Annotated in this window: 108 protein-coding genes, 1 pseudogene and 1 riboswitch; of the genes and pseudogenes, 51 read left to right on the top strand and 58 right to left on the bottom strand. The window is 65.5% G+C overall.

Translation table 11 applies throughout. The features are described 5' to 3' along the window. The first annotated feature begins 83 nt into the window (after positions 1–83). The 3 genes from B7Y64_RS00285 (at position 84) to B7Y64_RS00295 (ending at position 2,034) form a co-directional block, all read left to right on the top strand. Positions 84–722, top strand: coding sequence for an MBL fold metallo-hydrolase (locus B7Y64_RS00285; protein WP_291324438.1), 639 nt, complete (start codon positions 84–86; stop codon positions 720–722). Between the two features lie 248 nt (positions 723–970). Continuing rightward, positions 971–1,219 (top strand): hypothetical protein, encoded by a 249-nt coding sequence (locus B7Y64_RS00290; protein WP_291324439.1) that lies wholly within the window; start codon positions 971–973, stop codon positions 1,217–1,219. Continuing rightward, complete coding sequence (locus B7Y64_RS00295; RefSeq protein ID WP_291328112.1) at positions 1,213–2,034, top strand: GGDEF domain-containing protein; 822 nt, start codon at positions 1,213–1,215, stop codon at positions 2,032–2,034. The genes B7Y64_RS00290 and B7Y64_RS00295 overlap by 7 nt, the downstream gene beginning before the upstream one ends. Positions 2,035–2,141: 107 nt before the next feature. On the opposite strand, the gene B7Y64_RS00300 is transcribed toward B7Y64_RS00295, so the two are convergent. After that, positions 2,142–2,993: a M48 family metallopeptidase gene (locus B7Y64_RS00300; RefSeq protein ID WP_291328113.1), complete on the bottom strand. Its 852-nt coding sequence runs from the start codon at positions 2,991–2,993 to the stop codon at positions 2,142–2,144. A 246-nt stretch (positions 2,994–3,239) separates the two neighbouring features. On the opposite strand from B7Y64_RS00300, the gene B7Y64_RS00305 reads away from it, so the two are divergent. From B7Y64_RS00305 to B7Y64_RS00315, 3 genes are all read left to right on the top strand, one after another. Then, positions 3,240–4,652 carry an AmpG family muropeptide MFS transporter gene (locus tag B7Y64_RS00305; protein ID WP_291328117.1) on the top strand — a complete coding sequence of 471 codons (1,413 nt, stop codon included), beginning with the start codon at positions 3,240–3,242 and terminating at the stop codon, positions 4,650–4,652. A 152-nt stretch (positions 4,653–4,804) separates the two neighbouring features. Then, positions 4,805–5,524 (top strand): response regulator transcription factor, encoded by a 720-nt coding sequence (locus tag B7Y64_RS00310; RefSeq protein WP_024813709.1) that lies wholly within the window; start codon positions 4,805–4,807, stop codon positions 5,522–5,524. Positions 5,525–5,685: 161 nt separating this feature from the next. Continuing rightward, positions 5,686–6,963: an ATP-binding protein gene (locus tag B7Y64_RS00315; RefSeq protein ID WP_291324443.1), complete on the top strand. Its 1,278-nt coding sequence runs from the start codon at positions 5,686–5,688 to the stop codon at positions 6,961–6,963. Between the two features lie 83 nt (positions 6,964–7,046). Here the strand turns inward: B7Y64_RS00315 and B7Y64_RS00320 are convergent, their stop codons facing one another. Then, positions 7,047–8,246, bottom strand: coding sequence for a GGDEF domain-containing protein (locus B7Y64_RS00320; RefSeq protein ID WP_291328121.1), 1,200 nt, complete (start codon positions 8,244–8,246; stop codon positions 7,047–7,049). 349 nt (positions 8,247–8,595) lie between these two features. Here B7Y64_RS00320 and B7Y64_RS00325 point away from each other — a divergent pair, with 349 nt between their 5' ends. The 5 genes from B7Y64_RS00325 to B7Y64_RS00345 all read left to right on the top strand — a co-directional run bounded on the left by B7Y64_RS00325 (position 8,596) and on the right by B7Y64_RS00345 (position 13,531). Then, positions 8,596–9,609 (top strand): nitronate monooxygenase, encoded by a 1,014-nt coding sequence (locus B7Y64_RS00325; protein ID WP_291328123.1) that lies wholly within the window; start codon positions 8,596–8,598, stop codon positions 9,607–9,609. Positions 9,610–9,746: 137 nt separating this feature from the next. Continuing rightward, entirely contained in the window at positions 9,747–10,715 is a 969-nt protein-coding gene (locus B7Y64_RS00330; RefSeq protein ID WP_291327033.1) for a hypothetical protein, read from the top strand. Positions 10,716–10,785: 70 nt separating this feature from the next. After that, complete coding sequence (locus tag B7Y64_RS00335) at positions 10,786–12,033, top strand: O-antigen ligase family protein (RefSeq protein WP_291327036.1); 1,248 nt, start codon at positions 10,786–10,788, stop codon at positions 12,031–12,033. Beyond that, positions 12,030–12,773 carry a hypothetical protein gene (locus B7Y64_RS00340; protein ID WP_291327038.1) on the top strand — a complete coding sequence of 248 codons (744 nt, stop codon included), beginning with the start codon at positions 12,030–12,032 and terminating at the stop codon, positions 12,771–12,773. Before B7Y64_RS00335 ends, B7Y64_RS00340 begins: the two co-directional genes overlap by 4 nt. A 14-nt stretch (positions 12,774–12,787) precedes the next feature. After that, a complete protein-coding gene (locus B7Y64_RS00345; protein WP_291327040.1) occupies positions 12,788–13,531 on the top strand; it encodes a glycosyltransferase family 25 protein in 744 nt (247 codons plus the stop codon). Between the two features lies 1 nt (position 13,532). On the opposite strand, the gene B7Y64_RS00350 is transcribed toward B7Y64_RS00345, so the two are convergent. Genes B7Y64_RS00350 through radA form a run of 5 tightly spaced genes read right to left on the bottom strand, consistent with a single transcriptional unit; the run spans position 13,533 to position 17,753 of the window. Beyond that, a complete protein-coding gene (locus tag B7Y64_RS00350; RefSeq protein WP_291327042.1) occupies positions 13,533–14,627 on the bottom strand; it encodes a glycosyltransferase in 1,095 nt (364 codons plus the stop codon). A gap of 52 nt (positions 14,628–14,679) precedes the next feature. Next, positions 14,680–14,886, bottom strand: coding sequence for a zinc-finger domain-containing protein (locus B7Y64_RS00355; RefSeq protein WP_291327044.1), 207 nt, complete (start codon positions 14,884–14,886; stop codon positions 14,680–14,682). A gap of 2 nt (positions 14,887–14,888) precedes the next feature. Then, positions 14,889–15,839 carry a branched-chain amino acid transaminase gene (locus tag B7Y64_RS00360; RefSeq protein ID WP_066695517.1) on the bottom strand — a complete coding sequence of 317 codons (951 nt, stop codon included), beginning with the start codon at positions 15,837–15,839 and terminating at the stop codon, positions 14,889–14,891. Between the two features lie 41 nt (positions 15,840–15,880). Next, positions 15,881–16,315, bottom strand: coding sequence for a glycerate kinase (locus B7Y64_RS00365; protein ID WP_291327046.1), 435 nt, complete (start codon positions 16,313–16,315; stop codon positions 15,881–15,883). A 58-nt stretch (positions 16,316–16,373) separates the two neighbouring features. Next, on the bottom strand, positions 16,374–17,753 hold the full coding sequence (radA, locus tag B7Y64_RS00370; RefSeq protein WP_291327048.1) for a DNA repair protein RadA: 1,380 nt from the start codon (positions 17,751–17,753) through the stop codon (positions 16,374–16,376). 116 nt (positions 17,754–17,869) lie between these two features. Between radA and hpaI the strand changes: the two genes are divergently transcribed. From hpaI to B7Y64_RS00385, 3 genes and pseudogenes are all read left to right on the top strand, one after another. Next, positions 17,870–18,709, top strand: coding sequence for a 4-hydroxy-2-oxoheptanedioate aldolase (gene hpaI / locus B7Y64_RS00375; RefSeq protein ID WP_291327050.1), 840 nt, complete (start codon positions 17,870–17,872; stop codon positions 18,707–18,709). A gap of 118 nt (positions 18,710–18,827) precedes the next feature. Further along, positions 18,828–19,279: pseudogene (locus B7Y64_RS00380) on the top strand (ketopantoate reductase C-terminal domain-containing protein); the annotation flags it as partial. A gap of 81 nt (positions 19,280–19,360) precedes the next feature. After that, a complete protein-coding gene (locus B7Y64_RS00385; RefSeq protein ID WP_291328125.1) occupies positions 19,361–19,972 on the top strand; it encodes a glutathione S-transferase N-terminal domain-containing protein in 612 nt (203 codons plus the stop codon). Between the two features lie 97 nt (positions 19,973–20,069). On the opposite strand, the gene B7Y64_RS00390 is transcribed toward B7Y64_RS00385, so the two are convergent. The 4 genes from B7Y64_RS00390 to alr all read right to left on the bottom strand — a co-directional run bounded on the left by B7Y64_RS00390 (position 20,070) and on the right by alr (position 24,996). Beyond that, positions 20,070–21,650 carry an ABC transporter substrate-binding protein gene (locus tag B7Y64_RS00390; protein ID WP_291325518.1) on the bottom strand — a complete coding sequence of 527 codons (1,581 nt, stop codon included), beginning with the start codon at positions 21,648–21,650 and terminating at the stop codon, positions 20,070–20,072. A gap of 153 nt (positions 21,651–21,803) precedes the next feature. After that, positions 21,804–22,466, bottom strand: coding sequence for a lytic transglycosylase domain-containing protein (locus tag B7Y64_RS00395; RefSeq protein WP_291328126.1), 663 nt, complete (start codon positions 22,464–22,466; stop codon positions 21,804–21,806). Positions 22,467–22,967: 501 nt separating this feature from the next. Beyond that, entirely contained in the window at positions 22,968–23,786 is an 819-nt protein-coding gene (locus B7Y64_RS00400; protein ID WP_291325040.1) for a hypothetical protein, read from the bottom strand. 94 nt (positions 23,787–23,880) lie between these two features. Then, a complete protein-coding gene (gene alr, locus B7Y64_RS00405) occupies positions 23,881–24,996 on the bottom strand; it encodes an alanine racemase (protein WP_291325042.1) in 1,116 nt (371 codons plus the stop codon). 136 nt (positions 24,997–25,132) lie between these two features. Between alr and lplT the strand changes: the two genes are divergently transcribed. The 3 genes from lplT to B7Y64_RS00420 all read left to right on the top strand — a co-directional run bounded on the left by lplT (position 25,133) and on the right by B7Y64_RS00420 (position 27,964). After that, positions 25,133–26,437, top strand: coding sequence for a lysophospholipid transporter LplT (lplT, locus tag B7Y64_RS00410; RefSeq protein ID WP_114654624.1), 1,305 nt, complete (start codon positions 25,133–25,135; stop codon positions 26,435–26,437). Positions 26,438–26,493: 56 nt separating this feature from the next. Then, positions 26,494–27,384, top strand: coding sequence for a DMT family transporter (locus tag B7Y64_RS00415; RefSeq protein WP_291325044.1), 891 nt, complete (start codon positions 26,494–26,496; stop codon positions 27,382–27,384). Positions 27,385–27,469: 85 nt separating this feature from the next. Beyond that, a complete protein-coding gene (locus B7Y64_RS00420; RefSeq protein ID WP_111865905.1) occupies positions 27,470–27,964 on the top strand; it encodes a glutathione peroxidase in 495 nt (164 codons plus the stop codon). Positions 27,965–27,974: 10 nt separating this feature from the next. On the opposite strand, the gene B7Y64_RS00425 is transcribed toward B7Y64_RS00420, so the two are convergent. Both B7Y64_RS00425 and B7Y64_RS00430 read right to left on the bottom strand, forming a co-directional pair. Further along, on the bottom strand, positions 27,975–28,874 hold the full coding sequence (locus B7Y64_RS00425) for a ProQ/FINO family protein (RefSeq protein WP_291328127.1): 900 nt from the start codon (positions 28,872–28,874) through the stop codon (positions 27,975–27,977). 192 nt (positions 28,875–29,066) lie between these two features. Beyond that, positions 29,067–29,273 carry a hypothetical protein gene (locus tag B7Y64_RS00430; RefSeq protein WP_024813685.1) on the bottom strand — a complete coding sequence of 69 codons (207 nt, stop codon included), beginning with the start codon at positions 29,271–29,273 and terminating at the stop codon, positions 29,067–29,069. Between the two features lie 287 nt (positions 29,274–29,560). Between B7Y64_RS00430 and B7Y64_RS00435 the strand changes: the two genes are divergently transcribed. Both B7Y64_RS00435 and B7Y64_RS00440 read left to right on the top strand, forming a co-directional pair. Next, positions 29,561–30,127 (top strand): phosphoribosyltransferase domain-containing protein, encoded by a 567-nt coding sequence (locus B7Y64_RS00435; RefSeq protein ID WP_291325048.1) that lies wholly within the window; start codon positions 29,561–29,563, stop codon positions 30,125–30,127. Positions 30,128–30,146: 19 nt separating this feature from the next. Next, positions 30,147–30,767, top strand: a complete 621-nt coding sequence (locus B7Y64_RS00440) for a phosphoribosyltransferase family protein (protein WP_291325050.1) — start codon at positions 30,147–30,149, stop codon at positions 30,765–30,767. Here B7Y64_RS00440 and B7Y64_RS00445 read toward each other — a convergent pair. The 7 genes from B7Y64_RS00445 to B7Y64_RS00475 all read right to left on the bottom strand — a co-directional run bounded on the left by B7Y64_RS00445 (position 30,753) and on the right by B7Y64_RS00475 (position 37,641). Further along, entirely contained in the window at positions 30,753–31,424 is a 672-nt protein-coding gene (locus tag B7Y64_RS00445; protein WP_291325052.1) for an alpha/beta family hydrolase, read from the bottom strand. The two genes, B7Y64_RS00440 and B7Y64_RS00445, sit on opposite strands and share 15 nt — an antisense overlap. Before the next feature lie 103 nt (positions 31,425–31,527). After that, positions 31,528–32,781, bottom strand: a complete 1,254-nt coding sequence (glcF, locus tag B7Y64_RS00450; RefSeq protein WP_291325054.1) for a glycolate oxidase subunit GlcF — start codon at positions 32,779–32,781, stop codon at positions 31,528–31,530. Positions 32,782–32,812: 31 nt separating this feature from the next. After that, entirely contained in the window at positions 32,813–33,598 is a 786-nt protein-coding gene (locus tag B7Y64_RS00455) for a YoaK family protein (protein ID WP_111866040.1), read from the bottom strand. Positions 33,599–33,701: 103 nt separating this feature from the next. Continuing rightward, positions 33,702–34,823, bottom strand: coding sequence for a glycolate oxidase subunit GlcE (gene glcE, locus B7Y64_RS00460; protein ID WP_291325056.1), 1,122 nt, complete (start codon positions 34,821–34,823; stop codon positions 33,702–33,704). A 213-nt stretch (positions 34,824–35,036) separates the two neighbouring features. Next, the gene (amt, locus tag B7Y64_RS00465) at positions 35,037–36,482 is read right to left on the bottom strand and encodes an ammonium transporter (RefSeq protein WP_111865913.1); all 1,446 of its coding nucleotides are present in this window, start codon (positions 36,480–36,482) and stop codon (positions 35,037–35,039) included. Positions 36,483–36,524: 42 nt separating this feature from the next. Then, the gene (gene glnK / locus B7Y64_RS00470; RefSeq protein WP_024813664.1) at positions 36,525–36,863 is read right to left on the bottom strand and encodes a P-II family nitrogen regulator; all 339 of its coding nucleotides are present in this window, start codon (positions 36,861–36,863) and stop codon (positions 36,525–36,527) included. Between the two features lie 46 nt (positions 36,864–36,909). Continuing rightward, positions 36,910–37,641: a TorF family putative porin gene (locus B7Y64_RS00475; protein ID WP_291325058.1), complete on the bottom strand. Its 732-nt coding sequence runs from the start codon at positions 37,639–37,641 to the stop codon at positions 36,910–36,912. Positions 37,642–37,852: 211 nt separating this feature from the next. Here B7Y64_RS00475 and B7Y64_RS00480 point away from each other — a divergent pair, with 211 nt between their 5' ends. Further along, the gene (locus B7Y64_RS00480; protein ID WP_291325060.1) at positions 37,853–39,403 is read left to right on the top strand and encodes a YifB family Mg chelatase-like AAA ATPase; all 1,551 of its coding nucleotides are present in this window, start codon (positions 37,853–37,855) and stop codon (positions 39,401–39,403) included. Between the two features lie 155 nt (positions 39,404–39,558). Here B7Y64_RS00480 and B7Y64_RS00485 read toward each other — a convergent pair whose 3' ends face one another. Genes B7Y64_RS00485 through B7Y64_RS00500 form a run of 4 tightly spaced genes read right to left on the bottom strand, consistent with a single transcriptional unit; the run spans position 39,559 to position 44,278 of the window. Next, positions 39,559–40,299 carry an ABC transporter ATP-binding protein gene (locus tag B7Y64_RS00485; RefSeq protein WP_291325064.1) on the bottom strand — a complete coding sequence of 247 codons (741 nt, stop codon included), beginning with the start codon at positions 40,297–40,299 and terminating at the stop codon, positions 39,559–39,561. A gap of 47 nt (positions 40,300–40,346) precedes the next feature. Then, positions 40,347–41,138: an ABC transporter ATP-binding protein gene (locus tag B7Y64_RS00490; RefSeq protein ID WP_035240878.1), complete on the bottom strand. Its 792-nt coding sequence runs from the start codon at positions 41,136–41,138 to the stop codon at positions 40,347–40,349. After that, positions 41,135–43,030 carry an ABC transporter permease gene (locus B7Y64_RS00495; RefSeq protein WP_291328128.1) on the bottom strand — a complete coding sequence of 632 codons (1,896 nt, stop codon included), beginning with the start codon at positions 43,028–43,030 and terminating at the stop codon, positions 41,135–41,137. The genes B7Y64_RS00490 and B7Y64_RS00495 overlap by 4 nt, the downstream gene beginning before the upstream one ends. Positions 43,031–43,072: 42 nt before the next feature. Beyond that, complete coding sequence (locus B7Y64_RS00500; RefSeq protein ID WP_291328129.1) at positions 43,073–44,278, bottom strand: ABC transporter substrate-binding protein; 1,206 nt, start codon at positions 44,276–44,278, stop codon at positions 43,073–43,075. Positions 44,279–44,473: 195 nt separating this feature from the next. Here B7Y64_RS00500 and B7Y64_RS00505 point away from each other — a divergent pair, with 195 nt between their 5' ends. The 3 genes from B7Y64_RS00505 to B7Y64_RS00515 are packed head-to-tail and all read left to right on the top strand — an operon-like array spanning position 44,474 to position 46,546. Continuing rightward, the gene (locus tag B7Y64_RS00505; RefSeq protein ID WP_024813657.1) at positions 44,474–45,247 is read left to right on the top strand and encodes a ferredoxin--NADP reductase; all 774 of its coding nucleotides are present in this window, start codon (positions 44,474–44,476) and stop codon (positions 45,245–45,247) included. A gap of 27 nt (positions 45,248–45,274) precedes the next feature. Next, positions 45,275–46,078, top strand: coding sequence for an IclR family transcriptional regulator (locus B7Y64_RS00510; protein ID WP_111865922.1), 804 nt, complete (start codon positions 45,275–45,277; stop codon positions 46,076–46,078). A 39-nt stretch (positions 46,079–46,117) separates the two neighbouring features. Next, on the top strand, positions 46,118–46,546 hold the full coding sequence (locus B7Y64_RS00515) for a rhodanese-like domain-containing protein (protein ID WP_291327054.1): 429 nt from the start codon (positions 46,118–46,120) through the stop codon (positions 46,544–46,546). 77 nt (positions 46,547–46,623) lie between these two features. Here B7Y64_RS00515 and B7Y64_RS00520 read toward each other — a convergent pair whose 3' ends face one another. Next, positions 46,624–48,450 carry an acyl-CoA dehydrogenase gene (locus tag B7Y64_RS00520; RefSeq protein ID WP_291327055.1) on the bottom strand — a complete coding sequence of 609 codons (1,827 nt, stop codon included), beginning with the start codon at positions 48,448–48,450 and terminating at the stop codon, positions 46,624–46,626. Between the two features lie 211 nt (positions 48,451–48,661). Here B7Y64_RS00520 and B7Y64_RS00525 point away from each other — a divergent pair, with 211 nt between their 5' ends. The 6 genes from B7Y64_RS00525 (at position 48,662) to B7Y64_RS00550 (ending at position 57,358) form a co-directional block, all read left to right on the top strand. Then, positions 48,662–50,758 carry a 3-hydroxyacyl-CoA dehydrogenase NAD-binding domain-containing protein gene (locus B7Y64_RS00525; protein WP_291328131.1) on the top strand — a complete coding sequence of 699 codons (2,097 nt, stop codon included), beginning with the start codon at positions 48,662–48,664 and terminating at the stop codon, positions 50,756–50,758. A gap of 125 nt (positions 50,759–50,883) precedes the next feature. Further along, complete coding sequence (locus tag B7Y64_RS00530) at positions 50,884–52,062, top strand: acetyl-CoA C-acyltransferase (RefSeq protein WP_291328133.1); 1,179 nt, start codon at positions 50,884–50,886, stop codon at positions 52,060–52,062. A 46-nt stretch (positions 52,063–52,108) separates the two neighbouring features. After that, entirely contained in the window at positions 52,109–52,882 is a 774-nt protein-coding gene (locus B7Y64_RS00535; protein WP_024813651.1) for an SDR family oxidoreductase, read from the top strand. 119 nt (positions 52,883–53,001) lie between these two features. Beyond that, entirely contained in the window at positions 53,002–54,222 is a 1,221-nt protein-coding gene (locus tag B7Y64_RS00540; protein WP_114654639.1) for an acyl-CoA dehydrogenase family protein, read from the top strand. Positions 54,223–54,412: 190 nt separating this feature from the next. Continuing rightward, positions 54,413–56,116, top strand: a complete 1,704-nt coding sequence (locus B7Y64_RS00545; protein ID WP_111865929.1) for a long-chain fatty acid--CoA ligase — start codon at positions 54,413–54,415, stop codon at positions 56,114–56,116. Positions 56,117–56,206: 90 nt separating this feature from the next. Then, positions 56,207–57,358, top strand: a complete 1,152-nt coding sequence (locus tag B7Y64_RS00550; RefSeq protein WP_291328272.1) for a serine hydrolase domain-containing protein — start codon at positions 56,207–56,209, stop codon at positions 57,356–57,358. A gap of 51 nt (positions 57,359–57,409) precedes the next feature. On the opposite strand, the gene B7Y64_RS00555 is transcribed toward B7Y64_RS00550, so the two are convergent. Genes B7Y64_RS00555 through B7Y64_RS00575 form a run of 5 tightly spaced genes read right to left on the bottom strand, consistent with a single transcriptional unit; the run spans position 57,410 to position 61,888 of the window. Continuing rightward, positions 57,410–58,576, bottom strand: a complete 1,167-nt coding sequence (locus tag B7Y64_RS00555; protein ID WP_291326603.1) for an ABC transporter substrate-binding protein — start codon at positions 58,574–58,576, stop codon at positions 57,410–57,412. Positions 58,577–58,608: 32 nt separating this feature from the next. Continuing rightward, positions 58,609–59,316, bottom strand: coding sequence for an ABC transporter ATP-binding protein (locus B7Y64_RS00560; RefSeq protein ID WP_114654642.1), 708 nt, complete (start codon positions 59,314–59,316; stop codon positions 58,609–58,611). Further along, positions 59,303–60,067, bottom strand: coding sequence for an ABC transporter ATP-binding protein (locus B7Y64_RS00565; protein WP_114654684.1), 765 nt, complete (start codon positions 60,065–60,067; stop codon positions 59,303–59,305). The genes B7Y64_RS00560 and B7Y64_RS00565 overlap by 14 nt, the downstream gene beginning before the upstream one ends. Beyond that, entirely contained in the window at positions 60,054–61,022 is a 969-nt protein-coding gene (locus tag B7Y64_RS00570) for a branched-chain amino acid ABC transporter permease (protein ID WP_024813645.1), read from the bottom strand. The genes B7Y64_RS00565 and B7Y64_RS00570 overlap by 14 nt, the downstream gene beginning before the upstream one ends. Positions 61,023–61,024: 2 nt before the next feature. Beyond that, positions 61,025–61,888, bottom strand: coding sequence for a branched-chain amino acid ABC transporter permease (locus tag B7Y64_RS00575; RefSeq protein ID WP_291328144.1), 864 nt, complete (start codon positions 61,886–61,888; stop codon positions 61,025–61,027). 274 nt (positions 61,889–62,162) lie between these two features. Here B7Y64_RS00575 and B7Y64_RS00580 point away from each other — a divergent pair, with 274 nt between their 5' ends. Next, the gene (locus B7Y64_RS00580) at positions 62,163–62,471 is read left to right on the top strand and encodes a hypothetical protein (protein WP_291328146.1); all 309 of its coding nucleotides are present in this window, start codon (positions 62,163–62,165) and stop codon (positions 62,469–62,471) included. A 305-nt stretch (positions 62,472–62,776) separates the two neighbouring features. Here the strand turns inward: B7Y64_RS00580 and B7Y64_RS00585 are convergent, their stop codons facing one another. Together B7Y64_RS00585 and B7Y64_RS00590 are read right to left on the bottom strand one after the other, a co-directional pair. Then, positions 62,777–63,505 (bottom strand): glycine zipper 2TM domain-containing protein, encoded by a 729-nt coding sequence (locus tag B7Y64_RS00585; protein WP_291328148.1) that lies wholly within the window; start codon positions 63,503–63,505, stop codon positions 62,777–62,779. Between the two features lie 133 nt (positions 63,506–63,638). After that, complete coding sequence (locus B7Y64_RS00590; RefSeq protein ID WP_291328150.1) at positions 63,639–64,532, bottom strand: YihY/virulence factor BrkB family protein; 894 nt, start codon at positions 64,530–64,532, stop codon at positions 63,639–63,641. 228 nt (positions 64,533–64,760) lie between these two features. Here B7Y64_RS00590 and B7Y64_RS00595 point away from each other — a divergent pair, with 228 nt between their 5' ends. Further along, positions 64,761–65,339 carry a shikimate kinase gene (locus tag B7Y64_RS00595; protein ID WP_291328152.1) on the top strand — a complete coding sequence of 193 codons (579 nt, stop codon included), beginning with the start codon at positions 64,761–64,763 and terminating at the stop codon, positions 65,337–65,339. Positions 65,340–65,400: 61 nt separating this feature from the next. On the opposite strand, the gene B7Y64_RS00600 is transcribed toward B7Y64_RS00595, so the two are convergent. The 3 genes from B7Y64_RS00600 to B7Y64_RS00610 all read right to left on the bottom strand — a co-directional run bounded on the left by B7Y64_RS00600 (position 65,401) and on the right by B7Y64_RS00610 (position 69,549). Continuing rightward, positions 65,401–66,171, bottom strand: a complete 771-nt coding sequence (locus B7Y64_RS00600; protein WP_291328154.1) for a PEP-CTERM sorting domain-containing protein — start codon at positions 66,169–66,171, stop codon at positions 65,401–65,403. Positions 66,172–66,425: 254 nt separating this feature from the next. Beyond that, complete coding sequence (gene metH, locus B7Y64_RS00605) at positions 66,426–69,164, bottom strand: methionine synthase (RefSeq protein ID WP_291325432.1); 2,739 nt, start codon at positions 69,162–69,164, stop codon at positions 66,426–66,428. A gap of 28 nt (positions 69,165–69,192) precedes the next feature. Beyond that, positions 69,193–69,293, bottom strand: a riboswitch (S-adenosyl-L-homocysteine riboswitch). Positions 69,294–69,309: 16 nt separating this feature from the next. Next, positions 69,310–69,549: a helix-turn-helix transcriptional regulator gene (locus B7Y64_RS00610; RefSeq protein WP_198847994.1), complete on the bottom strand. Its 240-nt coding sequence runs from the start codon at positions 69,547–69,549 to the stop codon at positions 69,310–69,312. A 111-nt stretch (positions 69,550–69,660) separates the two neighbouring features. Here B7Y64_RS00610 and B7Y64_RS00615 point away from each other — a divergent pair, with 111 nt between their 5' ends. Beyond that, a complete protein-coding gene (locus B7Y64_RS00615) occupies positions 69,661–70,416 on the top strand; it encodes a hypothetical protein (protein ID WP_291325430.1) in 756 nt (251 codons plus the stop codon). A 110-nt stretch (positions 70,417–70,526) separates the two neighbouring features. Here the strand turns inward: B7Y64_RS00615 and B7Y64_RS00620 are convergent, their stop codons facing one another. Continuing rightward, positions 70,527–70,976, bottom strand: a complete 450-nt coding sequence (locus tag B7Y64_RS00620) for a PACE efflux transporter (RefSeq protein ID WP_291328274.1) — start codon at positions 70,974–70,976, stop codon at positions 70,527–70,529. Between the two features lie 121 nt (positions 70,977–71,097). Here B7Y64_RS00620 and B7Y64_RS00625 point away from each other — a divergent pair, with 121 nt between their 5' ends. From B7Y64_RS00625 to B7Y64_RS00635, 3 genes are all read left to right on the top strand, one after another. Further along, positions 71,098–72,036, top strand: coding sequence for a LysR family transcriptional regulator (locus B7Y64_RS00625; protein ID WP_291328156.1), 939 nt, complete (start codon positions 71,098–71,100; stop codon positions 72,034–72,036). 150 nt (positions 72,037–72,186) lie between these two features. Continuing rightward, complete coding sequence (locus tag B7Y64_RS00630) at positions 72,187–73,053, top strand: PPK2 family polyphosphate kinase (RefSeq protein ID WP_291328158.1); 867 nt, start codon at positions 72,187–72,189, stop codon at positions 73,051–73,053. A 199-nt stretch (positions 73,054–73,252) separates the two neighbouring features. Next, positions 73,253–74,566 (top strand): Glu/Leu/Phe/Val dehydrogenase, encoded by a 1,314-nt coding sequence (locus B7Y64_RS00635; RefSeq protein ID WP_291328160.1) that lies wholly within the window; start codon positions 73,253–73,255, stop codon positions 74,564–74,566. A gap of 29 nt (positions 74,567–74,595) precedes the next feature. On the opposite strand, the gene B7Y64_RS00640 is transcribed toward B7Y64_RS00635, so the two are convergent. The 5 genes from B7Y64_RS00640 to B7Y64_RS00660 form a co-directional block, all read right to left on the bottom strand. Continuing rightward, entirely contained in the window at positions 74,596–75,711 is a 1,116-nt protein-coding gene (locus tag B7Y64_RS00640; protein WP_291326772.1) for a hypothetical protein, read from the bottom strand. Between the two features lie 144 nt (positions 75,712–75,855). Beyond that, positions 75,856–76,533, bottom strand: a complete 678-nt coding sequence (locus B7Y64_RS00645) for an RNA ligase family protein (protein WP_114654661.1) — start codon at positions 76,531–76,533, stop codon at positions 75,856–75,858. After that, positions 76,526–77,101, bottom strand: coding sequence for a hypothetical protein (locus tag B7Y64_RS00650; protein WP_201740921.1), 576 nt, complete (start codon positions 77,099–77,101; stop codon positions 76,526–76,528). Before B7Y64_RS00650 ends, B7Y64_RS00645 begins: the two co-directional genes overlap by 8 nt. Next, positions 77,088–78,383 (bottom strand): DUF3696 domain-containing protein, encoded by a 1,296-nt coding sequence (locus B7Y64_RS00655; RefSeq protein ID WP_114654662.1) that lies wholly within the window; start codon positions 78,381–78,383, stop codon positions 77,088–77,090. Before B7Y64_RS00655 ends, B7Y64_RS00650 begins: the two co-directional genes overlap by 14 nt. Before the next feature lie 67 nt (positions 78,384–78,450). After that, the gene (locus tag B7Y64_RS00660) at positions 78,451–79,524 is read right to left on the bottom strand and encodes a homocysteine S-methyltransferase family protein (protein WP_291328165.1); all 1,074 of its coding nucleotides are present in this window, start codon (positions 79,522–79,524) and stop codon (positions 78,451–78,453) included. A 417-nt stretch (positions 79,525–79,941) separates the two neighbouring features. Between B7Y64_RS00660 and B7Y64_RS00665 the strand changes: the two genes are divergently transcribed. From B7Y64_RS00665 to recQ, 3 genes are all read left to right on the top strand, one after another. Next, positions 79,942–80,151 carry a hypothetical protein gene (locus tag B7Y64_RS00665; RefSeq protein ID WP_114654664.1) on the top strand — a complete coding sequence of 70 codons (210 nt, stop codon included), beginning with the start codon at positions 79,942–79,944 and terminating at the stop codon, positions 80,149–80,151. Between the two features lie 122 nt (positions 80,152–80,273). After that, on the top strand, positions 80,274–80,624 hold the full coding sequence (locus tag B7Y64_RS00670; RefSeq protein WP_111865956.1) for an RNA-binding protein: 351 nt from the start codon (positions 80,274–80,276) through the stop codon (positions 80,622–80,624). A 289-nt stretch (positions 80,625–80,913) separates the two neighbouring features. After that, positions 80,914–82,773 (top strand): DNA helicase RecQ, encoded by a 1,860-nt coding sequence (gene recQ, locus B7Y64_RS00675; RefSeq protein WP_291328168.1) that lies wholly within the window; start codon positions 80,914–80,916, stop codon positions 82,771–82,773. A 69-nt stretch (positions 82,774–82,842) separates the two neighbouring features. Here the strand turns inward: recQ and B7Y64_RS00680 are convergent, their stop codons facing one another. The 4 genes from B7Y64_RS00680 to B7Y64_RS00695 all read right to left on the bottom strand — a co-directional run bounded on the left by B7Y64_RS00680 (position 82,843) and on the right by B7Y64_RS00695 (position 87,934). Continuing rightward, positions 82,843–83,505 carry an anaerobic ribonucleoside-triphosphate reductase activating protein gene (locus B7Y64_RS00680; protein WP_291328277.1) on the bottom strand — a complete coding sequence of 221 codons (663 nt, stop codon included), beginning with the start codon at positions 83,503–83,505 and terminating at the stop codon, positions 82,843–82,845. A gap of 193 nt (positions 83,506–83,698) precedes the next feature. Then, positions 83,699–83,875 (bottom strand): anaerobic ribonucleoside-triphosphate reductase, encoded by a 177-nt coding sequence (gene nrdD, locus B7Y64_RS00685; protein ID WP_114654666.1) that lies wholly within the window; start codon positions 83,873–83,875, stop codon positions 83,699–83,701. Between the two features lie 189 nt (positions 83,876–84,064). Beyond that, positions 84,065–86,083 carry a ribonucleoside triphosphate reductase gene (locus tag B7Y64_RS00690; RefSeq protein WP_291324816.1) on the bottom strand — a complete coding sequence of 673 codons (2,019 nt, stop codon included), beginning with the start codon at positions 86,081–86,083 and terminating at the stop codon, positions 84,065–84,067. A 408-nt stretch (positions 86,084–86,491) separates the two neighbouring features. After that, positions 86,492–87,934, bottom strand: coding sequence for a diguanylate cyclase (locus B7Y64_RS00695; protein ID WP_291324817.1), 1,443 nt, complete (start codon positions 87,932–87,934; stop codon positions 86,492–86,494). 181 nt (positions 87,935–88,115) lie between these two features. Between B7Y64_RS00695 and B7Y64_RS00700 the strand changes: the two genes are divergently transcribed. From B7Y64_RS00700 to B7Y64_RS00715, 4 genes are all read left to right on the top strand, one after another. Continuing rightward, complete coding sequence (locus B7Y64_RS00700; protein ID WP_111865966.1) at positions 88,116–89,315, top strand: threonine ammonia-lyase; 1,200 nt, start codon at positions 88,116–88,118, stop codon at positions 89,313–89,315. A 72-nt stretch (positions 89,316–89,387) separates the two neighbouring features. Beyond that, the gene (locus B7Y64_RS00705; RefSeq protein ID WP_201740922.1) at positions 89,388–89,534 is read left to right on the top strand and encodes a hypothetical protein; all 147 of its coding nucleotides are present in this window, start codon (positions 89,388–89,390) and stop codon (positions 89,532–89,534) included. A gap of 74 nt (positions 89,535–89,608) precedes the next feature. Next, on the top strand, positions 89,609–90,313 hold the full coding sequence (gene queC / locus B7Y64_RS00710; RefSeq protein ID WP_024813583.1) for a 7-cyano-7-deazaguanine synthase QueC: 705 nt from the start codon (positions 89,609–89,611) through the stop codon (positions 90,311–90,313). Between the two features lie 298 nt (positions 90,314–90,611). Then, positions 90,612–92,486, top strand: a complete 1,875-nt coding sequence (locus B7Y64_RS00715; protein WP_291324818.1) for a phosphoenolpyruvate carboxykinase (GTP) — start codon at positions 90,612–90,614, stop codon at positions 92,484–92,486. 186 nt (positions 92,487–92,672) lie between these two features. Here the strand turns inward: B7Y64_RS00715 and B7Y64_RS00720 are convergent, their stop codons facing one another. Beyond that, positions 92,673–93,116 carry a hypothetical protein gene (locus tag B7Y64_RS00720; RefSeq protein ID WP_024813581.1) on the bottom strand — a complete coding sequence of 148 codons (444 nt, stop codon included), beginning with the start codon at positions 93,114–93,116 and terminating at the stop codon, positions 92,673–92,675. Positions 93,117–93,245: 129 nt separating this feature from the next. On the opposite strand from B7Y64_RS00720, the gene B7Y64_RS00725 reads away from it, so the two are divergent. The 5 genes from B7Y64_RS00725 to B7Y64_RS00745 all read left to right on the top strand — a co-directional run bounded on the left by B7Y64_RS00725 (position 93,246) and on the right by B7Y64_RS00745 (position 97,224). Further along, entirely contained in the window at positions 93,246–94,226 is a 981-nt protein-coding gene (locus B7Y64_RS00725) for a LysR family transcriptional regulator (RefSeq protein WP_024813580.1), read from the top strand. A 7-nt stretch (positions 94,227–94,233) separates the two neighbouring features. After that, complete coding sequence (locus tag B7Y64_RS00730; protein ID WP_291324819.1) at positions 94,234–95,079, top strand: metallophosphoesterase; 846 nt, start codon at positions 94,234–94,236, stop codon at positions 95,077–95,079. 108 nt (positions 95,080–95,187) lie between these two features. Then, positions 95,188–95,610 carry a universal stress protein gene (locus tag B7Y64_RS00735; RefSeq protein ID WP_024813578.1) on the top strand — a complete coding sequence of 141 codons (423 nt, stop codon included), beginning with the start codon at positions 95,188–95,190 and terminating at the stop codon, positions 95,608–95,610. Positions 95,611–95,778: 168 nt separating this feature from the next. Beyond that, positions 95,779–96,234: a fasciclin domain-containing protein gene (locus B7Y64_RS00740; RefSeq protein WP_291324820.1), complete on the top strand. Its 456-nt coding sequence runs from the start codon at positions 95,779–95,781 to the stop codon at positions 96,232–96,234. Positions 96,235–96,285: 51 nt separating this feature from the next. Further along, positions 96,286–97,224: a fasciclin domain-containing protein gene (locus B7Y64_RS00745; protein WP_291324821.1), complete on the top strand. Its 939-nt coding sequence runs from the start codon at positions 96,286–96,288 to the stop codon at positions 97,222–97,224. Positions 97,225–97,356: 132 nt separating this feature from the next. Here the strand turns inward: B7Y64_RS00745 and B7Y64_RS00750 are convergent, their stop codons facing one another. After that, positions 97,357–97,971, bottom strand: a complete 615-nt coding sequence (locus B7Y64_RS00750; RefSeq protein ID WP_291324822.1) for a TetR/AcrR family transcriptional regulator — start codon at positions 97,969–97,971, stop codon at positions 97,357–97,359. A 157-nt stretch (positions 97,972–98,128) separates the two neighbouring features. Then, entirely contained in the window at positions 98,129–99,040 is a 912-nt protein-coding gene (locus B7Y64_RS00755; RefSeq protein WP_291324823.1) for a LysR family transcriptional regulator ArgP, read from the bottom strand. A 391-nt stretch (positions 99,041–99,431) separates the two neighbouring features. On the opposite strand from B7Y64_RS00755, the gene B7Y64_RS00760 reads away from it, so the two are divergent. From B7Y64_RS00760 to B7Y64_RS00770, 3 genes are all read left to right on the top strand, one after another. Then, on the top strand, positions 99,432–100,769 hold the full coding sequence (locus B7Y64_RS00760; protein ID WP_111865979.1) for a D-amino acid dehydrogenase: 1,338 nt from the start codon (positions 99,432–99,434) through the stop codon (positions 100,767–100,769). Between the two features lie 167 nt (positions 100,770–100,936). Beyond that, complete coding sequence (locus tag B7Y64_RS00765; RefSeq protein WP_111865981.1) at positions 100,937–101,380, top strand: flavin reductase family protein; 444 nt, start codon at positions 100,937–100,939, stop codon at positions 101,378–101,380. A gap of 11 nt (positions 101,381–101,391) precedes the next feature. After that, positions 101,392–101,979: an MOSC domain-containing protein gene (locus B7Y64_RS00770; RefSeq protein ID WP_291324824.1), complete on the top strand. Its 588-nt coding sequence runs from the start codon at positions 101,392–101,394 to the stop codon at positions 101,977–101,979. Positions 101,980–102,052: 73 nt separating this feature from the next. On the opposite strand, the gene minE is transcribed toward B7Y64_RS00770, so the two are convergent. The 4 genes from minE to B7Y64_RS00790 all read right to left on the bottom strand — a co-directional run bounded on the left by minE (position 102,053) and on the right by B7Y64_RS00790 (position 104,937). Further along, on the bottom strand, positions 102,053–102,319 hold the full coding sequence (gene minE, locus B7Y64_RS00775; protein ID WP_024813570.1) for a cell division topological specificity factor MinE: 267 nt from the start codon (positions 102,317–102,319) through the stop codon (positions 102,053–102,055). A gap of 3 nt (positions 102,320–102,322) precedes the next feature. Continuing rightward, entirely contained in the window at positions 102,323–103,138 is an 816-nt protein-coding gene (gene minD / locus B7Y64_RS00780) for a septum site-determining protein MinD (RefSeq protein ID WP_024813569.1), read from the bottom strand. A 43-nt stretch (positions 103,139–103,181) separates the two neighbouring features. Further along, positions 103,182–103,943, bottom strand: coding sequence for a septum site-determining protein MinC (gene minC / locus B7Y64_RS00785; protein ID WP_291324825.1), 762 nt, complete (start codon positions 103,941–103,943; stop codon positions 103,182–103,184). Positions 103,944–104,067: 124 nt separating this feature from the next. Continuing rightward, positions 104,068–104,937, bottom strand: a complete 870-nt coding sequence (locus B7Y64_RS00790) for an ion transporter (protein WP_114656831.1) — start codon at positions 104,935–104,937, stop codon at positions 104,068–104,070. A 116-nt stretch (positions 104,938–105,053) separates the two neighbouring features. On the opposite strand from B7Y64_RS00790, the gene B7Y64_RS00795 reads away from it, so the two are divergent. Beyond that, complete coding sequence (locus B7Y64_RS00795; protein ID WP_291324826.1) at positions 105,054–105,983, top strand: DMT family transporter; 930 nt, start codon at positions 105,054–105,056, stop codon at positions 105,981–105,983. Between the two features lie 174 nt (positions 105,984–106,157). On the opposite strand, the gene pssA is transcribed toward B7Y64_RS00795, so the two are convergent. From pssA to B7Y64_RS00825, 6 genes are all read right to left on the bottom strand, one after another. Beyond that, positions 106,158–106,784: a CDP-diacylglycerol--serine O-phosphatidyltransferase gene (gene pssA, locus B7Y64_RS00800; RefSeq protein WP_291324827.1), complete on the bottom strand. Its 627-nt coding sequence runs from the start codon at positions 106,782–106,784 to the stop codon at positions 106,158–106,160. 122 nt (positions 106,785–106,906) lie between these two features. After that, a complete protein-coding gene (locus tag B7Y64_RS00805; RefSeq protein WP_155886493.1) occupies positions 106,907–107,098 on the bottom strand; it encodes a hypothetical protein in 192 nt (63 codons plus the stop codon). Positions 107,099–107,200: 102 nt separating this feature from the next. After that, positions 107,201–108,136 carry a tripartite tricarboxylate transporter substrate binding protein gene (locus B7Y64_RS00810; protein WP_155886528.1) on the bottom strand — a complete coding sequence of 312 codons (936 nt, stop codon included), beginning with the start codon at positions 108,134–108,136 and terminating at the stop codon, positions 107,201–107,203. Between the two features lie 124 nt (positions 108,137–108,260). Next, the gene (locus tag B7Y64_RS00815; protein WP_291324828.1) at positions 108,261–108,776 is read right to left on the bottom strand and encodes a MaoC family dehydratase; all 516 of its coding nucleotides are present in this window, start codon (positions 108,774–108,776) and stop codon (positions 108,261–108,263) included. A gap of 12 nt (positions 108,777–108,788) precedes the next feature. Further along, positions 108,789–109,979 (bottom strand): CoA transferase, encoded by a 1,191-nt coding sequence (locus B7Y64_RS00820; protein WP_291324829.1) that lies wholly within the window; start codon positions 109,977–109,979, stop codon positions 108,789–108,791. A gap of 22 nt (positions 109,980–110,001) precedes the next feature. Next, positions 110,002–110,790 carry a crotonase/enoyl-CoA hydratase family protein gene (locus B7Y64_RS00825; protein ID WP_024813562.1) on the bottom strand — a complete coding sequence of 263 codons (789 nt, stop codon included), beginning with the start codon at positions 110,788–110,790 and terminating at the stop codon, positions 110,002–110,004. Between the last annotated feature and the right edge of the window lie 84 nt (positions 110,791–110,874).

Raw genomic sequence — 110,874 nt, forward strand, 5'->3', positions numbered from 1 at the left:
CCACGCGGTCGCCAGTCGGTGGAACCCGCTCTGAAAATGTGTTCTGCCTGTTGAGCCTTTGTTATCCGTTACCTGCCCACCCCATGCTCCGCTACCTCACCATCCCCGTTACGGCTTTTCAACAAAACTGCTCCCTCGTCTGGTGTGATGCCACCCGGAAGGCGGCCGTCATTGACCCCGGGGGCGATCTCGAAACGCTACTGGCCGAAATCCAGCGCTCGGGCCTCGCCCTGGAGCAGATCTGGCTCACGCACGCCCACATCGACCACGCCGGAGGCACGGGCGAACTGGCCCAGCGCCAGTCGCTGCCCATCATCGGCCCGCATCCCGGCGACCAGTTCTGGATTGATGGCCTGCCACAGCAAAGCGCGATGTTCGGGTTTCCGCCCGCGCAGCACTTCACCCCCACGCGCTGGCTGCACGATGGCGACCAGGTGCAGATCGGCAACGAAACGCTGAACGTGCGCCACTGCCCGGGCCACACGCCGGGCCATGTGGTGTTCCATGCGCCGCAGATCGACCGCGCCTTTGTGGGCGACGTGCTGTTTGCCGGCAGCATCGGCCGCACCGACTTCCCCCAGGGCAACCACCAGCAGCTGATCGACAGCATCACGCAGCGCCTGTGGCCCATGGGCGATCAGACGGTGTTCATCCCGGGCCACGGGCCGGAGAGCACGTTTGCACGCGAACGCCAAAACAATCCCTATGTGGGCGGGACCTGAATGGTCCATCACATTCCTGTTTTTATAGCTGCTAGCGCTTGCCCAATAAGCGCTACAGGCCATTTTGGTCATTTTTTTACACCACAACACACTGCCCCGTGGGTGCAGGCATGCGGCTGCCACGCTGGTGTGCGCTGCACCCACGCCCTCGCCACCGCCCGGCAAAAGCACTGCCCACTATGATGTTGCTCTTTGTAAACAACATGTGAGCACCCGGCAGACGCCTCCCTCTGCCCGCCCTTTGTGCCATGAACACCACTTCCATTCCGATTCCGCCCCTGGAACCGCAGCGTGGCTCCAGCCTGGTGGGCAAGGCCTACTGGGTCATGCTGCAGCGGGTGACGCTGATTGCTGCGGCTATCGACGTGGGATACATCCTGCTGTTCATGGGGCTGGGCTCCCGGCCCCTGGCCATCGTCAATTTCCTGAGCATTGCCATGTACCTGGGGCCTATCGCCTCATCCAGAAGCGCTACAACGCCGCCGCGCTGGTGCTGATCTGGGTGGAGGTGCTCGGGCACGCGGCACTGGGATCGCTGCTGATTGGCTGGGACAGCGGATTTCACTATTACCTGCTGCTGTTCATCCCCGCCATCGTGGTCGCCAACACGCGCGGGTATGCCGCGCCCATGGTGCTGGCCCTGCTGGCGTATTACTTGGGCCTGCAGGCACTGTGCAGCCATTGGGGCCCGCTCGACCCACTGCCCGTGCGCAGCGTCCAGATCGTGAACTGGATGCACATCTGCCTGGTGTTTGCCATGTCGGCAGCGCTGGCGGCCGTTTACCGGCGCACCATCCTGATTGCCGGGAGCCGCCTGCGCAAGCAGGCCACCCAGGACCCGCTGACCGGCCTGGCCAACCGCAGCCACTTTGAAGCCCTGGCCGCCCATGCGCTGGCGCGCAGCCAGCGCGATGGTGCGCCGGTCACGCTGCTGCTGCGTGATGCGGACCTGTTCAAACGCATCAACGACCAGTATGGCCATGCCGTGGGCGACGCGGTGCTGGTGGCCATCGCCAACGTGCTGGCCGCCAACCTGCGCGACGGCGATGTGCTGGCGCGCTGGGGCGGCGAGGAGTTTCTGGCACTGATGCCCTACTGCCCGCTGGAGGCCGCCTGCGCCACGGCAGAGCGCATCCGCGCCGCCATCGCGCAGGCGCCGCTGGACGTGGCCCAGGCCCCCATCGCGCTGACCATGTCCTTCGGGGTGACCCAGGTGCGCAGCACCGAAGACCTGCACACCGCCATTGCGCGTGCCGACAAGGCGCTGTACCAAAGCAAAAACGCGGGCCGCGACCAGGTGAGCGTGGCGTAACCCTGGGCAGATCGCGCCCCTGAAAATTGGGTTAAATCAGCCTATAACGCTTGAAAAACAAGCGCGGAAAGCTATTAAAACAATAGCGTTTCGAACGATGCGCGCCCTTACCCGTTGCGCCGCGCGGCCTCGTACAACCCCTGCACCCTGGGCACGTTCTGCTCCAGCTCACGGATGCGTGCGGGCCCCGAGGGGTGGGTGGACAAAAAGGCCAGCCCCCCCTGCTTGCCGCCGGTGGCGTTGCCCATCTTTTGCCACAGGCTGACGGCGGCGGACGGCTGGTAGCCCCCGCGTGCGGCCAGCTCCAGCCCCACCAGATCGGCGTCGCTTTCGTCCGAGCGGCTGAACTGCAGCGTGAGCAGCTGCCCGCCCAGGCTGGCGGCGACGTTGCCCAGATCGCCCAGGCCCAGCAACTGCGAGCCCAGGCGCAGCGCCAGGTTGGTGCCCTGTGTCTTGGCGATGCGCTCACGCGCATGTTCGCGCAGCGCATGGGCCATTTCGTGGCCCATGATCATTGCGGCCTCGTCGTCGGTGAGCTTGAGCTGGTCGAGGATGCCGGTGTAGAACGCAATCTTGCCGCCGGGCATGCAAAAAGCGTTGACCTGCGAGCTGCCGATGAGGTTGACCTCCCAGCGCCACTGGCGAGCGCGGTCGTTCCAGGGCGCGGCATGGGGGATCAGCCTTTTGGCAATGGCATGCAGGCGCTGCAGCTGCGGGTGCCCTGCGGGTGCCAGTGCACGCTGGGCCTTGGCCTGCTGCAGCATCTGCTGGTACTGCTGGGCGGCAGAGTTCTCCAGCGTTTCGGCGGGCACCAGCTTGCGCAGGCTGGACGCAGAACCCACATCCACCTGCGCCAGCACCGGCGCCGCCGCACTGGCCCCCGCAGCCAGCAAGAAAGCACGGCGCGCCGACCAGGGTGACGAGCGCGCGACGCCAGGAGTGGGACAGAAAAGGCACATACAGGAAACTCCCGGATGGAATGAACACCTGACGAAATCTCAGGCAGCAAATAATAGGCACCGAACAATAGACTGCAAACAGACCGCCCATTGCAGTGCCACCGGCAGCGCAACCGGCACCACAATTGGCACCGCTGACGCCGGGCCCGCAGGCCGCCCGGGCACCCAGGCCTGGCGTCCCAGATGGAGGGCAGGCGCACTGGCTGCAAGGGTGTCGGCGATGATAGAGAAAACCTCCGGGCATCCATGTCAGACACATCCCCTTCTTCGACCCCCAGCCACACTGCAGAGAAGCCCCCCCGCACCCCGTGGCTCCAGACCCTGCGCGTGTACCTTGAGCCGGCCAGCCTGCGCATGCTGACGCTGGGTTTCTCGGCGGGTCTGCCGCTGTTGCTGGTGCTGGGCACGCTGAGCTTTCGCCTGCGCGAGGCGGGCATTGACCGCAGCACCATCGGCTATCTGAGCTGGGTGGGCCTGGCCTATGGCTTCAAATGGCTGTGGGCGCCGCTGGTGGACCGCATGCCGCTGCCGCTGCTCACGCGCTGGCTGGGACGGCGGCGCAGCTGGCTGCTGCTGTCGCAGGGCATGGTGGTGGCCGGCCTTGTGGGCATGGCGCTGGCCGACCCGCGGCTCACGCTCGGCCCCATTGTGTGGTGCGCGCTGGCGGTGGCGTTTGGCTCGGCCACGCAGGACATTGCGCTGGACGCCTTTCGCATCGAATCGGCCGACGCCAACCACCAGGCGGCGCTGGCCGCTTCGTACCAGACCGGTTACCGCCTGGCCATGATCTGGGCCGGCGCGGGCGTGCTGTGGATTGCGGCACGCGCCGAGGTGGCGCCCGCTGTGGCCCAGGTGGTGGGCCAAGGGGTGGGCCAGGCGCTGGCCCAGGGTGCGGCCGCCTACCAGAACGGCGCCTGGCAGGCGGCCTATCTGGCCATGGCCGCGTCGATGTCCGTGGGCGTGGTCACGGTGCTGTTCTCGCGCGAGCCGGTGCCCGTGGTGCTGCCACCCGCCAAAAATGCCGCCGAATGGATCAAGGGCGCCGTGGTCGATCCGTTTGCCGATTTTCTGGGCCGCTACGGCTGGCAGGCCGCGCAGATTCTGGCGCTGATTGCCGTGTACCGCATCAGCGACGTGGTGATGGGCATCATGGCCAACCCGTTTTATGTGGACATGGGCTTCACCAAGGACGAGGTGGCGGCCGTGACCAAGGTGTACGGCGTCATCATGACGCTGGTGGGCGCGTTTGTGGGCGGCGTGCTGTCGATGCGCCTGGGGGTGATGCGCATCCTGATGCTGGGCGCCGTGCTCAGTGCCGGCAGCAACCTGCTGTTTGCCTGGCTGGCGGGCCATGGGCACGACGTGACGGCGCTCATTGCCGTGGTGTCGGCCGACAACCTGGCCAGCGGCATTGCGTCGGCCGCCTTCATTGCCTATCTTTCAAGTCTGACCAACGTGAGCTACTCGGCCACGCAGTACGCACTGTTCAGCTCGATGATGCTGCTGTTGCCCAAGTTCGTGGCCGGTTTTTCGGGCGACTTCGTCGACTCGTTCGGCTACGCGCATTTCTTCACGACCACGTCCTTGCTGGGGCTGCCCGTGCTGGGGCTGGTGTGGCTGGCTTCAAGGGTTAAAACGCCCTCTAGCCCTTTACCATAAAGCGCAAGCAGCTATTTAATCAATAGCATTCAAACGCTGCACAGGTCGCACGGTTTACCGCATCTTTACGGAGGCTTCAACACTGCGAGACGCCTGCGGGCCACCATGGGGATCTGCCTGAACCGGCGCCACCACCCCACTACACTGCCACGATGAGCTCGCACCTGTTGATGATCGAAGACGACGCCCGCCTTGCACAGATGGTGGGCGAATACCTGGGCCAGTCCGGCCTGCATGTCACGCACCGCGCCGATGGCGCAAGCGGCCTGGCGCAACTGCAAGGCCCTGATGCGGGCCCCTTGCCCGATCTGGTCATCCTCGACCTGATGCTGCCCGACATGGACGGCCTGGACGTTTGCCGTCGCATCCGCGCGCTGCAGGGCCCCGCCGCCCAGGTGCCGGTGCTCATGCTCACCGCCAAGGGCGACCCCATGGACCGCATCATTGGCCTGGAGCTGGGCGCCGACGACTACCTGCCCAAGCCCTTTGAACCGCGCGAACTGCTGGCCCGCATCCGTGCCATCCTTCGCCGGCGCACCGACGGTGGCAGCCCGCCCGCCACACAGGCCCTGCGCTTTGGCACACTCGAGATCGACCGCGACGCCCGCACCGTCACCGTGGCAGGCGAGCTGGCCGATCTCACCTCCTACCAATTTGACCTGCTGGTGGCGCTGGCCGAGCGCGCGGGCCGTGTGCTCACGCGCGACCAGATCATGGAGGCCGTGCGCGGCCGCGAGTTGGAGGCTTTTGACCGCTCCATCGACGTGCACATGGGCCGCATTCGCGCGGCCATCGAGGTGGACGCCAAGAACCCGCGCCGCATCCTCACGGTGCGCGGCGTGGGCTATGTGTTTGCCAAGCAGCAGGATTGATGTGAAACAACCCCCTGTGGCGCTTCGCGCCTTCCCCCTTCTCTCGCATCGCTGCGCGCTGCGGGAAGGGGGACGCCGCCAGCGCTGCGGGGCGGCCCTTGCGCGGCGGCTCTGGCCTGGGCTGCGCCAGTTGCATGGGCTGCAGAACCAGGGCGTGCGGCATGGCGGTGTTTGATATTTTTTCGCGACGCCTGTATCTGCGCCTGTGGCTGGCGGTGGTGGGCGGTGTGGCCGTGCTCACGCTGGCCGTGGGCTGGGCATGGCGCATTGCGGCCGAGCAGAACGCGCAGCCCATGGCGCCACCCGCCCGCGAAGTGGTTCTGCGCGACAGTAATGGCCACACGCTGATCGCCGGACTGGCCACGCGCGTTCCGGGGCCGCCGGGCGAAGGCCTGGAGCTGCGCATAGACAGCGCCGATGGCGCCACCTACAGCCTGCAGTTGGCGCCGCGCGCCGACCGTGGCAACCACACGGGCCCCAACCGACGCCCCGAAGCCGCCTTCTGGACCCGGCCACCCTTTGGTTTTCTGTGGATGCTGGGCCTGGTGGGCCTGGCCGTGGCGGTGGGGGTTTATCCCATCATCCGCCGCCTGCTGCAGCGGCTGGAAACCTTGCAGCGCAGCGTGCAACGCTTCGGCGAGGGCGACCTGTCGGTGCGCGTGTCCGAGCAGGGGCAGGACGAAGTGGCCGATCTGGCGCGCCAGTTCAATGCCGCCGCCGCGCGCATCGAAGCCCTGGTCAAAACCCATAAATCGCTGCTGGCCAACGCCTCGCACGAACTGCGCTCGCCGCTCACGCGCATCCGCATGGGCCTGGAGTTGATGGGCGGCAACCAGCCTTCACCGGCATTTCGCGAGGAGATCCTGCGCAACATCGCCGAGCTTGACCAGCTGGTCGATGAAATTCTGCTGGCCAGCCGCCTGGATGCCCGCGAGGCCGATGTAGGCACCGTGGAGCTGGTCGACCTGATCGGGCTGGCCGCCGAGGAATGCGCCCGGGTGGATGCCGAGCTGGACGTGACTGCCGTGCCCGAGGGGCTGGAGGTGCGTGGCGTGGCCAAACTGTTGCGCCGTGCCCTGCGCAACCTGCTGGAAAACGCGCGCCGCTACAGCCAGGGCGACATCACGGTGGTGCTGCAGCGGCATGACGGCCAGGCACAGTTGAGCGTGCTCGACCGTGGGCCCGGCGTTCCTCCCGCCTTGCGCGAACGCATTTTTGAGCCCTTTTACCGCCTGCCCGGTGCCAGCGAACGTGCGGGCGGCGTGGGCCTGGGGCTGGCACTGGTGCGCTCGATTGCGCAGCGCCACAACGGCTCGGTGCGTTGCGAAGACCAGCCCGACGGATCTGGCGGCGCCTGCTTTGTGTTGCGCCTGCCGTTGCAAAGCCCACCCGGCACAGCGGCCCCGGCCCCGCAACGCAAGGGCACAGGAGCGAAATAGGGGTCTTCCGGGCTCAACGGCACCAAGCCTGCTTGGGCTGCGTCGCGTCAACTTGCCACCTGCCACCCGCGACTGCCCTGGCCTCACACCGGCACCGCGGAATCGGCCGCGGCTTGCGGCAGCGGGGCATTCAGCAACTCGACGCAATTGCGTCCCGCGCGCTTGGCGGCATACATGGCCTGATCGGCCACATCCACCATGACCTGCGCACCTGCGGCATCATCCGGAATCCGGGCGTGCCCACCAATGCTGACCGTCACACGGATAGTCTCGCTTGCCCACGGCATTGCCAGGTGCTCCACCCGGGTGCGCAGGTGTTCCGCCACCATGCGCGCGCCGCTCGCATCGGTGCCCGGCAGCAAGGCCAGAAATTCTTCGCCACCATACCGCCCGATGAAATCCTGCCCGCGCAACCCGCCCCGCAGGCACTGGGCAACAGCCACCAGCACGGCATCGCCCGCCAGATGGCCGTAGGTGTCGTTCACGCGCTTGAACCAGTCAATGTCCACCATCAGCAGGGCAACGGGCCGGCGTTCGCGCCCTGCCTGGGCCAGCGCGCGCTCGAGTGCGTCCATCAAGGCACGGCGGTTGGGCACACCCGTCAATGGATCCAGCAGGGCCTGCTGCTGGTGCCGTGCATTCGCCCTTTCTCGGCCCATCAGGATAAAGCCCATGGTGGTCAGCACCAGCCCCGCCAGCCCCATCACATGGCTGCCCACCTGGATGAAATGCGATGACCCCAAATGCGCCACCTCATTCCAGCCCAGCAGCACCCCGATGCTTCTTTGCAGATACAGCGCGATCACCATGCCCGCGCCAATGGCCAGCAGCAGGCGCCCGCGCTCCAGCACGCCGTTGTCGCGGTGCAGCGCCTCGCGAGCCACCATCCCACCCTGCAAGCTGAACAGCGCGCCACCCGCTGCCACCCGGGCTTCCGGCAGGTCCATCAACACCAGTGAGCCGGCCATCGCCACTACCAAAGGCACCAAAATTCTCCAGTGCGAGCACGGTCTGCCAAAGAACCGGCAAATCGCCACCAGCGACGCCGAATAGGATGCGGCCAGCAGCGTGTTGCCCACCACCATCAGGGCGGGAAACTGATTCGACGCCAGGGAGTTCACAATGAACAGCGGAAACGCCACGGCAATCATCAGCACCCCTGCGGCCCAAGGCGCCAGGCCATCGTCCCGCCAACGCCCCCAGGCAACGACCAACATGGCCGCAGCCATGGACAGCGACACCACGGGGAACATCAGCATGATGGTGGCGACATCTACGGGCATAGTGCTCCAGTGGGCAAGCGAGGTGGTGATTGTCTTGTGCGCGGCGCCCGGGAGAAAGGGCGCCCCCAAAGCGTGCAATGAAAACCGCTTCCCATCACACGCCCGTGATCCATCGGCAAATGCCGTGAATTCAACCCATTCTAGGGATGCCCTGCATGGCCCTCGCGCGTCGGGGGTAGTGCGGATCGGGATGGGCCGCAAGGCGTCTGTTTGCAGTCAATAGCCCCGCTATTGGCAAGAAAAGCAACGCAGCGGATCGCCCGATGTCGCGCTACCACCGGCCGCAGGGGGATATGCAGGCCGACGCTATGGGTTGGACAGCCGCTGGACACCTCGCCAGAATCACGCCATGACCATCTTTTCTTCCTCGCGCCTCTGTGCTCGATTCGGCCTTTCCACCCCCATCGTGCTGGCCCCGATGGCCCTGGCTTCTGGCGGTGCACTGGCCTCGGCTTGCGCTCGTGCCGGTGCGCTGGGGCTGGTAGGCGGCGGTTATGGCGATCTCGCCTGGACCCAACGTGAGTACACACTCGCGCTGCAAACTTCACATACGAATCGCATTGGCTGCGGCTTCATTACCTGGAAGCTGGACGAAGACGCTTCGGCGCTTGACTGGGTACTGGACCATGCACCCGAGCACCGGCCTCGTGCCGTCATGCTGTCATTTGGAGACGCCCGCCGGTATGCCGCACGCATCGCCGCCAGCGGCGCCGCGCTGATCTGCCAGATTCAGCGCATGGAGCAGGCCCCACAAGCGCTTGAAGCCGGTGCCACAGCCATCGTGGCACAAGGCGCCGAGGCCGGCGGGCATGGCATGAACGCCCTGAACGGACGCGCCACCATGACCTTTGTGCCCGAACTGGCCGACTGGCTGGCAGCACACTCCCCCGACACCCTGCTGCTGGCCGCCGGTGGCATTGCCGACGGGCGCACCCTGACCGCTGCGATGGTGCTGGGGGCCGATGGCGCGCTGGTCGGCTCGCGCCTGTGGGCCACGGCCGAAAGCCTGGCGCCGCAGGGCGCCAAGGAGCTGGCCCTGCGCACGGACGGCGACGGCACGGCCCGCAGTGCGGTGTTCGATATTCTGCGTCGCAAGAACTGGCCCGCACCTTACGACTTTCGCGCCATTCGCAACCCGCTGCACCGCGCATGGGAAGAGCGCATTGAAGAGCTGCGCAGCGACCCGGCCGCTGCCAGGGAGGTGTATGACGCGGGCGTTTCGGCGGGCGACTACACATCAGCCCACGCAACTGCGGGAGAAGCCGTAGGGTTGGTGCACGACTGCGCCGGCGCGGCAGACGTGGTTCGTGCCATGGGCGAAGGGGCATTGGCTGCGCTTGGCAATCCCCGGCTGCAGCACTGAAAGGGCGGGCACCACCCGCGCACCTTTCAGACCGGCTGGCTCGCGATCTGCATGCAAGCGAACACCCAGGAAACCTGCGCGTGCAGCCGACCCAATGGAGGGCGCTCCCTACAATCGGGTTAAATCGCTGCCCTGCCATGATGCACATCATTGCCAACCAATTCACACTGACGGAGTTTCTGCTGGACAGCCTGGACCCCGCACAGCGGGCTGACGTGCTTGTGCACCCCAAGCGCATCAAGGTACTTGGGTATTCCATCTTGAAAGCCATGGCTGCGTGGAGTCCCTTTCCACTGCCTGGCTTCCGCCCTTTTCCGCAAACCTACCTGCAAGCACTGGCGGCCATCCCTGCGGACGCGCCGGTGCTGATTTTTGGAATTGAGAACATCAAGGATCTGCGCATCATCCGCAAGTATTTGCGCACCCGGCGTGTCGCCGTGTTCACGTGGAATCCAGTCATCGATTATCAGCAAAGCCACAAAGTGCGCCGGCTCCACATCCAACAGCTCAAAGGCCTGGGTTTTCACGTCTTCACTTTTGACCCGGGCGATGCGCAGCAATACGGGCTCACGCTCACACAGCAGGTGTACCGTTATGTGGATACGTTCCGCCAGGCACTGCCCGAGCAGTGGGACATCTACTTTCTGGGACAGGACAAAAACCGTTTTCCCACGCTTCGCGCACTGGGGGAGTGGTGGCAAGGCTTTGGCTTGCGCACGAAACTGCGCATGGTGCCCGAGCCAGGCAAAACCTACCCGCAAACCGCGGCGATCGAGGTCTTGCCACACAGCATCGACTACCCAACGAACATCGAGGCCATTAATCGCGCCCGCTGCCTGCTGGAGATCACCCAAGCCAACCAGAGCGGGCTCACGGTGCGCTGCCTGGAAGCCCTGTTCTTCGACAAAAAGCTCATCACCAACAACACCTCTGTGCGCGCGCTGCCGTTTTACAACCCGGCGCGCTTCTTCGTCCTGGAGCAGGATGATCCTGCGACCATCGCCGCATTCTTGGCAGCGCCCCTGCCAGCCTTGCCACCCGGGGCGCTGGATCCCTACGACTTCTCGCACTGGGTAAAGCAATTCGAAACCCTGAGCGCGGCCTGAAAGCGCGCGGCAAACTCGCGCCCCACGCCCTCAAGTCAGCAATGCACTGCGCACGCCACACACGCTTTTTATGACCCAAGCCACCACCGATGTCCCGACCAGATTTGACCGTTTCGCCCAGGTGCTGCTGGTGGGGATGTTTTTGGCTTTTCCGGTAGCACTGGCACTGGGCAACGTGCTGGGTGTCCTGGCCCTGGTTGCCATCTTGGTGTCAGGAAACCTGCGTTCGCAGTGGCGCAAGGTTTTCCTGTTGCCCAGCACCTGGGCCATCTTGCTGCTGTTTCTGTTGATTCTGGTGGGAACAACCTACACCAGCGCACCTGGCAACACCGCCTTGGTTCACCTGTCCAAATATGCCAAATTGCTGGCTGGGCTACTTTTTGTGTCAGTGCTGTTCGATGCAAGAACGCGACTCTATTGCCTGTACGCATTCATGGTGGCGATGGGCTTTATTCTGGTCTCGGCTTACTGCGGCATCTTTGTCCCGCTGCCTTGGGCGGTCAGCCAACAGACCGGCTGGGGTGTCGACCGCACGGTGGTCGGCGACTACATCACGCAAAACGTGATGATGACTTTCTTCGTTCTGACCTGCCTGGCCTTTCTGTGGAAATTCAAAACCCCCTGGGCCCGAGGTTTCTGGGGCGTTTTGGCAGCGCTGGGGGCGGCGAGCATCACACACATGTCCTGGGGGCGCACCGGTGTCCTCCTGTTATGCAGCTGCCTCGTGGTTGCCGGCTTGGCGGCAGTTCCTGGCAAAAAGAAAATCTGGATGCTCGGCGCAATGATCGCCATTCTGGGTCTGGTCGCCGGAACCTCGCCGCTGCTGATGGACAAGGTCAGGTTGGGCTGGAAGGAGGTTCAAACCCATGAGAGCAATAAATACAGCTCGCTGGGCCACCGTTTATACAATTACAAATCGGTGCTGGCGATCATCCAGGAAAACCCGCTTGCGGGCACAGGCACGGGCTCTTTCGAAACAGAGGCATGCCGCCTGAACACCCGCCCCGAGGAGTGCGAGTTTTTTGGCTGGCATCCACACAACCAGTATCTGTTTTTCACGGTCGAAAACGGCGTACTGGGGGGCTTGCTGTTTGTGGCGCTCATCGTGAGCCTGTTTTATGCAGCGAGAAATCGCAGCACGCCCGACAAATGCTTGCTGCTGGGATTTGCCACCATGCTGGCGGCCAACAGCCTGGTCAACTCCTCTTTATTCAGCGCGCGCGAAAGCCATTTCTTCATTTTCATGATGGCCCTGCTGCTTGCCGGCCCGGTGATCGAGCAACCCAACACTGAACAGTCCCCGCACCCCATGCCATGACCCATCAAATGCCACCGGTTTATTCCCTGCATTGGGACAATATTTCCCCCGCCATTTTGCAAGGGCAGGATGCCGTCTTTGCCAAGCTCGGTCTGGAGCTGCGTCAGGAACGGCACCACCATAAAGCGCACGGCGTCTGGATGAACGAGGTGATAGCGCGACACCAGCCTGACGACGTGATCGTGTTCTGCGACATTGATGCGTTTCCGCTCACCGCCCAGGCTTACCAGGAAGCGGTGCAGAGCGCCGAGCGCGGCGCCGTGTTTGGACTGTCGCAATTTTCCAACCACAAGAAAAACACCGAGGTGTATGCAGGCCCCATGTTCATGGCCTTCACGAAGGCGACCTGGCAAACGCTGGGCAGCCCGAGCCTCAAATCGAGCGAGCGCTTTGACGCTGCCGAGGTGATGTCAGCTCGCGCACGTGAACAAAAGGTGGCACTGGCACTCAAACCGCCCACCAGCTGTATTGTTTCAAAATGGGCGCTAGGCCATGAAGGGGTCTTTGGTATTGGCACGTTCTACGGCAAGAACGAGTTTTTCCACCTCTTCGAATCTCGTTTTCCGGCCTACGAACGCCTGTTCTCCATGGTGGTGGGCGATGTGCTGGCCGAGCGGCCGCTGAATTTTCGCGGCTACCTCGAAACCGCACAGCATGCCGAGGCCGAAAACGCGGGCGCCCCGCGCCGCCAAAACCATCGCCTGGTGCCCAAATTCCTGCGCAAATACTTCTCGAACTGATGTCGGGTCCCACCATGTCGCTTCCCATCTTCTACATCAACCTCGCACGCGACACCGAACGCCGTCAGAAGCTCGAAGCCGAGTTGGCTCGCCAGGGCCTTCAAGGCACGCGCTTCGAGGCGGTCTGGTGGGCCAACCTGGGAGAGGCTGAGCAAAAGCAGCTTTACTCAGCCGAACTCAACAAGCACCAATTCCACGCCAGCCTGGTGAACGGCGAGAAGGGCTGCTACGCAAGCCACATCCGGCTGTGGCAGCAGCTGCTCGCCAGTGGGGCTCCCGCCATGGTGGTGCTGGAAGACGACGTCGGCTTGAAAGATGGCTTTGCCGACATACTGGGTGCGATCAGTCAGCGCGCGCAGCCCTGGGACATGGTCAAGCTGATCGGCCGGGAACGGGATAGCTTCCGCGGCAGCTGCCCCCTGAGCGAGGGCGTGGAACTGGTCGATTACAAGCGGGTTCCCAGCATGACGGCAGGCTATGCCATCAGCCGCCAGGGGGCCCAAAAACTGTGCCAGTCACGCCTGCCGTTTGGCCGGCCGATCGACGTCGATCTGCGCTATTGGTGGGAAAACGATCTGGCGGTGCTGGGCGTGTCCCCAGCCGCGCTGGTGCTTGACGAGACCAGTTTTACCAGCAGCATCGGCAGCAAGTCCGCCGCCGTGCGGCTGGGGCAGCGCTGGCGCAAGTTCAAGCGCCAGTGCGCCTACAGCCTCCTGAGCGCCTGGCACAACGCCCGGCGCGGCCCCCTGCTGAAATAAGTCAGTCGCCCGCTTCTGGAGACCGCGACAGGCCCAGCAGCAATTGGGCATAGCGCGCGTGCATCAGGTGGCGGTCAAAGCGGGTTTCGGCCGCCTGGCGCGCAGCCCGCCCCAGCCGCGCAGCTTCGGCCGGATGGGTCAGCAGACGCTCCAGCACAGCGGCCAGCGCAGCAGGGTCTCCCTCCGGTACCAGTTCGCCGGTCTTCCCCGGATCGATCACGCCGCGCACACCGACCACATCGCTGGCCACGCAGGCGCAGCCTGCAGCCATGGCCTCGACCAAAGCCAGTGGCATGCCCTCATAGTGGGTGGAGAGCACGAACAGCGGGCTGCGCATGAGGCGCTGCGGCAAATCGGACACCTGCCCTAAAAAATGCACCTGGGAATCCAGGCCGTGCGCCCGCACACGTCCCTGCGCGTGATTGAGCAATGTCTTCTTGCCCAGACCCGCGAAATACAAGGGGGGATGCAACCCTTTTTGGGCCAGCAAGGCCAACGCCTCGATCAGTGTGGCCTGATCTTTCTGGCGCGCAAAACGCGCGGCCATCACCAGTCCGGGCAGACGCTCGGCCATGGGTAGCAACTGTGCCGCCGGGAAGCGCTCCAGGTCCACGCCATTGGGAATGGCTACGCAACGCTCTGCAGGAAACCCCAGTTCGATCAGCCGGTCACGCACCCCTTCGGAAACCCCCACCAGGGCTGCGCTGCGGCGCGCCAGCCAGCGCGACTGCGCCAAACGCCAGCGTGTATAACGCTCGCGGGAGTTGTGCTCGACATGGACCAGCTTTGGCACCCCCGCCCATAGCCCCGCATAGCGGCCCCAAATGTGCTCGCTGAACCCGTGCGCCACCAGCACATCGGGCCGCAGCTTCAAAGCAAGGTTGCGTAGCGCCAAAATAGTGGCGGCATGCGACCATCCCGGCACCACCCAGACCCGCAGGCCCTGGGCACGCAAAGCCTCGACCCGGGCCACATCGGTGTTGCGCTTGCGGCGCAGCACCAGTACCGCCTCCATGGCGTCGCCTCCCCGCGCAGCCAGGCACAAATCGACAGCAACCTGCGTGGCACCAGAAAACCCACCGGTAACGAAGTGCATGACCCGCAGCGGCCGAAGACCTTCCGGCCGGGACGGAGCCCCCATGGCGACGTCAATGATAGTGCGCCACCGACTCACCCGCCTTCAACCGGTACACCGTGCCGCAATACGGGCACTTGGCTTCCCCGCTATGCGCCACGTCGAGATAGACTTTGGGATGGCTGTTCCAGAGCTTCATGTCAGCCTTGGGATTGGGGCAAAACACACCGCCCTGGGCGTTGAGGTCTTTGGTCAGGAGTTCAATAACGGCTTGCGACATGGTCAGACCTTGGTGAGCCAGTGGGCGTATTGGGGATTGCGGCCATTGACAATGTCAAAGAACGCAGTTTGGATTTTTTCGGTGATGGGGCCACGGCTGCCCACGTAGTCGCCCTTGCCCAGCTCGATGCGATCCAGCTCGCGGATGGGGGTGACTTCGGCGGCGGTGCCAGTGAAGAAGGCTTCGTCGGCGATGTACACCTCGTCGCGCGTGATGCGCTTTTGCACAATCTCCAGACCCAGGTCCTTGGCGATGTGGAAGATAGTGTTGCGGGTGATGCCGTTCAAGGCCCCAGCCGACAGGTCGGGCGTGTAGATCACGCCGTTCTTGACCACGAAGATGTTCTCGCCCGCGCCTTCGGACACGAAGCCGGAGCTGTCGAGCAGCAGCGCTTCGTCGTAGCCCTCATCGGTGGCTTCCATGTTGGCCAGGATGGAGTTGGTGTAGTTGCTCACCGCCTTGGCCTGCGTCATGGTGATGTTGACGTGGTGGCGCGTGTAGCTGCTGGTCTTGACGCGGATACCGCGCTTCATGCCTTCTTCGCCCAGGTAAGCACCCCAGGCCCAGGCGGCCACCATCAGGTGGATGGTGTTGCCCTTGGGGCTGACGCCCAGCTTCTTGTCGCCCACCCAGGTCAGCGGTCGGATGTAGCCGGATTCGAGCTTGTTCTCGCGGATCACGGCCTTTTGCGCCTCGTTGACCTCTTCCTGGCTGAACGGGATCTTCATGCGCAGGATCTTCGCGCTGTTGAACAGGCGCTCAGTGTGCTCCTGCAAACGGAAGATCGCCGGGCCGTTGACGGTGTTGTAGGCACGCACGCCTTCAAAAGCGCCGCAGCCGTAATGCAGGGTGTGGGTGAGCACATGGATCTTGGCATCGCGCCAATCGACCATCTGGCCGTCCATCCAGATCTTGCCGTCGCGATCGGCCATCGAGGGAACTACGGGGCTCATGGGTGTCCTTTGGGTTGCTGGGATGTCGCAAAAATCAGATTTTACGGGGCGGCCGATCCCCGGGTGCCATCTTGCGCATCCTCGGGGGCTGCGGGGCGTTCCAGCACCCATTTCACCAGCTTGCCGTTGTGAAACTCGCAGGTGACATGCGAGCGGGTGCCATCGGTCCACCGGTAAAACTCGGGTTGTTGATTTTCTGGCGACTGCAGCGCCCCCAGCGAACGGGTCATGGCCACCACATGCATCAGGCTCACCCCGGCTTGCAGCCTGGCATTGAGCATGACAGCGCTGCCCACATGCCCGATGGGGCGGTCTGCCGCCTTGCGCAGCACATTCATGAGCCGCGTGAAATGCAGCAGGGCCCACATGACCACGCCACCGCCGACGGCCGCGACACCCATCCAGCCATAGGACCGAAAGCCCATCACCACCAAAATCACCAGCCCCACGGGCACCAAAATGTTTCGCAAATTCATGGCCCCATTGTCTTACGGCGCCAACCGCTTTGCCTTGTGGGGAGTGCGTATGAGGGCATCAGCCCATGCCGCGCACCACGTTCATGGCCTCTTCCACCCGCTCCACGGCATGGATGGTGATCCCCTCGATCGGCTTTTTGGGCGCATTGGCCTTGGGTACCACTGCCACGCTGAAGCCCAGCTTGGCCGCCTCGCGCAGGCGCTCTTGCCCGCGCGGTGCGGGCCGCACCTCCCCTGCCAGCCCCACCTCGCCAAAAGCGATGAACCCCTGCGGCAAGGCCTTGCCCCGCAGGCTGGAGGTGATGGCCAGCATCACGGCCAGATCGGCGGCGGGCTCGCTGATGCGCACGCCGCCCACAGCATTCACAAACACATCCTGGTCCATGCAGGCGACCCCCGCATGGCGGTGCAGCACGGCCAGCAGCATGGCCAGACGGTCCTTGTCCAGGCCCACAGAGAGGCGCCGCGGACTGGGCCCACCGCTGTCTACCAGGGCCTGAATTTCGACCAGCAAGGGCCGGGTGCCTTCGAGGGTGACCATCACGCAGCTGCCCGGCACCGGCTCGCTGTGCTGGCTCAAAAAGATGGCGCTGGGGTTGCTGACCCCTTTGAGGCCCTTCTCGGTCATGGCGAACACACCGATCTCGTTGACGGCACCAAAGCGGTTCTTGATGGCGCGCACCAGCCGGAACTGGCTGTGCGTATCCCCTTCGAAATACAGCACCGTGTCCACCATGTGTTCCAGCACGCGGGGCCCGGCGAGCGCGCCCTCTTTGGTCACATGGCCCACCAGCACAATCGCCACGCCGGACGCCTTGGCACACCGCGTGAGGTGCGCCGCGCACTCGCGCACCTGCGCCACCGAGCCGGGTGCCGACGTGAGCTGGTCGGAATAGACCGTCTGGATCGAGTCGATCACGGCCACCGCCGGTTGCATGGATTCGATGGTGGCCAGGATTTTTTCCAGTTGAATCTCGGCCAGCACATTCACCTGGCTATGGTCCAGGCCCAGCCGGCGCGAACGCAGCGCCACCTGGGCGCCGCTTTCCTCGCCGGTCACATACAAAGTGGGCAGCCCGGCGCGCTGCAGCGCATCGAGCGCCTGCAGCAGCAGCGTGGACTTGCCTATGCCAGGGTCGCCCCCGATCAGCACCACACCCCCCTCGACGATGCCCCCGCCCAGCACACGGTCCAGCTCATCAATGCCACTGGGGGTGCGCGCAATGTCGGTCGCCTCGATCGCCGCCAGCGGCATGACAGCCTGCGCCTGCGCCAGGCCTGCAAACTGCGCGCCGCTGTAGCGGTTTTTGCCGGGCCCCGCCTCTGCCACCGATTCGATCAGCGTGTTCCACGCGTTGCACGATGGGCACTTGCCCAGCCAACGCGGGCTGGTGCCGCCACACTCGGTGCAGGTGAAAAGGGTTTTTTCTTTGGCCATGGCAGGTATCGGTAAGAAGCCCCGGGGTGGGGGCAGCCGACTATAGCGGCCGTGCCCACACGCGCTGGCGGCAACCCGTACGATGGCAGGCTTGGCAACGCCGCACGGAGTTCAGATTGCAGACACCCACCAACCGCTTCAAACAGGCCATGGCCCAGGGCCAGGCGCAAATCGGCCTGTGGCTTGGGCTGGCCGACGCCTACAGCGCAGAAATCATCGCGGGCACCGGCTACGACTGGCTGCTGATCGATGGCGAACACGCGCCCAACGACCTGCGCTCCATCCTGCACCAGTTGCAGGCAATAGCCAGTGCGGCCAGCGCCAGCAGCGCCCTGCCGCCGGGCGCGCCGGCGCCCCACCCCATCGTACGCGTGCCCGTGGGCGACACCGCACTCATCAAGCAGTACCTGGACATCGGCGCGCAGACGTTGCTGGTGCCCATGGTGGACACCGCCGAGCAAGCACAGCAGCTGATGCGCGCCACACGCTATGCACCCGAAGGTGTACGTGGCATGGGCAGTGCCCTGGCACGCTCGTCGCGCTGGCAGGCCTACCCCCAGTATGTGCACGAGGCGAACCAGCAGGTGTGCCTGCTGGTGCAGGCCGAAACCGTGGAAGCGATGGGCAACCTCGATGCAATTGCCGCCACGCCCGGTGTGGATGGCGTGTTCATCGGCCCGGCCGACCTGTCGGCCTCCATGGGCCACCCGGGCAACCCAGGGCACCCCGATGTGCAGGCCGCCATCCACGACGGCATTGCCCGCATCCTGCGCGCGGGCAAGGCGCCCGGCATTCTGGCCACCACCGAATCCCAAGCGCGCCAATGGCTCGCGGCCGGTGCGCTGTTTGTAGCCGTGGGGGTGGACACCATGCTGCTGGCCAGCGCCGCGCAGGATCTGCTGGCGCGCTTTCGCGCCGATGCCGTTGGCACACCCCAGCGCCCTGCGGGCTATTGAGACCCTGTCGAAACCACACGCATCGAATCCACCAAAACATCACCGCCTGCAAGACAAAGGCCTTTCAACCATGAAAGCATGCATTGACGGGGCGGGTGCCATCAGGGGCTGGCTCGGCGAGCGACTGCAAACCCTGGCCGGCACGCTGACGCGCGGCGGCATCGATGTGGAGGGGACCGACTGCATCCAGAAGGGCATCTGGTTCAAGCTGCGGGGCAACCTCACCATCAACCCCATCAGCGCCCGGACGGGTGCCACCACCGACCGCATCCTGGACGACGACCTGGTGCGGGGTTTTGTCAGCGCCGTGATGCTGGAGGCCAAGGCCATCGGCGAAAAGCTGGGCCTGCCCATTGACCAGCAGCCCGAGGATCGCCATGCCGTCACGCGCAAGCTGGGGCGTTCAAGACCTCTATGCGGCAGGATGTGGAGGCGAACAAGCCCCTGGAGATCGACGCGCTGGTGGGCGCTGTGCGGGAGCTGGGGCAGATCACCGGCACGCCCACGCCCCACACCGACGCCTTGCTGGGCCTGACCCGCCTGATGGTCCGCACGCGCAACCTCTACTGACAAACTTCGAACAAAATTGGCCTCCAGCGCTTATCCATCAATCGCCAACAGCTATTAAATTTATAGCGAATCAACCTAACCATGACCACTCTCACGCTTTACTACACCCCCGGCACCTGTGCCCTGGCCGTTCACATTGCCTTGCACGAGGCCCAGGCGGGCCACGAACTGGTGCGCCTCGACTTTGCCGCCCAGCAGCAACGCAGCCCCGAATACCTGGCCATCAACCCCAAGGGGCGCGTACCCGCCCTGGTCACCGAACACGGCGTGCTGACGGAAACCCCGGCCCTGCTGGCCTATGTGGCCCAGCGCTATGCCCAGGCGCAACTGGCGCCGCTGGACCCGTTTGCCTTTGCGCGCATGCAGGAGTTCAACAACTACCTGGCCTCCACCGTCCACGTAGCCCACGCCCACCGCCCGCGCGCCAGCCGCTGGGCGGACGAGCCCGCCTCCCATGCCGACATGCTGCGCAAGGTGCCGCAGAACATGGCCGAGTGCTTTGGCGTGATCGAACGCCACTACCTGCAGGGCCCCTGGGTGCTGGGCGAGCCCTATTCCGTCGCTGACGCCTACCTGTTCACCATGTCCGGCTGGCTGCAAAGCGATGGTGTGGACGTGGCGCAGTTCCCCAAGGTGGCCGACCACCGGCGCCGCATGGCCGAGCGGCCTGCCGTGCAGCGCGCGCTGGCCTGAACGCGCGCTTCGGCGGGCCGCAACCGGGGCGGAAAACGGGCGCAAAAAAGCCCCGGCACCTGCATAGCGCCAGGGCTTTTTGGCTGTGCGGGCCTGGTCAGTTGACCTTGAGCGCGCGCCAGTCAATGCGGTTGTCGGCGCGGTGCGGCAAATCCACCTTCTGCGTAGCCGCCCACGGGATGACCTGGTTGTACAGCGGGATGTGCGAAATGAGCTCGTGGTCCTGCACCAGGGCCTTTTCGATCAGGCCGTTGCGCGTGACTGCATCAGTTTCCTTCTTGATGCGCTCAATCAGCGCATCCTGCTGCGGGTTGCTGAAGCGGCCCAGGTTGAAATTGCCATCACCACCCGCGCCCGGCGAACGGATCAACGACTGCAGCGAATAGAACGCATCAAACGTTGGCACGCCCCAGCCCAGCAAATAGATGCTGGCCTCATTGCGCTGGATCATCGGGAAATAGGTGGCAAACGGCAGCGAACGCAGCTTGGCTTTCACACCCACCTTGGCCCACTGCGCGGTGATGGCCTGGCACAGCTGCTCGTCATTGATGTAGCGGCCTGCGCTGCAGGCAAAGTCCACCTCGAAGCCCTGCGGGTAGCCGGCATCGGCCAGCAGCTTCTGCGCTGCCTTGGCGTCAAAGGGGTAGCGCACATCGGCCTTGGGCGTCCAGCCGTTGACCTGGTGGGCAACCAGCGCCCCCGTGGGCTGGGCCAGGCCGCGCAGCACCACGCGCTGGATGGCTTTGATGTCGATCGCCTGGTAGAGCGCCTTGCGCACGCGCTGATCCTTGAGCGGGTTCTTGCCCTTGACGTTCGAGCCCGGCAATTCGTCGCGGAACTGGTCCATGCCCAGAAAGATGGTGCGGTATTCGGCGCCTTCCAGCACCTTGAGACCCTGTGTCTGGCGCACCCGCGCCAGATCCTGCAGGCTCGGGTCGATGATGAAATCGATCTCACCCGACAGCAGCGCCGCCGTGCGCGTGGCATCCGACTTGATGGGGGTGTAAACCACCTCGGTCACGTTGGTGGCGAACTTGCCCTTGCCCCACCAGTGCGGGTTGGGCTCGAGCACCACGCGCTGGTCGGGCGTCCACGACTTGAGCACATAAGGCCCCGTGCCCAGTGCGTTGCGGTGGGCAAAGGTTTCGTCCTTGTTCTTGATGTCCTTGGGGTCCACCGACTTGTTCTTCTCGGCCCAGGCCTTGCTGAGGATGCGCAGCTCGGTCAGCTGGTTCACCAGCACCGGGTTGGGCACGTCCGAGAAAATGTCGATGGTGTGGCTATTGACCTTTTCCACCCGGTCAATGCCCTGGGCATACACCGCGTAATTAGAGCTTTTGGACTTGGCCCGCTCCAGCGAAAACTTGGCGTCGTCGGCGGTGAAGTCGCTGCCGTCGCTGAACTTCACGCCCTTGCGCAGGGTGATGCGCAGCTGCGTGGGGCTCACCAGCTTCCACTCGGTGGCCAGCGCGGGCTCGGGTTTGAAGGTCTTGCTGTTGTATTCGACCAGCGTGTCGTACACCGCTGCGTGCAAGGTGTTGTTCACGCCCACGTTCTGGGCGTGAACGTCCCACGAAGACACATCCACGGCACGCGCAAAGCGGAAGGTCTTGGCCTGCGTGACCACGGGCAGGGTGACAGCCAGGGCTGCGGCAAGGAGCAGAGGTTTGAATTGCATGGGCTTGTGCCTCTCGAATAACAAACCCCTACTTTGACCGAGGTCGAGCGTCGTCGGAACAATTTTGTTGTTGTATCCATATGCCCAACAGGGGCACGACGCGCCCATGCACGCCACCAACGGATTGCGTCTGCGCTGGTGCGCCGCTGCACCCTATTTGCGCCGCAGCGCCAGCCGAATGCGCTCCAGCGCTGGGGAGGGCGGGGCCACGGTGCGGTCGAACGGGTGCGCGGTTGCACCAACGGCCTTCAGGATGCGTTGCACGTAAGCGCGCGTCTCCAGATAGGGCGGCACGCCGCGGTAGCGCTCGACCTTTCCCTCGCCGGCGTTGTAGGCGGCAGCCACCAGCGCCACATCGCCCTCGAAATAGGCCAGCAGCCAGCGCAGATAGGTCAGGCCCCCGCGGATGTTCTGCGCCGGGTCGTACGGGTTCTTGACGTTGAAGCGCTCGCTCGTCTCGGGAATCAGCTGCATCAGGCCCTGTGCATTCTTGGGCGACAGCGCGTGGGTGTTGAAATTCGATTCGGCGGCAATGATGGCCAGCGCCAGCTGCGGTTCGACCTGGTATTGCGGCGCCATCTTGAGCACCAGTTCCACGATCTTGCGCGGCGCGGTCAACTGGTAGTTGACGCCCGGCGGGCCCGCCACAGCCTGCGCGGACGGTGGGGGGCGCAGGCACGCGGGCACCTCGGCGGTGGCGCCGCCGACCACCTGCAACATGCGCGCGGCCACGCCCAGCCCCTGCTCGGCAGCGGCCTGGAAGAAGAAGGCGGCCGCTGCATCGTCGCGCGGCACACCGCGCCCATGGGCATACATCCATCCGAGGTTGTAGCCACGCCCTCGCCGTGCTCGTAGGCCACGGCCTCCTGGCGCAGGCTGGCCGCCCGGGTACTGTCGGTTTCACCGCCCTGCGCCCGCGCCACCTCGGCACCCAAGGCGCAGAACAACGCCACCGACAGCGGCGCAAGGATCGACAGGCTCGCACGCATGTTTTTCAGTATGCGCGTCTTGGCGCCGTACGTCACGTCCTGCATGGTCTTCAGCCATGTAACCGAGTGCACACACGGCTGTGGCGTGCCAGTCAATAGCAGCACCGGCTGCGTGCAGCGCCAATTCGGTGCGGCGGACATGCGGCAGCACGCGGCGGGCCGCAACGTGTGCCCCGCCATCTCGACGTCCCCCGAACAACGGCATGACCACCGTGACGGCCAATGCATGCGCCGCTGCAGACCAACGACCGGGCGTGGTTGAACTTAAGGAAAAAATGGCTCTAGCGCCCGTCCATAAAGCGTAGTCAGCTATAAAAAACAAAGCAATTTATCGCATCCGCAAGGCCCGCACCGCCTCGGGCAGCGAGTGCACATCGGGCAGAAAATGATCGATGGCGGCGCCCAGCAGCACGGCGCAGACCAGCGCACCGAGCAACGGCTTCCAGGTCAGGCGCACGGCGGCTGTGAGCCAGCCTTCGCGCTCCACGCCCACGGCAGCGCGGGCCGTGGCCACCGAAAACGCCAGCTCCACCGCCACGGTCAGCAGCACATCCCAGCCAAAAAACAGCAGGGCCAGCGAACCCGCGCCAGCAATCAGCGCGGCCCCGATGAGGAAAATTGCGACCACCGGCACCACCACCACAGCGCCTTCGTCCGCGCTGCCAATGGCGTCGGCCGCACCGCTGGCCATGTCGCCCAGGGTGCTGGATTCGCTGCCGCCGAGGCCCGCATCCGAGAGGCCCGAGGGCCCGGCCCCGTCAAAGTCGCCGGATGCACCGCCGCCGCCAAAGTCGCCCCCACCGGTGCGCGGCAGGGTCCCGCCGCCATCGCTACACCCTCCCCGGGGCCAGGGCAGCTCGGTCGCCAGATCCAGCGCATCGCCCCCGACGCCGTCCGCGCCGTGTTCACCCGACTTGCGCTGCCGCACCAGCCGGGCGGCCCACGCGCGCAACACCAGCAAATACCCCAGGTACCCCACCGACAGCGTGACCAGATAGCGCAGCGCCAGCGAGTCCACCCCCAGCAGCATCTGCACATGCGCGCTGCACCACATGAGCAGCAGCGTGAAGCTGCCGATCAGCAGCCCGTGCCAGCGCAGGCGGTAGCGCTGCTGCAGCGTGCGCGCCACCGTGCTGTGGTGCGGCATGCGCACAGAGCGCCAACTGGAGGCCCTGTGGTTGCTTGCGCTTGCGCTGCGGGGGCTGGCCACGGGCTGAACGGGGTGTCGTGCAGGGCGAAGGTCAGGCAACGCCGTCCACCGCCACGGGCACGCGCGGCGCCAGCGCGCACATCAGCTCGTAGCCCACGGTGCCGGCGGCCTGCGCCACCTCGTCGATGGGCAACACGGCGCCATTGCGGGCGCGCCCCCACAAGGTGACCTCGCTGCCGAAACCGGCGTCCATGCCAGCCGCAATCACGGGGCTCAGGTCCACGGTGACCATGTCCATGCTGACGCGGCCCACCAGGCGCGTGCGCACGCCATTCACCAGCACGGGGGCGCCGGTGTCGCAGTGGCGCGGGTAACCATCGGCATAACCGCAGGCGGCCACGCCGATGGTGAGTGGCCCCTCGGCTGTGAAGCGCGAGCCGTAACCCACGGTGTCCCCCGCCTGCAGCTGTTGCGTGCCGATGATGCGGGTGGCCAGCGTCATGGTGGGCTGCACCTGCCAGTGGTCCGCGTTGTGGGCAGGGAAATCGGGCGCGCTGCCATACAGCACGATGCCTGCGCGCACCCAGTCGCCGCGCACGCGCGCATCGGCCGCGTGGCGCAGGGTGGCGGCACTGTTGCACAGGCTGCGCTCGCCGGGCAGGTCTTCGGTGGCGGTGTTGAACGCGGCCATCTGGTGCGCAATGCCGCGCGGCCCGTCGGCATCGCTGAAATGGGTCATGAACGAGATCTCGTCCACCTGCGGCAGCGCGTTCAGACGCGCCCAGGCAGTGCGATAGCGCTGCGGCGTGAACCCCAGGCGGTTCATGCCCGAGTTCAGCTTGAGGAACACGCGGTGCGGCACCTGCGTCTTGTGGGCCGCCAGCATGTCGATCTGCTCGTCGCAGTGCACGGCATGCCACAGCGACAGGCGCGAGCACAGCTCCAGGTCGCGCGGCTCGAACACGCCCTCCAGCAGCAGGATGGGGCCGCGCCAGCCCAGGTGGCGCACGCGCTCGGCCTCTGCCAGGTCAAGCAGCGCAAAACCATCGGCGGCGCGCAGGCCCTCAAAGGCCCGCTCGATGCCGTGGCCGTAGGCGTTGGCCTTGATTACCGCCCAGGTTTTGGCATCGGGCACGGCCTGGCGCACGCGCGCGAGGTTGTGGTGCAGGGCATCGGTGTGGATGGTGGCGTGAATCGGGCGCGGCATGGGGATATACGAAGAAACAAGCATGGGATTCTGGCACTGCACGCCCGTGGGTGCGTGATATAACCGCCAGACACTTGTATGCGGCCCCCCAATCCATTCGGGCATCAGCCTCTCTGATATCCCCTCCAGCCATTCGATGAAGCGCGGTTTTTACACCATCATGTCGGCGCAGTTTTTTAGCTCGCTCGCCGACAACGCACTCTTCGTGGCGGCCGTGGAATTGCTCCGCACCAGCGGTGCCCCCGAATGGCAGCGCGCGGCACTGGTGCCCATGTTTGCCCTGTTTTATGTGGTGCTGGCGCCTTTCGTGGGCGCATTTGCCGATGCCTTGCCCAAGGGCCGGGTGATGTTTTTCAGCAATGCCATCAAGATCGTTGGCTGCCTGATGATGCTGTTCGGCTCGCACCCGCTGATTGCCTATGCCGTGGTGGGGCTGGGCGCAGCGGCCTATTCCCCCGCCAAGTACGGCATCCTTACCGAGCTGCTGCCGGCCTCGCAACTGGTCAAGGCCAACGGCTGGATCGAGGGGCTGACCATTGCCTCCATCATCCTGGGGGTGTTGCTGGGCGGGCAGCTGGTGGGACACCATCTGTCGGCAGCGCTGCTGTCCATCGACATACCCATGATCGATTTCGGCATCCACACCGCCGCCGAAGCGGCCATTGCCGCGCTGATCCTGGTGTATGCCCTGGCCGCCTGGTTCAACACGCGCATCCCCCATACGGGCGTGGAGATGCGCCCGCTGCGCCAGCACCCGCAACGCAGCATTCTGGCCAGCACGCTGGCCCTGCTGCCCGACTTCTGGGCCTGCAACAGCCGCCTGTGGCACGACAAGCTGGGGCAGATTTCGCTGTCCACCACCACCCTGTTCTGGGGCGCGGGGGGCAACCTCAAGTTCATCGTGCTGGCGTGGGCCGGTGTGGCCCTGGGCTACAACACCACGCAGGCATCGGCCCTGACCGGCGTGGTGGCCATCGGCACCGCCGTGGGCGCCGTGGCGGCATCCATGCGCATGCGCCTGGACATGGCCACCCGCGTGATTCCGCTGGGCATCGCGATGGGGCTGCTGCTGATCCTGATGGTGTTCATCAGCAACATCTGGCTGGCCATTCCGTTCCTGATCCTGCTGGGCGGGCTGGGCGGCTTTCTGGTGGTGCCCATGAACGCCCTGCTGCAGCACCGGGGCCACAACCTCATGGGCGCGGGGCGGTCGATTGCGGTGCAAAACTTCAACGAGCAGGCCTGCATCCTGGGCCTGGGCGCGTTCTACAGCCTGTCGCTCAAGCTGGGGTTGTCGGTCTTTGGGGCCATCACGGTGTTTGGGGTGGTGGTGGCCGGCATCATGCTGGTCATCCAGCGCTGGCATGCCAGCAACTGCCGCAACCACAGCGAGGAACTCGACCACCTGCTGCACATCGCGCGGCAGGATACGCACCACTAACGCTATTATTTTAATAGCTATTAGCGCTTACCAAATAAGCGCTTGATGCCGATTTGATGCCCAACCTGCTTTCCATACTGGCACTGGTGCTCAACGCCTTGGTGTGGGGCGTTTCGTGGTGGCCTTTCAGGCAGCTGCACGCGGCCGGGCTGCACCCCCTGTGGGCGACGGCGCTGATGTATGCGTTGGCGCTGGTCTGCCTGCTGCTGGCCCGGCCGCAAGCGCTGCGCACGGCGCTGCAACACCCCGCCCTGTGGCTGCTGGCACTGAGCTCGGGTCTCACCAACGTGGCCTTCAACTGGGCTGTGACGGTGGGAGACGTGGTGCGCGTGGTGCTGCTGTTTTATCTCATGCCCGCCTGGTCGGTGCTGCTGGCCTGGAGGCTGCTGGGCGACCGCCCCACGGGCGTGGCGCTGGTGCGGCTGCTGCTGGCCTTTGCAGGCGTTGCGCTGGTGCTGGTGCCCGCAGATGCCGCATGGACCCGGCTGGCAGCCCACCTTTCGGGCGCCGACCTGCTGGCGCTGGCGGGCGGTTTTTGTTTTGCCCTCACCAACGTGACACTGCGGCGCCTGCATGCCGTGCCCGGCGAGGCGCGCATGCTCGCCATGTTTGGCGGCGGCGCCCTGCTGGCCGGCCTCAGTGCCACAGCGGGGCTGGCGGTGGGGGCCGTGCCCTCCCTGCCCGCCCCGGCCCTGGCCTGGGTCCTGCTGGCCCTGGCGCTGGCACTGGCCTTTCTGCTGGGCAACTACGCCCTGCAATATGGCGCCACGCGCCTGGCGGCGGGCACCACGGCACTGGTGATGCTGTCGGAGGTGGTGTTTGCCAGCGTGTCATCGGCCCTGCTCACCGCCGCCCCGCTGGAGCCGCGCACCCTGCTGGGCGGGTCGCTGATCATGCTGGCAGCACTGCTGGCTGCGCTGCAATATCGGCGCAGTGCCAGCGCCTGATGGCACGCACGGGCAATCGCCCAGCGCCCTGCACGACGGGCAACCAGTCGCTACCATGCCCCCTTGCCCACAAGGAGTTGCCCATATGTCCAGCCTGTATGACTTTGAAGCCCAGCCCATGAGCGGCCCCGCCGTGCCGCTGCGGCAGTTCGAGGGCAAGGTTTTGCTGATCGTCAACACGGCCAGTGCCTGCGGCTTCACGCCCCAGTTTGGCGGGCTGGAAGAGCTGCACAAGCAATATGGCGACAAGGGGCTGGTGGTGCTGGGTTTTCCGTGCAATCAGTTCGGCCACCAGGACCCGGGCAGCAACGACGAAATCGCCAGCTTTTGCCAGCTCAACTATGGCGTGAGTTTTCCGATGATGGCCAAGATCGACGTGAATGGCGCCAACGCCTCGCCCCTATACCAGTGGCTCACCGCAGAAGCCCCGGGCCTGCTGGGCAGCAAGGCCATCAAGTGGAACTTCACGAAATTCCTCGTGGGCAAGGACGGCCGCGTGATCCGCCGCTATGCCCCGCAAGATGCGCCAAAAAAACTGGCAGGCGACATCGAGGCTGCGCTGGCCGCCCCAGGCGCTTAACAAGCGGCAATCAGGCCGTGGCAGCGGGCGGACGCTGGTGGCGCGCGCGCTCCAGCATCTGACCGGCCTGGCGCGGGTCCATGCCGTACATGTCGGCAAAGGCCTCCAGCGTCTGGCCGCTGGCTTCGAAGGCACGCAGCAGGGCCTCGTCCTTGGCATTGCGGGCTGCCCATTCGGCAAAGGCTTCTTCCAGGATGGCGTTGGCCGCCTCATCGCGGCCGGTGACCAGCTCGGTATAGGCCTCGCGCGTCAGGCCCGAGGCCTCAAACGCCTGGATCATGCGCTTGCGCAGCTTGGGCAAAACGTCGTCGCCCGCACGGGCCTTGCGGCGGCGAAACACCTCCAGCAAGGCATGGTGCACATGCTCGGGCGCCATGTCTTCAACGGGCTGGCCCGCGAGGTCGTGGCGCTTTTCGCCGGCGGCCACGCTTTGCAGGTAACGGGTGGAACGGGTGTGGATACCCAGCGCCACCTTGAGCGCATCGCGTTCAAACAGCTCGGGATGGGCTTCCAGCAGGTCCTGAAAGATGCCGCGCTTGAGCGGCAAAAACACAGCGCCGAACAGATGGGGATAAAGCCCCGCCAACTGCTCCAGCGCCGGGTGGGTGCGCGGGGGCGTGCGCGATGGCGCTTGCGGGCCTGCAGGCGCCTGGCCCTCGCTGCGCGCGCGATCACGGCCGCTGTTGCGGCCACCGCGCCCACCCCGGGACGGGCGATCCCCGCGCGTGGAATCCGTGGCCATGGAGGCTGCGGCAGTGGCCGCCGGGGCGCTGTCGCCAGTCTCGGGCTGCTGCAACGCCTGCTGGGCGTTGGCAGCGGCTACCGGGGCGGCGGGCGCCACTGTGGGTTCTTGGTCTGGCACGTGGTCGGTCATGGCTAGCGGGTGGAGGGCAACAAAACCCTCGATCATGCCAGCCTTGGCAAAACGCTCCTCACGGCGCGCACCACAACCACCTGTTGGGGGCAGGGATGTTGCAGCGTGCTGCGTCACGAGTCACCCCGTCATTGCGCCCCACCAGAGCAAGGAATTCGGCATCGGAAAGGTGAACGCACCACGACCGCATGGTCCGCGCATACCGGCTCCCAGCCCAGGTAGCCACCTCTATCGGTTGTTGCTCCCGGCTGGCCCTCGCCGCGATTGCGACTGGTTGCTGCCGCCCACATGCGACTCGCGGTCACTGCGGCTTTCGGGGGTGCGCTTGCCCTGGTTGATCTGGGTGGGGTCCTGCTCGCCCAGTTTGTTGGTGTCGTTCTCGACCTTGCCCGTGTGGGGCGGTTGCTTGTCGCGCGGGTTCTGATGGATCGTCATGAAGATCTCCTGTGTGTGGCGCAAGGCCAAAGCTTCGCAGACCACACTGCAGACGGTACAGGAAGCGAGGCCCGGTGGCAAACCGGGGCGCCCCCCGGGATTGACGCCCGCTACGGCGCCCCATAAAGTGGACGTCGCGCTTCGTGTGTTCGATTTTTCTCCCCCAGGAGAAGCCCCATGACTTCACGGATACCCCACCAAAGCCTGTCGCTCGGCAGGCGCATCGGGCCCTCGCCGGGATGGCTCAAGAACGCCGCCAACGGCCCGCTCATCCTGCGGCGGGCGCCATGAACGCCCCCTCTGGCACGCGAACCGTCCTGTACGACACGCCGCAGTTGGTGGCCGTCATCGACGAGATGGCGCGGCAGGCCAACAGCCTGCTCCACGGAGCCCACCCGGTGGCCGTGATTGGTGTGCTGCGCCGAGGCGCGCCGCTGGCAGATCGCCTGACCGCGCGGATGGTGGAGCTGTATGGGCTGCCTCAGCCGTTGCGGCTGGATCTGCAGGTCAAGCGTTATGCAGACGACCTGACGCTGCTCCACCCGGAAACCCTGCTGACAGAGCAGGCGCAACACGCCGCGCTGGATTTGCGCGGCTCTACGGTGCTGGTGGTCGATGATGTCTTGTACACCGGCCATTCGCTGCTGAGGGTGGTGGAATATCTGGCGCGCAAGCAGCCAGCGGCCATCCGGGTGGCCTGCCTGGTGGACCGTGTCACCACCCGCCTGCCCGTGCACGCCGATGTGGTGGGCGCCCGGCTTGGCATCGCCCCGCCAGACATCATCGAGTGCCATGTGCCGCCGTATGAGCCCGATTTCCGGATAGAGCTGGTGCAGCCCGCTCGCCCGCAATGAACCCACCCGAGGCCGCCCCATGTTCAAAGACCGCGATGACGCTGCCCATCAGCTGGCCGACCGCCTGAAAGGCTATCGCGACCAGCACCCCTTGGTATTGGCCATTCCGCGCGGTGCTGTGCCCATCGGCAAGATCGTGGCCCGGCAGATCGGCGGCGATTTCGACGTGGTGCTGGTGCGCAAGCTGCGCGCCCCCTTTGAGCCAGAGGTGGCGATTGGCTCGGTGGCGGAAAGCGGCTGGACCTACATCGCCCCCTATGCTGCCGCGGTAGGCGCCGACCAGGACTACATCGCTGCAGAAAGGCAGAAGCAGCTGGCCACCATCCACTCGCGCCGCGTGCAATACACACCGATCCATGCACCGATCGATCCGCAAGGGCGCGTCGTCATCGCGGTGGACGATGGTCTGGCCACGGGGGCCACCATGATGGCTGCGCTGCACAGCCTGCGCCAGCGCCAACCCGGCAAGCTGGTCTGCGCCATCCCTGTCGCATCAACCGATGCCCTGCAGAAAATCCGGCCCATGGCGGACGAGGTGGTGTGCCTGCAGGCGCCGGAAGATTTTCAGGCGGTAGGCCAGTTTTACCGCCACTTCCCTCAGGTGGATGACGAGGAAGTGATCGCGCTACTGCGCGCCTGAGGGTGCCCCGCGCGTAGGCAAATGCTGCGCGAACCAGTCGGCCGCCAGGCGGGCCACGGTCTCCAGCGTTCCGGGCTCTTCAAACAGATGGGTGGCACCGGGAACGATGGTCAGGTGGGTGGGCCCGGGCATGTGCGCGGCGGCGCACCGGTTGAGGGCCAGCACCTCTTCGTCGCACGCGCCCACCAGCAGCAGGGTGGGGCACTGCACCCGCGCAAGATCACGGGCCGGGGCGAGATCCGGGCGCCCGCCGCGGGAGACCACGGCCCGTATGCCTGCGCCCTGCGAGGCAGCAGCACTCAAGGCCGCCGCAGCACCGGTGCTGGCACCGAAATACCCCATGGGCAGCAATGCCGTTGCGGGCTGGCGCCTGGCCCAATCGGTCACATCCAGCAGGCGTTGCGTGAGAAGCGGGATGTCGAACCGCGTGGCATAGACACGGTCTTCCTCTGGCGTGAGCAGATCGACCAGCAGGGTCGCCAGGCCGCGTTCTCGCAGCACCCGCGCCACATGGTTGTTGCGGGGGCTGTGGCGGCTGCTGCCGCTGCCGTGGGCAAACAGCACCAGACCCTGGCTGTCGGGCGGGCACTCCAGCGCGCCCTCGATAAGGCCAGCGTCCACCGGGATACGAACCAGTTGTTCCGTCGCAGCGTGCATGGGGTTTCACCTCTGCCGCCATTGTCTTCGCCTGCCACTCGGCCATGCCCCGAAACGCCCGGATCACCCATCCTGGCAACGCGGGAAAAGACCGGACAGGATTTCAAGGCGCGGCCAGCGCCTCGTCCAGTACTTCCACCCAGTGCCTCACGGGCGTGGCCGTGCCACTTTGCAGATGCGTGATGCAGCCGATGTTGGCCGAAAGAATGGCGTCGGGCGCCTGCTCGCCAAAGGCTTCGCCCAGCACACCGAGCTTGCGGTCGCGCAGCTGGTACGACAGGTCCGGGTTGAGCACCGAATAGGTGCCCGCCGAGCCACAGCACAGGTGGGATTCGTTGCGTGCCACGCGCAGCTTGAAGCCCAGCTGGTTCAGGTGCGTCTCTACCCCGCCGCGCAGTTGCTGGCCATGCTGCAGGGTGCAAGGCGGGTGGTAGGCAAACAGCACGTCGGGGGGCTGCACGCGGCCGGCCAGTTTTTGCGCCAGCTCGGGCAACAGCGCGGGCAGCAGCTCCGACAGGTCGCGGGTGAGGGCGCTGATGCGCTCGGCCTTGGTGGCGTAGTGCGGGTCGTCCTTGAGGATGTGGCCGTATTCCTTGACGGTGACGCCGCAGCCCGAGGCGTTCATGACAATGGATTCCACACCGCCCGCCTCCACCAGCGGCCACCAGGCGTCGATGTTGGCGCGCATCTCGGCCTTGCCGCCTTCCTGGTCGTTGAGGTGGAACTTGACGGCGCCGCAGCACCCGGCCTGGGGCGAAATCACGGTCTGGATGCCCGCTGCGTCCAGCACACGGGCCGTGGCGGTGTTGATGTTGGGCATCATGGCCGGCTGCACGCAACCGGCCAGCATGAGCACCTTGCGCGCATGCTCGCGGGTGGGCCAGGCCCCCGCCTGTTGCGGCGCAGGCACCTTGGCCCGCAGGGATTGGGGCAGCAGGCCGCGCACCGCCTGGCCCACCTTCATGGCGGGGGCAAAAAGGGGCGATGGCAGCCCCTCTTTCAGCGCCCAGCGCAGGGCCTTTTCGCCCAGGGGACGGGGCACTTTTTCGTCCACCAGCTTGCGCCCGATGTCGATCAGGTGGCCATACTGCACGCCGCTGGGGCAGGTGCTTTCGCAGTTGCGGCAGGTCAGGCACCGGTCCAGGTGCATCTGCGTCTTGCGCGTGGGGGGCTCGCCTTCGAGCACCTGCTTGATGAGGTAGATGCGGCCACGCGGGCCATCGAGCTCGTCGCCCAGCAGCTGGTAGGTGGGGCAGGTTGCCGTGCAGAAACCGCAGTGCACGCATTTGCGCACGATGGCTTCGGCCTCCAGGCCATCGGGGCGGGCGCGGTATTCAGGGGCGAGTTGGGTTTGCATGGGTGCAGCCTGGACAGGTCAACAGAAAAAATCAGGGGGCGGGGGGCAGCTGGGCGGGCGCGGCCTTGCGCAGCGGATGGCGCAGGCGCGCCCGGTCGGCCCACAGCGGGGGCAGCGACAGGGCCAGCAGCACCAGCGCCAGTGGCACCACAAAAACGAAACCCACATGCTTGAAGCCGGCCGCCCCGGCAATGCCGCCAATGAGGAACATCGCCACCAGCCCCGCAAACAGACGCAGCCGGGCATGGTTGGAGCGCACCTGGTTTTCCAGCGCGGTGCCGGTGCGGTTCCAGTAGAGCAACTTGCCCAGCTCGATGCCCAGGTCGGTCACCACGCCTGTCATGTGGGTGGTGCGGATCTGGGACGAAGACATCTTGGTCACCGTGGCGTTTTGCAGACCCATGATGAAAGACAGCAGAAGCACCGTCATGGGCACGGAAAAAGGCGTGCGCCAGTCCAGCGTGATGGCACCCACCAGGCCGAACACCAGCATGAGCAGGGCCACCACCACCAGCGGCAGTGCATAGCTGCTGTGCAACTTGCGCTGCAGCGCCCAGTTCACCATCACCGCCGTGGTGGCCGCGCCGCTGATGAAGGCCAGCAGGGCCCCCACGGCGCTGAGCACCAGCACCGTGTTGCCCAGCACGAGGTTGTCGGCCAGCATGGAAAGAAAGCCCGTCATGTGCGAGGTGTACAGGTTCACCACCAGAAAACCGCCCGCATTCACCGCCCCGGCATTGAAGGCCAGCAACAGGCCCAGCACGCGATTGCTGGTGCCCGTGCGGTGGTGGCCGGTGAGGTGACGCAGGCGCCGCATGTTCAGATCCCGGTTCAGCACCGGCGAGGCGCCGCGCGCCGCTGCGCCTTGCACGGGTAAAGCGCCCCGTGCCGGACGGCGATGGCAAGCACGCGCACGCTCCTTACCACTGCGGCGCCATGCGGCCGGGGTTGAAGATACCGGCCGGGTCGAAGCTGTGCTTGAGGCGCGCGTGGATCTGCTCCAATGCCGCAGATTTCAGATCCAATTGACCTCCAGCCCTTTCCCCACCTGCGCCGTCAGCTATGAATAGTGAAGCACTCCCACCCACTGCCCGGGCTGCTTCGCGCAGCACATCACCGTGCGCGAGCGGCGCCTGAACCCAGCGCAGGGCACCATGCCATTCGACCAGCGGCGACACGCCCCCCGGCAGAGCCAGCACGGGGGCTGTGGCGGGCAGCGACAGGCGCCACAGCGCCTGCCCGGGCCGCGCCAGGCGGGCAGCGAACCAGGGCAGCGTCTGCTCCCGGCAGGCCTGCCAGTCGGGTGCCGCTGTGGCGTTGTCGAGCCGCGTGCCGCCCATGCTTTTGCAGGCCGCATCCACCGCCGCCACGGCGCCACGCAGGCGCACATAGAGCTGGCCCACACCCGCGTCCTCCACCCAGCAACTGGCATTGAGCGGCAATGGCTGGCCACCCCAAGTGTGCAGCTTGCGCAGGGCATCGGCCTGGTTGCATTCGAAGCGCAGCGTGGCTTCGGCGGGAGCCACGGGCAACACCTTGAGGCTGACCTCGGTGAGCAGGCCCAGCGTGCCCCAGGCGCCCGCCATCAGGCGCGAAACATCGTAGCCCGCCACGTTTTTCATCACCTGGCCACCAAACGTGAGCAGCTCGCCGCGCCCGTTGATCAGCACCACACCCAGCAGGTAGTCGCGCACCGCACCCACGCTGGCGCGGGCGGGGCCGCTCAGCCCGGCCGCCACCATGCCCCCCACCGTGGCACCCGGGCCGAAATGGGGTGGCTCGAACGGCAGGCACTGGCCTTTTTCGGCCAGTACGGCCTCCAGATCGGACAGCTGCGTACCGGCGCGCGCCGTCACCACCAGTTCACTGGGCTCATAGCTCACGATGCCGTTGAGTGGGCGGGTGTCCAGCACCTCGCCGTGCAGCGCAAGGCCGTGAAAGTCCTTGGTGCCCCCGCCGCGGATGCGCAGGGGGGTTTGCGCGGCGGCAGCAGCGCGGACACGGTCAACAATCTGGCGAAGGGCGAATTCCATGGTCTGCATGGTAGCGGCACAGCGCCACGGCAGGCCGGGCGGGTCGCATGAATTTTTTGAACAGGGGCTGTGCAATCCACAGGAGCCCCGGCCGGCGCAGGCAGCGATGCCAACGCATCGCTCCATAAAAAAGGCCCGCCGAAATGGCGGGCCAAAACCTTGAAGAAACTCGTCTGTCTTGCACGGCGCTGCGGCGCCACCAGACACCGCAGCGCTGGGCGTTCAGCGGTTGTACGCCGTTTCGCCGTGCGAAGTGATGTCCAGACCTTCGCGCTCGGCTTCTTCTGGCACCCGCAGGCCCACTAGCAGATCGGCGATCTTGTAGGCGACGAAGGAGACCACGCCAGACCACACGATGGTGAGCAGCACGCTCTTGACCTGGATCCACAGCTGAGCGCCCATGGCGAAGGTGTCGGGGGTCAGACCGCCCGTGCCACCCAGGCTTTGCGAGGCAAACACCGCCGTCAGGATGGCACCGATGATGCCGCCCAGACCGTGCACGCCAAACACATCGAACGCATCGTCGGCACCCAGCATCTTCTTGAGGCCACCCACGCCCCACAGGCAGACCACGCCAGCGATCAGGCCCAGCACGATGGAACCCATGGGGCCCACGAAACCGGCAGCCGGTGTGACCGCCACCAGACCCGCCACGGCGCCCGAGGCAGCACCCAGCATCGAGGCCTTGCCCTTGTGCAGGGCTTCACCGGCCAGCCACGACAGCGTGGCAGCACCCGTGGCCAGAATCGTGTTGATGAAGGCCAGGCCAGCCACGCCGTTGGCAGCACCTGCCGAGCCGGCATTGAAGCCAAACCAGCCCACCCACAGCAGCGAGGCACCCACCATGGTCAGTGTCAGGCTGTGGGGCGTGAGCGCTTCTTTGCCGAAGCCGATGCGCTTGCCCACCATGTAGGCACCCACCAGGCCAGCGATACCGGCATTGATGTGCACCACGGTGCCACCAGCGAAGTCGAGCGCGCCGTCCTTGCCCAGCAGACCGCCGCCCCACACCATGTGGGCCATGGGGATGTAGCTGAAGGTGAACCACAGCACGGCAAAGATCAGCACGGCGGCGAACTTGATGCGCTCGGCAAACGATCCCACGATCAGCGCCACGGTGATGGCGGCAAAGGTGGACTGGAAGGCCACGAACACATATTCGGGAATGGTTGGCAGCAGGCCCGACAGCGTGTCTGGCGCGATGCCCTTGAGGAAGATCTTGTCAAACCCTCCGAAGAACTGGCCCTCGCCGGCGAACGTCAGGCTGTAGCCATAAACGGCCCACAGCACGGTGATCAGCGCAAAGATCACGAACACCTGCACCAGCACCGACAGCATGTTCTTGGAACGGGCCAGGCCGCCGTAGAACAGTGCCAGGCCCGGAATGACCATCAGGATCACAAGCATGGTGGACGTCAGCATCCAGGCGGTGTCACCCGAGTCGAGCTTGGGCGCGGGTGCCGTGGGGGCCGCTTCGGCGGCTGCAACCGGTTCGGCTGCGGGCGCTGGGGCCTCGGCGACAGGTGCAGCCACAGGGGCTGGCGCAGCGGCATCGGCCACCGGGGCGGCGATGGTGGTGTCGGCCGGGGCGGGTGCCTGGGCCAAGGACAGGGTTCCTGCGGACAGCAGACTCAGTCCCAGAATGAAGGAGGCAAGCAGTTTTTTCATGGCATGTACTCTCTGTGGGATGCAGCGGGCTTGGGGCCGTGCTTAAAGGGCTTCCTTGCCGGTTTCGCCGGTGCGAATGCGCACCACCTGCTCCAGGTGGCTGACGAAAATCTTGCCGTCGCCGATCTTGCCGGTGCGTGCAGCGCCCTCAATGGCTTCGATCACGCGGTCGACCAGCTCATCGTCCACGGCGGCCTCGATCTTCACCTTGGGCAGAAAGTCGACCACATACTCCGCGCCGCGGTACAGCTCGGTATGGCCCTTTTGGCGGCCGAAGCCCTTGACCTCGGTGACCGTGATGCCCTGCACCCCGATGTCAGAGAGGGCTTCGCGCACTTCGTCGAGCTTGAAGGGTTTGATGATGGCTGTCACCATTTTCATTTTGAGTTCCTCCGATTGAGGGCACCGACAGGGCGCCCTCCGTTGATTACAGGGTTTTGGTGAGCGTGGCGATCACGCGGGCTTTGTTGACGGGGCCAAAAAAGTCTTTCTTGTTGGCGCCCACGATGGCAGCGCCCAGCGTGAGGCCATCGCCAAAGTCATAGACACCACCGACGCTGTAATCCATGTAGTTGGGCACGCCTGCATCCTTGATGTCGCTGGAAAAGCGGGTGAAGCCCACCGATGCCTTCAGCGTGACCTTGGGCATCACTTCCTGTGCCACGGCGAAGCTCAGGTAGCCGGTGTTGCGGCCCTTGAGACCGGAGCCGGACTTGGCGCCCGCCCAGCCGAAATAGTCCTTGGACACCGTGTGCGCATACTTGGCCGTGAGCGGGCCAAAAGTGGCGGCGCCATAGAGCTCGGTGGTGTTGCCGCTGGTGTTGCCGGGATACAGATAGGCCAGCGCGCCCACATCCAGGTCCGCTCCGCCGGCCTTGAACTTGTAGCCGCCGTAGACATCGGATTCCAGCGAGTTGCCAGACAGCCAGTTCACGCTGGAGTTCCAGTTGCCGACATACCAGCCAGAGTCGCCAAAGGCATAGTCAAAGCCACCTTGCACTGCGGGCTTGAAGGCACTGACCTTGCCGGTGTCCTGGTCCTGGCCCCGGAACTTGTAGTTGCTGGTCAGGCTGACATTGCCCGTGAGCTGGGCACTGGCCAGCATGGGCAGGGCGGCAAGAAAGGCGACGCTCAAGAACTTGATGGATGCGCGGGTCATGGTTCCTCCGGTAGGTCTAAAGTGGGTACACACCGGTTAAGCACGGTCCGTGCCATGTCGCAAAACACCACGACGGCACGCCCTGCGCCCGTGGTCTGCATTCGCCCTTACATTGGTGGTGGCGCCGCGCCATCGCACCCGAGTGGTGCGCAGCACGGCAGCCAGACAACAACCATCCACCCACCGCACCTATCTGGGGAGAAAACCGCTCATGAGTCTTGCTTTGGTGCAAAGCCGCGCGCTTCTGGGGCTGCAGGCGCCCTCGGTCACCGTCGAGGTGCATCTGGCCAACGGGCTCCCCAGCTTCACCCTGGTCGGTCTGGCCGATGTGGAGGTGAAGGAGGCGCGCGAGCGCGTGCGCTCGGCGCTGCAGAACGCGGGGCTGGAGTTTCCGCACAACAAGCGCATCACCGTGAACCTGGCGCCGGCCGATCTGCCCAAGGACTCGGGGCGCTTTGACCTGCCCATCGCCCTGGGCATCCTGGCCGCCAGCGGACAGATCGACGCCAGCCGTCTGGCCGGTCATGAATTCGCTGGCGAGCTGTCGTTGTCCGGCCAATTGCGCCCCGTGCGCGGCGCCCTGGCCACCAGCCTGGCGCTGCGGGCCCACCAGGTGGCGGTGCGGCTGGTGCTGCCACCGGGCAGCGCCGAAGAAGCCGCCCTGGTACCCGATGCGCAGGTTTACCGCGCGCGCCACCTGCTGGATGTGGTGCGGCATTTTTTACCGGCAGGCGCCCAGGAGTCCATCGACGACAGCGCTGCCACTGACGACGGCTGGTGCCTGCTGCAGCCCGCACCGCTGGCCACGCAAGCGGTCTATGCCGACCTTTCGGATGTCAAGGGCCAGGTGGTTGCCAAACGCGCACTTGAAATCGCGGCCGCCGGCGGGCACAGCCTATTGATGATGGGGCCGCCGGGCTCGGGCAAGTCCATGCTGGCCCAGCGCTTTGCCGGGCTGCTGCCAGCCATGACCATGGAAGAGGCCCTGGAAAGCGCGGCAGTGGCCAGCCTGGCAGGCCGCTTTAGCGCCGCGCAGTGGGCGCAGCGGCCCACCAGCCAGCCCCACCACACCGCATCGGCCGTGGCGCTGGTGGGCGGGGGCTCGCCGCCGCAGCCCGGAGAAATATCACTGGCCCACCACGGGGTGCTGTTTCTGGACGAATTGCCAGAGTTTCCCCGTGCCGCGCTGGAAGCCCTGCGCGAGCCGCTGGAGACCGGGCGCATCACCATTGCGCGCGCCGCGCGGCGTGCGGAGTTTCCGGCGTGTTTTCAGATGGTGGCCGCCATGAACCCCTGCCCCTGTGGCTTTTTGGGGTCGGCGCAGCGCGCCTGCCGTTGCACGCCCGACCAGGTGGCGCGTTACCAGGGCAAGCTCAGCGGGCCGCTGCTCGATCGCATCGATCTGCATGTGGAGGTGCCTGCCTTGCCAGCCAACGACCTGCTGGACGCGCCAGCGGGCGAGGCCAGCGCCGCCGTGCGCGAGCGCGTGGCCCGCGCCCGCCAGGCGGCCATGGCACGCCAGGGCAAGTCCAACCAGGCGCTGCAGGGCCAGGAGATCGACACCCACACCGCCCTGGAGCCCGCTGCCACGCAGTTTCTGCAAACCGCCGCAGCCCGCCTGGGCTGGTCGGCCCGCAGCACGCACCGCACCCTGAAGGTGGCGCGCACCATTGCCGACCTGGCGGGCGCCACCAGCACGCAGGTGGCCCATGTGGCCGAGGCCGTGCAATACCGGCGCGTGCTGCGCAGCCCGGGCGCATGAAACACCCGGCCGCCGCGCACGGCCCCGGGCCTGGCCCGTACACACCGCAAAAACCGCAGGGCGGTGCTATATGTTTAATAGCTGTCTGCGCTTTACTATAAAGGGCTAGAGGCCAATTTCACTCATATTTCCCGAGAACCCCGAAAATTCGGTCGCTACACCCCGAGGTACTGGCGCCGCACAGCCAGGTCGGCCACCAGCGCCGCCATGGTGCTGTGGTGGCGGATCTGGCCTTTTTCCAGCACATAGGCGCGGTCGGCCACCGCCTCGGCAAAGTAGAGGTTTTGTTCAGACAGCAGCACGCTCACGCCCTGGGCCTTGAGTTGCAAAATGGTGCGGGCCATCTGCTCGACGATCAGCGGGGCCACGCCTTCGGACGGCTCATCGAGCAGCACCAGCAGCGGCTGGCCCATGAGGGTGCGCGCCACCGTAAGCATCTGCTGCTCGCCGCCACTCATGCGGCCGCCGGGCCGGTGGGGCATTTCGCCCAGATTGGGAAACAGCGCAAACAGGCGCTCGGGTGTCCAGTGCGGCGCGGCGCTGCCGTCGGGCCAGTGGCGCGCGCCCTGGCACCCCACTTCCAGGTTTTCAAGCACGCTCAGGTCGGTGAAGATTCGCCGCTCTTCGGGCACATAGCCCAGCCCCATGCGCGCCACCTGGTAGGGCGCGCTGCGCGCAATGTCGCGCCCCAAAAATCGCAACCGGCCTCCCTGCTGAATCTCGCGGCGCACCTCCAGGCCCACGATGGCCTTGAGCGTGGTGGACTTGCCGGCACCGTTGCGGCCCATCAACGCCACGACCTCGCCGCGCCCCACCTGCACATCCACGCCAAACAGCACCTGCGCTGCGCCATACCAGGCGGCCAGCCCCTGCACCTGCAGCAAAGGGGCCGACAAGGCGGACTGGGGCGTTGCGGTTGGCACAACCACGGATGCGCGGGCCGTCACGGCGCGCTCCCGCCCGTGGGCACATGACCGAACATGCTGCCGCTGCCCAGATACACCTGCTGCACCTGGGCGTTGTCGCGAATGGCCTGCGGCGTGCCCTCGGCCAGCAGGCGCCCGCGCGCCAGCACCATAACGCGGTCGGCATGGGCAAACACCACATCCATGCTGTGCTCGGTGAACAGCACGCCCATCGCCCGCTCGCGCGCCAGTTGCTGCGTGAGCGCCATCAGCGCCAGGCGCTCCGCCGGGGCCATGCCGGCCGTGGGCTCATCCATCAGCAACAACCGGGGCGCGTGGGACAGCGCCATGGCCAGCTCCACCCGCTTCACGTCGCCATAGGCCAGCGCACTGCAGGGGCGCAGCGCCTGCGCCGCCATGCCCACCTGATCGAGCAGCGCCAGCGCATCGGCGCGCCGGTGGTTCTGCGCGCGCGGCCAGAACGAAAACAGGCGCCGGTCCGCCGACAGCAGGGCCATCTGCACGTTTTCCACCACGGTGAGCGAGGCAAAGGTTTCGGCGATCTGAAAGGTGCGCCCTACGCCCTGCTGCCAGATGGCGCGCGGCGGCAGGCCGGCAATGTCCACCCCGGCCAGCTCGATGGTGCCCGCATCGGGCCGCAGCTGGCCGCCCACCATGTTGAAGGTGGTGGACTTGCCCGCGCCGTTGGGCCCGATCAGCGCCAGCATCTCGCCGGGCGCCAGCGCAAAATCCACGCCATCGACCGCCAGCACACCGCCAAAGGCCTTGCGCAGGCCAGTCACCTGCAGCAGTGGTGGCGCTGCGCTCATGGTGCGCTCCTGCGGGCCTGCCAGCGCAGGGCCAGAAGCCGTGCAAACCCTGCCAGCCCCTGCGGAAACAGCAGCACCAGCGCCAGCATGGTGCCACCCAGCACGGCGCGCCAGTAATCGGTGTTGCGGGCCACGGTGTCGTGCAGCCAGGTAAAGGTGACCGCGCCCACCCAGGGGCCCGCCAGATTCTGCACGCCGCCCAGCAGCACCATCACCAGCCCATCCACCGACTTGCCCACCGAAAGCCCTTCGGGCGAAATGCTGCCCTTGGAAAACACATACAGCGCCCCGGCCAGGCCCGCAAAAACGCCCGCCACCACAAACGCCGCCCACTGCAGGCGGCGCCCGTCCATGCCGATGGCATCGGCCCGCAGGGCCGAGTCGCGCACCGCGCGCAGCGCATAGCCAAACGGCGCCAGCAACACCCGCCGCAGCAGCAGCACGCCGGCCGCCACCAGGGCCAGGGTCAGCAGGTAATAGGCCTGCTGGCTGGCCAGCCACGGCGCGGGCCACACGCCGGCAATGCCGTTGCTGCCGCCGGTAACGGCGTCCCACTGGTAGCACAGCGCCCAGGTGATCTGCGCAAACGCCAGCGTGAGCATGGTGAGGTACACGCCCGACAGCCGCACACAGAACCAGCCATACACGAGCGCAGCCACGCCCGCGGCCAGCGGTGCCAGAAGCAGGGCCACTTCCATGCGCACCCCGGCCGACTGCACCAGCAGAGCCGCCGCATAGGCCCCCAGCCCGAAATAGGCGGCATGGCCAAACGAGTGCATGCCCGCCGGCCCCATGAGGAAATGCAGGCTGGAGGCAAAGAGCACCGCCACCAGCAAATCCACCAGCAGCACCGGCGCATAGGGCCAGGCCCCCGCCAACAGTGGCACCAGCGCCAGCGCGGCAAGAACGGCCCAGCCCAACCATTGCACCCCCCGGCTGGCGGGATGCAGCGGCGCCTCAGCCACGCCGGCCGCGTGCACCTGGGGCTGCGGCTGCCCCAGCAGCCCCCAGGGGCGCCACACCAGCACCACAGCCATGACCAGAAACTCCACCACCAGCGTCATCTTGGACAACGACAGGCTGATGCCCCCCACCTCCACCATCCCGGCCCACACGCACACCGCCTTGAGCTCGGCAATCAGCAGCGCCGCCACAAACGCGCCGGGAATCGAGCCCATGCCGCCCACCACCACCACGACGAAGGCCGCGCCAATGGTGTTCAGATCCATGTCGAGTTGGGCGGGCTCGCGCGGCAGCTGCAGCGCGCCGGCCAGGCCCGCCAGCAAGGCGCCCAGCGCAAACACGCCGGTGAACAGCCAGGCCTGGTTGACGCCCAGGGCGCCCACCATGCCGCGGTCTTGCGTGGCCGCGCGCACCAGCGTGCCCCAGCGCGTGCGGTGCAGGCCCAGCCACAGCAGGCCCAGCACCAGCGGGCCCACCGCCATCAAAAACAGGTCATAGGTCGGGAACTGCCGGCCCAGAATTTCGACCGCCCCCTCCAGCCCCGGCGCACGCGGCCCGAAAAGCTCTTCGGGGCCCCAAGCCCACAGCACGGCATCCTTGATCACGAGCACCAGCGCGAAAGTGGCCAGCAGCTGAAAAAGCTCGGGCGCGCGATAGATGCGCCGCAGCAGCACCACCTCCACCAGCGCCCCCAGTGCCGCCGTGGCCAGCGGTGCCAGCAGCAGCGCCGGCCAGAAACCGATGGCGGCGCCCAGGTGCTCCACCAGCGAATACGCCACGTAGATGCCCAGCATGAAAAACGAGCCGTGGGCGAAGTTGACGATGCGCATGACCCCGAAGATCAGCGACAGCCCCGCCGACACCAGAAACAGCGACGACGCCGAAGCCAGCCCGTTGAGCAACTGGACAAGCAGACCGGAAAAACTCATGCGCAATTCACCGGGCGATGCGGCAGCGGGGCGGGGCCAATGTCAATCGGCTGCGCGCAATTTCCGCACCTCCTCGGCCGGCGGCTGAAAGCGCGCACCGTCGAGGTAGCGGAAGTCCGACATCGCGCCCACGCCGTTTTGCAGGCGCGTGCGGCCCACAAACGCGCCCATGGTCGACTGGTGGTCTTCGGGGCGGTAGCGAATGGGGCCAAACGGCGATGTCACCTCCAGCCCCTTGAAGGCGGCGATCAGCTTTTCGGTGTCGCTGCCACCGGCCTTGCGCAGGCCTGCGGCCAGCGAGTGAATGGCCGTGTAGCCCACCACCGATCCCAGCCGGGGATGGTCGTTGAAGCGCTCTTTGTAGGCCTTCAGAAACGCCTGGTGCTCGGTGGTCTGGATGCCATACCAGGGGTAGCCAGTGACGATCCAGCCCACCGGCGCCTCGCCCTTGAGCGGGTCCAGGTACTCGGGCTCACCCGTCAGCAGGCTTACCACCTCGCGCCCCTTGAACAGGCCGCGGGTGTTGCCCTCGCGCACCAGGCGCGCCAGATCGGCGGCGAACAGCACGTTGAAGATGGCATCGGGCCGCGCATCGGCCAGGGCCTGCACTACGCTGCCGGCATCCACCTTGCCCAGGGGCGGCGCCTGCTCGGCCACAAACTCCACGTCGGGCTGGGCGGCCTTGAGCAGCTTCTTGAACGTGGCCGCTGCCGACTGGCCGTATTCGTAGTTGGGGTAAACGATGGCCCAGCGCTTTTTCTTCAGGGCCGCAGCCTCGGGCACGAGCATGGCCACCTGCATGTAGGTGGAGGCGCGCAGGCGGAAGGTGTAGCGGTTGCCGTTTTCCCAGACGATCTTGTCGGTCAGCGGCTCGGCTGCAAGAAAGAAAACCTTTTTCTGCTTGGCGAAGTCGGTCAGGGCCAGCCCCACATGCGACAGAAAGCTGCCCATGAGCACATCCACCTTCTCGCGCGCCAGCAACTCGTCGGCGGCCCGCACGGCATCGCCGGGGTTGCCGTTGTCGTCGCGCACCACCAGTTCGAGCTTGCGCCCCTGAATGCCGCCCGCGCTGTTGACCTCTGCCACGGCCAGCTCCATCCCCTTTTTGTAAGGGCCCAGGAAGGCAGGCTGCGCCTTGTAGCTGTTGATCTCACCGATCTTGATCGCGCCCTGGGCATGCACCGCGCCAGCGGCCCATGCCAGCCCGGCTACAAAAAGGGCCCGACGGGCCAGGGAGAAGCTTCGCATTCATGTTCCTTTGTCCGACATCACAGAGGTCGAAACCGCAAAATGTACCGCCCATCGCATTTGCCGGACAATGTGCGGGTTTGCCCGGCAGTCCGGGGTGCCCGCCAGGCTTCGCCCCGCCAGCACCGCCGCCGCCCTGAGAGGCTGAGCCCGCCCCCTGTTGGGGCCTTGTTTTTTTATTCCCGCCAAGAAACCATGAGTGCATTTCTCGAAGAACGCGTGCTGACCGTTCACCACTGGACCGACCGGCTTTTCAGCTTCACCACCACCCGCGACCCGGCGCTGCGCTTTTCCAACGGGCACTTCACCATGATCGGCCTGAAGGTGAACGACAAGCCGCTGCTGCGCGCCTACAGCATTGTCAGCGCCAACTACGAAGAGCACCTGGAGTTCCTGTCCATCAAGGTGCCCGATGGCCCGCTGACCTCGCGCCTGCAGCACATCCAGGTGGGTGACACCATCATCGTCGGCAAGAAGCCCACCGGCACCCTGCTGATCGACTACCTGCTGCCGGCCAAGCGCCTGTACATGCTGTCCACCGGCACGGGCCTGGCGCCGTTCATGAGCGTGATCCGCGACCCCGAGACCTACGAGAAATTCGAGGAAGTGATCCTGGTGCACGGTGTGCGCGAGGTGAAAGAGCTGGCTTACCACGACTACATCACCCAGGAGCTGCCCCAGCACGAGTTCCTGGGCGAGCTGGTGAGCAAGCAGCTCAAGTACTACCCCACGGTCACGCGCGAACCCTTCCGCAACCAGGGCCGCATCAACGACCTGATCGAAAACGGCAAGCTGTTCACCGACCTGGGCATCCCGGCACTGAACCCGCTGGAAGACCGCGTGATGCTCTGCGGCAGCCCCGAAATGCTGGCCTCGCTCAAGACGCTGCTGGAGCAGCGCGATTTCGAAGAAGGCAACACCACCAAGCCCGGTGACTTTGTCATCGAGCGCGCATTCGTCGAGAAATAAGACCACCGGCGCCACGATAATCCGCGCATGTCTGCGCCCCGCGTTTCCCACCCAGCGCCTCCCCGGACCAAGGAAGACCGCCATTTCGTCACTGCCCTGGCACGCGGCCTGGACGTTCTGGCGTGCTTCCGCTCGGGCGACAAGGTGCTGGGCAACCAGGAGATCGCGCAGCGCTGCAAGCTGCCCAAGTCCACCGTCTCGCGCCTGACCTACACGCTCACACGGCAGGGGTACCTGATCCACATCGAAGAAATTGGCAAGTACCGCCTGGGCACGGCCACGCTCTCGCTGGGCAGCACCATGCTGGTACGGCTGGACGTACGCCAGATCGCCCGCCCGCTGATGCAGGAGCTGGCCGACTTCGCCACGGCCGAAGTCTCGCTGGGCACACGCGACCGGTTCTCGATGATCTATGTGGAAAACTGCCGCAGCTCGGCCCTGCTCACGCTGAGCCTGGACGTGGGCTCGCGCATCGCGCTGGCCACCTCAGCCATCGGGCGCGCCTGGCTCGCAGCCATCACCGAAGACGAGCGCCGCCCCCTGCTGGAGCAGCTGCGCGCCCGCGACGAACAGGCCTGGCCCGAAGTGCAGGCCGGCGTTGACAAGGCGCTGCAGGACTACCGCAGCCTGGGCGTGGCCTGCTCGTTTGGCGACTGGCAGAAGAACGTGAACGCCATCGCCCGCGCCTTCCAGCCCGGCGGCGGCCTGCCGCCGATGGTGATCAACTGTGGCGGCCCCTCATTCACTGTCTCGCCGGAATTTTTGCTGGGCGAAGTGCGCCCCCGGCTGGTCGAGATGGTGTCGCGCATCGAGGCGGCGCTGAACCGCTGAAACCACGAAAATCCCCGCATTCACACCCCGCCCAAAGCCATGAACGCTCTTCACCCGCTAATTCGCCGCTCCGCCATGCGCTGGGCCCTGACCATGGCCCTGGGTGCAGTGACCGCCCTGCCTGCAGGCGCTGCCCCGTCTGCCGAACGCCTGGGCCTGGACACCGCCCGCACAGAGGCCGAGGCGGGCCGCGCCCTGCTGGTGGACATCCGCGAGCCGCACGAACATGCCACCGGCGTCGCGCGCGGGGCCAAGCTTCTGCCCATGCGCGAGATCGGCGCCCGCCTGGCCGAGATTCCCAAGGACGCCGCCCAGCCCGTGCTGCTGATCTGCAACACGCAGAACCGCTCGCGGGCCGTCTGGCAGGCGCTGCGCGAGCGCGGCTACACCAACGTGCGCTATGTCGAGGGCGGCATGTCGGAATGGGCGCGGCGCGGGCTGCCGCTGGTCAAGCCAGCGGCACGCTGAGCGCCTTGCAAGCTATTGTTTTCATAGCTACTGGCGCTTGCCAGTAAAGCGCCAGAGCCCGATTTCATTCAAACCCTCTAGAACCACGCGTCCTGCATCGCCAGCGTGCTGTCGTCCAGGCTGCGCAGCAGCGCGTGTTGGGGCGCGGTGCGAGGGAGCTCCCAGTGAAAGAACCAGCGGCAGGCCTGCAGCTTGCCGCGGTAGAAGTCTGCGTCCTGCGGCGTGGCGGCCTGCGCCAGCGCGCCGTCGGCCACCACGGCCTGGCGCAGCCAGGTCCAGGCCAGCACGGTGTGGCCGAAGGCTTCGAGGAACACGCTGGCGTTGGCCAGCGCACGGTCGCCATCGCTGCGCAGCAGCGGCGTGAGCACGGCCAGCGTGGCCAGCACCTCGCCCCAGGCCGCCTGCAGCGCCTCGGCATGGGGGGCCAGCGCGGGTCGGGCGCGGGCCTGTTCCACGGTGGCCTGCAGTGTGCGGCCGAACAGCGCGATGGCGGCGCCCTGCTGCATCACCGCCTTGCGGCCCAGCAGGTCGAGTGCCTGGATGCCGTGCGTGCCCTCGTGGATCATGTTCAGGCGGTTGTCGCGCCAGAACTGCTCCACGGGGTACTCGCGCGTGTAGCCGTAGCCGCCGTGGATCTGGATGGCCAGGCTGTTGGCCTCCAGGCACCACTGCGCGGGCCAGGATTTGACAATGGGCGTAAGCAGGTCCAGCAGCAGGCCCGCCTCGGCGCGTGCGGCCTCGCTGGTGCCGGTGCGCTGCTCGTCCACCAGGCGCGCGGCGTACAGGCCCAGCGCAAACGCGCCCTCCACATAGGCCTTCTGCGCCAGCAGCATGCGGCGCACGTCGGCGTGCGCCACCAGCGGCACCTGCGGCTGCAGCGGGTCCTTGGCAGCGGGCGGGCGGCCCTGCAGGCGCTCGCGCGCGTACTGCAGCGAGGCCAGATAGCCGCGGTAGCCGTACATCACCGCGCCCATGCCCACGCCGATGCGCGCCTCGTTCATCATGTGGAACATGCAGGCCAGGCCCTGGTGCGGCTGGCCCACGAGTTCACCCTCGCAGTCGTCCTGGTCACCAAACGACAGCAGGGTGGACGTGGTGCCACGCCAGCCGGCCTTGTGGATCAGGCCCGCTAGCGTCACGTCGTTGCGCGGCCCCAGGCTGCTATCGGCGTTGACGCGGAACTTGGGCACGGTGAACAGCGAAATGCCCTTGACCCCGGGCGGCGCGCCCGGGATGCGCGCCAGCACCAGGTGCACGATGTTCTCGCGCAGCTCGTGGTCGCCGCCCGAGATGAAGATCTTGCTGCCCTTGATGCGGTAGGTGCCATCGGGCTGCGGCGTGGCGCTGGTGGTCAGGTCCGACAGGCTGGAGCCGGCCTGCGGCTCGGTCAGCGCCATAGTGCCGAAGAAACGGCCCGAAAGCAGCGCCGCCAGGTATTTGGCCTTCTGCGCCTCGCTGCCGAAGCGCTCGATCACATTGGCATTGCCCAGCGTCAGGCCCACGTACGAGGTGGTGGCGCCGTTGGCGCTCTTGAACAGCGCCGAGCAGGCCTGTGCCACCACCACGGGAAGCTGCATGCCGCCCTGCTCGTAATCCTTGGTGGGCGCCAGCAGGCCGGCGGCGCAGAAGGCGTCGAGCGCCTCGCGCACCTCGGGAATCATGCGCACGCGGCCGTTCTCGAAGGTCGGCTCGTGCTCGTCCGAGGCGCGGTTGTGCGGCGCAAATTTTTCTTCAGCGATGGTGTGCGCCGTGTCCAGCGCGGCGGTGAAGGTCTCGCGGCTGTGGTCGGCATGGCGCGGGCGCTGCGCCAGCGCCTCGGCCTGCAGCACTTCGAACAGCTGGAAGTCGAGGTCGCGGCGGTTGATGAGCAGGGATTCGGGCAAGGGGCCTCCGGTGTTCTGCATTGCAGAATTTAAGGGAAAGACGGCGCCACCACTGCGGCCAGCGGAGGGGCGCGAAACCCCGCCATCGTAGGCACGACCCGGGCAACCAGCAACGGCGCAGAGTTTCGCAGGTGACAGACAGCACGGCGGGTGGCCGATAGCATGGACCGGGCGTTGATTCTGCAATGCAGAACCATCGGTTGTCACTGGCCCCTCCACTTCCGGACTCCCCATGAGCACCACCCCCACTTCCACCTCCTACGCAGTGCACGGCCCCGTGGCCGTGGTGACGCTGAACAACCCGCCCGTCAACGGCCTGGGCCACGCCTTGCGCAGCGGCATCGTCGCCGCGCTCGACCAGGCGCTGGCCGACCCGCAGGTGCAGGCCATCGTGCTCACGGGCAGCGCGCGCGCCTTCTCCGGCGGCGCCGATGTGCGCGAGTTCGGCACGCCCAAGGCCGGCCAGGAGCCCACGCTACCCAGCGTGATCCGCGCGCTCGACGGTTCCACCAAGCCGGTGGTGGCCGCCATCGCCGGCGTGTGCCTGGGCGGCGGGCTGGAACTGGCGCTGGGCTGCCACTACCGCGTGGCCCTGCCCGACGCCTCGCTCGGCCTGCCCGAGGTGAAGCTGGGCCTGCTGCCCGGCGCGGGCGGCACGCAGCGCCTGCCGCGGCTGATCGGCCTGGAGCCGGCGCTGAACATGATCGTCTCGGGCCAGCCCGTGCCCGCCAATGCCTTCGCGGGCACGCCGCTGGTACATGCGCTGATCGAGGGCGACCTGGTCGAAGGCGCGGTGGCCTTCGCCGCCCAGGTGGCGGCGCGGGGCGAACCGCTGCCGCGCGCCCGCGACCTGAAGGTCAAGCAGCCCAACGCCGACGCCTTCCTGCAGTTCGCGCGCAACACCGTGGCCGCTGCCAGCAAGCCCTTCCCGGCGCCGCTGCAGTGCGTGGAGGCCGTGGCGGCCTCGCTCAAGCCTTTCGACGAGGGTCTGCAGACCGAGCGCACGCTGTTCCAGGCGCTGATGCAGACGCCCGAGTCGCGCGCGCTGCGCCATGTATTCCAGGCCGAGCGCGCGGCCGCCAAGGTGCCGGGCCTGCCCGAGGGCACGGTACTCCGCCCCATCGCCCGCGTGGGCGTGATTGGCGCCGGCACCATGGGCGGCGGCATCACCATGAACTTCCTCAACGCCGGCATCCCCGTGGTGCTGCTGGAGATGAAGCAGGAAGCGCTGGACCGGGGCCTGGCCACCATCCGCAAGAACTACGAGAACTCCATGAAGAAGGGCAAGCTCAAGCCCGAGCAGGTGGAGCAGCGCATGGGCCTGATCACTCCCACGCTGGAATACGCCGCGCTGAAGGACGCGGACCTCATCGTTGAAGCCGTGTTCGAAGAAATGGGCGTGAAGGAGGCCGTGTTCCGCCAGCTCGACGCCGTGGCCAAGCCCGGCGCCATCCTGGCGTCCAACACCTCGTACCTGGACATCGACCGCATCGCCACCTTCACGCAGCGCCCGCAGGACGTGATCGGCCTGCACTTCTTCAGCCCGGCCAACGTGATGCGCCTGCTGGAGATTGTGCGCGGCGCCCAGACTGCGCCCGACGTGCTGGCCACCAGCCTGCAGCTCGCCAAGCAGATCAAGAAGGTGGCCGTGGTCTCAGGCGTGTGCGACGGTTTCATCGGCAACCGCATGCTGGCACGCTACGGTGCCGCCGCCCAGGGCCTGATCAACGCGGGCGCCCTGCCCCAGCAGATTGACGGCGCGCTGCAGAAGTTCGGCCTGGCCATGGGCCCGTTCCGCATGGGCGACCTCGCGGGCCTCGATATCGGCTGGGCCGCGCGCAAGCGCAAGGCCGCCGAGGCCGGGGTGGAGATGAAGCCCATCGTGGCCGACAAGCTCTGCGAGGCCGGACGCTTCGGCCAGAAAACGGGCGCGGGCTGGTACCGCTACGAGGCCGGCAACCGCACGCCCCTGCCCGACAGCGTGACCGAGCAGCTCATCGCCGACTACCGTGCCGCCCACGGCATCACGCCGCGCAAGATCGGCGACGAGGAAATCGTCGAGCGCTGCATCTTCGCACTGGTGAACGAAGGCGCGCGCATTCTCGAAGAAGGCATCGCCGCGCGCGCCTCGGACATCGACTTGGTTTACCTCAACGGCTACGGCTTCCCGCTGCACCGGGGCGGCCCCATGCTCTACGCCGACACCGTGGGCCTGCCGCAGGTGGTGCGCAGCCTGCGCCGCTTCGCCGCCGAGCCGGGTGCCGACGCCTCCTGGCAACCCGCGCCGCTGCTCGTGCGACTGGCCGAAGAAGGCCGGAGCTTCAACTAATTCCATTTCTAAACCATCCGTGTCGTTGTTGCTCCGCCTTGCCGTGCTCAAGCACTGTCTGCGGCTTCGCGCCTAGACACGAATGATTTGGAAAAGGAATAACACCACCACAGGACAAGCACACCATGACAGAAGCAGTGATCGTTTCCACCGCCCGCACCGGCCTGGCCAAGAGCTGGAAGGGCGCCTTCAACATGACCTACGGCCCCACGCTGGGCGGCCATGCCGTGCAGCACGCCGTGGCGCGCGCGGGCATCGACCCCGCCGAGGTCGAAGACGTCATCATGGGCGGCACCTTCGGCGAGGGCACCACCGGCGGCAACGTGGCGCGCCAGATCGCGCTGCGCGCCGGCCTACCCATCACCACCGCGGGCATGACCGTGAACCGGTTCTGCTCCTCGGGCCTGCAGACCATCGCGCTGGCCGCGCAGCGCATCATCGCGGGCGAGGGCCAGGTATATGTGGCGGGCGGCGTGGAGAGCATCTCGTGCGTACAGAACGAGGCCAACACCCACATGCGGCGCGACCCCTGGCTGGTCGAGCACAAGCCCGAGATCTACTGGAACATGCTGCAGACCGCCGAACAGGTGGCCCAGCGCTACGGCATTGGCAAGCAGGCGCAGGACGAATACGGCGTGCGCAGCCAGCTGCGCGCTGCTGCCGCGCAGGCCGCAGGGCTCTTCAAAGACGAGATCGCCCCCATGAAGACCACCATGGGCGTGGTGGACAAGGCCACGGGCCGCATCACCATGAAAGAGGTGACGATCAATTCCGACGAGGGCATCCGCCCCGACACCACCCTGGAGGCCGTGCAGAAGATCCGCGCCGCCCTGCCCGGCGGCGTGGTCACCGCCGGCAACGCGAGCCAGTTCTCGGACGGTGCCTCGGCCTGCGTGCTGATGGACCGCCAGCTCGCCGAACGACGCGGCCTGCAGCCCCTGGGCATCTTCCGGGGTTTTGCCGTGGCGGGCTGCGAGCCCGACGAGATGGGCATCGGCCCGGTGTTCGCCGTGCCCAAGCTGCTGGCCAAGGCCGGCCTGAAGGCCGATGACATCGGCCTGTGGGAACTGAACGAAGCCTTCGCCGTGCAGGTGCTGTACTGCCGCGACAAGCTGGGCATCCCGGACGAACGACTCAACGTCAACGGCGGCGCCATCGCCGTGGGCCACCCTTATGGCGTGTCGGGCTCGCGCCTGACGGGCCACGCCCTGATCGAGGGCAAGCGCCGGGGCGTGAAGTACGTGGTGGTCACCATGTGCATCGGCGGCGGCCAGGGCGCGGCCGGTCTTTTCGAAGTGTGCTGAAACAACGGCCCCATCGCGGGCCATGAACAACCAAGGAGCAACAGCCATGAGTGTGAAACAACTTTTTGATCTGACCGGGCAGGTCGCCCTCGTCACCGGAGGCTCGCGCGGCCTGGGCCTGCAGATGGCCGAGGCGCTGGGCGAGATGGGCGCCAAACTCGCCATCACGGCGCGCAAGGCCGATGAACTGGCGCAGGCCAAGGCGCACCTCGAAGGCCTGGGCTACGAGGTCGAAACCGTGGTCAATGACCTGTCGAAGTTCGACCAGATTCCCGCCATGGTGGACCAGGTGCTGGCGCGCTTTGGCACCATCGACATCCTGGTGAACAACGCCGGAGCCACCTGGGGCGCCAACGCCGAGGACTACCCCGACGCCGCCTGGAACAAGGTGATGGACCTGAACGTGAACGCGCCCTTCTTCCTCTCGCGCGAGGTGGGCAAGCGCGTGATGATTCCCAAGGGCCGGGGCAACATCATCATCACGGCCTCGGTGGCCGCCATCAAGGGCACGCCGCCCGGCATGAACACCATCGCCTACAACACTTCCAAGGCCGCCGCGCTGCACTTCGCGCGCACGCTGGCGTCCGAGTGGGGCCACTACGGCATTCGCGTCAACGCCATCTGCCCGGGCTTCTTCCCGAGCAAGCTGGCCAATGGCCTGATCGAAAAGCTCGGCCCTGCCATGGTCGAGCGCACACCGCTGCGCCGCATCGGCGGCGACGAGGACCTCAAGGGCGCCGTGGTTTTTCTGGCCTCCGACGCTTCACGCCACATCACCGGCCAGGGCATCGTGGTCGATGGCGGCGCGAGCCTGATATGACAACCTGAGGCGCTGCGCGCCTTCCCGCTTCTCTCGCTGCGGGGCGGCCCTTGTTCGTCTGCCATGGCGTGGGCAGCGCCCATCCCATCGGCCTCGGTATTTTTTCAAAGGATTGACTCATGGACTTCTCTTACTCCCCCAAGGTCGTGGACCTGCAAAAGCGCCTGACGGCCTTCATGGAAGAGCATATTTACCCGGCAGAGGCCGTGTACCACCACGAGGTGGCCGAGAACCGCAAGGCCGGCAACCCCTGGCAGCCCACCAAGGTGATGGAACAGCTCAAGGCCCAGGCCAAGGCGGCCGGCCTGTGGAACCTGTTTCTGCCCGAGTCGAAATACGGCGCGGGCCTGACCAACCTCGAATACGCTCCGCTGTGCGAAATCATGGGCCGCTCGCATGTGGCGCCCGAGGCCTTCAACTGCTCGGCACCCGACACCGGCAACATGGAGACCCTGGTGCGCTACGCCACCCAGGAGCAGCAGCAGCGCTGGCTGCTGCCCCTGCTCGACGGCACCATCCGCTCGGCCTTCGCCATGACCGAGCCCGCCGTGGCCTCGTCGGACGCGACCAACATCGAGGCGCGCGTCGAGCGCGACGGTGACGAGTACGTGATCAACGGCCGCAAGTGGTGGACCTCGGGCGCGCCCGACCCGCGCTGCGAGATCCTGATTTTCATGGGCAAGACCGACCCCGACCACGCCAGCCGCCACAGCCAGCAATCGATGATCCTCGTGCCCATGAAGACCCCGGGCGTGACCATGGAGCGCGCCCTGCCCGTGTTCGGCTACGACCACGCCCCGCACGGCCACGGCGAGGTGAGCTTTGACAACGTGCGCGTGCCGGTGGGCAACGTGCTGCTGGGCGAGGGCCGGGGCTTTGAGATCGCCCAGGGGCGCCTGGGCCCCGGGCGCATCCACCACTGCATGCGCCTGATCGGTGTGGCCGAGCGCGCGCTCGAACTCATGTGCAAACGGGCGCTCAGCCGCGTGGCCTTTCACCGCCCCGTGGCCGACCAGGGCGTGACGCGCGAGCGCATCGCCAACGCGCGCATCCTGATCGACCAGGCGCGCTTCTTGGTGCTCAACGCTGCCTACATGATGGACACCGTGGGCAACAAGGTGGCCAAGAAGGAAATCGCCATGATCAAGGTGGCCGCGCCCAGCATGGCCTGCCAGGTGATCGACTGGGCCATGCAGGTGCATGGCGGCGCGGGCGTGAGCGACGACTTCCCGCTCGCCGCCGCCTACGCCAGCGCGCGCACGCTGCGTTTTGCCGACGGCCCCGACGAGGTGCACCGCAACCAGATCGGCAAGATGGAACTGGCCCGGTACCTGAAGTAACCCCCCCTGAGTCGCTTCGCGCCTTCCCCCCAGGGGGACGACGCCCGTGGCCGGGCCAGGCCCGTTCCACGGCGTCCGCTGGCATGGCCTGCTCCGCGGCCTTCTGACCCGTGGCGCGGCGCCAGTGCCACACGCCTACGGGCGGCGATGCACCACGGATCACTGAAACCCCATAGCCAACGAATCACCCATGTCCGACCGCCATTTCGCCCACTGGCCGCGCATGCTGCCGCGCCACCTCACCGTGCCCGCCACGCACCTCTACCGCAACATCGAAGTCTCGGCCCTGCGCTACCCCGACAAGGCGGCGCTGGTGTTCTACGATTCGGTCGTTTCCTACGCCCGCCTGCAGGACGAAACCGAGCGCCTGGCGGCCCACCTGCAGCAGGTGTGCGGCGTGCGCAAGGGCGACCGCGTGCTGCTCTACATGCAGAACAGCCCACAGTTCGTCATCGGCTTCTACGCCATCCTGCGTGCCGACGCGGTGGTCGTGCCGGTGAACCCGATGAACCTCACCGAGGAACTGCGCCATTACGTGAGCGACGCCGGCGCCCGCACCATTGTTGCGCCGCAAGACCTGTTCGCCCAGGTGCGGCCGCTGCTGCGCGAAGGCCTGGCTGCCGCCGCGGCCGATCCCGCCGCGCCCGGCCTGCGCCATGCCGTGGTGGCGGCCTACAGCGACTACGCCACCGCGCCCACCGATCTGCCGGTGCCGACCTTCGTGCATGCGCCGCGCGAGCCTGTCACCGAGCCCGGCGCCATGCCCTGGACGGACGCACTGGCCGCCGGCCTGCGCCCCGCGCCCATACAGGCCGGTCCCGACGACCTGGCCGTGATGCCCTACACCTCGGGCACCACCGGCCACCCCAAGGGCTGCATGCACACGCACCGCAGCGTGATGTACAACACCGTCGCCGGCACGCAGTGGCTGGGCACGCCGCAGGACGCGGTGTCGCTGGTGGTGCTGCCGCTGTTCCACGTGACCGGCATGCAGAACGGCATGAACGGCTCGCTCTACGTGGGCGCCACCATCGTGTTGCTGCCGCGCTGGGACCGCGACGCCGCCGCGCAGCTCATCCAGCGCTACCGCGTCACCGGCACGCAGATGATCGTGACCATGGTGGTGGATCTGCTGTCCAACCCGCGCCTGGCCGAATACGACCTCTCCAGCATCTGCCGCCTGAGCGGCGGCGGCGCGGCCATGCCCGAGGCCGTGGCCACGCGGCTCAAGGAGCTGTGCCGGCTCGACTACATCGAAGGCTATGGCATGTCCGAAACGATTGCGCCCACGCACATCAACCCGCCCGAGCGGCCCATGAAGCAGTGTCTGGGCATCCCGATCTTCGACGTGGACGCCCGCGTGGTCGACCCGGCCACCCTGGCCGAACTGCCCCCGGGCGAGGTGGGCGAAATCATCGTGCACGGCCCGCAGGTCATGCAGGGCTACTGGGGCCAGCCCCAGGCCACCGAAGCCGCCTTTGTCACCCTGGACGGCAAACGCTTTCTGCGCACCGGCGACCTGGCCCGCACCGACGAGCACGGCTACTTTTACATGGTGGACCGGATCAAGCGCATGATCAATGCCAGCGGCTTCAAGGTCTGGCCGGCCGAGGTGGAAGCGCTGATGTACGCCCACCCCGCCATCCAGGAGGTCTGCGTGATTGCCGCGCGCGACGAGCGCCGCGGCGAGACCGTGAAGGCCGTGGTGGTGCTGCGCGAGGCCTTCAAGGGCCAGGTGAGCGAGCAGGAGATCGTCGACTGGGCGCACGGCCACATGGCAGCCTACAAGAGCCCGCGGATCGTGCAGTTTGCCGACAGCCTGCCCAAATCGGGCACCGGCAAGGTGCAGTGGCGCGCATTGCAGGAGCAGGAGCCTGCACGCACCGCCGGGTGATTTGCCTCGCACACCATCGCAAATTGCTCTATTTATGATAGCTGTCAGCGATTACACATCAAGGGCTGGAGGCCAAAAATGCTTGAAACCATGAACCCTGAGGCCCTCGCCCGCCTGCGCTCCGTGCTGCAAACCCATGTGGACCAGGGCCTGCTGCCCGGCGCCGTGGCCCTGGTGCACCACCGGGGCCAGACCGTGCTGCACGAGGCCGTGGGCCACCAGCGCCCGCCCTCCGCCGAAACGGCAACGCCCGCCATGGCGCCGGACACGGTGTTTCGCATCTACTCGATGACCAAGCCCATCGCCTCGCTGGTGGCGATGATGCTGATGGAAGAAGGCCGCCTGCTGCTGTCGCACCCGGTGGCCCGCTACCTGCCCGCCTTTGCCGCGCAGCAGGTGTACGACCCGGCCACGGGCGCCACCACCCCCGCCCCGCGCGAGGCCACCATGCACGACCTGCTGCGCCACACCGCCGGCCTGAGCTACGCCTGGGACCTGGGCACCGTGCCCGACGCCTACCGCGCCGCGCGCATCGGATCGCGCCGCCACAACAACACCCAACTGGCGGCCGCACTCGGCCCGCTGCCGCTGGTACACGCCCCCGGCACCTGCTGGGAATACAGCCGCGCCACCGATGTGCTGGGCGCTGTGCTGGAGGTGATCGAGGGCGAGCCGCTGGGCGCCATCCTGCAGCGGCGCGTGTTCGGCCCGCTGGGCATGCACGACACCGGTTTTTCGGTGCCCGCAGCGCAGCAGCACCGCCTGGCCGAGCCCTTTGCACTCGACCCGCAGACCGGCCTGAAAGTGGCGCTGATCGACGTGACCGCACCCCCCGTGTTCGAGTCGGCCGGCGGCGGGCTGGTATCCACCGCCCGCGACTACGCACGTTTTCTGCAGCTGATGCTGGGCCGGGGCACCGCACCGGGCCCGGACGGCCCCGTGCGGCTGCTGGGCCGCGCCACGGTGGATTTCATGACGGCCGACCACCTGGGCTCCCTGCCCGTGGCGGGCGACATTCTGCCCACCGGCCACGGCTTTGGCCTGGGCGTGGCCGTGCGCACAGCAGCCGGCCTGGCCACGCGCCCAGGCTCTGCCGGGCAGTACAGCTGGAGCGGCCTCGGGGGCACCTTCTTCTTCGTGGACCCGGTCGAAGACCTGTTTGCCATCCTGCTGACCCAGGCCCCCGGGCAGTTGCGCTACCTTTGCGAGCTGTACCCGGCCCTCGTGTACGCCGCCCTCTGAAAAAAAGGCCCGCCATCTTGCGATGGCGGGCCTTGTGTTCTCGCGCCTGGCTTACTTGGCCAGATCGCTCAGTCGGATCTCGCGGATCTTGCCGTTTTCAACCACGGCCACGCGGGTGTTGGCCGTCGAGCCGCCGCGTTCGTTCACGCCGTTGATGTCGTGCGGGTTGTGCGCATCGGGCAGGGCCTTGAACGCCTTGTCCAGGTTGGCGCGAATGGCCGCTGCATCGCTGGTGCTGCCGGCCATCTTCATGGCCAGCGCAGTGGCGTGCACAGCAGAGTAGTTCAGCGACACCTCCGAGCTCGGGTCGCGGCCCGGGTTGAGCTTGCGGAAGCGCTCCACAAAGGCCTTGGTCACGGCCGTGCTGTCTTCCACCACCGGCAGCACGCCAATCGATCCTTCCAGCGGACCATAGCCGCCGGTGATCTTGCCGATCTCGTCCATCTTGGCCTGGTCGATGATGACGAAGCCGCCCTTGAAGCCCAGCTCGCGCGCCTGCTTGACCACCAGGCCCGTGGGCTCGGAGGCGCCGCCGATGAACAGCACATCGGGCTTGGACGCCAGCACGCGGCTCACGCCGCTGTAGAAGTCGGTGGCACGGTTGTACGACATCGGGTTTTCGGCCACGACCTTGCCGCCGGCCGCTTCCCAGGCGGGCTTGAACGCTGCCGTCCAGGCCTTGGCGTAGTCGTGGTCGGCATTGGCCACGGCCACGTTCTTGCCGTATTTGCCCATGGCGTGGCTCACGAAAGGCTTGATGTAGGAAGTGAACTCGGGCGGAATGCGCAGCGTGAGCTTGTTGCCCTTCTCGGTGATCTGCGGCACGCTGGTGTACGACAGCAGCAGCACCTTTTGCTGCTCATTGATGGCCTGCACGGCGAAGCTGCCCCCCGAGTGCGGCACCAGCACGGCGGCAGCCTTGTGCTCCTGCACCAGGCGCTGGGTGTTGATGGCGGTTTCGGACGGGTTGTACTTGTCGTCCAGGGCGACGACCTCCAGCTTCACTTTCTGGCCCGCCACCTCCAGCCCGGCCTCGTTGATTTCCTTGATGGCCATTTCCATGCCGCTGAGCACGTTTTTGCCGTACAGCGCGGCGCCGCCGCTCAGGGGGCCGGAGTAACCGATCTTGACGACCTGCTGGGCCATGGCCGGGGCAACGCCCAGCAGCGTTGCGGCGAAGGTGCTGGCGCACAGGCGAAGAATGGTCTTGCGTTTCATGCTGTCTCCTAGTGGTGGAAAGAAAGGGGAAATCAGGCGCCGATGTAGGCCTTGCGGACCGCTTCGTTGTTCATGAGGCTCTCGCGGTCGCCTTCCATGACGATGCGGCCGCTCTCGATGACGTAGGCACGGTGCGCGATCTTCAGTGCGGCAAACGCGTTCTGCTCGGCCAGCAGCACCGTGGTGCCGGCCTGGTTGATGCGCTGGATGACCTCGAAGGTCTGCTTGATGACCAGCGGCGCCAGGCCCAGCGAGGGCTCGTCGAGCAGCAGCACCTTGGGTCGGCCCATCAGCGCGCGGCCGATGGCCACCATCTGCTGCTGGCCGCCGCTGAGCGAGCCGGCCGGGTCGTCCTTTTTCTGGTCGAGGATGGGGAACAGCGCCATCACTTCCTCAAGCCGCTGCCGGTTGGCGGCGCCGTCGCCGCGGTGCACGTAGGCGCCGAGCATCAGATTCTTGAGCACCGACATGCCGGGGAACAGCTTGCGCCCCTCGGGGCACTGCACCACGCCGTTGGCCACGATTTGCGAGGGCTTCATGCCCACCAGACTCTTGTCGCCATAGCGGATGCTGCCGCCCGCTGCCTTGTGGATGCCGCTGATGGTGAGAAAGATAGAGCTTTTGCCGGCGCCGTTGGCACCCAGCAGCACCACCAGTTCGCCCTGGCCGGCGTGCAGGCTCACGCCGTTGAGGGCGGTGAAGCTGCCGTAGTTCAGCGAAACGTTCTCAAGCGTCAGCATGCTCGCTCCCCAGGTAGGCATCGATCACGGCCGGGTTGGCGCGGATCTCGGCGGGCGTGCCTTCGGCGATTTTTTCGCCGTAGCTGAGCACGAGAATCTTGTCGGCCAGGCTCATGATCATGTTCATCTTGTGTTCGATCAGGCAAACGGTCAGGCCGCTTTGCACCATCTTGCGGATGAGGTCGGCCAGGCCCTGGGTTTCATCGGGGTTCACGCCGCCGGCGGGCTCATCGAGCAGCAGCAGGCGCGGGCCAGTGGACAGGGCCAGCGCAAAGGCCACACGCTTGCGCTCTTCCTGCGAGATGTCGCCCGCCATGCGGTTTTCGAGGTGCGAGAGGCCGACGAAGTTCAGCGCGTCGCGCGCTTTTTCGCGGCAGATGCGCTCTTCCTCGCGCAGCAGGCTGGAGCCGCGCAGCACGTCCAGCAGGCCCGATTTGGTGCGCAGGCGGTGGCCGACGATGAGGTTGTCGAGCACCGAGGCCATGTCGAACAGCGCCGTGGTCTGGAAAGTGCGTGCCACGCCCAGGTGCGCCACCTGGTCGGTGCGCAACGAGGTCACGTCACGGCCTTCGAGCGTGATGGTGCCCGAGGTGGGGCGGTGCACGCCGCTGATGAGGTTGAAGAACGTCGTCTTGCCCGCACCGTTGGGGCCGATGATGGCGTTGATCTTGCCCGTCTCGATGAGAGTGCTGACGTTGTTGACTGCCGCCAGCCCGCCAAAGCGCTTGGTGAGATGTTCAATCTTGAGCATGCTGGCCTCCCTGTGCGGCGCGGCGCGCACGCCAGCCCAGATAAGTGCCCACGATGCCGTGCGGGACAAAAATCACCAGCAGCACCAGGATGGGCCCGAAAACGAGGAAACGATACTCTTGCAAAAACTGCAGGTACTGCGTGAGCCAGGGCATGGCCAGCGCGCCCAGCAGCGGCCCCAGCAGGGTGCCCAGGCCACCGATGATCATGTACATGGTCATGTCAAAGGTGTGCTCGACACCGGCCACACCGGGGCCAATGAAGCGCACATAGCCCGCATACAGGCCGCCCGCCATACCCGCATAAAAAACCGACAGCATGAAAGCCAGCGTCTTGTTGCGCATGAGGTTGATGCCCAGCGACTCGGCCAGTTCATCGCTGTTGCGGATGGCCATGAAAGTGCGGCCCAGCAGCGAGTTGACGATGCGGCGCATGGCCCACAACCCAACCACCAGCCAGAAGAACACCAGGTAGTACAGCGCCAGCGGCGTGTCGAAGCGGATCGCGCCAATCGGTTCGGGCGCCGGGATGCCCATGATGCCCACGGTACCGTGCGTCAGCCCTTCCCACTTTTCGATCACCAGAAACATGATGTAACCCACGCACAGCGTGAAGATCGAGAAGTAGTGCCCCTTGAGCCGCAGCGACAGGATGCCGATGAAGTAGCCCAGGAACGCCGTGACCACGCCCGACAGCGCAAAGGCGCCCCAGAACGACCAGCCGTGGTCCACCGTGAGGATGCCCACGGTGTAGGCCCCCACGGCCATGAAGCCCGCGTGCGCCAGGTTGAACTGCCCGGTATAGCCGGTGATGAGGTTCAGCCCGATGGTGGCAATGGCGAAGATATAGGCCGTGCCCATCACCGTGAGGTGGTAGTCGTTGCCCGTGAACAGCGGAAACAGCAGGCCCGCGGCCAGCAGCAGGGCCCAGCCCAGTTTGCCTTGGAGATAAGCCATGGTCAGCGCACTCCCTTGGTGAACAGGCCCTGCGGGCGCAGCGACAAAATGAACACCAGCAGCATGAAAGCGATGATGTCTTTGTAGTCGGTGGAGATGTAGAAGGCGCCAAAGCTCTCGGCAAACCCGATGATCAGGCCGCCCACAATGGCGCCCGGCACGCTGCCCATGCCGCCCAGGATGATGATGACGAAGGCCTTGGTGATCACCAGGTGCCCCATGGCCGGGTACACGAGGTTGATGGGCGCATACAGCGTGGCCGCCACGGCGGCAAGCACACCCGAGATGGCGAAGGTGAGCATGGCCACGCGGTTGGCATCAATGCCCACCAGTGAAGCGCCATCGCGGTTCTGCGCCATGGCGATGATGGTCGAGCCCATCACCGTCTTCTTCAGGAACAGGTGCAGCACCACCATCAGCGTGAACGCGGCACCGATGATCAGCAGGCGCTGCACCGGTGCCGTGACGCCCGCCAGGTCGATGATGCCGTTGTAGGGCGTCTGCATGCGGTGGAAGTCGGCGCCCCAGATGGCCTGCGCGGCAGCCTCCAGAAACAGCAGCACGCCGATGGCCGCGATCATGGGGTGCAGGCCCGAGGCGTTGCGCAGCGGGTGGAACACCAGACGCTCGGCCAGCACCGCGATCAAGGCCACGCACAGGGCGGAGCCCCCCATGGCCAGCCAGTAGTTCCAGCCCCAGGCCGACATGAGGTGAAAGGACACGAAGGCGCCGAACATGTAGAAGGCGCCGTGGGCAAAGTTGGGCACGTGCAGGATGCCGTACACCAGCGTCAGGCCCAGGGCCACCAGGCCATAGATACCGCCCAGCGTCAGGCCGTTGAGCACCTGTTGCAAAAACATTTCCATCACCTGGCCCTCCTGGCGGTGGAATGGGCAGGGCACCAGGCCCGCCCATCATGCTGCGGCGACCTTGCCCTGCGGGCATCTGGCCCCAAGTCCGGGAGTTTCTGCATCATCTGGCTCCTGAAGGTTGTCCGGGCGTTACGCGCCGGAATTTGAGGTGAGTGCCGACACAGCTTAGCGCGCGACATACGTGGCCAGAGGATGAATTCTGCATTGCGGAACGACTGCAGGGTAAACACCCATGAACGAACGGCACTTCAAGTCGCACAGATGACTTTTGGCAGCTGTTACTGATTTTTGCAGCCGTCTTTGGGGTACCGCCCTGCAACCAGCAGGCGCCTACATTCCGTATTGCAGAATCCCGAATGGCACGTCAGCCGCCTATGCCAAGCGCACGGGCACGTTCGGATTTGCAGCGATCACCGCTATCGGTTTGCGGTGCGTTTCAGTTGTGGTTTCAGCGCCTGCCAGTCGAGAACGACCTGTGATGTTCCAAACCCGGGACTGGTTTTGTGGTCATTTGCGCGCCATCGGCCACGGCAAGGACGTGATCATCCGCGGCTGCGACAACATTCCGGTGGTCTAGGTCGAATCGCTGCTCTGCCGCCACCCGGCCAACGCCATGGCCGCCATCGTGGCCTACCCCCGACGAGCGCCTGGGCGAGCGCGTCTGCGCCGTGGTGGCGCCCAAGCCCGGGCAAGCCATTGTCCCGCCACGACTGGTGCAGATTCTGAAAGACCAGAAGACTGCCGAGCAGTCCATCCCCGAGCGCCTGATCGCGCACGATGCGATGCCCTCCACACCGTCTGGAACGATCAAGAAGTTCAAGCATGCGCGACATGCTGCGCGAAGAAAGCCTGCAGCCACCGTCACCCCCCGCCAATCGGGCTTCAGACCAGCTGAAATCCCTTGCCCTGCAAACGCACCGGCGCGCCTTCGGGCACAGGCTGCGAGCGCGTGAAGCGGCGCACCGAGCCATCGTCCATGCGAACGCGCACCTCGTACACCGTCTGGGTGCGGGTGCGCTGCTCTACCGTGTGGCCCACGTAACCGCCGCCCACAGCGCCCAGCACCGTGGCGGCTGTGCGGCCCGAGCCCTTGCCCACCTGGTTGCCCACTACCGCGCCCAGCACGCCACCGGCCAACGCGCCCACGCCCGTAGCGGGGGCTGCGTGCTGCACGGCCTGCACCGATTCAATGCGGCCGCAAACCGCACACACCGGGGCCCGGGCCATTTCATGGCGCGCATCCCGCCCGGGGGCTTCGTCGTACCGCGACTGCTGCGGCGCTTGCGGGTAAACGCGGGCGGCAGCCCGTTGCACCGGCGCTGGGGCAAGCGCCCGGCTTGCTCCGTATTCAGGAGCTGCTTGCGCACGCTGGTTAAGCGCTACAGGCCTTTTTTCATCAATTATTTCTGACTCTGGCGTGCGCGGCGCAGGCGACGCCAGGGCCTCGCGTTCGGACACCGCGCCCGGGCGCTGCTGCGCCACCAGGGTTGCGCCCAGCGCCAGCACGCACAGGCCCAGCGCGGCAATGGCCGCCCACAGCCATTTCAGTGGAACGCCTGCCGGGGTTGTGGCCAAGGGTGCGCTGGGCACCGCAGAGGGGGTTGGTTGCATGGTTGTTGCCTTTCTCGACAGATCGAAACGTTCGTCTGCAACACGGGTCGCAGGTCTGCCTTGAAGTTACACACTGCGCTGCTCGGAACGCACACCACCCATGTAAGCGGGGGTAAGAACCTTCAGCAATTTCTCATTGCGGCGCGGTGGGACCCAGCGCTTCTTCGTAGGCACGCGCGCACCCGGCAGAAAACAGCAACACCGCCGACGAGAAATAGATCCACATCAGCAGCACCACCAGCGAACCGGCCGCCCCGTAAGCCGAAACCACCGCCGCAGTCGACAGATAAACCGCCAGCACATGCCGCCCCGCCGTGAACAGCGAGGCCCCCATGAACGCACCCAGCCACAGATACCGCAGCCGGGGCTTGGGGCCCGCACTCATGCGCATCAGGCCCACAAATAGGGCCGCGCACACGGCAAACGAGGTGGCTTCGTTGAGCACCCGCAGCAGTGGAGCGATGGGCAACCAGTTGCCTGCCCAGCCCGTGAACAGGTTCAGCAGCGTCGAGACGGCCAGCGACACCAGCAGAAGAAAGCCAAACGCCAGCACATAGGCCACGCCGCGCAGGCGCAGCGAAGCACCGTGCCACCACGGCAGCGGGGGCACCTCCTCGTGCCCGTGGGTCCACAGCCGCTGCAGCGCAGACTGCAGCTCGCCAAACACCCCGGTGGCGCCAAACAGCAGCACCAAAAAGCCCAGCAACGAGGCCAGCAACCCCTGCGAGGGCTCCTGGGCGCTGCTCAGGGCCTGGCGAATCACCGCCGCACCCTGCTCGCCCACGATGGTGCCAATCTGCGCAATCAACCCCTGCTGCAGGCTGTCGCGGTCCAGCCACCAACCCAGCCCGGCCACCAGCAGCACCAGCAAAGGCGCCAGGCTCAAGATGCCGTAAAACGACATCGCCGCGCTCATGCGGGCGCCGTCGGCATCTGCCCACAACCACACCGCCCGCCGCACGGGAAGCAGCATACGGACGCGGTGCACCACCGCCAGCGCGGGCTTGTCATCTTGAGGGGCATTCATGCGCGCAAGCCTACAGGCATACGGCCTGGTTGCCCATCAGACAGACAGGGAAGCCGGGGTAGTCCACCTCCCACAGCAACGCCTGCCCGGTGGGCTGCAGCGGTGCCGGGCTGCGCTGCGCTTCAAGGCGCTGAACAAGGCACGGCGTAACGCACGGGCGACCGCACCCCGGGGCACCACCGTACACTCGGCCTGAAGTTGGGCAGTCAAGAAAACAGGACACCATTTATGCAGATTCGCTGCGCACTCGTCGGCATGCCCGGCTCGGGCAAATCCACCGTCGGTCGGCAGCTGGCCCACCGGGCCGGGGTGCCGTTCATTGACCTGGACCATTGGTTGGAAAAGACCATTGGCACCACCATCCGCAGCTTCTTCGAGACGGAAGGCGAGGCACGCTTTCGCGACCTTGAGGCGCAGGCACTGGCCGAAATCACGCAGCAGCCCGGCGGCATGGTGCTGTCCACCGGCGGCGGCGCCGTGCTGCGCCCCGAAAACCGCGAGGTGCTGCGCCAGTTTGGCAACGTGCTGTATCTGCGCGCATCGCCTGAAGAAATCTTCAAACGCGTCAAGCACGACAAAACGCGCCCCCTGCTGCAGGGCGGCAACCCCATGGGAAAGCTGCGCGACCTGTACGCCCAACGCGACCCCCTGTACCGGGAAACCGCGCACTACGTCATCGAGACAGGGCGGCCGTCGGTGAGCACGCTGGTCAACATGGTGATGATGCAGCTGGAGATGGCGCAAAGCGCTGTGGTGGCTGCGCCATCCACCCCCGGCACCGAGCAGCCCTCTGACACCGCCCCCTGAAACGAAAAAAGGGGGCCCAAGCCCCCTTGGTGCGATCACCGCACCGGAACGATACAGGTTCTCACGCTTGTTTTTGCTTGCGGCGCGATGCAGCCGCCGCACCCGCCAGGGCCAGGCCCAGCAGGGCCAGGGAGCCCGGCTCGGGAACCTGAATGGACTCCACCTTCACCACCATGTCCTGGAAGTCATTGTCGGTGCCGTCTTCAAAGGCAAAAATCCAGTTGGTCGATGTGCCGCCCTGGAACGCCAGAAAATCGGTGACTCCGCCCTGGTTCATGCTGTCAATGGAATAGGCGATTTTTCCCGCACCTGTGGCGAAATAAAAGCCGAAGCTGTCGGGATTGATCAGCGCGTTGGAGAAGAGGCCGCAATTGACCTGTGTGCCGCACGCGCTCTGGAAGGTGGGGCCAGCGGAAATGATCATCTGACCATCGCCGATCCCGATGCCGACGGCACTTTGCTGCAGTGTGTTGGGCGCCCCTACCGCACCGCCAAAAAACAGGTCAACGGTGTAAATGCTGGAGGTATCGGTACCAAACCACATGCCAAATTTCTGGCTGGCAGCGCCACCGGTCTGTTCGATGATCAACGTAGGAATGGTGGTGGCCGAACCCGTCGCAGAGCCCCACAGGCCTGCCGCGCTCTGGTTGTTGGCCGCGCTCACCGCGCCGGTGCCAAACACGCTGTTCAAAACGGTTTGCAGTGATTGCTCGCCTGCAGGGGTGGCACCAAGAACCACGGGGCGCACGTTGGTGTTGACAATCGGCACCGCATGAACGGCTGCAGAAATGAACATGCCGGCGACGATGGCTGCAACGGTTTTGAATTTCATGGCCTGAACCCCTTGTATGTAACCACTGAAAACTGCGGTTTCAACTTACAAAAGCACACACCATGCCATCCAATGAAATCAATGACTTACGCGAAAATTTACCTCGGATTGTAAAAATATCCGACGCCTTTTACCCCTTTGGCATCAGCCCCCGCTGACGAACAAAAGCCCCGCATGCGGGGCTTTTGACTTTTCATAGAAAACGGCTTCTAGCGCTTTAGCAGCAAGCGCCACCAGCTATTAATTACATAGCATCACAAGTTCGGGGCCAGCAGCCTTGCCAGCACCGCCTCGTCCATCCCACGGCGCAGGGCCATGTCGTGCAGCTGGTCTTCGCCGATCTTGCCGACGTTGAAATACACCGCCTCGGGGTGGCCGATGTAAAAGCCGCTCACGCTGGCGGCGGGGGTCATGGCCAGGCTCTCGGTGAGCGACATGCCGATTTCCTCGCACTGCAGCTGCCTAAACAGGTCGGTCTTGGCGCTGTGGTCGGGGCAGGCGGGGTAGCCGGGGGCGGGGCGGATGCCCTGGTATTTCTCGGCAATCATGTCGTCGTTGCTCAGCTGCTCCTGCGCGGCATAGCCCCACAGGTCGGTGCGCACGCGGTGGTGCAGGCATTCGGCAAAGGCCTCGGCCAGGCGGTCGGCCAGGCTCTTGAACAGGATGGCCGAGTAGTCGTCCAGCGCGTCGACGAAGGCTTGTTCCTTCTTCTCGATGCCCAGCCCGGCCGTCACGGCGAACATGCCGGCGTAGTCGGCAATGCCGCTGCTTTTGGGCGCCACGAAGTCGGCCAGGCACCGGCTGGGGCGCATCACGCCGTCTATCACATGCTTTTCGGTCTGCTGGCGCAGGCCGTACCAGGTCATGGCGACTTCGGTGCGGGTGTCGTCGGTGTAGAACTCGATGTCGTCATCGTTCACGCTGTTGGCGGGCAGCAGCGCCATCACGCCGCTGGCGGTGAGCCACCGGCCTTCGATGATCTTTTTCAGCATGGCCTGGCCGTCGGCGAACACGCGCGTGGCTTCCACGCCCACCACTTCGTCGGTCAGGATGGCGGGGTACGGGCCGGCCAGGTCCCAGGTCTGGAAGAACGGGCCCCAGTCGATGTATTTCGCCAGCTCGGCCAGGTCGAAGTTCTTGAACACGCGGCGGCCCAGGGCGCGGGGCCGGGCGCTCTGGTAGGCAGACCAATCCACGGGCGTCTTGTTGGCGCGCGCCTTGGCCAGGGGCCACAGCGGCACCTGCTTTTTGTTGGCGTGCTGGGTGCGCACCTTGTCGTAGTCGGCGTTGATCTCTGCCACGTAGCTCTCGACACCGTCGCCCAGCAGGCTTTGCGCCACGCTCACGCTGCGCGAGGCATCGGGCACATAGACCACGGGGCCTTCGTAGTGCGGCGCGATCTTGACGGCGGTGTGCACGCGCGAGCAGGTGGCGCCGCCAATCAGCAGCGGGATCTTCTTGATGCGGAAGTGTTCGTCCTTCTGCATTTCGCCGGCCACATACTGCATTTCTTCGAGGCTGGGCGTGATCAGGCCCGACAGACCCACGATGTCGGCCCCCTCGACCTTGGCGCGCGCCAAAATTTCATGGCAGGGCACCATCACGCCCATATTCACCACCTCGAAGTTATTGCACTGCAAAACCACGGTGACGATGTTCTTGCCGATGTCGTGCACGTCGCCCTTCACGGTGGCGATGACGATCTTGCCCTTGCTGCGCACGTCACGCCCGGCGGCCTCGTCCTGGCGCTTTTCTTCCTCGATGTACGGAATCAGGTGGGCCACGGCCAGCTTCATCACGCGGGCGCTTTTCACCACCTGCGGCAAGAACATCTTGCCGGCGCCAAACAAGTCGCCCACCACGTTCATGCCGTCCATCAGCGGGCCTTCGATGACGTGCAGCGGGCGGCCGCCCTTGGCCAGGATGTCGCGGTAGGCCTCTTCGGTGTCTTCGGTGATGAAGTCGGTGATGCCGTGCACCAGCGCGTGCGACAGGCGCTCGCCCACGGTCTTGGGGTGCTCGGGCGTGCCGCGCCATTCGAGCCGTTTGCTCTCGTCCTTGGCGCCGCTCTTGGCGGTTTCGGCGATCTCGACCAGGCGCTCGCCTGCGTCAGGGCGGCGATTGAGCACCACGTCTTCCACGCGCTCGCGCAGCACGGGTTCGAGGTCGTCGTACACGCCCACCATGCCCGCGTTGACGATGCCCATGTCCATGCCGGCCTGGATGGCGTGGTACAGGAACACGGTGTGGATGGCCTCGCGCACGGGGTCGTTGCCACGGAAGCTGAACGACACGTTGCTCACGCCGCCCGACACCTTGGCGCCCGGCAGGTGCTGCTTGATCCAGCGCGTGGCGTTGATGAAATCGACCGCGTAGTTGTTGTGCTCTTCGATGCCGGTGGCCACGGCAAAGATGTTGGGGTCAAAAATGATGTCTTCGGGCGGGAATCCCACTTCATCGACCAGGATGCGGTAGGCGCGCTCACAGATTTCGATCTTGCGCTCGTAGGTGTCGGCCTGGCCTTTCTCGTCAAACGCCATCACCACGGCGGCGGCGCCATAGCGGCGCACCAGGCGCGCCTCGTGCCGGAACTTTTCCTCGCCCTCTTTCATGGAAATCGAGTTGACGATGCCCTTGCCCTGGATGCAGCGCAGCCCGGCCTCGATCACCTCCCACTTGGAGCTGTCCACCATGATGGGCACGCGCGCAATGTCGGGCTCGGAGGCGATCAGTTGCAGAAAGCGCACCATGGCGGCCTTGCTGTCGAGCATGGCCTCGTCCATGTTGATGTCGATGACCTGCGCGCCGTTTTCGACCTGCTGGCGCGCCACGGCCAGGGCCTCTTCGTACTGGCCATTCAGAATCATGCGGGCAAACGCCTTGGAGCCCGTGACATTGGTGCGCTCGCCGATGTTGACGAACAGGGCGCCCTCGCCAATGGACACCGGCTCCAGGCCGGACAGCTTCATGGGGGGCAGCGAAATAGCAGACATAGGGCTCACCTGTGCAGAAACACGAAATAACAGGTGAGCGTCGTTGCTAAAAAAGTGCCGAAAGATCCCAAGCCTGACGGCGCCGCATCGTCAATGAGACGGGAGGCCGCTGCAACGCTCCTTGGGAGCCCTCAATTCTACCGGCTCAGGTTCCTGTCAACCTGTCCAGTTCTGGCCCCGCACGGGGGACATCGCAAGCGCGGCACCAATCAACGAAGAGCATTACGTCCACGTAACTTTCGCCGCGCTCTATCTTGGATACGAATGACTGCCCCACCCCCAACCGCTCGGCCAACTGCACCTGCGAAAGACCAGCTTTCTTTCGCAGTGCAGCCAGACCCTCCCGAAGGGCCTGGTAACGCGGGTGATAGACAGTTATCGGCACCCGCGCATGCTTTACCCCGATCCGGAATAGCCATTTACGACTATTTACGCTACAGTGCGTAACAGGGTGGGGCACGGTGCCTTGCTCGCCAACACTGAAAAGAGAGCAGCGATGACAACGAAGTTTCGACTGGCAGGGTATTCGGCTTTGATAGCAGCAACACTGCTGACAGCCTGTGGCGGTGGCAGCGACGACTCCTCCACTCCCGCGCCTACTCCTGCGCCACCACCTGCCGCTACAAGCGTGGAGGGCTTCTGGACGGGCAAGTCCTCCACCGGCTGGGACGTTGCTTTGGCCGTGCTGGAAAACGGTGAAACCTGGGGCGTTTACACCAGCAACGGGGCTATCTACGGCGCTCTGCAAGGTAACACGACGTCCTCAGGTGGCACATTGACGGGCTCGGGTCGGGAATTCGATCTCCGCTCCGGACAAATCGCATCGAGCATTTACAGCGGCACCTACACCGCCAAGACCAAGACCGATATCCGGTTTCCCAGCGGCGTCACCTTTGCGGGCACCTATTCGACCGCCTACGACCAGCCCGCCACTCTGTCCGCACTGGCCGGCACATATACGGGCTCCGGCGTGAGCACGGGCGCACCGGTGCAGTCGATAACAGTCACCATCTCTGCCACCGGCACCATTACCTCGCCGTCATCACTCGGGTGCAGCGCCAGTGGGTCCGTCACGCCGCGGAGCAGCGGCAAGAACATCTTTGACCTGCGCATCACCTTCTCGGGAGCAAACTGCGCCCTGGGCAACGGTGCAACCGCTTCAGGCGTGGCCTACTACGAAGGCGGGACGCTGCTCGCCATGGGGCTGCTGCCATCGCAAACAGCCGGTTTCATCTTCACCGGCCGCAAGTAAACGGCCCGCAGTGGCGGCCAAGCGGTGACGCCACTGTGTTGTTCAAAGTGAAAAAGAGCTGCCAGCGCTTGATATGCAAGCGCTGGCAGCTCTTTTTTATATAGCGCTTGTTAAGACACCACGGATTGCGAATTCACCGCGCCCTGTGCCGATGCCGGCAAGCCAAACACGCGGTCAAACACCCCGTTGAAGACAAAGGTGTAGCAAAGAAAGAAAACGATGAGCGCGAGGTCCATCACAAAGGCTTCCCAGAGGCTTACGTTGAACCACCACGCAAACAGCGGCACCAGCGTGAACACCAGCCCGCCCTCGAACCCGATGGCATGGGCGATGCGGCGGCGCACGCTGCGCCCGCGCACGCGCTGGCGCGACTCCCAGCGCTCAAAGGCCCAGTTGAACACTACGTTCCACAGCACGGCAATGGCCGAGGCCACCACAGACGCCACGCTTGAATGCGCCGCACTTTGACCTGTGAGCACCGCAAGCCCATAGGTTGCCACCACGATGGCGATCAGTTCATAGAGCGACACGTAGAGCACGCGGCGCCACGGGCCTTGCAGCCCGGAGGCAGGCGTGCGGGGAATGGCGAGAGAAGTCTGGGTAGAGGGCATGGGGCGACTTTATGTGCGCATTGCTGATACATAAAGTCAGCTTGTTTCAGTTTTTCTGATAATTGAGGCCATGGCTTTTTCTTCCGACAGCGTGCAGGTGTTTCTGGCGGTGCTTGACCGGGGCTCGTTTTCGGCCGCCGCGCGGGCGTTGTCGCGGGTTCCGTCGGCCGTGAGCATGACCATTGCCCACCTGGAGGCCGAGCTCAATGTGCAGCTGTTCGACCGCAGCGGGCGAGAGCCCCGCCCCACCGCCGCCGCCCGCGCGCTGGAACCCCAGGCTCGGCTGCTGGCCGGGCAGCTGCAGCAGCTCAACGCCCAGGCGCTGGCCCTCACCCAAGGGTTGGAAGAGCGGCTGACGCTGGCCATTGCCCCCGAGCTGCTGGCCGCGCGCTGGACGGGTCCGCTGGCTGCGTTGGCATCGGAATACCCTCTGCTGCAGGCAGAGGTGCTGGCCGCGCCGCAGGTGGATGCGCTGGCGCTGCTGCACAGCGGGCGGGCGCAGCTGGCGCTGGTGTTCGAGCGCCCCAGCATCGACGGGCGCGAGGGTTTTCAGGAGGTGGGCAGCGAAACCCTGGTGGCCGTGATGGCCAGCCAGCACCCGGTGCTGGCCGCCGCCCGCGCCGCCGCAGCCGCGCGGGGCGAGGCACCCGAGCGCGCCCTGCTGCGCGAAGAACACCTCACCACCACGCGCCAGATCGTGGTGGCCAGCCGCGACCTGGCGCAGACCGACCCCCGCTTTGTGTTTGCCCGCCACCACTGGCGCACCGACAACCACCTGGCCGCGCTGGGCCTGATCGAAGCCGGGCTGGGCTGGGGCTGGCAGCCGCGTGCGCTGGTGCAACCGCGCATCGCCGCCGGGTCGCTGGTGGAGATGCCGTTTGAAAACCTCAGCAACGGCGTGGCGCTGTGGGTCGACGTGGTGTGGTCCAAAGAGCGCCCGCTGGGCCTGGGCGCAAGGCGCTTCGTGCAGCTGATTGCGCAGCAGGGTGCATCGGGTGATGCAGCATGAATATTGATGAAAAATGGCTGTAGCGCTTATCTAGCAAGCGCATGAAGCTATAAACAATATAGCAATCACCATAGTGTCTTTGCGGAAAGCGCGCATTGACCCACCCGCCACATTGCGCCAAGCTGGCAGCCCAACCCCAAGAAAACAGCCATGAGCAACTCTCCCTTTCAAAGCAACAACAAGGGCCTGACCAAGCGCTGGGCCGCTTGGCAGCCCCGCCCGGCCAATGGCTCCGGCCCCAGGCCGATCTCGCTGAAGGATTTCGACCCCGACGCCACGCCGTTCATGGACGGAGAAAAGGCGCAGGGCAAAGAAGACGTGCAGGCCCTGGCCATTGAACTCGACGCATTGCAGAACCTGCTGTACGCCGACCGGCGCTACAAGCTGCTGGTGCTGCTGCAGGGCACCGATGCTTCGGGCAAGGACGGCACCGTGCGCGGTGTGTTTGGCAGCATGAGCGCACTGGGGGTGCACGCCGTGGGCTGGAAGGCGCCCACCGAACCCGAGCGCGCGCACGACTACCTGTGGCGCATCCACCAGCGGGTGCCCGGTGCCGGTGAGCTGACGGTATTCAACCGCAGCCACTATGAAGACGTGCTGGTGCCGGTGGTCAACGACTGGATCACACCCGAGCAGCACCGCCAGCGCCTGGCCCATATCAACGACTTTGAACGCATGCTCAGCGAGACCGGCACCGTCATCGTGAAGTTCATGCTGCACATCAGTTACGAAGAACAGCGCGAGCGCCTGCAAGAGCGCCTGGACGACCCCGCCAAGCACTGGAAGTTCGACATGGGCGACATCGCCGTGCGCAAGCAGTGGGCCGATTACCAGAAAGCCTACGAAACGCTGCTGTCGGCCACGCACACCCCCTGGGCGCCCTGGACCATCGTGCCGTCCAACTCCAAAACCCACCGTAACCTGATGATCGCCACCGTGCTGCGCGAGGTGCTGCAAAACCTGGACCTGAAGTACCCGCCCGGCGACCCGGCGCTGGAGCATTTCACGGTGGAATAATTCGGCTCAATACCATAAATGGCTACAGCGCAATACCATCAAGCGCTAACAGCTATGTTTTAGTGAGCAAAAAGGCGGTGCCGAGGCGTTGACGAATTATGCAAACGGCGCATAACTCCGTAACACTCCGGCCTTGGACAGGTGGGCGGGGCAGGCATAAGCTTGCTGGCTTGAACACATCCCACAAGGAACCACCGCCATGACGCTTTCCACCGGAACGCCCGGCAGCATCGCCAGCACCCACACCCTGCCGTCGTACCTCGACGCCAACCACCTCGGTCCCTGGGGCAACTACCTGCAGCAGGTAGACCGGGTCACACCCTACCTGGGCAGCTTGGCGCGCTGGGTGGAAACGCTCAAGCGCCCCAAGCGCATCCTGATCGTGGATGTGCCCATTGAAATGGACAACGGCACCATTGCCCACTTCGAGGGCTACCGCGTGCAGCACAACCTGAGCCGCGGCCCCGGCAAGGGCGGCGTGCGTTTTCACCAGGACGTGACGTTGTCGGAAGTGATGGCGCTGTCGGCCTGGATGTCGGTGAAGAACGCTGCGGTGAATGTGCCCTACGGCGGCGCCAAGGGCGGCATCCGCGTGGACCCCAAGAAGCTCTCGATGGGTGAGCTGGAGCGCCTGACGCGCCGCTATACCAGCGAGATCGGGCTGCTGATTGGCCCATCCAAGGACATTCCCGCGCCCGACGTGAACACCAACGGCCAGATCATGGCCTGGATGATGGACACGTACTCGATGAACACCGGCGCCACCGCCACCGGCGTGGTCACCGGCAAGCCGGTGGACCTGGGCGGCTCGCTGGGCCGCGTCGAGGCCACCGGCCGCGGCGTGTTCACCGTGGGCGTGGAGGCCGCCAAGCTGACTGGTATGCCGATCGAAGGCGCGCGCCTGGCCGTGCAGGGCTTTGGCAACGTGGGCGGCACCGCAGGCAAGCTATTTGCCGAAGCCGGTGCCAAGGTGGTGGCCGTGCAGGACCACACTGGCACCATCTTCAACGGCAACGGCCTCGATGTGCCCGCCCTGCTGGCCCATGTGAAGGCGCGCGGCGGCGTGGGCGGCTTTGCCGGCGCCGAAGCCATGGCCAACGACGACTTCTGGGCGGTGGACTGCGAAATCCTCATCCCCGCGGCGCTGGAAGGCCAGATCACCAAGGACAACGCGGGCCACATAAAGGCCAGGATGGTGATCGAGGGCGCGAACGGCCCCACCACGACCGAGGCCGACGACATCCTGCACGACAAGGGCGTGCTGGTGCTGCCCGACGTGATCGCCAACGCCGGTGGCGTGACGGTGAGCTACTTTGAGTGGGTGCAGGATTTCTCCAGCTTCTTCTGGAGCGAGGACGAGATCAACGCGCGCCTGGTGCGCATCATGCAAGAGGCCTTCGCCGGCGTCTGGCAGGTGGCCCAGGAGCACAAGGTGAGCCTGCGCACCGCCACCTTCATCGTGGCCTGCCAGCGCATCCTGCATGCGCGCGAGATGCGCGGTTTGTACCCCTGATCGCAGCCGGATTCGGGTAGTCGGGCTGGCTACCCGGTGACGTCTTTTCCGCCCGGTTCCGCGACTGACGGATAAGGCACCTCGGCTCCCAAAGCCACCGAGGGCGCCACCGCCCCCACGCAGTGCAGCGCCAGGCAAAAGGGCTGCTCGCACTCGGCCCGCCCGGCATAGGGGCAGCCGGGGGTGTGGCACAGCCCGTGTTCACCGCTGCGGGCCTTGTCTTCTTCGCGCGGTACCTGCCCGCTGGCTTGCAGGGCGGCCATCTGCACCCAGGGGTCCAGGCGCATTTGCATGTCACGCCCATACACCTGGGCCGCCTGCTGCGGCTGAAAATCCATCACCAGCAGCGCGCTGGTGCGCGCGGCAGCGGGCTCGGAGCCCAGCAACACCAGCGCCACCACGCCCGATTGCAGGGCCTGTGGCGGTCCGGCAAACGCGGCCTGCAACGGTGCGGCTGAAGCCGTGGCGGCGGGCGCCGCAGCCAGGGACGGTGACTGGGCCTGCAACCACGCCGCCGGCACCCGCAGCGTCAGCGAGAAACCGCGTGCACCCTCGGGCGAGAGCACCGATCCCTGGCGCACCAGCCAGTTTTGCATTGGCGGCAACAAGGCGTCATCACGGCCGTCCAGCGCACGGGCCAGATCGGCAGGCCAGGGTTGCGCCCGCGTTACCTGCTGGGGCAACACCGAGGCCGTGAGCTGCTGCACCAGGGCGCCCACCATGCTGCGCAGCGGCGCAGGCAACCCGCTGGTGGGCCAGGCAGGCAGCAGGGGCGCAGCGCTGGAGGGGGCACCCAAACCCTGGGACGACAGCGGTGATGTGTGTTGTGCACCGGTGCCTGCGCGTTCGCCAGAACCCGCCAGGACCGATGGCGCATCGCCCAGGCCTTGCCGGGCCTGAGGCGACAGGCTCACACGGTCCGTTTGCGCAGGCAGTGGTGGCTGCGCGAACGCAGAAGCCACCTGGGAAGGCACTGCGGGCGTGCCCGGCGCGGGCGCCCCCGGCAACGCCTCTGGGGCTGGCAACGGCGCAGCCCCTTCGCGCTCGCCCCCCAGCAGCATGGCCTGCCGCTGCACAGCCGCTTGCGCCAGCGCCTGTGCCACGGGCGGCTGGGGGGTGCGGGGAGGATCCATGCGGATGGACATGGCAGGGCTAAATGTTGTGACAGGGTGCGCGCCAAGGGTTCAGTGCGCCACAGATTTTGCGGGGTTTGGCAGCCGTTGGCTACTGCAGGCGCCCCGATGCGGTGGCAGACCCCCGCCACACGACGCGGCAGTGTGGCCGCTGCGTCACTCGACCCGGTTCCACTCCAGCGCACGGCTGCGCCAGTGTTCTTCGATGGTCTGGGTGAAGTCGGCACGCACCAGCTTGGCCCGCTGCTCCAGCCAGTCGGCGTTCTCGCGCCGGATCACGATGCCTTCGAGGTTGCCCTGGCGAAACTGGCTGTGTGTTGCATGCACCCGTTCGCGCAACTGGTCCAGATCCACCGGCCCGGCATGCAGGCATGGCACGGTCGCGAACCCCATGCGCGCCGCCCATGCGTTGCGCCGCGTGGTGCTCCAAAACCGGCCGGTGCTGCGGTCGTACACATCAAACAGCAGCCACCAATCGGGCAGCGCGGCGTAGTCGAGTGAGTGGCGAGCGGCGCACCATTCACCAAACGCCACCAGGTCGGTGCCCAGCGCATCAAACAGCTTGTCTTCGTGTGCGGCCAGCCAGGGGCCGAGCCGGGCAAACTGGCCATGAAAGGGCTGCGGCAGATACTGCCCGCGGTTTTGCGCGCGCAGCACACCGTCGGGTGACACCGAAAAACCCAGGTTGGCGCCATCGAGCTTTTCTTCCAGCACCACCTCGCCGGCCAGCAGCTCGTGCGCCTCGTCGGGCGAAAGCACCTTGTCGTCGCGTGGCGCGCCGGTGGCCAGCCACGCAATGTGCGGGGTGTGCGGGAAACGGAAGAAATCAGTCATATCGAGCCTTTTTTCCATGCTTGGTGTGCCAACGCGCCACCAGCCAGTCGTTCAACAAATTCTCTACTTCCAGGCCCACCACCCGCAGTGCCTTCTGGCAGTCGAGCCAGTCGGTGTCGCTGGCATTGGTGAGCTTGCAGGCGCTGCCCAGTTCGAGCGCGGCCAGGGCGGCCGCCACCATCTTGCGGTCGGCCAGATCGGTCACGGCGCTGGCCAGATCCGGCGGCAGCACGGCATTGCCATCGGCATCGGGCTGCACATCGACCCAAACCACTTCGTTGTGGTCGATCTTGTGCATCATCACCAGCCAGCCATAGTCTTGCTCAGAGAGCTTGTGCCCGTATTCGCCGCACACCTGCCAGCCGGCGTCGAGCACGGCGTGGCGCGTGGGGTCTGCCTCAAAGGCCTCCAGCCAGTCAAACACGCGTTGGCGCAGGGCGGCGTCGTCCACCGGTGTGCCCTCGGGGCGAAAGGGCGATCCGACATCGACCGCACTGGCAACGATCAGCACGTTGGTGTCCACCAGCCGTGAGGCCGGCAGCGGCCCGCGGCTGTCAGGCTCCGCCACCGGCGGCCTCCCGCATGCGCTGCGCCCGGGCGCGAGCCTGCTCGCGCGCCTCGCCCATGGCATCACCGAAAAAGCGCGGCGGCCAGTTGCGCACGGCACCAAATTCGTCGATTTCCAGCGGGACCAGCACCGCATTGGCGCCCTGCCGTTCCACAAACAGCATCTGGCATTGGGCTGTGGTCGTCTGGCGGCGCGCCAGCAGCGTCTGCATGCGGCGAAACAAGTGTTCGGAATGCGTCTCCACCAGAAACTGCACCCGGCGCTGCTGGCTGACTTCAGCAAACAGCTCGGCCAGCACCGCCTGGGCCAGCGGGTGCAGGTGGATTTCGGGCTCTTCCAGCAGCACCGTGCTGCCAGGCGGCACGCTGTAGGCCACCGTGAGCACGGGCAGCACCTGGGCCACGCCCACCCCCACATCGCGCAGGTTGGCAGCCACGCCATCCTTGTGCACCAGCAGTTCGTAGCGGCTGGAGCGCCCCAGCTGGCGCACCTCGATGCGGTCGGCCAGGCCCATGCGCTGCAGCCCCGCCGACACGTTGCGCAACACCGCGCCCTGCCCCGCGCCCGGCTGCAAGGCATCGGACAGCAGGGCGTTGATGGCCTGCTGGCCCTCGGCCCCCACAGAGCCCGAACCGCCCTTGTTCCACACCTGGTCGCGCGCGGGCCGCTGGCGCAGCGGGCCCAGGTAAACAATGGCCTCCAGCTCGCGGCGCAGGGCCAGGCTCAGGTCTTGCAGATGCGCGCCATCGGGGCCCAGCAGGGCAATGGCCTCGGCCGAGAATGCAATCGAGCGCTCGGGTGCCAGGTGCGGCCCCTTGCCGCGTGGCCGGGGTTCGCCATCCACCCACACCGCATAGGCCCCGCGCTCCCGGCGCACAGCCCGAAACTCCCGCGCCACGGTGGACAGCGACAGCGCCTGCACCACCACGGCGCCGCTGGCCGTCTGACCATAGCTGCAGGCAAAGCGGCCCTGGCGCACGCGTTCGCCCTCGGGGCGCTCGAACTCCAGCACGATCTCGAACTGGCGCGGCGCCACGGTGCCATGCGCCAGCACGGCGTCAAAATCGCCCAGGCTGACCAGGTCGTTGGCCTCGTCGCCACCGAGGTTCAGGTGCACCGTGCGATCAGGCGCCGCCGCGGTCTGCTTGAGCAGCAGCAGGCTTTGCAGCAAGGTGGATTTGCCCGACGAATTGCTGCCCAGCAGCATGGTGACCGGCGCCAGCCGCACGCTGCCACTGTCGCGCCAGGCCTTGAGGTTCTTGAGCTGCAGGTGCTTGATCATGTGCGTCGATTCGCCGCGCCAGCGCGGCAGGTGGTGGGCTGCGGGCTAACGCCCGCTTCGGGCCGGTTCAGGCCAATGCGGTGGGCTCGCGGTAGAAAAGTTGCCGCGTCTTCACCGGCGCCACGGCCTTGGCAATGGCGCCAATGTGGTCCGGCGTGGTGCCGCAGCAGCCGCCCAGAATGTTCACCAGCCCTTCGGCGGCGAACTCGTGCACCAGGCGGCTGGTGATCTCCGGCGTTTCGTCAAAGCCCGTGTCGCTCATCGGGTTGGGCAAGCCGGCGTTGGGGTAGCAGCTGATGAATGTGTCCTCGGCCACCCGGTTGAGCTCCTGGATGTAGGGGCGCATCAGCGTGGCACCCAGGGCGCAGTTCAGCCCAATGGCCAGCGGGCGCGCATGGCGCACGCTGTGCCAGAAGGCGGTGACGGTCTGGCCCGACAGGATGCGGCCCGAGGCGTCGGTGACGGTGCCACTGATGATGAGCGGCAGGCGCTCGCCGCTCTTTTCAAAGAACTCATCAATCGCAAACAGCGCCGCCTTGGCGTTGAGCGTGTCGAAAATCGTCTCGACCAGCAACACGTCGGCGCCACCCTCCACCAGCGCCTCGACCTGCTCGTAATAGGCCGCACGCAGTTGCTCGAAATCGACATTGCGCGCGCCGGGGTCGTTCACATCGGGGCTGATGCTGGCGGTTTTGGGCGTGGGGCCCAGGGCGCCGGCCACAAAACGCGGCTTGTCGGGTGTGCTGAATTTGTCGCAGGCAGCGCGCGCCAGCTGGGCCGAGCGCAGGTTCATCTCGCGCGCGAGATGCGCCATCTTGTAGTCCTCTTGCGCGACGGTGGTGGCGCCAAAGGTGTTGGTCTCGATCAGGTCGGCGCCTGCGGCCAAATAGCGCTCGTGGATGTCGCGGATCACATCGGGCCGGGTGATGCTCAGCAGCTCGTTGTTGCCCTTCACATCGCGCGGAAAGTCCTTGAACCGATCGCCCGCGCCATCTGGCCCTGTGTAACCCTCGCCCCGGTACTGCGCCTCGCCCAGCTTGAAGCGCTGGATCATGGTGCCCATGGCGCCGTCGAGGATGACGATGCGTTGGGCGAGGATGGCGGGGAGTTGCGCGGCGCGGGTGTAGTGAAGGGCTTGCATAGCGAGCTATTGTAGGAAGCCGGGCCATCCTGCGCCGTCCGAGGGTCTGCGGCAATGGGAGAGCGCTTGGACGGGCAGGCATGGCGGAGGCGCTCAACAGCGCTACTGCCGCCGCGGCGACACGGCGCGCGGCGCACCCCGGCGCGGCGCTCTTTTAAAAAACGAAAAAGAATATTAATCAAATTCAACATACGAATTGCAGTATAATCAGCTTTGTTGCAGTCACGTCTCCTGACACGGCCGTCACCGCAACGCCTGCTCAGAGGCGGCAAGCCGCCCCATGCAGGCCGCCATTTGCGACCTTTGTCGCCCAGTGGGTCTGTAGAGCTGCAGCCCACCGCGTCCCTCGATGCCCACGCAGGTCGATGTCCAAACCTGCGATCCTGATTGAACCCGATTTCAAAGACCGCCATTTCCATGGGCAAGTACGTCGTTTCGCCCGCGACACACCCGACCGACTGTGGCCGATTCCGCGCCTCTTTCTCGGTCCATCGTTCCCAGGGCAACGGCAGCTATTGCCGTGTGTTCCGTTTTGACAAAGCCTTTGCCTCGCGCGAAGCCGCCCGGCTCTTTGCAGTCACCCAGGGCTGGCTGCAAACGTGCATGCAGCACCCACCCATGTGCTGATGGGTGATCTGCCCACCCCAGATCCAGTTCATCCTTCCTCCTTGCTGCGGACTCCCGATCTGCACGCCCGTACCCCAACGGTGCGCCATTCGTTGCACACCAATATTCAGAAAGGCTCTTCCATGAGTACCAAAATCTACGTGGGCAACCTGCCCTACTCCGTGACCGACTCCAGCCTGCAAAGCAACTTTGCCGAGTTTGGCGGCGTCTCGTCGGCCAAGGTCATGATGGACCGCGAAACCGGCCGTTCCAAGGGCTTCGGCTTTGTGGAAATGGCCTCTGCCGAAGTCGCCCAGGCCGCCATCAGCGCGCTGCACGGCATGTCTGTCGACGGTCGTTCGATCGTGGTGAACCTGGCCCGCCCCCGCGAAGAAGGTGGCGGCTCGGGTGGCTACAGCGCCGCTGGCTACACCGCGGGCAAGCGCTCAGATGTTGGCTACGGTACGGGCGGCTACGGCGGCGGTCGATACTGATCCCCACACCTTCCTGCGAATGACCGGCTCTGCGGAGCCGGTCTTTTTTTGTCCCGACCAGGGGCGCCATGGAGCCAGCGTTACAAGGGCATGGGGCCCGTACCCGTGGAGTGCGCACAGCGCGAGGCCCTCAACGGGTAACGCGGCGCCCGGCGCACAATAAGCCCCTTCGCCAGCGAGCAAGTCTGCCGCGAAAATATTGGTCAAATTGGCCTCTAGCGCTTTATAGATAAGCGCTAACAGCTATCAATTTCAGAGTAATCGTTTGTCTTCTCGCCTGTCCTCCGCCTTGTCCCCTGCCCACACCGTCCTGCACGACGTCTTTGGCTACGAGCAGTTTCGTGGCCCCCAGCAGGACATCGTCGAACATGTGATTGGCGGTGGCGATGCGCTGGTGCTCATGCCCACGGGCGGCGGCAAAAGTCTGTGCTACCAGGTGCCCGCCATCGTGCGCCAGCAGCAGGGGCGCGGGGTGACCATCGTGATCTCGCCCTTGATCGCACTGATGCACGACCAGGTGGGCGCGCTGCACGAGGCGGGGGTGGACGCGGCGTTTTTGAACTCCACCCTGAGTTTTGACGAGGCGCAGGACGTGGAGCTGCGCCTGCAGACGGGCGACATCACGCTGCTGTATGCCGCGCCCGAGCGGCTGAACACGCCGCGTTTCCTGGGCCTGCTCGACAGTCTGTACCAGGGCGGGCACCTCTCGCTTTTTGCCATTGACGAGGCGCATTGCGTGAGCCAGTGGGGCCACGACTTTCGCCCCGAGTACCGGGCGCTCACGGTGCTGCACGAGCGCTATGCGGGCGTGCCGCGCATCGCCCTCACGGCCACGGCCGATGACCTGACGCGCGCCGACATCATCGAGCGGCTGCAGCTCGAAGACGCACGGCTGTTCATCAGCAGCTTTGACCGGCCCAACATCCGCTACCGCATTGAGGAGAAAAAGGACGTCACCACGCAGTTGCTGCGCTTCATCGAGCGCGAGCACGCGGGCGAGGCGGGCGTGGTGTATTGCCAGTCCAGGAAACGCGTGGAAGAACTGGCCGCCACGCTGTGCGACGCGGGCATCACGGCCCTGCCCTACCACGCGGGCCTGGACACCAAGGTGCGCCAGAAGAACCAGGACCGCTTCCTGCGCGAAGAAGGCATCGTGATGGTGGCCACCATTGCGTTTGGCATGGGCATCGACAAGCCCGACGTGCGCTTTGTAGCGCACGTGGACATGCCCAAGAACATCGAAGGCTACTACCAGGAGACCGGCCGCGCGGGCCGCGACGGCCTGAACGCCGACGCCTGGATGGCTTACGGCCTGAATGACGTGGTCAACCAGCGCCGCATGATCGACGAAAGCCCGGCCGGCGAGGAGTTCAAGCAGGCGCTGCGCGGCAAACTCGACGCGCTGCTGGCGCTGGCCGAGGCCACCGACTGCCGACGCGTGCGGCTGCTGGCCTACTTTGGCGAAAAATCCACGCCCTGCGGCAACTGCGACAACTGCCTGAATCCACCGGCGGTGTGGGACGCCACGGATGCCGCGCGCAAGCTGCTGTCCACCATCTACCGCGTGAACCAGGCCAGCGGCATCAGCTTTGGCGCCGGGCACATCATGGACATCCTGCGCGGCAAAAAGACCGAAAAGGTGGCGCAGTTCGGGCACGAAAAAATCTCCACCTTCGGCATTGGCGCCGACCTGACCGAGCCCCAACTGCGCGGCGTGCTGCGCCAGCTGATCGCCACGGGTGCCCTGGGCCTGCAGAAGGTGATGCTGGACAGCGGCCACAGCTTTGACACCCTGTGCCTCACCGAGGGCTCGCGCGCCGTACTCAAGGGCGAGGTGCCAGTGCAGCTGCGCGAATCGGTGTCCTCGGCCCCCGCCAAACGCAGCCGCAAAAGCAGCGCCCCACCCGCCGCTGCCGCCAACCTGGGGCCCGATGCGCAGGTGCGCTTCATCAACCTCAAGGCCTGGCGCGCCGAGGTGGCGCGCGAGCACAACCTGCCGGCCTATGTGATCTTCCACGACGCCACGCTGGCCGCGATTGCCGAGCGCAACCCCGGCACGCTCGACGACTTGCAGGGCATCAGCGGGATGGGGGCGAAGAAGCTGGAGGCGTATGGTGCGGAGGTGCTGAGGGTGTGTCAGCAAAGCTGAAATAGTGCTGGCAGTGCCATAGAGGGAGGCCCATGGCGCCCTGAATCGGGGTCACCAAGGCCGTCGCCTTCAGCCCCGTCGCACACTGAACGACGCAAACCGCTCGCCAAGGGTCTCCACCACAGGCGGCAGCCCTTCGTACGCGGCGAGGCCCGGCACACGGCATTGCTGCAGCGCCCAATGCGTGACCCCGCTATCGACCAGCGTTTCGCCCAAGTCCTGGAGTGCATCCAGATCAAACAGCGCGGGGTTCCAGGTGGTCCGGCATTCGTATGGCACACCGCTTGGCACCACGAGTTGCAGCGACTCCCACGCACGCTTTCCGCTGCCGGGAACGCCGGTGATGCCGTCGTAGGCATGCAGCGGGCCCTTGACGTCCAGCCCCACCCAGTCGAGCAGCGGCAAAACCGCACCGAGGCGCTCGGGGTACATGCCGCCCGTGTGCAGGCCGGTGGCAAAGCCCATGGCACGGACCTCGGCCAGCGCGGCGGGCAATGCGGTCTGAAGGGTGGGCTCTCCGCCAGAAAACACCACGCCATCGAGCAGGCCCCGGCGGCTTTGCAAAAACGCCAGCACCTGCGACCACGGCACGGCGGCGGGCGCCGAGGCGTCCAGCAGTTCGGGGTTGTGGCAATAGCTGCAGCGCCAGGGGCAGCCCTGGCAGTAGACGACGGCCGCAAGGCGGCCGGGGAAGTCGATGGTGGTGAGCGGCGTGATGCCGCCGATGCGCATAGGGTTGGCAGACAACAGGGTTTCGCTCACGGTATTCATGGTTGAAGACGTATGCTCTGGCGCGGCACCGGCCAGCGGCCACCGCGCAAGGGCCGCCAACATTTCCATGTACAGGCGCCGGTGGCGTCCCCCTTCCCGCAAAGCAGAGCTTTGCGAGAGAAGGGGGAAGCGGCGCAGCCGCTCAGGGGGTTGTTCACTTCTCGGCAAAAAACTGGCGCTCGTGGTGCTCGCCCTGTTTGCCCACGTTGAAGCTGGAAACGGGGCGGTGGTAGCCCATCACGCGGGTCCAGACCTCGCAGGGCTGGCGCTCGGCGTCGGTGAGTTGAACGTTGTCAATGGCGGCTTGCTCGGTGATCGAAAGATGGCTCATGGTGGTATCTCCTGAGGTCGAAAAATGGACACGCTGCAAAATTACGGCGCTGTCCGGCGGGAACGCATACAACGGGTTGGGAGTCTTGAATGCTCCTATTTCGATAGCTGTTAGCGCTTATTACATAAGGGCTACGGGCCTTTTTCTTCTAAAATCGAGCCTGCACTGGCCGCGCCAGAGCCTGCGCCCTCACGCAGCCAGTGCAGCCCGCTTGGCGGCCAGCCGCTCTTCGTCGCAGCGCGGGCAGAAGGGGTGTTCGCCCGCCAGGTAGCCGTGCGTGGGGCAGATCGAGAACGTGGGCGTGACGGTGATGTACGGCAGGCGAAAGCGCGTGAGTGCGCGCCTGACCAGATCGCGGCAAGCCGCGCCGCTGGACAGGCGCTCGCCCATGTACAGGTGCAGCACGGTGCCGCCGGTGTATTTGGATTGCAGCGCCTCCTGGCGCATCAGGGCCTCGAACGGGTCGTCGGTAAAACCCACGGGCAGTTGGGACGAGTTGGTGTAGTACGGCTGGCTTGCCGTGCCGGCCTGCAGGATGGCGGGCCAGCGCTTTTTGTCCTCTTTGGCGAAGCGGTAGGTGGTGCCTTCGGCGGGCGTGGCTTCGAGGTTGTAGAGGTGGCCGGTTTCTTCCTGAAAAGCCGTCATGCGCTCGCGCACATGGTCGAGCAAGCGCACGGCAAACGCATGACCCCAGTCGCTGGTGATGTTGTGCGCATCGTGGGTGAAGTTGCGCACCATCTCGTTGATGCCGTTCACGCCCAGTGTGCTGAAGTGGTTGCGCAGGGTGCCCAGATACCTCTTGGTGTAGGGGAACAGGCCCTGGTCCATGAGCCGCTGGATGAGCTTGCGCTTGGTCTCCAGGCTCTGCTTGCCCAGTTCCATCAGGCGGTCCAGCGCGGCGAACAGGCCGGCTTCATCGCCCGCATGCTGGTAGCCCAGGCGCGCGCAGTTGATGGTCACCACACCCAGGCTGCCGGTCTGCTCGGCGCTGCCAAAAAGGCCGTTGCCGCGCTTGAGCAACTCGCGCAAATCGAGCTGCAGGCGGCAGCACATGGAGCGCACCATGTTCGGCTCCAGCTCGGAGTTGATGAAGTTCTGGAAATACGGCAGGCCGTACTTGGCCGTCATGTCAAACAGCAGCTGCGCGTTCTCGCTCTCCCACGGGAAATCCTTGGTGATGTTGTAGGTGGGGATGGGAAAGGTGAACACGCGGCCCTTGGCGTCGCCCGTGGTCATCACGTCGATGTAGGCGCGGTTGATGAGGTCCATCTCGGTCTGCAGATCGCCATAGGCAAACGGCATTTCGTGGCCTGCGATCACGGGCACCTGCTCGCGCAGGTCTTCGGGGCAGGTCCAGTCGAAGGTGAGGTTGGTGAACGGTGTTTGCGTGCCCCAGCGCGAGGGTACGTTGAGGTTGTAGACCAGCTCCTGGATGCACTGGCGCACGGCGGCGTAGTCCATGCCGTCCTTGCGCACATAGGGCGCCATGTAGGTGTCGAACGACGAGAACGCCTGCGCGCCTGCCCACTCATTTTGCAGCGTGCCCAGAAAGTTGACGATCTGCCCCACGGCCGAACTCATGTGTTTGGGCGGGCCCGCCTCCACCTTGCCAGGCACGCCGTTGAGCCCCTCGTGCAGCAGCGTGCGCAGCGACCAGCCCGCGCAGTAGCCGCTGAGCATGTCGAGGTCGTGAATATGGATGTCGCCGTTGCGGTGCGCCTCGCCAATCTCGGGCGTGTAGACATGCGAGAGCCAGTAGTTGGCCGTGACCTTGCCCGCCACGTTGAGGATGAGGCCACCCAGCGAATAGCCCTGGTTGGCGTTGGCGTTCACGCGCCAGTCGGCGCGCGTGAGGTATTCGTTGATGGAGCTTTCCACATCCACCAGCGTCTGCTTGTCAGCGCGGAGCTGGGCGTGCTGCTCGCGGTAGACGATGTAGGCGCGCGCGGTGGCCAGGTGGTTGGCGGCGATCAGCGTCTGCTCGGCCACGTCCTGGATCTGTTCCACCGTGGGCGCCTCGCCATGAAAGCGGTGGATCAGCACCTTGGTCACCTGCGCGGTGAGCAGCGCCGCTTCTTCGGCGCCATATTCGCCCGCCGCCTGCCCGGCACTGGCCAGCGCGGCGCGGATGCGCTCCGCATCAAAAGGAACGCGCTGCCCGCTGCGCAAAACGACTTCGCGGGGCAAGGTGACAAGGGTGGACGCCATGGGTTCTCACAATCTGGCAAGGGGTTAAAACACTACATATGGTGTCCACGATACCCATCAAACACTATAGGTAGTTTGATTCAGCACAAATGCGGCTGTCAGCAGAAGTAAAAAAAGCCCCGACACCAGCACACTGTGATCAGGGCGTAAGCCATCTGCGCCCGATACGCGGCGGGCTTTTGGTTGCCTCTGCGTGCGTGCTGGCACCACCGCCAGAGCCGCTCGCCCAAGCCGGCCCGCTGCACCGCCATGCGCTGGCGGCAGTGGCAGATGGCTTTGTCGCGGCGCCGCTGGGCAACGCGTTCATGGGCCGGGTGGCGGGGGTTCATCGGCACGCAGGCGATCGACGTCGCCGCCACGCAGGCGCACGCACTCACCGGGGGCGAGGGGACCTGTGGGTGCTGCGGATCAGCCCGCCTCGACGGGACATGGGGCCAACCGGATCCGGTTGCGCCCGTCCTCTTTGGCGTGGTACATCGCCGCATCGGCCCTGTCGATCACACTGCTTTGGCTCTCGTCGCGCCCCCGGAAAATCGCCACGCCGATGCTGGCGGTGCATTGGTGCTCGATGGTCCCGGTCGCGGGGCCGGATGGCGCGGCTTGCAGCACATAAAGATCGGACAGGCGGATGCGGATTTTTTCGGCGACAGCGATGGCTTGTTCGCTGGCTTCGGCCGGTTGCGTGTCCAGTTCGCACAGCAGCACCACGAATTCGTCACCGCCAAAGCGCGCCACGGTGTCGGCTTCGCGCACGCAGGCCTTCAGACGCTCGGCCACTTCGATCAGCAGCAGGTCGCCCACGCTGTGGCCGTGGGTGTCGTTGAGGGACTTGAAGTTGTCGAGGTCGAGAAACAGCAGCGCCCCATGGTGGTGGCTGCGCTTGCTGGCCGACATGGCCTGGTCCAGGTGCTCCAGCATCAGGCGGCGGTTGGCCAGGTGGGTGAGCGGGTCGTGGAAGGCGATCTGACGCACCTGCTCTTCCAGGCGCTTGCGCTCGGTGATCTCGCGCGTGATGCCGTGGTAGCCGATGATTTCGCCCTGAGCATTGCGATCGGTCTTGGACATGACCTCGCCCCAGATCAGGCGGCCATCCTTGCAGCGGTGCTGCACCTGAAAGTTCAGAAACCCGACAGGCGTGCCGGATGCCTCTTCCTGTGCGCGGCGCTGGATCATGGCTTTCACCACGGCGACGCCTTCTTCGGTGAACATCTCAAACACATGGCGCCCCACCACCTCGTCGGCCCGAAAGCCGCGCAGGCGTTCGTCCGCCGGGCTGATGTAGGTGACGATGAGCCGGGCGTCGGTGCGCCACAGCACATCCTGCGCATCTTCGGTGAGCAGGCGGTACAGGGCCTGGCTGTCGTGCAGCGCCTGGGTGCGTTCGGCCACCAGGGCCTGCAGGGCGCTGTTTTGCTCCTGCAGGCTGTGGAGCGGGAAGACCTCGCCGTCCTGCGTGCTGTGGTAGGGAACGGAATAGCTGCAGTGCACGATCATCCAGTCGTCGCCCTCGCGGCGAAAGACCAGCGTGAGCCGCACCACCTTGGTCGAAAAATAGTCGCCGCCGCTGGGCAGGTGGATATGAAAGAAGGCGGTGACCACCACCACGTCTTCGCTGAGGTCCTGCAGCGCGATGTCGAGCATCTCGATGCGGACGCGGCCCGGCACCTGGGCAAAGTCCTGCCGGGTGATGCGGATCCATTCCTCGCGGTCGTGGATCAGCTGGCTCCCGCTGCCAGGGTAGCCGGTGAAGTTCTGGCTGAAACGCTCGGTCAGGCGCTCATCCCGAGCGGCGTACATCTCGATGTATTCGTTGAACAGCTCACGAATTTTGCGCTGTCGATCTGGGTGCATGGCGTGGAAGATCCTGGTGTGCGAAATATCCTGGCCAAACCCATTGCCGCTGCAACGCTCGCGTCAAGATACGTGTTGTTACTTTACACCGCACTCAATTCCAGTCGGTCAATGAATCCAGCTGGGCCGGCCAGGACAAGGGGTGTCTCACCGCGCGTGCTTTGTTGCCACAATGCCGGGCATGATCACCCTTCAAGACATTCAGGCTGCCGCATCCCGCCTGCAAGGCCAGGTGCTGGACACTCCTTGCGTGGAATCCAAAACGCTCTCGCAAATCGTGGGCGCTCAGGTGTTCCTCAAGTTCGAAAACCTGCAGTTCACCGCTTCTTTCAAGGAGCGCGGGGCCTGCAACAAGCTCACGCTGCTGACGCCAGCCGAATGCGCCCGGGGCGTGGTGGCCATGAGCGCCGGCAACCATGCGCAGGGCGTGGCCTACCACGCACAGCGGCTGGGGCTGCGGGCGGTGATCGTGATGCCGCGCTTTACGCCGGGCGTGAAGGTGGAGCGCACGCGCGGCTTTGGCGCCGAGGTGGTGTTGCATGGCGACACGCTGGAGGAGGCGCGCGCGCACGCCTACCGTCTTGCCGATTCCGAAGGGCTGGTGTTCGTCCATCCCTACGATGATGAAGCGGTGGCCGCCGGCCAGGGCACGCTGGGGCTGGAGATGCTGCGCGCCGTGCCCGACCTGGACACGCTGGTGATTGCGGTGGGCGGCGGTGGGCTGATTGCGGGCGTGGCCACTGCGGCCAAGGCGCTGCGGCCCGACATCGAGGTCATTGGCGTGCAGACTTCGCGCTTCCCGGCCATGGTGAATGCCGTACAGGGCACGCACCACCCGCAGGGCACGTCGACCATTGCCGAGGGCATTGCCGTGGGTTCGCCGGGCAAGATCACACAAGAGGTGGTGAAGCGGCTGGTGGACGATCTGGTGCTGGTGGACGAGGGCGACATCGAGCAGGCGGTGCTGATGCTGCTGGAGATTGAGAAAACGCTGGTGGAGGGCGCGGGCGCTGCGGGGCTTGCGGCGCTTTTGCGCTACCCCGGGCGCTTTCAGGGCAAGCGGGTGGGGCTGGTGCTGTGCGGCGGCAACATCGACCCGCTGCTGCTGGCGGCCATCATCGAGCGCGGCATGGTGCGCTCGGGGCGGCTGGCGCGCATCCGCGTGAGTGCGCGCGACGTTCCGGGCGTGCTGGCGCGCATCACGGCCACCGTGGCAGACGCAGGCGCCAACATCGAAGAGGTGCACCACCAGCGCGCCTTCACCCTGCTGGCTGCGCAAAATGTAGAAATTGCGCTGGTGCTGCAGACCCGCGGGCAGCCCCATGTGGCCCAGGTGCTGGAGGCCTTGCGCTGCGCAGGGATGCAAGCAGCGCTGATGTGATGGCCCTGGTGGCACGCATCTGTGCCGCTACAGCTAGAATTGCGCCAATTCTTCGCCATTGGAGTCATTGCCATGTCTGACCACAACACCTCGCACACGCCTGCAGCGCACACCGCCGACGCCGTGGAAAACGTTGTCCCGCTGATTCCCGTGGTGCTGCCTGTCGTGGGTGCCATCATGATTTTCCTGCTGGCCTTCATTGCCGTGAACATGGCCTGAGGCGCACGCCGCCCTCGCCCATCAACCCCGCAGCGCGGGGTTTTTTTACGCCCCATTTTCGAAAGAAGCCGCCCATGCGATCCGGACACGCCCTCGTACTTTTCTCCGGTGGCCAAGACTCCACCACCTGTCTGGCGTGGGCTTTGCAGCATTTCGCCCACGTCGAAACCATCGGCTTCGACTATGGCCAGCGCCACATGGTGGAGCTGCAGGCGCGCCAGGAAGTGCTGGCCGCCCTGCGCGCAGGTTTTCCGCACTGGCAAGAGCGCCTGGGCGAGGACCACATGATTGACCTGGCCGTGCTGGGGCAGATCAGTGACACGGCGCTCACGCGCGACACGCAAATCGTGATGGACGCTGCCGGCCTGCCCAACACCTTTGTGCCCGGACGCAACCTGCTGTTTTTTCAGCTGGCAGCGGCAGTGGGCTACCGGCGTGGATTGCACACGCTGGTGGGCGGCATGTGCGAAACCGATTTTTCGGGTTACCCCGATTGCCGCGACGACACCCTGAAGGCGCTGCAGGTGGCAGTGTCACTGGGCATGGGCCAGCGCTTCACCTTCGAGACGCCGCTGATGTGGCTGGACAAGGCCGACACCTGGCAATTGGCGCGCACCCTGGGTGGCCAGGCGCTGGTGGACATTGTTCTGGAGCATTCCCACACCTGTTACCACGGTGCGCGCGATACGCGCCACGCGTGGGGCTATGGCTGCGGGACCTGCCCGGCCTGCGCCCTGCGCAAGGCAGGTTTTGAGCGCTGGCAAGCGTCGCAGTCCTGAATTTGGCCCAGCCAAGCCACCAAAGAATCATAACCTCATGCGTTTTTTGCATGGTTTTAACCCCTGACTGACAGACAAACGGGCGTCAGATTCATAAAATCGACATCCCAGCCGACCCGCGGAATCCGTGGAATAGCCTCCACCCGTGGGGCTATGCCTTGCAACCGCCCGCCGACTGAGCACGTAAGCCGTTTTTTCAAAGGCAGCGCTCAGCACCCACATTTGCGCCCGGCCCTGTCGCAACCCTGCAGGTTGGCTTCCTTTGAAAAAACTGTTTTTCAACTTAGGAAGCTCCCCAATGAACTCACCCACGATGCAGGGCCTGAATCTCCAAGCCCCCGCTTACGTCAAGAACGCCCGCCTGCTCGCCTGGGTGTCCGACATGGCCGCCCTGTGCAAGCCTGACAGCATCTACTGGTGCGATGGCTCGCAAGATGAATACGACCGCCTGTGCCAGCAATTGGTCGACGCCGGCACGTTCAAGAAGCTCAACCCCGCCAAGCGCCCCGGCAGCTTTCTGGCCTGCTCCGATCCGTCGGACGTGGCCCGCGTGGAAGACCGCACCTACATCTGCTCGGCCAAAAAGGAAGACGCCGGCCCGACCAACAACTGGATGGCCCCCGCTGAAATGCGCGCTACGCTGCAGCCCCTGTTTGACGGCTGCATGAAGGGCCGCACCATGTATGTGGTGCCTTTCAGCATGGGACCGCTGGGCAGCCACATTGCCCACATCGGCGTGGAGCTGACTGACAGCGCCTACGTAGCCGTGAACCAGAAGCTGATGACCCGCATGGGCAAGGCCGTGTACGACGTGCTGGGTGTGGACGGCGAGTTTGTGCCCTGCATGCACACCGTGGGCGCACCGCTGGCCGCTGGCGAAAAAGACACCACCAGCTGGCCTTGCAACCCCAAGGTCAAGTACATCGTGCACTACCCCGAAACGCGCGAAATCTGGTCCTACGGCTCGGGCTACGGCGGCAACGCCCTGCTGGGCAAAAAGTGCCTGGCACTGCGCATTGCCTCCACCATGGGCCGCGACCAAGGCTGGCTGGCCGAGCACATGCTCATCCTGGGCGTGACCAACCCCGAGGGCAAGAAGTACCACGTGGCTGCTGCCTTCCCCAGCGCCTGCGGCAAGACCAATTTCTCGATGCTGGTGCCGCCCGAGGCCGGTTTTGCGGGCTGGAAGGTCACCACCATCGGTGACGACATCGCCTGGATCAAGCCCCATGCCGACGGCAAGATGTACGCCATCAACCCCGAAGCCGGCTATTTCGGCGTGGCCCCCGGCACCAACATGCACACCAACCCCAACTGCATGTTGTCGCTGAACCAGGACGTGATTTTCACCAACGTGGCACTCACCGACGACGGCGACGTGTGGTGGGAAGGCATGGAAAAAGACGGCGGCGGCATTCCCGCCCACCTGATCGACTGGCAGGGCAAAGACTGGACGCCCGCCATTGCCAAGGAGACCGGCGCCAAGGCCGCGCACCCCAATTCGCGCTTCACCGTGGCCGCCACCAACAACCCGGCGCTCGACCCCCAGTGGGATGATGCCAATGGAGTGGCCATCGATGCCTTCATCTTCGGCGGTCGCCGCTCGACCACCGTGCCACTGGTCACCGAAGCCCGCACCTGGATGGAAGGCGTGTACATGGCCGCGACCATGGGCTCCGAGACCACCGCCGCCGCCTTTGGTGCGCAGGGCGTGGTGCGCCGCGACCCGTTCGCCATGCTGCCGTTCTGCGGCTACAACATGAGCGACTACTTCCAGCACTGGCTGGACATGGAGCACAAGCTGGAGGAATCCGGCCACTCCCTGCCCAAGATCTTCTGCGTGAACTGGTTCCGCAAAGACGAGGCAGGCAAGTTCGTGTGGCCCGGCTACGGCGAGAACATGCGCGTTCTCAAGTGGATGATCGACCGCATCGAAGGCCAGGCGAAAGGCCAGGACACGATGTTCGGCATTGCTCCGCAGTATGCAGAAATCAACTGGACGGGTTTGGACTTCAACACCCAGCAGTTCCAGACCGTGACCCACATCGACAAGGCTGCCTGGGTGGAAGAACTCAAATTGCACGATGCGCACTTTGAGCAACTGGCCTACCACCTGCCCAAGGAGCTGCTGGAAACACGGGCTGCCATCGAAAAGCGCCTGGCTGCCGTGTGATCGAGTGCACGAACCCTCACAGGGTTCGTGCACTGCGCCAAGCCGCCCGCCCCTCAGTGGAGCGAGGCGGCTTTTTTCATGGCGCCTGCACTCTTGCTGGCGTGGACGAAAAAAAGCCGTGGGCTGTGACCACGGCTTTCGTTGCTGTGCTGCCAGGCGACGCCCGGCACACGGTCTGTGCAGTGCTCAGTAGTATTTGTTGCCGATATCCTGCGTGGCCGAGGAAGTCATTGCGCGGCTCAGGTCAGCCATCATGCGGGCGTCCTGCAGGGCGGCATTCCAGGTGCGCTGGTCTTCGGCAGCCTGGCGACGGCTTTCCACCCAAGCCTTGTAGCCGTTGCGTAGCACCACCGATGCGCGGCGAGCGGGCGTTGCAAACAGCGCAATGGCCATAAACGCCACCGCCCACAACAACATCCAAGCGGCCATCAAGTGGCCATCGCCCCAAGTGTCGATCACCTGGTTGGCAACCACCACCAACGCGGCAACCACCGCCGCCAGCATCAGCGAGGCCGCACCGCGTGCGCCGTCAAAGCCTGCGGCAAAATTCTTCAGTGCCGCGATGGCGTTTTCGGCCCGGACCACGCCGGGGTGCTGTGTGGGGTAATCCACGTGTGCAAAACTGGTCATATTTGAGGTCCCTTTCCAAACGCTTTTGGCGAGATTGCCGGGCGATGGGGTGATATTAGGGTTTACCCTGAATACATTCAAGTTTATATTGTGAATTGAGATCATTCATGTGAGTGATACTTTGACTGCATGGTCCCTGTTAATTTCCGCTCCCTTGACCTGAACCTGTTGCGCGTCTTTGACGAGGTGATGGCAGAGCGCAGCCTGACGCGGGCTGCGCACAAGCTGTCGCTCACGCAGCCAGCAGTGAGCAACGCGCTGCGGCGACTGCGCGAAGTGCTGGGTGACGACCTGGTGGTGCGCAGCGGTCACGGCGTGGAGCCCACCCAACGGGCCTTGGCACTGTGGCCCCCGGTACGCGAAGCCTTGGCGCAATTGCAGGAGTCGCTGGCGCCCGGCCTGTTTGAGCCCACCACTGCCACATCCACTTTTGTGCTGGCCATGTCTGACGCCACCGCGGCCACGCTGGTGCCCGGGCTGGTGGAGATGATGGAGCGCGAGGCCCCCGGCATTTCCGTGCGGGTGGTTCCACTCACCACCCGCGATCCCCGCCGTCTGCTTGAGGAAGAATCCGCCGACATGGCCGTGGGCTACTTTCCTGCCGTGCTGGCCGACCTGACGGCGCGGGCCCAGTCGGGGAGCGTGATCGCCTTTGACAGCAGGCGCATCTACGACGGCGAATATGTGTGCGTGATGCGCCAGGGCCATCCGCTGGCCAACTCGCCGCTGACGCTGGACCAGTTTTGCGCGTCCCGCCACATGCTGGTGAGCTTTTCCGGGCGCCCGTTTGGCTTCATCGACGAGGCCCTTGCATCGCTGGGGCGCGTGCGGCGTGTGGTGCTCACCGTCAACCAGTTTTTCACTGCGGGGCGGGTGGTGGCCAGCTCTGACTTGCTCACCGTGCTGCCGCGGCACTTCGTGCCCGTTACCGGCATCGCCGACGCCCTGGTGCTGCGCCCCTTGCCCCTGGATGTGCCCGCGGTGCATGTGGATGCCCTGTGGCGTCGGCGCGGCCCCCAGCAGGCGGCCATCAACTGGTTGCTGCTGGCGCTGGCACGCGCTGCACGGCGCACCTTTCCCCAACAGGCGGGCCCCGCCGCCGTAGACTGACCCCGCCATGAAGATACAGCTGCTGTCCGACCTGCACCTGGAGGCGCATCCCCAGTTCACGCCCGAGCCCGCCCCCGCGGCCGATGTGCTGGTGCTGGCGGGCGACATCGGCTCTTACCAGGAGGGCGGGCTGCTCGCCGACACGTCATTCGGCCTGGAGCGCTTTTCCCCCTTGCCGCAATTTGCTGGCTGGCCTGTGCCGGTGCTGTTGGTGCCCGGGAACCATGAATACGACGCACAGGATTTCGACGCCGCACATCACCGGTTGCGCACGGTGTGCGACCAGCTCGGCATTGCGTGGCTGGAGCGCGAAACGCTGGTGCTGGACGGCGTGCGTTTTGTTGGCACCACGCTCTGGAGCGACTTCGATGCCCTGGCAGACCACGAAAACAGCACCGATCTCACGCATAGCCTGAAGCTGCGCGACAAGGCGTTTCGCGCCGCCAACTTCTATCTGCGCAAAACCGGTGCAACGCGCGATGGCGAGCCCTTTCTGGCAGAGCAGGTGCGCACGCAGGCGCTGCTGTGCCAGCAATGGTTGCGTGACGCACTGGCCCGCCCGCACCCCGGGCCCACGGTGGCAGTGACCCACTTTGCACCCAGCTTGCGCAGTGCCGATCCACGCTATGGGCTGGTGCCCGGCACGGCCGGCTTTTGCAATGCCCTGGACGAGTTGTTGCCCCTGGCGCAACTGTGGCTGCACGGGCACCTGCACGCACCCAGCGACTACACGGTGGGCGGCACCGACGAGCTCGGTGTGCCCTGGCAGTGCCGCGTGGTGGCCAATCCACTGGGGTATGCACGCAAGGGAGAACAGGATTTGTTCCAGGCGCAGTGCTGCGTTTCCGTATGATGGGCGCAGGCTGACACCCTTTCCGAGCGCACGAGAAAACCTGGCACAGGTGAAAACAACAACCGCGGGCGCAGATTAGCCTGATCCATTCATTCTGGAGAACACACCATGAACATCCTTCTTGCTGTCGATGGCAGCGCGTACACCAAGAAAATGCTGGCCTATCTTGCAACCCATGAAGAGTTGCTGGGTGGCACCCACGAATACACCGTGCTGACCGTGCAGATGCCCCTGCCCACCCGCGCGCGCGCCGCGCTGGGCAAGGAAATGGTGGACACCTACCACGCCGAGGAAGCCGAGAAGATTCTCGCTCCGGTGTGCAAGTTTCTGGCGCGGCACGGCGTGCAGCCCAAGCGCAGCGTCAAGGTCGGCCCGGTGGGTGAAACCATTGCAAAGGTTGCCGACACAGGCAAGTTCGACCTGCTGGTGATGGGCTCGCATGGCCATGGTGCCATCGCCACGCTGGTGATGGGCTCGGTCACCACCCAGGTGCTGGCCCACTGCAAGGTGCCCCTGCTGATCGTGCGCTAAGGCGGGTGAGCCCCCAACCAAGCCCTGTCCTGACAGGGCTTTTTTTCGCCCCGAAATTACCGTACGGTTATTGAATAACCATACGGTTTACATTGGAACCAATTGGTTATACATTCGCGCCACGCCCATCCTGGCGTGTCATCTCCACCCATCCGAGAGGAACGAACCATGAAAAAGACCCTGATTGCTATCGCCTTGACTGCAGGCGCCACGTTCACCGCCATGGCACAAGACATCGTTGACACCGCCGTGAAGGCGGGCAACTTCAAGACCCTGGTGGCTGCGGTGCAGGCCGCTGGTCTGGTGGACACCTTGAAGGGCCCCGGCCCGTTCACGGTATTTGCGCCCACCGACGAAGCGTTTGCCAAGATTCCCAAGGCCACCCTCGATGGCCTGCTGGCCGACAAGGCGGCGCTGTCCAAAGTGCTGACCTACCACGTGGTGCCCGGCAAGGTCATGGCCAAGGATGTGAAGGCCGGCAAGGTCAAGACCGTTCAGGGCCAGGAACTCACGGTGACCACCAACATGGGCGTGATGGTGGACCAGTCCAAGGTCATCGCCACCGACGTGGCCGCCAGCAATGGCGTGATCCACGCCATCGACACCGTGCTGATGCCCAAGTAAGCACTGGCCCCGTTCTTTTCACCGACCGACCATTCGCGAGGAGAAGCCACCATGAAAACCGCATTCAGCCGCCGTACCGTTATATTGGGCGCCGCCCTGGGCGCTGGCACCACCTTGTTGCAAGCCTGCGGGGGCGGCGATGACGAACCCCAGCGCAACATCGTTGAGCTGGCGAAGAACACCCCCGAACTGAGCATCCTGGTGGAAGCCGTGGTGGCCGCCGATCTGGCCGCCACCCTGAGCACCGGCACGCTCACGGTGTTTGCGCCCACCAACGCGGCCTTCGCTGCGCTGCTGACCGAACTCGGCGTGAGCAAGGAGGCCTTGCTGGCCAACAAGCCACTGCTGACGGCGGTGCTGACCTACCACGTGCTCGGCAGCACCGTGGCGCGGGCCGACGTGCCACTGGGCAAGGCAATCACCCCGGTATCGGGTGGCTTCTTCAAGATCGAATCCAATAACGGCCTCAAGATTACCGATGGCCGCAACCGCGTAAGCACCATCACCGCCACCGACATCCAGGCCAGCAACGGTGTGGTGCACCTGGTGGACCGCGTGCTGCTGCCAGCCGACAAGGACATTGTGGCCACCGCTTCGGCGCTGCCCGACTTCAGCATCCTGGTCGAGGCCGTGGAAGCCGCAGGCCTGGCGAGCACCTTGCAGGGCACGGGCCCGTTTACCGTGTTTGCCCCCACCAACGCCGCGTTTGCCGCACTGCTGACCGAGCTGGGCGTCAGCAAGGCCGATTTGCTGGCCAATACGGCTCTACTGACCAAGGTGCTGACCTACCACGTGGTTCCGGCGCGCGTGCTCAAGGCCGAGGTGCCCGTCAACACCGCCATCACCACCGTGCAGGGCCAGAGTTTCACCGTGAACTCCAGCCTGGTCATCACCGACCAGAACATGCGCACCAGCAGCATCGTGGCCACCGACGTATTTACCAGCAATGGCGTAATTCACGTGGTGGACAAGGTGATCCTGCCCAAGTGAGTCGGGTGACTCTGACCCCCATCGCAAAAGAGCCCGGCATGCCGGGCTCTTTTTTTGGGTGGAAACCGCGCAACTACGGGGTGCGGGTTGCGGGTTGCGTGCGTACGCCGTCAGCGCTCTATTTGCATGCCCTTAACGCGCGGCCAGCCCGTCAAAACAGGTGCGCACCACCAGGTCCACGACCTCTGCGTCCGAATACTGGCCGCCCTCCTTGAGGAACCCCACCACCGGATCGCACGCGCGGGCAAACAGGGTGTACAGCACCACCAGCGGCGGCAGCGCGGGGTTGATGAAGCCTTGCGCCTGCGCTTCGGTGATCCATTGCCCGATCTGGTCACTCACGGTCACCAGCCCGTCCAGGTAGTGCTTGTTGGCCATGAGCACCGCCCGCAGGCTGGAGTTGCGGCTGGGCAGCAGCGGCATTTCGTTGGTTATCAGCCGCTCCAGCGACCAGCGCACCAGGTCTCGCAGCTTGTCCTGGGGCGGCATGTCTGTGGGCAAGGTGTCGAGGTAGGCACGCACACGCCCAAGAATCTGGATCATGGCGGCGCAGCACAGGTCTTCCTTGCTGGCGAAATGCTTGTAAAGGCTGGCCTTGGCGATGCCCACCGCGTTGGCGACATCGTCCATCGTCATCGCATCGAAAGACTTTTCGCCCAGCAGGCGGCAAGTGGACTGCAGGATGGCGTCTTCACGCGCCAGGTGCATTTGTTCCTTGAAGGAGACCTTGGGTTTCGGCGTTTGCATTCGCGTATTTTATACGCATCGGTTCCAAAACAACTTAACAGTTGCACTACAACCACGTCGTTCACTTTTCAATCGCATCCTGAACGGCTTGGGGCCCTGCGAACGCTGTGCACCAACGCCCTGCGCGGGCACGGTGCCTGAGAACGTGTTCACGATCTCAGGCGACAAGCGCCTGGGCGGCGGCGCCGGTCAGGGCCGCTGTCAGGGCGTCGAGCAGCTCCGATTCCAGGTTCCAGCAATGCCAATACAGCTCGATGGACAGGGCGCGGCCGGGGGCCAGGTCCACCATGGAGCCGTCGGCCAGGGCGCCCCGTGCCAGCAGCTCGGGCACCACCCCCACCGCCCAGCCCGCAGCCACGGCCCGCATCTGGCCCTCTGCGCTGGGCACGAAAAGGTGGTTGAGCGCCACCCGCTTGAGGCCGAACGCGCGCGCCACAAACTCGGAGGCCATGTCATCCTTGCGGTTGAACGACAAAAACGACACCTCACGAAAGTTGTGCGGCGTCAGCCCTTGCGGCAAATACTGCTGCGCAAATGCAGCCGAGGCCACCGCCACATAGGGCATTGCCCCCAGCGGCACCATCTTGCAGCCGCGCAGCGCCTGCTTGAGCGTGGTGACGCAGCCCAGCACCTGCCCCGAGCGCAGCCATTCCTGGGTGAAATCCTGGTCGTCCACGATGATTTCCAGCGGCAAACGCTGTCGCACCAGATCCTGCAGGGCACCCATGGCCCAGGTGGCGATGCTGTCGGCATTGATGGCGATCGAGATGCGCTCATCCTCGCGCGTGCCCCCCGGCGCGCTGGGGGCCAGCTCCTGCAGGTCACGCTCCAGGTCGGCGCGCAGCAGGCGCATTTGCTTGGTGTGCTTGAGCAGCAACTGCCCCGCCGAGGTCGGCCGCAGCGGCCGGCTGCGCACGATAAGCACCGAGCCCACCTGCGCCTCCAGCGCCCGCAGGCGCTGCGACACCGCCGATTGCGTGACATTCAGGCGCTGGGCGGCGCGCTCGAAACCGCCCTCTTCCACGATGGCGGCAAGGCATTCCAGGGCGGCAGGATCAAAGGTGCTCATGGTCTTTCAACTCGCGCAAAAAGGGGAAGTCGTGCAACGCGCTTTATTAGGTGCGCTGATGTTTTTGGAGTAAGTTTAATTTTCCTTTTAGTTGCCGGCAATGTCACGGACACTGCATGAGAGCGTGTTGTGCACTTTGACGTACCCGCGTTGGCCCTGGAGGCTGGTGATCGCAAGGCGCAGTGCCGCCGCCAAGGCCCGTGCCTTGGCAAGCGCTGCAACGCGGCGAACGCCTGCCTCCGGGGCCAACCCGGAGGGAAAGCCGGGGAAAGGCCCGGCCACGTTGTTGCAGGCCGCTTGCAGTATCCACACTGCGGCGCGTCCTGCGCCTGGTTGCCGGGCCTTTCCCCGGCTTTCGCGGGCACATCAAAGTGCACAACACGCTCTCTCTATGAAAACGATTGTTCTCGGCGCCGGCATCATCGGCATCAGCACCGCCTGGCACCTGCTGGAGCGCGGACACGAAGTGGTCGTGGTCGACCGCCAGCCCGACGCCGCGCTGGAAACCAGTTTCGCCAATGCAGCGCAAATCTCCGTCAGCTACTGCGAGCCCTGGGCCAACCGCGCAGCGCCATGGAAAGCGCTCAAGTGGATGTTCGACAAGGAGGCGCCGCTGCTGTTGCGCCCTCAGCTGGACTGGGAGCAATGGCGCTGGTGCCTGAAGTTTCTGGCGCAATGCAACGACACGGCCTTTGAGCGCAATGTGCAGCAGATCGTGGCCCTGGGCGCCTACAGCCATGCGGCGCTGAAAGACGTGGTGCGGGCCACCGGCATCCAATACCACCGCCTCGAATGCGGCATCGCACACTTCTATTCCGACCAGAAATCGCTGGACGAGGCGGGCCACGCAGTCGAGGTGATGCGCAAGTTCGGCGTGCAGCGCCGCCTGGTCAGCCGCGCAGAGCTGCTGCAGATCGAGCCAGCCTTCAGCGCCTATGGCGAGCGCATCACCGGCGGCACCTACACCAGCACCGACGAAAGCGGCGACGCGCGCCTGTTCACCCAGCAACTGGCCCGCCGCTGCGCCGAGCGCGGCGCGCAGTTTCTGTATGGCCATGACGTGCTGCGCCTCAACAAAACCGGAAACACTATCGATTCAGTAGCTGTTAGCGCAATACAGTCGGGGGCTACAGGCCAAAAACACTCAATATTGAAGGGCGATGCCATCGTGGTGGCCTGCGGCTCCTACAGCGCGCCGCTGCTGCGCAGCGTGGGTGTGGACCTGCCCATTTATCCCGGCAAAGGCTACAGCGCCACGTTCCCGCTGCTGCGGCCCGAAGCAGCGCCCCTGGTCTCTGCCATCGACGATGGCAAAAAGCTCGCCATGAGCCGCCTGGGTGATGTGCTGCGCGTGGCTGGCACCATCGAACTGGGCGGTTTTGACCTGTCCCTGGACAACCCCGTGGCCAAGGCGCGCTGCCACTTGCTGTCACGCCGCATCGAAGAAGTCTTGCCCGGCGTGTGCGACACCCGCACGCCCGAGCAGGGCGGCAACCCGCAGTACTGGACCGGCCTGCGCCCCGCCACCCCCACCAATATCCCGTTCATCGGCCGCACGCGCGTGGGCAAGCTGTGGGTGAATGCCGGCCATGGCACCCTGGGCTGGACGCATGGCGCGGGCTCGGGCAAGGCCTTGGCCGAGCTGATCAGTGGCGCGCAGCCTGCGATGGCCTTCGGCTTTCTGGGCGCTGAACCGGGGCCGCACCAACGCCCTGTGGTCGCGGCCTGAGGGGCGGTCAAAACGCCCCACGCCTGCGCGATTGCGGGCACCGCACCATAATAGCCCTCCCCCTCCAGAAGGCTCTGCGCCCCGTTTTTGTGAACAGCTCCCTGCACCGACCCGCCCTTGCCCGCCCGCCCAGTTTTTCTGCGAGGGAGTTTCGCGATGCGCTGGGCATGTTCGCCACCGGGGTGACCATCGTGACGGCCCGCAATGCACAGGGTCAGCCCATCGGGCTCACCGCCAATTCGTTCAATTCAGTTTCGCTGGATCCGCCCCTGGTGCTGTGGAGCCTGTCGCGCGCGGCCGCTTCAATGCCGGCCTTTGCCAACGGCTCCCACTACGCCATCAATGTGCTGGCAGCCGACCAGAAGGCCCTGGCCGAGCGCTTCGCCTCCCGCGGAGTCGACCGCTTTGCCGGTGTGGAACACCACTCCGGCATCAGCGGCGCCCCGTTGCTGGAGGGCGCCGCGGCCACCTTCGAGTGCTTCAACCGCAGCCGCTACGAAGAAGGCGACCATGTGATTTTTGTCGGCGAGGTCGAGCGCTGCCAGCACCACGGCGGCATGTCGCCCCTGCTGTACCACGGCGGGCGGTTCTACACCGAGCACCCGCTCTGAGCGGGCAGTCCATGGCCCAGACACTTCAAGTGCTCAGCGTGAATGTAGGAACGGCCCAGCCGGTGCGCATCGGCGAGCGCAAGATCCTCACCGCCATCGGCAAATCATGCACGCCCGGCCCCATTGCCGTGGGACGGCTGGGCCTGGCGGGCGATGAGCAGGCCGACCTGAGCGTGCATGGCGGCCTGGACAAGGCAGTGTATGCCTACCCGGCGGTGCACTACGCCTTCTGGCAAGCCCAACGGCGCGAGCGCGGGATAAGCCTGTTCGACGAGCCGCTGCCACCCGGTTTCATGGGCGAAAACCTCACGGTCGATGGCCTGCTGGAACACGAGGTGTATGTGGGCGACCGGCTGCACTTTCCCGATTGCGTGCTGCGCGTGGCGGCACCGCGCGAGCCTTGCTACAAATTCAATGCCGTCATGGGGTTCGCGCAAGCCGGCCGCGCCATGGCCATTGCCGGGTGCTGCGGCTACTACCTGGCGGTAGAGCAGACTGGCACCATCGCGGCGGGCCAGCAGGCCACGCTCGAACCTGGGCAGCGTGGGCTGAGCATTGCGCAAGCATTTGCCGGGAAATTCGCGAAGCACGCGCGCTGAGACGCGTTTTACTTCGTTTTTTATAGCTACTAGCGCTTGTGGACAGGGCGCTAGAGCCCTATTTCATCCCAAATCAGCGCACCGTATCGGGCAGCTCGATTTTCACTTCGAGCACTTCCAGGTTGTCCTGGCGCTCCAGGTGCACCTTGAGGTCGTCGGGGTTGATCTTCACGTATTTCGAAATCACCGCCACCAGTTCGCGCTGCAGCGCGGGCAGGTAGTCGGGCTCGGCGGCGTTGCGGCCGTTGCGCTCGTGCGCCAGGATGATCTGCAGGCGCTCTTTGGCGACGCTGGCGGTCTTCTTCTTTTCGCCCAGCAGGAAAGACAGGAATGACGCCATGGCTTATTTGCTCCCGAACAGGCGTTTGAAGAAGCCGGGCTTCTCGGCTTCGATGAAGCGCAGGGGCTTGTCCTCGCCCAGGAAGCGGTCGATCACGTCCTTGTAGGCCTCGGACACATCGCTGCCCTGGGCGTGGATGGCGGGTGAACCCTGGTTGGACGACTGCAGCACCACTTCCGACTCCGGAATCACGCCGATCAGCTTGATGCGCAGGATGTCCTGGATGTCCTCCAGGCTCAGCATCTGGCCGTCCTGCACGCGGCTGGGGTTGTAGCGCGTGATGAGCAGGTGCTCCTTGATGGGCTCGCCGCCCTCGATGGCGCGCCGGGTCTTGCTGCCCAGCATGCCCAGGATGCGGTCGGAGTCGCGCACGCTGGACACCTCGGGGTTGGTCACCAGCAGCGCCTCGTCGGCAAAGTGCATGGCCATGAGCGCGCCGCTTTCAATGCCGGCGGGCGAGTCGCAGATGATGTATTCAAAGCCCATGCTGGCGAGGTCGGTCAGGATCTTCTCGACGCCTTCCTGGGTCAGCGCGTCCTTGTCGCGCGTCTGGCTGGCGGCCAGCACGAACAGGTTGTCGCACTGTTTGTCCTTGATGAGCGCCTGGTTCAGGTTGGCCTCGCCCTGGATCACGTTGATGAGGTCATACACCACGCGGCGTTCGCAGCCCATGATGAGGTCGAGGTTGCGCAGGCCGACATCAAAGTCGATCACGGCAGTCTTGTGGCCGCGCAGGGCGAGGCCGGAGGCAAAGCTGGCACTGGTGGTGGTCTTGCCCACGCCACCCTTGCCGGAGGTCACGACGACGATTTTGGCCATGTGTGCTGATTCTCTGTGGGGTTGATACGAATGAAATAGGGACTCAGACGAGCGGCTCGATGATGAGCTTCTCGCCATCCAGCCGCACCTGGGCCGGCTTGCCACGCACGTCGGCGGGCAATTCGGTCTCGGTGGTGCGGTAAATGCCCGCGATGGAAACCAGTTGCGGCTCCAGGCAGGTCGAAAAAATGCGGGCCTCGGTGTTGCCGCGCGCCCCGGCAATGGCACGGCCGCGCAGCGGGGCATAGACGTGGATATTGCCGTCGGCAATGACTTCGGCGCCAAAGCTGACTACGGCCATCACCACCAGATCGGCACCCCGCGCATACACCTGCTGGCCTGAGCGCAGGGGTTTGTCGACCACCACGGTGCCGGGGCCGGGCATGGGCACTTCGCGCACGACCTCGTGCACCACTTCCACCTCGCGGATGACCTCGCGCATTTCGGGCGCGGGCGCTTCGGCGCGCACGGGCGGGGCATCGGGCGCTGCGGCCAGGCCAACGGCGCACGCGGCCTTCATCTGGGCCGCACTGCCGCCGCGAACGGCCACGGGCAAGGTGCTGTGGCGACGCAACTGCGCCGTGATGGCGGCAAAGTCGATGGGCTCTGGCGCTTCGCGCACCATGGCCAGGTCGATCAGCACCGGGTCGTTATCGAAAAAGCCCGGGGCATCGGCCACGCGCTCGGCCAGATCGGCGGCAAACTGCGCGGCGTCGGTGGTCTTGAGCACCACGGCCACCACGGGCAGAGAGGCGCTTTTGAGATCAAAGCTGGTGCGGGCTTGCGCCGCCGTTTCAAAGGCCATGAATGGATTGCAGGGATGAAGGGCGCGCCACCGGGCACCGGGCAGGCACACCGCGGATGGGGCCAAAAGGGCAAAGTGTACTGTGCAGCACCCTGCATAACCGTAACGCTCGGTGCATGCCGCCTCAACGACGGGGCTCGTGCTGCCATTGCGGCAGGCGGGCGCCGCAGTGCATGCAGTGCAGCGCCTCGGGCAGATGCCCTTCGGTCAGGCATTCGTGGCAGGTGCGGGTGGTGGGCACCGGCGTTGCAGACAGGCGCTGCGAGGTCATCTCGGCGGTGACGATGCCGGTGGGAACGGCCAGCGTGCCCCAGCCCAGCAGCATCATCACCGAGGCGATAAAACGCCCCAGCTCGGTTTTGGGGGTGATGTCGCCAAAGCCCACCGTGGTCATGGTGGTAATGGCCCAGTAAACCGACGTGGGAATGGTCGAAAAACCGTTCTCCGGCCCCTCCACCACGTACATCAGCGTGCCCATGACCAGCACGATCATCAGCACACCGGAGATGAACACGATGATCTTGCGGGCGCTGGCCTGCAGGGCCTGGCCCAGGCCCCGGTACTCGGTCAGGAACGAGGTGAGCTTGAACACCCGAAAGATGCGCAGCAGGCGCAGCACACGCACATCGATCAGTGCGTGCGCGCCCGGCAGCAGCAAGGCCAGGTAGGTGGGCAGCAGGGCCAGAATGTCCACCACGCCAAAAAAGCTGGTGGCATAACGCAGGGGTCGCCGCGTGCAGGCCAGACGGGCCAGGTATTCAATCGTGAACAACGCGGTAAAGCCCCACTCTGCCCAGGTGAACTGCCGCTGCCAGCGATCGTGCAGCGCGGGTACGCTGTCGGCCACCACCACGGAGATGCTCAGCAAGATGGCGACGATCAGCGTCACATCAAACAGACGACCGGCGCGTGTGTCGGCCTCGAAGATGGTGGTGTACAGGCGCAAACGCCAGCCCTGCAGCGGGACATCGGGGTTGGGGGAAGCCAGGGGCATGGAGCGGCGGTGCGTCAATGGATGAAATGAACGGGTGTGACGGTTGCCACTGTAGTACGTTGCCGTTCACCGGCCACCACCCGGCTGCCGGACAGGGCCCTGACCATAATCAGCGCATGCCTCAGCCCACCACCCGCAAAGCCCATCTCGACTCGCTGGCGGTCTGCCTTTTGCTGGCGTGCTGCATGTTCTGGGGCTTCCAGCAGGTGCTGGTGAAGGCCACGGTGGCCGAAGTGGCGCCGGTGTTCCAGGCCTTTGTGCGTTTTGCGCTGGCCACCGTGGCGGTGGCGGCATGGTGTCTGTGGCGCGGCGTGCGCCTGTCAATGGCCGGTGAACCCGCAGGGGCCGCGCGCGCCGGGCTGCTGGCGGGCGCGCTGTTTGCGGGCGAGTTCGCGTGCATCTACCTGGGCCTGCAGTACACCACCGCATCGCGTCTCACGGTGTTTCTGTATGCCGCACCCTTTTGGGTGGCCCTGCTGCTGCCGCGCTTCATTCCGGGCGAGGGGCTCAAGGGCTGGCAGTGGCTGGGCCTTGGCGCCGCCTTCGTGGGGGTTGGGCTGGCCCTGGGCGACGGGCTGCTGGGCCCCGCCAATGCGGCGCTGCCCCAGGCCTGGCTGGGCGACCTGATGGGGCTGGCGGCGGGCCTGATGTGGGCGCTGACCACCGTGGTCATCCGCACCACACCCCTGGCCCGCGTGCCCCCCGCCAAACAGTTGCTCTACCAGGTGGGCGTAAGTGCCGTCGCGCTGCCCGTGCTGTCACTTGGTTTGGGCGAACCCTGGGTTTGGCAGTTCAGCGCGTTTGCCTGGGGATCGCTACTGGTGCAGGCGCTGCTGGGCGCTTTTGTGAGCTACCTGGCCTGGATGTGGATGCTGGCGCATTACCCAGCCACCAAAATTTCGGTATTTGTGTTTCTGACACCCGTGTTTGCGCTGCTGTTTGGCGCCTGGTGGCTGGGCGAACCCGTCACCCCCGGGCTGGTGGCAGCGCTGGTGCTGGTGGCGGCCGGCATCGTGCTGGTGAACAAGCGGCCAGCAGCGGCGTAACATATCAATGAAATAAGCCTCTAGCGCTTACTCACAAAGCGCTAGCAGCTATCATTTTTATATTACCTGCGATGAAACGGGCATGTCCAAGACCAGCGCCACAGCGCAACCGGCTTGGCCGGGCCGCTGAAGGCGTGCCCTCAATGCGTCAACCGCGTGGCACCTACGGGAAAGTCAAAGCTTCGGAATGCGAATCCGGCTGATCATCAGCGAGCCCGACAACGCAAACAGCAGCACCAGCGGGTGCAGCGTGAAGCCGCCGATCAGCACCTGGCCGAACCACAGGTTCTCGCGCACGGCACCCAGGTAGCCCGCCAGTGCCAGCAGCCCCACCAGCACGATGGAGGTGGGAATCGGCGTGCCCTCAAAATATTTCACCTTGCCGTCGTCACCCGACAGGGTTTCTGCCGTGACGTTGTAGCGCGCCAGGCGCGACACGCCGCAGGCCACAAAGTAGGCCAACACGATGCGGTCATAAAGCCCCTGCATGCCGCAGCCATAGGCAATGATGGCAGGCGCCACGCCAAACGAGATGACGTCGGCCAGCGAATCGAGCTCGCGGCCCAAGGCCGAGCTTTTCTGGCGCCAGCGCGCAATGCGGCCATCGAACACATCAAAGATCAGCGCGGTCAGCACCAGCGCGCAGGCAAAGTAGATGTGCACCACATCGCTGGTCTCCAGGTACGACATCACCGAGAACAGGGCTCCCACGCCACAAACCGCGTTGCCCAGCGTGAACCAGTCCGCCAGGTGGAACTCGCGGATCATCGAAAAGCGTTTGGGCGGGGGGGAAGAATTCATCACAGTGCGCTCCTGGGTGGTTAAACCGGTGCAAGCCCTCTTTGGGAGGCGAAAGGTCCTGAACTGGTTCCAAGAGGGGGCGGCCACCTGCTGCGCCGGCCGCAGCCCCAAGGTTCGCACCATTATGAAGGGCGGCAGGTGTCGGGGCTTTCTGCCAATGGCCGCGCGGCAGCGCAAAAGCGGGCGAGTGTCCAGCCTGGCCCCAGCCAGTCGCCCGACGTGAACAGGCGGCCGTGCAGGGTGTGGAGTTTCTGCTCCAGCGCAGAAATGGTGGCTGCAGGGGCGTATCGCATTGGCGCTGTGCGATAGGACAAGGGAAAGGAGAAACGGAGCGCGGGAGCCAAGCCCCGGCTACGCCCTGTGCTGTGGCGCCGCGCGCCGGGCAAGGCCACCGGGGTGACCCTGCCCCTTGCCATTCAATCGAGCTTGATGCCCGTCGACTTCACCACGCCCGCCCAGCGCTGGAGTTCCTTGCCGATGTAGGTGCGATATTCCTCGGGCGTAGAACCCAGGGGCTCGGCGCCTTGTATGGCCAGCTTGGCGCGCACCTCGTCGCTCTGCAATGCCTTGTTGATCTCGGCGTTCAGGCGCTGCACCACCTCCGGCGAGGTTTTGGCAGGCACCATCACGCCCTGCCAGGCACCTGCTTCAAAGCCGGGCATCACGGTTTCGGCCAGCGTGGGCACGTTGGGGAAAAGGGACATGCGCTTGGCGGTGGTGACCGCCAGCAACTTCAGGCGCTTGTCGTTCACGAAAGGCATCACCGAGTTGATGGTGTCCGTCATGAACTGGATCTGGCCCGCCACCAGGTCGACGTCTGCCGGGGCGCTGCCCCGATACGACACGTGCGTGGCCTCGATGCCCAGGTTCTTGGTGAACTGGAACGCTGCCAGGTGGGTCACATTGCCATTGCCCGCCGAGCCATAAGAGAGCTTGTCCGGATTGGCTCTGGCGTACTCCACAAACTCGCGCACGGTGTTGGCGGGAATGCTCGGGTGCACCACCAGGGCCAGCGGCACCACGGCGGTGAGGGCCACGGGCGCAAGGTCTTTCTGCACGTCGTAGCTCAGGTTCTTGTAGAGCGCAGGGCTCAAGGTGATCGACGACGTGTTGTAGAGCAGCGTGTAGCCGTCGCCCGCCGCCTTGGCGACCTGGGCGCCGCCGATGTTGCCGTTGGCCCCGGGCTTGTTGTCCACCACCACGGACTGCCCCATCTGCTCGGTCAGCTTCTGCGCCAGCACGCGCGCCACCTGGTCGGTGGGCCCGCCCGGCGGGAAGGGCACCACCAGGGTGATCGGCTTGCTGGGGTAGCTTTGCGCCTGTGCAAAGCCCATGGGGGCCAGGGCGGCCATACCGGCTGCGCCGCTGAGCAGGGCCAGGCACAAACGTCGCAGGTTCTTTGGACGCTGGGCTGTATTCGGATCGGTTTTTTTCATGGTGCTTGTCTCCTGGGTTGTTGTAGCAAGGGATAAGTGGTCACGAGTGCCCGGCCAGCAGCCGGGTGGCGGTGTAGGTCATCACCATCACCCCCTGGTGATTGAAGACGTCGATGCGCGAGGTCACGACGGCACGGCCGCTCTTGGATGTGGGGCGAATCTCCGTCACCTCCACCACCGCCTCGATGGTGTCTCCCACCCGCACGGGGGCGAGAATCTTCTGGTGCAGCTCCAGCATGGCCAGGCCCGTGCCCTGGATCATGGTCTGCAGGATGAAGCCCTCGATGAGCGCATAGGTCAGCGCACCCGGCACGGGCCGCCCGGCCATGGCGCCGCCTTCATAGCCGTCTTCGATAAAGATCGCCTCCAGCATGCCGGTCACGCCGATGAAGCTGACGAGATCGGTCTCGGTGACCGTTCGCCGGAAGGTGCGAAAGCGCTGTCCCACGCTCAGCTCCTGCCAAACAAACCCCTGGCCCAGCCGGGGCAGGTTACGGTCTACGCTGGCGGGCGCGGCACTACGGTCGGAGGCCAAGGGTGTGTTCTGTGGGTGCATGGAATGTCTCATTCAAGTAGCGGGGGCAATGGCTGCGCGGGTGTCCACCAGTGCGTCGATCTGCGCGGCGCCGAGCCCTGCCTGCGCCAGGAGCTCACGGGTGTGTTCGCCCAGACGCGGTGGCATGGTGATGGCGGCGCGCTGCCCGTCAAAGCGCACGGGCACACCCGGGAAGCGCACGTCTCCCAGCGCCGGGTCGGCCACGGTTTCAAAGAAATCGGTGGCCACCAGGTGGGGGTCGAGTGGCAAGTCCTGCAACTTGGCTACCGGCGCTGCGGGAATCTCCAGCCGCTCACACACCGCAATCCAGTGGGCCGTGGTGTGGCGCTCGGTAAAACCCGACGCGAGTTCCAGCAGCTCGGCAATGTGCCGCGTGCGGCTGGCGATATCAACAAAACGCGCATCGCGCGCCAGTTCCGGGGCGCCCACTTCAGTGAAGAAGCGCTGCCAGTGCAGATTGGTGTACGGCATCATGGCCACAGCCCCATCGGCCGTGCGGTAGGGCCGACGCCAGGGGGCCAGCACCCGCGGGTAGCCAGGTGCCGACAGCGGCGGCTCGAAGTGCTGGCCGTAGTAGTGCTCGACCAGGTTGAAGCCCACCATGGACTCGAACATGGGGATTTCCACAAAGGCGCCTTCGCCCGTGCGCTCGCGCTGCCACAACGCCGCCAGGATGGCATGCGCGGCCACATGGGCGCAGGTCTTGTCGGCGGCAATGGTGGGCAGGTAACGCATCTCGCCGCCCTGCCGCTCCATCAGGTCGGCCAGCCCTGACATGCCCTGGATCACGTCGTCGTAGGCCGGTTTGCCAGCATAGGGGCCCGGCAAAAAGCCCACCAGGCTGGCGTACACCAGGCGCGGAAAACGTTGGCGCAGCGTCTCGGGCGCGAGGCCCAGGCCTGCCAGCTTTTGCGGCCGCATGCTGTGCATCAGCACATCCGCCGTGGCGACCAGCGCAATCAGCGCCTCTTGGGCGTCCGCCTGCTTGAGGTCCAGCGCCACGCTTTTCTTGCTGCGGTTGGAACCAAGAAACATGGCCGCCATGCCCGCTTCTTTCGAAGGGCCGGTATGGCGTGTCGAGTCGCCCTCGGGCGGCTCGATCTTGATCACCTCGGCCCCGTAGTCGGCCAGTATCTGGCTGGCCAGGGGACCAAAAATCACACTGGACAGATCCAGGATGCGCAGGCCTTGCAGCGGCTTCATCTCGTGCTCTCCAGCGCGGCGTTCACTGGAACTTCGGGGCGCGTTTTTCAATGAAAGCCGTCACCGCTTCCCGGTGGTCGGCCGTCTTGTGGGCGATGGCCTGGTACCCCGCCGAGATCTCCAGCAGCGAGGCCAGCGAGGCACTTTGCCCCTCGCGCAGCAGGCGCTTGGTCATGCGCATCACGGCACCGGGGTTGGCGGCGATCTTGGCGGCCAGCGCCCGGGCAGTGGGCAGCAACTGGTCAGCGGCCACCACGCGCGACACGAGGCCGCAGGCCAGCGCCTCTTGCGCGCTGATGGGCTCGCCGGTGAACGCCATCTCGGACGCCTTGGCCATGCCCACGGCGCGCGGCAGCAGCCAGGCGCCGCCGTCGCCGGGCACGATGCCCACGCGCACAAAACTCTCGGCAAAGGTGGCCGTCTCGCTGGCGATGCGGATGTCGCACATGCAGGTCAGATCCAGCCCCGCGCCGATGGCCGGGCCGTTGATGGCGCAGATCACAGGCACGTCGAGCTGGACCAGCGCATTGGGAATCTGCTGGATGCCCTGGCGGTATTCCTCGCGGATCAGGTCGGGCGTGAGCGCGTCGTCAAAGAAGCGCTTCATGTCCTTGACGTTGCCGCCCGAGCTGAAGATGGGGCCGGCGGCCGTAATGATCAGCACCTTCACGCTCGCGTCCTTGCGCACGTCCTCGCACAGCTGCACGAACTCCTGCACCGCCGTGTTGCCCGTGAGCGCATTGCGCGTTTCGGGCTGGTTCATGGTGGCGGTGAGAATGCCGCCGTCGCGCTCGATGGTCAGAAAGGCCATGGGATGTCTCCGTTATCAAAAAAATGAGCAGCTAGCGCTTGATACGCAAGGCTTTTCAATGGATTTCATAGTGAAACCCAATTA

Origin of the sequence: Acidovorax sp. 35-64-16, assembly GCF_002281195.1 — a bacterium.
GTDB lineage: Bacteria > Pseudomonadota > Gammaproteobacteria > Burkholderiales > Burkholderiaceae_C > Acidovorax > Acidovorax defluvii.

Bases quoted from the DNA above. Each gene is read 5' to 3' on its own strand.
- B7Y64_RS00285 (WP_291324438.1), top strand. From the start codon at position 84: ATGCTCCGCTACCTCACCATCCCCGTTACGGCTTTTCAACAAAACTGC.
- B7Y64_RS00290 (WP_291324439.1), top strand. From the start codon at position 971: ATGAACACCACTTCCATTCCGATTCCGCCCCTGGAACCGCAGCGTGGC.
- B7Y64_RS00300 (WP_291328113.1), bottom strand. From the start codon at position 2,993: ATGTGCCTTTTCTGTCCCACTCCTGGCGTCGCGCGCTCGTCACCCTGG.
- B7Y64_RS00305 (WP_291328117.1), top strand. From the start codon at position 3,240: ATGTCAGACACATCCCCTTCTTCGACCCCCAGCCACACTGCAGAGAAG.
- B7Y64_RS00310 (WP_024813709.1), top strand. From the start codon at position 4,805: ATGAGCTCGCACCTGTTGATGATCGAAGACGACGCCCGCCTTGCACAG.
- B7Y64_RS00315 (WP_291324443.1), top strand. From the start codon at position 5,686: ATGGCGGTGTTTGATATTTTTTCGCGACGCCTGTATCTGCGCCTGTGG.
- B7Y64_RS00320 (WP_291328121.1), bottom strand. From the start codon at position 8,246: ATGCCCGTAGATGTCGCCACCATCATGCTGATGTTCCCCGTGGTGTCG.
- B7Y64_RS00325 (WP_291328123.1), top strand. From the start codon at position 8,596: ATGACCATCTTTTCTTCCTCGCGCCTCTGTGCTCGATTCGGCCTTTCC.
- B7Y64_RS00330 (WP_291327033.1), top strand. From the start codon at position 9,747: ATGATGCACATCATTGCCAACCAATTCACACTGACGGAGTTTCTGCTG.
- B7Y64_RS00335 (WP_291327036.1), top strand. From the start codon at position 10,786: ATGACCCAAGCCACCACCGATGTCCCGACCAGATTTGACCGTTTCGCC.
- B7Y64_RS00340 (WP_291327038.1), top strand. From the start codon at position 12,030: ATGACCCATCAAATGCCACCGGTTTATTCCCTGCATTGGGACAATATT.
- B7Y64_RS00345 (WP_291327040.1), top strand. From the start codon at position 12,788: ATGTCGCTTCCCATCTTCTACATCAACCTCGCACGCGACACCGAACGC.
- B7Y64_RS00350 (WP_291327042.1), bottom strand. From the start codon at position 14,627: ATGCACTTCGTTACCGGTGGGTTTTCTGGTGCCACGCAGGTTGCTGTC.
- B7Y64_RS00355 (WP_291327044.1), bottom strand. From the start codon at position 14,886: ATGTCGCAAGCCGTTATTGAACTCCTGACCAAAGACCTCAACGCCCAG.
- B7Y64_RS00360 (WP_066695517.1), bottom strand. From the start codon at position 15,839: ATGAGCCCCGTAGTTCCCTCGATGGCCGATCGCGACGGCAAGATCTGG.
- B7Y64_RS00365 (WP_291327046.1), bottom strand. From the start codon at position 16,315: ATGAATTTGCGAAACATTTTGGTGCCCGTGGGGCTGGTGATTTTGGTG.
- radA (WP_291327048.1), bottom strand. From the start codon at position 17,753: ATGGCCAAAGAAAAAACCCTTTTCACCTGCACCGAGTGTGGCGGCACC.
- B7Y64_RS00385 (WP_291328125.1), top strand. From the start codon at position 19,361: ATGACCACTCTCACGCTTTACTACACCCCCGGCACCTGTGCCCTGGCC.
- B7Y64_RS00390 (WP_291325518.1), bottom strand. From the start codon at position 21,650: ATGCAATTCAAACCTCTGCTCCTTGCCGCAGCCCTGGCTGTCACCCTG.
- B7Y64_RS00395 (WP_291328126.1), bottom strand. From the start codon at position 22,466: ATGTATGCCCATGGGCGCGGTGTGCCGCGCGACGATGCAGCGGCCGCC.
- B7Y64_RS00400 (WP_291325040.1), bottom strand. From the start codon at position 23,786: ATGCCGCACCACAGCACGGTGGCGCGCACGCTGCAGCAGCGCTACCGC.
- alr (WP_291325042.1), bottom strand. From the start codon at position 24,996: ATGCCGCGCCCGATTCACGCCACCATCCACACCGATGCCCTGCACCAC.
- lplT (WP_114654624.1), top strand. From the start codon at position 25,133: ATGAAGCGCGGTTTTTACACCATCATGTCGGCGCAGTTTTTTAGCTCG.
- B7Y64_RS00415 (WP_291325044.1), top strand. From the start codon at position 26,494: ATGCCCAACCTGCTTTCCATACTGGCACTGGTGCTCAACGCCTTGGTG.
- B7Y64_RS00420 (WP_111865905.1), top strand. From the start codon at position 27,470: ATGTCCAGCCTGTATGACTTTGAAGCCCAGCCCATGAGCGGCCCCGCC.
- B7Y64_RS00425 (WP_291328127.1), bottom strand. From the start codon at position 28,874: ATGATCGAGGGTTTTGTTGCCCTCCACCCGCTAGCCATGACCGACCAC.
- B7Y64_RS00430 (WP_024813685.1), bottom strand. From the start codon at position 29,273: ATGACGATCCATCAGAACCCGCGCGACAAGCAACCGCCCCACACGGGC.
- B7Y64_RS00435 (WP_291325048.1), top strand. From the start codon at position 29,561: ATGAACGCCCCCTCTGGCACGCGAACCGTCCTGTACGACACGCCGCAG.
- B7Y64_RS00440 (WP_291325050.1), top strand. From the start codon at position 30,147: ATGTTCAAAGACCGCGATGACGCTGCCCATCAGCTGGCCGACCGCCTG.
- B7Y64_RS00445 (WP_291325052.1), bottom strand. From the start codon at position 31,424: ATGCACGCTGCGACGGAACAACTGGTTCGTATCCCGGTGGACGCTGGC.
- glcF (WP_291325054.1), bottom strand. From the start codon at position 32,781: ATGCAAACCCAACTCGCCCCTGAATACCGCGCCCGCCCCGATGGCCTG.
- B7Y64_RS00455 (WP_111866040.1), bottom strand. From the start codon at position 33,598: ATGCGGCGCCTGCGTCACCTCACCGGCCACCACCGCACGGGCACCAGC.
- glcE (WP_291325056.1), bottom strand. From the start codon at position 34,823: ATGCAGACCATGGAATTCGCCCTTCGCCAGATTGTTGACCGTGTCCGC.
- amt (WP_111865913.1), bottom strand. From the start codon at position 36,482: ATGAAAAAACTGCTTGCCTCCTTCATTCTGGGACTGAGTCTGCTGTCC.
- glnK (WP_024813664.1), bottom strand. From the start codon at position 36,863: ATGAAAATGGTGACAGCCATCATCAAACCCTTCAAGCTCGACGAAGTG.
- B7Y64_RS00475 (WP_291325058.1), bottom strand. From the start codon at position 37,641: ATGACCCGCGCATCCATCAAGTTCTTGAGCGTCGCCTTTCTTGCCGCC.
- B7Y64_RS00480 (WP_291325060.1), top strand. From the start codon at position 37,853: ATGAGTCTTGCTTTGGTGCAAAGCCGCGCGCTTCTGGGGCTGCAGGCG.
- B7Y64_RS00490 (WP_035240878.1), bottom strand. From the start codon at position 41,138: ATGAGCGCAGCGCCACCACTGCTGCAGGTGACTGGCCTGCGCAAGGCC.
- B7Y64_RS00495 (WP_291328128.1), bottom strand. From the start codon at position 43,030: ATGAGTTTTTCCGGTCTGCTTGTCCAGTTGCTCAACGGGCTGGCTTCG.
- B7Y64_RS00500 (WP_291328129.1), bottom strand. From the start codon at position 44,278: ATGCGAAGCTTCTCCCTGGCCCGTCGGGCCCTTTTTGTAGCCGGGCTG.
- B7Y64_RS00505 (WP_024813657.1), top strand. From the start codon at position 44,474: ATGAGTGCATTTCTCGAAGAACGCGTGCTGACCGTTCACCACTGGACC.
- B7Y64_RS00510 (WP_111865922.1), top strand. From the start codon at position 45,275: ATGTCTGCGCCCCGCGTTTCCCACCCAGCGCCTCCCCGGACCAAGGAA.
- B7Y64_RS00515 (WP_291327054.1), top strand. From the start codon at position 46,118: ATGAACGCTCTTCACCCGCTAATTCGCCGCTCCGCCATGCGCTGGGCC.
- B7Y64_RS00520 (WP_291327055.1), bottom strand. From the start codon at position 48,450: ATGCAGAACACCGGAGGCCCCTTGCCCGAATCCCTGCTCATCAACCGC.
- B7Y64_RS00525 (WP_291328131.1), top strand. From the start codon at position 48,662: ATGAGCACCACCCCCACTTCCACCTCCTACGCAGTGCACGGCCCCGTG.
- B7Y64_RS00530 (WP_291328133.1), top strand. From the start codon at position 50,884: ATGACAGAAGCAGTGATCGTTTCCACCGCCCGCACCGGCCTGGCCAAG.
- B7Y64_RS00535 (WP_024813651.1), top strand. From the start codon at position 52,109: ATGAGTGTGAAACAACTTTTTGATCTGACCGGGCAGGTCGCCCTCGTC.
- B7Y64_RS00540 (WP_114654639.1), top strand. From the start codon at position 53,002: ATGGACTTCTCTTACTCCCCCAAGGTCGTGGACCTGCAAAAGCGCCTG.
- B7Y64_RS00545 (WP_111865929.1), top strand. From the start codon at position 54,413: ATGTCCGACCGCCATTTCGCCCACTGGCCGCGCATGCTGCCGCGCCAC.
- B7Y64_RS00550 (WP_291328272.1), top strand. From the start codon at position 56,207: ATGAACCCTGAGGCCCTCGCCCGCCTGCGCTCCGTGCTGCAAACCCAT.
- B7Y64_RS00555 (WP_291326603.1), bottom strand. From the start codon at position 58,576: ATGAAACGCAAGACCATTCTTCGCCTGTGCGCCAGCACCTTCGCCGCA.
- B7Y64_RS00560 (WP_114654642.1), bottom strand. From the start codon at position 59,316: ATGCTGACGCTTGAGAACGTTTCGCTGAACTACGGCAGCTTCACCGCC.
- B7Y64_RS00565 (WP_114654684.1), bottom strand. From the start codon at position 60,067: ATGCTCAAGATTGAACATCTCACCAAGCGCTTTGGCGGGCTGGCGGCA.
- B7Y64_RS00570 (WP_024813645.1), bottom strand. From the start codon at position 61,022: ATGGCTTATCTCCAAGGCAAACTGGGCTGGGCCCTGCTGCTGGCCGCG.
- B7Y64_RS00575 (WP_291328144.1), bottom strand. From the start codon at position 61,888: ATGGAAATGTTTTTGCAACAGGTGCTCAACGGCCTGACGCTGGGCGGT.
- B7Y64_RS00585 (WP_291328148.1), bottom strand. From the start codon at position 63,505: ATGCAACCAACCCCCTCTGCGGTGCCCAGCGCACCCTTGGCCACAACC.
- B7Y64_RS00590 (WP_291328150.1), bottom strand. From the start codon at position 64,532: ATGAATGCCCCTCAAGATGACAAGCCCGCGCTGGCGGTGGTGCACCGC.
- B7Y64_RS00595 (WP_291328152.1), top strand. From the start codon at position 64,761: ATGCAGATTCGCTGCGCACTCGTCGGCATGCCCGGCTCGGGCAAATCC.
- B7Y64_RS00600 (WP_291328154.1), bottom strand. From the start codon at position 66,171: ATGAAATTCAAAACCGTTGCAGCCATCGTCGCCGGCATGTTCATTTCT.
- metH (WP_291325432.1), bottom strand. From the start codon at position 69,164: ATGTCTGCTATTTCGCTGCCCCCCATGAAGCTGTCCGGCCTGGAGCCG.
- B7Y64_RS00615 (WP_291325430.1), top strand. From the start codon at position 69,661: ATGACAACGAAGTTTCGACTGGCAGGGTATTCGGCTTTGATAGCAGCA.
- B7Y64_RS00625 (WP_291328156.1), top strand. From the start codon at position 71,098: ATGGCTTTTTCTTCCGACAGCGTGCAGGTGTTTCTGGCGGTGCTTGAC.
- B7Y64_RS00630 (WP_291328158.1), top strand. From the start codon at position 72,187: ATGAGCAACTCTCCCTTTCAAAGCAACAACAAGGGCCTGACCAAGCGC.
- B7Y64_RS00635 (WP_291328160.1), top strand. From the start codon at position 73,253: ATGACGCTTTCCACCGGAACGCCCGGCAGCATCGCCAGCACCCACACC.
- B7Y64_RS00640 (WP_291326772.1), bottom strand. From the start codon at position 75,711: ATGTCCATCCGCATGGATCCTCCCCGCACCCCCCAGCCGCCCGTGGCA.
- B7Y64_RS00645 (WP_114654661.1), bottom strand. From the start codon at position 76,533: ATGACTGATTTCTTCCGTTTCCCGCACACCCCGCACATTGCGTGGCTG.
- B7Y64_RS00655 (WP_114654662.1), bottom strand. From the start codon at position 78,383: ATGATCAAGCACCTGCAGCTCAAGAACCTCAAGGCCTGGCGCGACAGT.
- B7Y64_RS00660 (WP_291328165.1), bottom strand. From the start codon at position 79,524: ATGCAAGCCCTTCACTACACCCGCGCCGCGCAACTCCCCGCCATCCTC.
- B7Y64_RS00665 (WP_114654664.1), top strand. From the start codon at position 79,942: ATGGGCAAGTACGTCGTTTCGCCCGCGACACACCCGACCGACTGTGGC.
- B7Y64_RS00670 (WP_111865956.1), top strand. From the start codon at position 80,274: ATGAGTACCAAAATCTACGTGGGCAACCTGCCCTACTCCGTGACCGAC.
- B7Y64_RS00680 (WP_291328277.1), bottom strand. From the start codon at position 83,505: ATGCGCATCGGCGGCATCACGCCGCTCACCACCATCGACTTCCCCGGC.
- nrdD (WP_114654666.1), bottom strand. From the start codon at position 83,875: ATGAGCCATCTTTCGATCACCGAGCAAGCCGCCATTGACAACGTTCAA.
- B7Y64_RS00690 (WP_291324816.1), bottom strand. From the start codon at position 86,083: ATGGCGTCCACCCTTGTCACCTTGCCCCGCGAAGTCGTTTTGCGCAGC.
- B7Y64_RS00695 (WP_291324817.1), bottom strand. From the start codon at position 87,934: ATGCACCCAGATCGACAGCGCAAAATTCGTGAGCTGTTCAACGAATAC.
- B7Y64_RS00700 (WP_111865966.1), top strand. From the start codon at position 88,116: ATGATCACCCTTCAAGACATTCAGGCTGCCGCATCCCGCCTGCAAGGC.
- B7Y64_RS00705 (WP_201740922.1), top strand. From the start codon at position 89,388: ATGTCTGACCACAACACCTCGCACACGCCTGCAGCGCACACCGCCGAC.
- queC (WP_024813583.1), top strand. From the start codon at position 89,609: ATGCGATCCGGACACGCCCTCGTACTTTTCTCCGGTGGCCAAGACTCC.
- B7Y64_RS00715 (WP_291324818.1), top strand. From the start codon at position 90,612: ATGAACTCACCCACGATGCAGGGCCTGAATCTCCAAGCCCCCGCTTAC.
- B7Y64_RS00720 (WP_024813581.1), bottom strand. From the start codon at position 93,116: ATGACCAGTTTTGCACACGTGGATTACCCCACACAGCACCCCGGCGTG.
- B7Y64_RS00725 (WP_024813580.1), top strand. From the start codon at position 93,246: ATGGTCCCTGTTAATTTCCGCTCCCTTGACCTGAACCTGTTGCGCGTC.
- B7Y64_RS00730 (WP_291324819.1), top strand. From the start codon at position 94,234: ATGAAGATACAGCTGCTGTCCGACCTGCACCTGGAGGCGCATCCCCAG.
- B7Y64_RS00735 (WP_024813578.1), top strand. From the start codon at position 95,188: ATGAACATCCTTCTTGCTGTCGATGGCAGCGCGTACACCAAGAAAATG.
- B7Y64_RS00740 (WP_291324820.1), top strand. From the start codon at position 95,779: ATGAAAAAGACCCTGATTGCTATCGCCTTGACTGCAGGCGCCACGTTC.
- B7Y64_RS00745 (WP_291324821.1), top strand. From the start codon at position 96,286: ATGAAAACCGCATTCAGCCGCCGTACCGTTATATTGGGCGCCGCCCTG.
- B7Y64_RS00750 (WP_291324822.1), bottom strand. From the start codon at position 97,971: ATGCAAACGCCGAAACCCAAGGTCTCCTTCAAGGAACAAATGCACCTG.
- B7Y64_RS00755 (WP_291324823.1), bottom strand. From the start codon at position 99,040: ATGAGCACCTTTGATCCTGCCGCCCTGGAATGCCTTGCCGCCATCGTG.
- B7Y64_RS00760 (WP_111865979.1), top strand. From the start codon at position 99,432: ATGAAAACGATTGTTCTCGGCGCCGGCATCATCGGCATCAGCACCGCC.
- B7Y64_RS00765 (WP_111865981.1), top strand. From the start codon at position 100,937: ATGTTCGCCACCGGGGTGACCATCGTGACGGCCCGCAATGCACAGGGT.
- B7Y64_RS00770 (WP_291324824.1), top strand. From the start codon at position 101,392: ATGGCCCAGACACTTCAAGTGCTCAGCGTGAATGTAGGAACGGCCCAG.
- minE (WP_024813570.1), bottom strand. From the start codon at position 102,319: ATGGCGTCATTCCTGTCTTTCCTGCTGGGCGAAAAGAAGAAGACCGCC.
- minD (WP_024813569.1), bottom strand. From the start codon at position 103,138: ATGGCCAAAATCGTCGTCGTGACCTCCGGCAAGGGTGGCGTGGGCAAG.
- minC (WP_291324825.1), bottom strand. From the start codon at position 103,943: ATGGCCTTTGAAACGGCGGCGCAAGCCCGCACCAGCTTTGATCTCAAA.
- B7Y64_RS00790 (WP_114656831.1), bottom strand. From the start codon at position 104,937: ATGCCCCTGGCTTCCCCCAACCCCGATGTCCCGCTGCAGGGCTGGCGT.
- B7Y64_RS00795 (WP_291324826.1), top strand. From the start codon at position 105,054: ATGCCTCAGCCCACCACCCGCAAAGCCCATCTCGACTCGCTGGCGGTC.
- pssA (WP_291324827.1), bottom strand. From the start codon at position 106,784: ATGAATTCTTCCCCCCCGCCCAAACGCTTTTCGATGATCCGCGAGTTC.
- B7Y64_RS00810 (WP_155886528.1), bottom strand. From the start codon at position 108,136: ATGGCCGCCCTGGCCCCCATGGGCTTTGCACAGGCGCAAAGCTACCCC.
- B7Y64_RS00815 (WP_291324828.1), bottom strand. From the start codon at position 108,776: ATGCACCCACAGAACACACCCTTGGCCTCCGACCGTAGTGCCGCGCCC.
- B7Y64_RS00820 (WP_291324829.1), bottom strand. From the start codon at position 109,979: ATGAAGCCGCTGCAAGGCCTGCGCATCCTGGATCTGTCCAGTGTGATT.
- B7Y64_RS00825 (WP_024813562.1), bottom strand. From the start codon at position 110,790: ATGGCCTTTCTGACCATCGAGCGCGACGGCGGCATTCTCACCGCCACC.